General features: G+C 67.6%; 103 protein-coding genes, 1 tRNA gene, 1 other RNA gene and 3 pseudogenes (2 of these 108 running past the window's edge). 53 read left to right on the forward strand and 55 right to left on the reverse strand.

The genetic code is table 11. The annotated features are described in order from the left end of the window. The 3 genes in view from ABZV58_RS31260 to ABZV58_RS31270 are tightly spaced (at most 3 nt apart) and all read right to left on the reverse strand, a layout consistent with a single transcriptional unit that may run on beyond the window. Positions 1 to 850 carry the start of a DEAD/DEAH box helicase gene (locus ABZV58_RS31260; protein ID WP_355003792.1) on the reverse strand. It extends 1034 nt beyond the left edge of the window, so 850 of the gene's 1884 nt are visible here — the first part of the coding sequence; its start codon is at positions 848 to 850; the stop codon falls past the left edge of the window. Between the two features lie 3 nt (positions 851 to 853). Further along, positions 854 to 2152, reverse strand: coding sequence for a hypothetical protein (locus tag ABZV58_RS31265; protein WP_355003793.1), 1299 nt, complete (start codon positions 2150 to 2152; stop codon positions 854 to 856). Positions 2153 to 2155: 3 nt separating this feature from the next. After that, positions 2156 to 2965, reverse strand: a complete 810-nt coding sequence (locus ABZV58_RS31270) for a hypothetical protein (protein ID WP_355003794.1) — start codon at positions 2963 to 2965, stop codon at positions 2156 to 2158. Between the two features lie 864 nt (positions 2966 to 3829). Here ABZV58_RS31270 and ABZV58_RS31275 point away from each other — a divergent pair. The 3 genes from ABZV58_RS31275 to ABZV58_RS31285 all read left to right on the forward strand — a co-directional run bounded on the left by ABZV58_RS31275 (position 3830) and on the right by ABZV58_RS31285 (position 9386). Beyond that, entirely contained in the window at positions 3830 to 4843 is a 1014-nt protein-coding gene (locus ABZV58_RS31275) for a hypothetical protein (RefSeq protein ID WP_355003795.1), read from the forward strand. Continuing rightward, positions 4836 to 6296: a hypothetical protein gene (locus ABZV58_RS31280; RefSeq protein ID WP_355003796.1), complete on the forward strand. Its 1461-nt coding sequence runs from the start codon at positions 4836 to 4838 to the stop codon at positions 6294 to 6296. The genes ABZV58_RS31275 and ABZV58_RS31280 overlap by 8 nt, the downstream gene beginning before the upstream one ends. Positions 6297 to 6755: 459 nt before the next feature. Next, a complete protein-coding gene (locus tag ABZV58_RS31285; protein WP_355003797.1) occupies positions 6756 to 9386 on the forward strand; it encodes a DEAD/DEAH box helicase in 2631 nt (876 codons plus the stop codon). 220 nt (positions 9387 to 9606) lie between these two features. Here ABZV58_RS31285 and ABZV58_RS31290 read toward each other — a convergent pair. Continuing rightward, positions 9607 to 9787 (reverse strand): annotated as a pseudogene (locus ABZV58_RS31290) (IS1380 family transposase); the annotation flags it as partial. Between the two features lie 1144 nt (positions 9788 to 10931). Between ABZV58_RS31290 and ABZV58_RS31295 the strand changes: the two are divergent. Then, a complete protein-coding gene (locus ABZV58_RS31295) occupies positions 10932 to 11222 on the forward strand; it encodes a hypothetical protein (protein WP_355003798.1) in 291 nt (96 codons plus the stop codon). Positions 11223 to 11350: 128 nt separating this feature from the next. Here ABZV58_RS31295 and ABZV58_RS31300 read toward each other — a convergent pair. Next, a tRNA-Ala gene (locus ABZV58_RS31300) sits at positions 11351 to 11423 on the reverse strand. 122 nt (positions 11424 to 11545) lie between these two features. Between ABZV58_RS31300 and ABZV58_RS31305 the strand changes: the two genes are divergently transcribed. Next, positions 11546 to 12943 (forward strand): DUF222 domain-containing protein, encoded by a 1398-nt coding sequence (locus ABZV58_RS31305; protein WP_355003799.1) that lies wholly within the window; start codon positions 11546 to 11548, stop codon positions 12941 to 12943. Between the two features lie 119 nt (positions 12944 to 13062). On the opposite strand, the gene ABZV58_RS31310 is transcribed toward ABZV58_RS31305, so the two are convergent. The 6 genes from ABZV58_RS31310 to crcB (ABZV58_RS31335) form a co-directional block, all read right to left on the reverse strand. After that, positions 13063 to 13800 (reverse strand): thioredoxin domain-containing protein, encoded by a 738-nt coding sequence (locus ABZV58_RS31310; RefSeq protein WP_355003800.1) that lies wholly within the window; start codon positions 13798 to 13800, stop codon positions 13063 to 13065. Positions 13801 to 13868: 68 nt separating this feature from the next. Then, on the reverse strand, positions 13869 to 15218 hold the full coding sequence (locus tag ABZV58_RS31315) for an MFS transporter (RefSeq protein ID WP_355003801.1): 1350 nt from the start codon (positions 15216 to 15218) through the stop codon (positions 13869 to 13871). Beyond that, positions 15208 to 16851 (reverse strand): phosphoglucomutase (alpha-D-glucose-1,6-bisphosphate-dependent), encoded by a 1644-nt coding sequence (gene pgm / locus ABZV58_RS31320; protein ID WP_355003802.1) that lies wholly within the window; start codon positions 16849 to 16851, stop codon positions 15208 to 15210. Before pgm ends, ABZV58_RS31315 begins: the two co-directional genes overlap by 11 nt. 47 nt (positions 16852 to 16898) lie before the next feature. After that, a complete protein-coding gene (gene crcB, locus ABZV58_RS31325; protein WP_355003803.1) occupies positions 16899 to 17261 on the reverse strand; it encodes a fluoride efflux transporter CrcB in 363 nt (120 codons plus the stop codon). Beyond that, a complete protein-coding gene (locus ABZV58_RS31330; protein WP_355003804.1) occupies positions 17258 to 17620 on the reverse strand; it encodes a DUF190 domain-containing protein in 363 nt (120 codons plus the stop codon). The genes crcB (ABZV58_RS31325) and ABZV58_RS31330 overlap by 4 nt, the downstream gene beginning before the upstream one ends. A 64-nt stretch (positions 17621 to 17684) precedes the next feature. After that, entirely contained in the window at positions 17685 to 18155 is a 471-nt protein-coding gene (gene crcB / locus ABZV58_RS31335) for a fluoride efflux transporter CrcB (RefSeq protein ID WP_355003805.1), read from the reverse strand. 265 nt (positions 18156 to 18420) lie between these two features. Between crcB (ABZV58_RS31335) and ABZV58_RS31340 the strand changes: the two genes are divergently transcribed. After that, positions 18421 to 19584, forward strand: coding sequence for a lipase family protein (locus tag ABZV58_RS31340; RefSeq protein ID WP_355003956.1), 1164 nt, complete (start codon positions 18421 to 18423; stop codon positions 19582 to 19584). Between the two features lie 110 nt (positions 19585 to 19694). Here the strand turns inward: ABZV58_RS31340 and ABZV58_RS31345 are convergent, their stop codons facing one another. Continuing rightward, on the reverse strand, positions 19695 to 21188 hold the full coding sequence (locus ABZV58_RS31345) for an MFS transporter (RefSeq protein ID WP_355003806.1): 1494 nt from the start codon (positions 21186 to 21188) through the stop codon (positions 19695 to 19697). Between the two features lie 118 nt (positions 21189 to 21306). On the opposite strand from ABZV58_RS31345, the gene ABZV58_RS31350 reads away from it, so the two are divergent. Both ABZV58_RS31350 and ABZV58_RS31355 read left to right on the forward strand, forming a co-directional pair. Next, positions 21307 to 21981: a TetR/AcrR family transcriptional regulator gene (locus ABZV58_RS31350; protein ID WP_355003807.1), complete on the forward strand. Its 675-nt coding sequence runs from the start codon at positions 21307 to 21309 to the stop codon at positions 21979 to 21981. A gap of 57 nt (positions 21982 to 22038) precedes the next feature. Beyond that, positions 22039 to 23337, forward strand: coding sequence for a D-arabinono-1,4-lactone oxidase (locus tag ABZV58_RS31355; protein WP_355003808.1), 1299 nt, complete (start codon positions 22039 to 22041; stop codon positions 23335 to 23337). Here ABZV58_RS31355 and ABZV58_RS31360 read toward each other — a convergent pair whose 3' ends face one another. After that, positions 23338 to 24093, reverse strand: a complete 756-nt coding sequence (locus tag ABZV58_RS31360; RefSeq protein WP_355003809.1) for a Sir2 family NAD-dependent protein deacetylase — start codon at positions 24091 to 24093, stop codon at positions 23338 to 23340. 105 nt (positions 24094 to 24198) lie between these two features. On the opposite strand from ABZV58_RS31360, the gene ABZV58_RS31365 reads away from it, so the two are divergent. The 3 genes from ABZV58_RS31365 (at position 24199) to ABZV58_RS31375 (ending at position 26555) form a co-directional block, all read left to right on the forward strand. Continuing rightward, positions 24199 to 25107, forward strand: a complete 909-nt coding sequence (locus ABZV58_RS31365) for an oxygenase MpaB family protein (RefSeq protein ID WP_355003810.1) — start codon at positions 24199 to 24201, stop codon at positions 25105 to 25107. 590 nt (positions 25108 to 25697) lie between these two features. After that, the gene (locus ABZV58_RS31370; protein WP_355003811.1) at positions 25698 to 26111 is read left to right on the forward strand and encodes an arsenate reductase ArsC; all 414 of its coding nucleotides are present in this window, start codon (positions 25698 to 25700) and stop codon (positions 26109 to 26111) included. 51 nt (positions 26112 to 26162) lie between these two features. Beyond that, complete coding sequence (locus tag ABZV58_RS31375; protein WP_355003812.1) at positions 26163 to 26555, forward strand: VOC family protein; 393 nt, start codon at positions 26163 to 26165, stop codon at positions 26553 to 26555. Between the two features lie 118 nt (positions 26556 to 26673). On the opposite strand, the gene ABZV58_RS31380 is transcribed toward ABZV58_RS31375, so the two are convergent. Then, complete coding sequence (locus tag ABZV58_RS31380; protein ID WP_355003813.1) at positions 26674 to 27402, reverse strand: helix-turn-helix transcriptional regulator; 729 nt, start codon at positions 27400 to 27402, stop codon at positions 26674 to 26676. A 194-nt stretch (positions 27403 to 27596) separates the two neighbouring features. Between ABZV58_RS31380 and ABZV58_RS31385 the strand changes: the two genes are divergently transcribed. Then, positions 27597 to 28070, forward strand: coding sequence for a YiiD C-terminal domain-containing protein (locus ABZV58_RS31385; protein ID WP_355003814.1), 474 nt, complete (start codon positions 27597 to 27599; stop codon positions 28068 to 28070). A 20-nt stretch (positions 28071 to 28090) separates the two neighbouring features. Here ABZV58_RS31385 and ABZV58_RS31390 read toward each other — a convergent pair whose 3' ends face one another. Continuing rightward, complete coding sequence (locus ABZV58_RS31390) at positions 28091 to 28576, reverse strand: hypothetical protein (protein ID WP_355003815.1); 486 nt, start codon at positions 28574 to 28576, stop codon at positions 28091 to 28093. A gap of 231 nt (positions 28577 to 28807) precedes the next feature. Here ABZV58_RS31390 and ABZV58_RS31395 point away from each other — a divergent pair, with 231 nt between their 5' ends. Together ABZV58_RS31395 and ABZV58_RS31400 are read left to right on the forward strand one after the other, a co-directional pair. After that, positions 28808 to 29767, forward strand: coding sequence for a threonine/serine dehydratase (locus ABZV58_RS31395; RefSeq protein ID WP_355003816.1), 960 nt, complete (start codon positions 28808 to 28810; stop codon positions 29765 to 29767). A gap of 82 nt (positions 29768 to 29849) precedes the next feature. Then, entirely contained in the window at positions 29850 to 30395 is a 546-nt protein-coding gene (locus tag ABZV58_RS31400) for a thioredoxin family protein (protein WP_355003817.1), read from the forward strand. Between the two features lie 18 nt (positions 30396 to 30413). Here the strand turns inward: ABZV58_RS31400 and ABZV58_RS31405 are convergent, their stop codons facing one another. Next, positions 30414 to 30701 carry a hypothetical protein gene (locus ABZV58_RS31405; RefSeq protein ID WP_355003957.1) on the reverse strand — a complete coding sequence of 96 codons (288 nt, stop codon included), beginning with the start codon at positions 30699 to 30701 and terminating at the stop codon, positions 30414 to 30416. 175 nt (positions 30702 to 30876) lie between these two features. After that, positions 30877 to 32043, reverse strand: coding sequence for a hypothetical protein (locus tag ABZV58_RS31410; RefSeq protein WP_355003818.1), 1167 nt, complete (start codon positions 32041 to 32043; stop codon positions 30877 to 30879). A 120-nt stretch (positions 32044 to 32163) separates the two neighbouring features. Here ABZV58_RS31410 and ABZV58_RS31415 point away from each other — a divergent pair, with 120 nt between their 5' ends. The 3 genes from ABZV58_RS31415 to ABZV58_RS31425 all read left to right on the forward strand — a co-directional run bounded on the left by ABZV58_RS31415 (position 32164) and on the right by ABZV58_RS31425 (position 35392). Further along, complete coding sequence (locus ABZV58_RS31415; RefSeq protein WP_355003819.1) at positions 32164 to 33600, forward strand: amidase; 1437 nt, start codon at positions 32164 to 32166, stop codon at positions 33598 to 33600. 259 nt (positions 33601 to 33859) lie between these two features. Beyond that, positions 33860 to 34753: a cutinase family protein gene (locus ABZV58_RS31420; RefSeq protein WP_355003820.1), complete on the forward strand. Its 894-nt coding sequence runs from the start codon at positions 33860 to 33862 to the stop codon at positions 34751 to 34753. Positions 34754 to 34909: 156 nt separating this feature from the next. Next, positions 34910 to 35392: a GNAT family N-acetyltransferase gene (locus ABZV58_RS31425; protein ID WP_355003821.1), complete on the forward strand. Its 483-nt coding sequence runs from the start codon at positions 34910 to 34912 to the stop codon at positions 35390 to 35392. Positions 35393 to 35397: 5 nt separating this feature from the next. On the opposite strand, the gene ABZV58_RS31430 is transcribed toward ABZV58_RS31425, so the two are convergent. Next, entirely contained in the window at positions 35398 to 36678 is a 1281-nt protein-coding gene (locus ABZV58_RS31430) for a glycosyltransferase 87 family protein (protein WP_355003822.1), read from the reverse strand. 83 nt (positions 36679 to 36761) lie between these two features. Further along, positions 36762 to 37655 (reverse strand): ADP-ribosylglycohydrolase family protein, encoded by an 894-nt coding sequence (locus tag ABZV58_RS31435; RefSeq protein WP_355003823.1) that lies wholly within the window; start codon positions 37653 to 37655, stop codon positions 36762 to 36764. Between the two features lie 179 nt (positions 37656 to 37834). Here ABZV58_RS31435 and ABZV58_RS31440 point away from each other — a divergent pair, with 179 nt between their 5' ends. Then, the gene (locus ABZV58_RS31440; RefSeq protein WP_355003824.1) at positions 37835 to 38650 is read left to right on the forward strand and encodes a cyclase family protein; all 816 of its coding nucleotides are present in this window, start codon (positions 37835 to 37837) and stop codon (positions 38648 to 38650) included. A 69-nt stretch (positions 38651 to 38719) separates the two neighbouring features. Here the strand turns inward: ABZV58_RS31440 and ABZV58_RS31445 are convergent, their stop codons facing one another. The 5 genes from ABZV58_RS31445 to ABZV58_RS31465 form a co-directional block, all read right to left on the reverse strand. Continuing rightward, positions 38720 to 40216 (reverse strand): FAD-binding protein, encoded by a 1497-nt coding sequence (locus ABZV58_RS31445; RefSeq protein ID WP_355003825.1) that lies wholly within the window; start codon positions 40214 to 40216, stop codon positions 38720 to 38722. A 396-nt stretch (positions 40217 to 40612) separates the two neighbouring features. Next, positions 40613 to 41602, reverse strand: coding sequence for a caspase family protein (locus ABZV58_RS31450; protein WP_355003826.1), 990 nt, complete (start codon positions 41600 to 41602; stop codon positions 40613 to 40615). Positions 41603 to 41608: 6 nt separating this feature from the next. Then, positions 41609 to 41950, reverse strand: a complete 342-nt coding sequence (locus tag ABZV58_RS31455) for a hypothetical protein (protein WP_355003827.1) — start codon at positions 41948 to 41950, stop codon at positions 41609 to 41611. Between the two features lie 13 nt (positions 41951 to 41963). Continuing rightward, the gene (locus ABZV58_RS31460) at positions 41964 to 43076 is read right to left on the reverse strand and encodes an ATP-binding protein (RefSeq protein WP_355003828.1); all 1113 of its coding nucleotides are present in this window, start codon (positions 43074 to 43076) and stop codon (positions 41964 to 41966) included. After that, positions 43073 to 47299: an ATP-binding protein gene (locus tag ABZV58_RS31465; protein ID WP_355003829.1), complete on the reverse strand. Its 4227-nt coding sequence runs from the start codon at positions 47297 to 47299 to the stop codon at positions 43073 to 43075. Before ABZV58_RS31465 ends, ABZV58_RS31460 begins: the two co-directional genes overlap by 4 nt. 1124 nt (positions 47300 to 48423) lie before the next feature. On the opposite strand from ABZV58_RS31465, the gene ABZV58_RS31470 reads away from it, so the two are divergent. Together ABZV58_RS31470 and ABZV58_RS31475 are read left to right on the forward strand one after the other, a co-directional pair. Further along, positions 48424 to 48807, forward strand: coding sequence for a type II toxin-antitoxin system RelE/ParE family toxin (locus ABZV58_RS31470; protein ID WP_355003830.1), 384 nt, complete (start codon positions 48424 to 48426; stop codon positions 48805 to 48807). After that, the gene (locus tag ABZV58_RS31475) at positions 48804 to 49145 is read left to right on the forward strand and encodes a helix-turn-helix transcriptional regulator (RefSeq protein ID WP_355003831.1); all 342 of its coding nucleotides are present in this window, start codon (positions 48804 to 48806) and stop codon (positions 49143 to 49145) included. Before ABZV58_RS31470 ends, ABZV58_RS31475 begins: the two co-directional genes overlap by 4 nt. A 41-nt stretch (positions 49146 to 49186) precedes the next feature. Here the strand turns inward: ABZV58_RS31475 and ABZV58_RS31480 are convergent, their stop codons facing one another. Both ABZV58_RS31480 and ssrA read right to left on the reverse strand, forming a co-directional pair. After that, positions 49187 to 49417 carry a DUF488 family protein gene (locus ABZV58_RS31480; RefSeq protein ID WP_355003832.1) on the reverse strand — a complete coding sequence of 77 codons (231 nt, stop codon included), beginning with the start codon at positions 49415 to 49417 and terminating at the stop codon, positions 49187 to 49189. Positions 49418 to 50084: 667 nt separating this feature from the next. Further along, positions 50085 to 50452, reverse strand: a transfer-messenger RNA (tmRNA) gene (gene ssrA, locus ABZV58_RS31485). 224 nt (positions 50453 to 50676) lie between these two features. Between ssrA and ABZV58_RS31490 the strand changes: the two genes are divergently transcribed. Continuing rightward, positions 50677 to 51981, forward strand: a complete 1305-nt coding sequence (locus ABZV58_RS31490) for an ABC transporter substrate-binding protein (RefSeq protein ID WP_355003833.1) — start codon at positions 50677 to 50679, stop codon at positions 51979 to 51981. Positions 51982 to 52031: 50 nt separating this feature from the next. Next, a complete protein-coding gene (locus ABZV58_RS31495; protein WP_355003834.1) occupies positions 52032 to 53330 on the forward strand; it encodes an ABC transporter substrate-binding protein in 1299 nt (432 codons plus the stop codon). Between the two features lie 72 nt (positions 53331 to 53402). Here ABZV58_RS31495 and smpB read toward each other — a convergent pair whose 3' ends face one another. From smpB to ABZV58_RS31540, 9 genes are all read right to left on the reverse strand, one after another. After that, positions 53403 to 53876, reverse strand: coding sequence for an SsrA-binding protein SmpB (smpB, locus tag ABZV58_RS31500; RefSeq protein WP_043729939.1), 474 nt, complete (start codon positions 53874 to 53876; stop codon positions 53403 to 53405). 67 nt (positions 53877 to 53943) lie between these two features. Then, positions 53944 to 54180, reverse strand: coding sequence for a hypothetical protein (locus ABZV58_RS31505; protein ID WP_355003835.1), 237 nt, complete (start codon positions 54178 to 54180; stop codon positions 53944 to 53946). A gap of 128 nt (positions 54181 to 54308) precedes the next feature. Next, the gene (locus ABZV58_RS31510) at positions 54309 to 55391 is read right to left on the reverse strand and encodes a metallophosphoesterase (protein ID WP_355003836.1); all 1083 of its coding nucleotides are present in this window, start codon (positions 55389 to 55391) and stop codon (positions 54309 to 54311) included. A gap of 110 nt (positions 55392 to 55501) precedes the next feature. Continuing rightward, a complete protein-coding gene (gene recQ, locus ABZV58_RS31515; RefSeq protein ID WP_355003958.1) occupies positions 55502 to 57325 on the reverse strand; it encodes a DNA helicase RecQ in 1824 nt (607 codons plus the stop codon). 222 nt (positions 57326 to 57547) lie between these two features. Further along, on the reverse strand, positions 57548 to 58450 hold the full coding sequence (ftsX, locus tag ABZV58_RS31520; protein WP_355003837.1) for a permease-like cell division protein FtsX: 903 nt from the start codon (positions 58448 to 58450) through the stop codon (positions 57548 to 57550). After that, positions 58450 to 59139: a cell division ATP-binding protein FtsE gene (ftsE, locus tag ABZV58_RS31525; protein WP_355003838.1), complete on the reverse strand. Its 690-nt coding sequence runs from the start codon at positions 59137 to 59139 to the stop codon at positions 58450 to 58452. Before ftsE ends, ftsX begins: the two co-directional genes overlap by 1 nt. A gap of 219 nt (positions 59140 to 59358) precedes the next feature. Continuing rightward, the gene (locus ABZV58_RS31530; RefSeq protein ID WP_355003839.1) at positions 59359 to 60216 is read right to left on the reverse strand and encodes a mechanosensitive ion channel family protein; all 858 of its coding nucleotides are present in this window, start codon (positions 60214 to 60216) and stop codon (positions 59359 to 59361) included. A 102-nt stretch (positions 60217 to 60318) separates the two neighbouring features. After that, complete coding sequence (gene prfB / locus ABZV58_RS31535) at positions 60319 to 61434, reverse strand: peptide chain release factor 2 (RefSeq protein ID WP_355003840.1); 1116 nt, start codon at positions 61432 to 61434, stop codon at positions 60319 to 60321. A 65-nt stretch (positions 61435 to 61499) separates the two neighbouring features. Next, entirely contained in the window at positions 61500 to 62357 is an 858-nt protein-coding gene (locus ABZV58_RS31540) for a helix-turn-helix transcriptional regulator (protein ID WP_355003841.1), read from the reverse strand. A 144-nt stretch (positions 62358 to 62501) separates the two neighbouring features. Between ABZV58_RS31540 and ABZV58_RS31545 the strand changes: the two genes are divergently transcribed. Both ABZV58_RS31545 and hisN read left to right on the forward strand, forming a co-directional pair. After that, the gene (locus ABZV58_RS31545; protein ID WP_355003842.1) at positions 62502 to 63092 is read left to right on the forward strand and encodes an NAD(P)H-dependent oxidoreductase; all 591 of its coding nucleotides are present in this window, start codon (positions 62502 to 62504) and stop codon (positions 63090 to 63092) included. Between the two features lie 106 nt (positions 63093 to 63198). After that, a complete protein-coding gene (gene hisN, locus ABZV58_RS31550) occupies positions 63199 to 63984 on the forward strand; it encodes a histidinol-phosphatase (protein WP_355003843.1) in 786 nt (261 codons plus the stop codon). Here hisN and ABZV58_RS31555 read toward each other — a convergent pair whose 3' ends face one another. From ABZV58_RS31555 to ABZV58_RS31565, 3 genes are read right to left on the reverse strand one after another with little or no spacing between them, the layout of a single operon-like run. Then, positions 63985 to 64512, reverse strand: coding sequence for a GNAT family N-acetyltransferase (locus ABZV58_RS31555; protein ID WP_355003844.1), 528 nt, complete (start codon positions 64510 to 64512; stop codon positions 63985 to 63987). 47 nt (positions 64513 to 64559) lie between these two features. Next, complete coding sequence (locus ABZV58_RS31560) at positions 64560 to 65525, reverse strand: SMP-30/gluconolactonase/LRE family protein (RefSeq protein ID WP_355003845.1); 966 nt, start codon at positions 65523 to 65525, stop codon at positions 64560 to 64562. Positions 65526 to 65549: 24 nt separating this feature from the next. Beyond that, positions 65550 to 65915, reverse strand: coding sequence for a MerR family transcriptional regulator (locus ABZV58_RS31565; protein WP_355003846.1), 366 nt, complete (start codon positions 65913 to 65915; stop codon positions 65550 to 65552). Between the two features lie 59 nt (positions 65916 to 65974). Here ABZV58_RS31565 and ABZV58_RS31570 point away from each other — a divergent pair, with 59 nt between their 5' ends. After that, the gene (locus ABZV58_RS31570; RefSeq protein ID WP_355003847.1) at positions 65975 to 66736 is read left to right on the forward strand and encodes an alpha/beta hydrolase; all 762 of its coding nucleotides are present in this window, start codon (positions 65975 to 65977) and stop codon (positions 66734 to 66736) included. Positions 66737 to 66739: 3 nt separating this feature from the next. Here ABZV58_RS31570 and ABZV58_RS31575 read toward each other — a convergent pair whose 3' ends face one another. Both ABZV58_RS31575 and ABZV58_RS31580 read right to left on the reverse strand, forming a co-directional pair. After that, complete coding sequence (locus tag ABZV58_RS31575; RefSeq protein ID WP_355003848.1) at positions 66740 to 66982, reverse strand: hypothetical protein; 243 nt, start codon at positions 66980 to 66982, stop codon at positions 66740 to 66742. A 562-nt stretch (positions 66983 to 67544) separates the two neighbouring features. After that, positions 67545 to 67847 carry a hypothetical protein gene (locus tag ABZV58_RS31580; protein ID WP_355003849.1) on the reverse strand — a complete coding sequence of 101 codons (303 nt, stop codon included), beginning with the start codon at positions 67845 to 67847 and terminating at the stop codon, positions 67545 to 67547. A gap of 292 nt (positions 67848 to 68139) precedes the next feature. On the opposite strand from ABZV58_RS31580, the gene ABZV58_RS31585 reads away from it, so the two are divergent. Both ABZV58_RS31585 and ABZV58_RS31590 read left to right on the forward strand, forming a co-directional pair. After that, entirely contained in the window at positions 68140 to 69531 is a 1392-nt protein-coding gene (locus tag ABZV58_RS31585; protein WP_355003850.1) for an acyl-CoA dehydrogenase family protein, read from the forward strand. Between the two features lie 34 nt (positions 69532 to 69565). Then, a complete protein-coding gene (locus tag ABZV58_RS31590; RefSeq protein WP_355003851.1) occupies positions 69566 to 70789 on the forward strand; it encodes an acyl-CoA dehydrogenase family protein in 1224 nt (407 codons plus the stop codon). A gap of 135 nt (positions 70790 to 70924) precedes the next feature. On the opposite strand, the gene ABZV58_RS31595 is transcribed toward ABZV58_RS31590, so the two are convergent. Then, positions 70925 to 71260, reverse strand: a complete 336-nt coding sequence (locus ABZV58_RS31595; RefSeq protein WP_355003852.1) for a hypothetical protein — start codon at positions 71258 to 71260, stop codon at positions 70925 to 70927. A 209-nt stretch (positions 71261 to 71469) separates the two neighbouring features. After that, positions 71470 to 71574 (reverse strand): annotated as a pseudogene (locus ABZV58_RS31600) (DUF5131 family protein); the annotation flags it as partial. A gap of 492 nt (positions 71575 to 72066) precedes the next feature. On the opposite strand from ABZV58_RS31600, the gene ABZV58_RS31605 reads away from it, so the two are divergent. From ABZV58_RS31605 to tcmP, 3 genes are all read left to right on the forward strand, one after another. Next, positions 72067 to 72705 (forward strand): sigma-70 family RNA polymerase sigma factor, encoded by a 639-nt coding sequence (locus ABZV58_RS31605; protein ID WP_355003853.1) that lies wholly within the window; start codon positions 72067 to 72069, stop codon positions 72703 to 72705. Next, positions 72702 to 73370, forward strand: a complete 669-nt coding sequence (locus tag ABZV58_RS31610) for a hypothetical protein (RefSeq protein WP_355003854.1) — start codon at positions 72702 to 72704, stop codon at positions 73368 to 73370. Before ABZV58_RS31605 ends, ABZV58_RS31610 begins: the two co-directional genes overlap by 4 nt. A gap of 97 nt (positions 73371 to 73467) precedes the next feature. Next, on the forward strand, positions 73468 to 74658 hold the full coding sequence (gene tcmP, locus ABZV58_RS31615; protein ID WP_355003855.1) for a three-Cys-motif partner protein TcmP: 1191 nt from the start codon (positions 73468 to 73470) through the stop codon (positions 74656 to 74658). Positions 74659 to 74725: 67 nt separating this feature from the next. Here tcmP and ABZV58_RS31620 read toward each other — a convergent pair whose 3' ends face one another. Then, positions 74726 to 75469, reverse strand: coding sequence for a phage Gp37/Gp68 family protein (locus tag ABZV58_RS31620; RefSeq protein WP_355003856.1), 744 nt, complete (start codon positions 75467 to 75469; stop codon positions 74726 to 74728). A 1679-nt stretch (positions 75470 to 77148) separates the two neighbouring features. Here ABZV58_RS31620 and ABZV58_RS31625 point away from each other — a divergent pair. Beyond that, positions 77149 to 77790: a hypothetical protein gene (locus ABZV58_RS31625; RefSeq protein ID WP_355003857.1), complete on the forward strand. Its 642-nt coding sequence runs from the start codon at positions 77149 to 77151 to the stop codon at positions 77788 to 77790. 42 nt (positions 77791 to 77832) lie between these two features. On the opposite strand, the gene ABZV58_RS31630 is transcribed toward ABZV58_RS31625, so the two are convergent. Then, positions 77833 to 78813, reverse strand: a complete 981-nt coding sequence (locus ABZV58_RS31630) for an acyl-ACP desaturase (protein ID WP_355003858.1) — start codon at positions 78811 to 78813, stop codon at positions 77833 to 77835. 242 nt (positions 78814 to 79055) lie between these two features. Between ABZV58_RS31630 and ABZV58_RS31635 the strand changes: the two genes are divergently transcribed. From ABZV58_RS31635 to ABZV58_RS31670, 8 genes and pseudogenes are all read left to right on the forward strand, one after another. Next, the gene (locus tag ABZV58_RS31635) at positions 79056 to 80675 is read left to right on the forward strand and encodes an acyl-CoA synthetase (RefSeq protein ID WP_355003859.1); all 1620 of its coding nucleotides are present in this window, start codon (positions 79056 to 79058) and stop codon (positions 80673 to 80675) included. Positions 80676 to 80881: 206 nt separating this feature from the next. Beyond that, the gene (locus tag ABZV58_RS31640; protein ID WP_355003860.1) at positions 80882 to 82537 is read left to right on the forward strand and encodes an acyl-CoA synthetase; all 1656 of its coding nucleotides are present in this window, start codon (positions 80882 to 80884) and stop codon (positions 82535 to 82537) included. A gap of 119 nt (positions 82538 to 82656) precedes the next feature. Next, on the forward strand, positions 82657 to 83970 hold the full coding sequence (locus ABZV58_RS31645) for a TerD family protein (RefSeq protein WP_355003861.1): 1314 nt from the start codon (positions 82657 to 82659) through the stop codon (positions 83968 to 83970). A 96-nt stretch (positions 83971 to 84066) separates the two neighbouring features. Further along, the gene (locus ABZV58_RS31650; RefSeq protein WP_355003862.1) at positions 84067 to 84630 is read left to right on the forward strand and encodes a hypothetical protein; all 564 of its coding nucleotides are present in this window, start codon (positions 84067 to 84069) and stop codon (positions 84628 to 84630) included. A gap of 207 nt (positions 84631 to 84837) precedes the next feature. After that, a complete protein-coding gene (locus ABZV58_RS31655) occupies positions 84838 to 86310 on the forward strand; it encodes a PepSY-associated TM helix domain-containing protein (protein WP_355003863.1) in 1473 nt (490 codons plus the stop codon). A 131-nt stretch (positions 86311 to 86441) separates the two neighbouring features. Continuing rightward, the gene (locus ABZV58_RS31660; protein ID WP_355003864.1) at positions 86442 to 87155 is read left to right on the forward strand and encodes a hypothetical protein; all 714 of its coding nucleotides are present in this window, start codon (positions 86442 to 86444) and stop codon (positions 87153 to 87155) included. Positions 87156 to 87300: 145 nt separating this feature from the next. Then, positions 87301 to 87771, forward strand: coding sequence for a DUF4383 domain-containing protein (locus tag ABZV58_RS31665; protein ID WP_355003865.1), 471 nt, complete (start codon positions 87301 to 87303; stop codon positions 87769 to 87771). A gap of 17 nt (positions 87772 to 87788) precedes the next feature. Next, positions 87789 to 88244, forward strand: a pseudogene (locus ABZV58_RS31670) (SRPBCC family protein); the annotation flags it as partial. A 184-nt stretch (positions 88245 to 88428) separates the two neighbouring features. Here the strand turns inward: ABZV58_RS31670 and ABZV58_RS31675 are convergent. The 4 genes from ABZV58_RS31675 to ABZV58_RS31690 form a co-directional block, all read right to left on the reverse strand. Continuing rightward, on the reverse strand, positions 88429 to 88698 hold the full coding sequence (locus tag ABZV58_RS31675; RefSeq protein ID WP_355003866.1) for a hypothetical protein: 270 nt from the start codon (positions 88696 to 88698) through the stop codon (positions 88429 to 88431). Between the two features lie 12 nt (positions 88699 to 88710). Further along, complete coding sequence (locus tag ABZV58_RS31680) at positions 88711 to 90411, reverse strand: sodium:solute symporter family protein (protein ID WP_355003959.1); 1701 nt, start codon at positions 90409 to 90411, stop codon at positions 88711 to 88713. 288 nt (positions 90412 to 90699) lie between these two features. Beyond that, complete coding sequence (locus ABZV58_RS31685) at positions 90700 to 91830, reverse strand: alcohol dehydrogenase catalytic domain-containing protein (RefSeq protein ID WP_355003867.1); 1131 nt, start codon at positions 91828 to 91830, stop codon at positions 90700 to 90702. Further along, complete coding sequence (locus ABZV58_RS31690) at positions 91830 to 92255, reverse strand: tautomerase family protein (protein WP_355003868.1); 426 nt, start codon at positions 92253 to 92255, stop codon at positions 91830 to 91832. Before ABZV58_RS31690 ends, ABZV58_RS31685 begins: the two co-directional genes overlap by 1 nt. Positions 92256 to 92372: 117 nt before the next feature. Here ABZV58_RS31690 and ABZV58_RS31695 point away from each other — a divergent pair, with 117 nt between their 5' ends. Continuing rightward, entirely contained in the window at positions 92373 to 92942 is a 570-nt protein-coding gene (locus ABZV58_RS31695; RefSeq protein WP_355003960.1) for a helix-turn-helix domain-containing protein, read from the forward strand. 64 nt (positions 92943 to 93006) lie between these two features. Here the strand turns inward: ABZV58_RS31695 and galK are convergent, their stop codons facing one another. Next, positions 93007 to 94116, reverse strand: a complete 1110-nt coding sequence (gene galK / locus ABZV58_RS31700; RefSeq protein ID WP_355003869.1) for a galactokinase — start codon at positions 94114 to 94116, stop codon at positions 93007 to 93009. Between the two features lie 172 nt (positions 94117 to 94288). Here galK and ABZV58_RS31705 point away from each other — a divergent pair, with 172 nt between their 5' ends. The 3 genes from ABZV58_RS31705 to ABZV58_RS31715 are packed head-to-tail and all read left to right on the forward strand — an operon-like array spanning position 94289 to position 97001. Then, positions 94289 to 94873 (forward strand): pyruvoyl-dependent arginine decarboxylase, encoded by a 585-nt coding sequence (locus ABZV58_RS31705; protein WP_355003870.1) that lies wholly within the window; start codon positions 94289 to 94291, stop codon positions 94871 to 94873. 5 nt (positions 94874 to 94878) lie between these two features. Next, positions 94879 to 95448, forward strand: a complete 570-nt coding sequence (locus tag ABZV58_RS31710; RefSeq protein WP_355003871.1) for a hypothetical protein — start codon at positions 94879 to 94881, stop codon at positions 95446 to 95448. Then, the gene (locus ABZV58_RS31715) at positions 95448 to 97001 is read left to right on the forward strand and encodes a GGDEF domain-containing protein (protein ID WP_355003872.1); all 1554 of its coding nucleotides are present in this window, start codon (positions 95448 to 95450) and stop codon (positions 96999 to 97001) included. The genes ABZV58_RS31710 and ABZV58_RS31715 overlap by 1 nt, the downstream gene beginning before the upstream one ends. Before the next feature lie 80 nt (positions 97002 to 97081). On the opposite strand, the gene ABZV58_RS31720 is transcribed toward ABZV58_RS31715, so the two are convergent. Together ABZV58_RS31720 and ABZV58_RS31725 are read right to left on the reverse strand one after the other, a co-directional pair. After that, positions 97082 to 97837, reverse strand: a complete 756-nt coding sequence (locus ABZV58_RS31720) for a DUF6319 family protein (RefSeq protein ID WP_355003873.1) — start codon at positions 97835 to 97837, stop codon at positions 97082 to 97084. A gap of 291 nt (positions 97838 to 98128) precedes the next feature. Further along, positions 98129 to 98764 carry a TetR/AcrR family transcriptional regulator gene (locus ABZV58_RS31725; protein WP_355003961.1) on the reverse strand — a complete coding sequence of 212 codons (636 nt, stop codon included), beginning with the start codon at positions 98762 to 98764 and terminating at the stop codon, positions 98129 to 98131. 172 nt (positions 98765 to 98936) lie between these two features. Between ABZV58_RS31725 and ABZV58_RS31730 the strand changes: the two genes are divergently transcribed. The 7 genes from ABZV58_RS31730 to ABZV58_RS31760 all read left to right on the forward strand — a co-directional run bounded on the left by ABZV58_RS31730 (position 98937) and on the right by ABZV58_RS31760 (position 107513). Continuing rightward, complete coding sequence (locus ABZV58_RS31730) at positions 98937 to 100304, forward strand: NAD(P)-binding domain-containing protein (protein WP_355003874.1); 1368 nt, start codon at positions 98937 to 98939, stop codon at positions 100302 to 100304. Between the two features lie 4 nt (positions 100305 to 100308). Further along, on the forward strand, positions 100309 to 101460 hold the full coding sequence (locus ABZV58_RS31735; protein WP_355003875.1) for a serine hydrolase domain-containing protein: 1152 nt from the start codon (positions 100309 to 100311) through the stop codon (positions 101458 to 101460). After that, a complete protein-coding gene (locus tag ABZV58_RS31740) occupies positions 101460 to 102500 on the forward strand; it encodes an NAD(P)-dependent alcohol dehydrogenase (RefSeq protein ID WP_355003962.1) in 1041 nt (346 codons plus the stop codon). The genes ABZV58_RS31735 and ABZV58_RS31740 overlap by 1 nt, the downstream gene beginning before the upstream one ends. A 29-nt stretch (positions 102501 to 102529) precedes the next feature. Then, positions 102530 to 104206 carry a class I adenylate-forming enzyme family protein gene (locus ABZV58_RS31745; protein ID WP_355003876.1) on the forward strand — a complete coding sequence of 559 codons (1677 nt, stop codon included), beginning with the start codon at positions 102530 to 102532 and terminating at the stop codon, positions 104204 to 104206. Between the two features lie 136 nt (positions 104207 to 104342). Further along, positions 104343 to 105230 (forward strand): alpha/beta fold hydrolase, encoded by an 888-nt coding sequence (locus tag ABZV58_RS31750; RefSeq protein WP_355003877.1) that lies wholly within the window; start codon positions 104343 to 104345, stop codon positions 105228 to 105230. A 168-nt stretch (positions 105231 to 105398) separates the two neighbouring features. Beyond that, positions 105399 to 106778 carry a DoxX family membrane protein gene (locus tag ABZV58_RS31755; RefSeq protein ID WP_355003963.1) on the forward strand — a complete coding sequence of 460 codons (1380 nt, stop codon included), beginning with the start codon at positions 105399 to 105401 and terminating at the stop codon, positions 106776 to 106778. A gap of 129 nt (positions 106779 to 106907) precedes the next feature. Beyond that, positions 106908 to 107513, forward strand: coding sequence for a DUF1963 domain-containing protein (locus tag ABZV58_RS31760; RefSeq protein ID WP_355003878.1), 606 nt, complete (start codon positions 106908 to 106910; stop codon positions 107511 to 107513). Between the two features lie 9 nt (positions 107514 to 107522). On the opposite strand, the gene ABZV58_RS31765 is transcribed toward ABZV58_RS31760, so the two are convergent. Then, positions 107523 to 108818 (reverse strand): cytochrome P450, encoded by a 1296-nt coding sequence (locus tag ABZV58_RS31765; RefSeq protein WP_355003879.1) that lies wholly within the window; start codon positions 108816 to 108818, stop codon positions 107523 to 107525. Between the two features lie 184 nt (positions 108819 to 109002). Here ABZV58_RS31765 and ctaD point away from each other — a divergent pair, with 184 nt between their 5' ends. After that, the gene (ctaD, locus tag ABZV58_RS31770) at positions 109003 to 110673 is read left to right on the forward strand and encodes a cytochrome c oxidase subunit I (RefSeq protein ID WP_355003880.1); all 1671 of its coding nucleotides are present in this window, start codon (positions 109003 to 109005) and stop codon (positions 110671 to 110673) included. 127 nt (positions 110674 to 110800) lie between these two features. Here the strand turns inward: ctaD and ABZV58_RS31775 are convergent, their stop codons facing one another. Next, complete coding sequence (locus tag ABZV58_RS31775) at positions 110801 to 111613, reverse strand: amino acid-binding protein (RefSeq protein ID WP_355003881.1); 813 nt, start codon at positions 111611 to 111613, stop codon at positions 110801 to 110803. Positions 111614 to 111875: 262 nt separating this feature from the next. After that, positions 111876 to 112667 carry a methyltransferase gene (locus tag ABZV58_RS31780; RefSeq protein ID WP_355003882.1) on the reverse strand — a complete coding sequence of 264 codons (792 nt, stop codon included), beginning with the start codon at positions 112665 to 112667 and terminating at the stop codon, positions 111876 to 111878. A gap of 111 nt (positions 112668 to 112778) precedes the next feature. On the opposite strand from ABZV58_RS31780, the gene ABZV58_RS31785 reads away from it, so the two are divergent. Continuing rightward, on the forward strand, positions 112779 to 113588 hold the full coding sequence (locus tag ABZV58_RS31785; RefSeq protein WP_355003883.1) for a nuclear transport factor 2 family protein: 810 nt from the start codon (positions 112779 to 112781) through the stop codon (positions 113586 to 113588). On the opposite strand, the gene ABZV58_RS31790 is transcribed toward ABZV58_RS31785, so the two are convergent. Continuing rightward, a complete protein-coding gene (locus ABZV58_RS31790) occupies positions 113583 to 114056 on the reverse strand; it encodes a DUF2231 domain-containing protein (protein WP_355003884.1) in 474 nt (157 codons plus the stop codon). The two genes, ABZV58_RS31785 and ABZV58_RS31790, sit on opposite strands and share 6 nt — an antisense overlap. 230 nt (positions 114057 to 114286) lie before the next feature. Here ABZV58_RS31790 and ABZV58_RS31795 point away from each other — a divergent pair, with 230 nt between their 5' ends. Then, positions 114287 to 115343 carry the 5' portion of a lipase family protein gene (locus ABZV58_RS31795; RefSeq protein WP_355003885.1) on the forward strand. Its footprint extends 299 nt past the window's final position, so 1057 of the gene's 1356 nt are visible here — the first part of the coding sequence; its start codon is at positions 114287 to 114289; its stop codon lies off the right edge, out of view.

Genomic DNA, 115343 nt, shown 5'->3' on the forward strand with positions numbered 1-115343 from the left:
TGATCGGTGCGACGAGGTCGTACGCGCCCTGCGGTGCCGGGGTCCCCGTCAGTACATCTCGCCGGCGCGCGGCATAGGCCAAGTCGAGGACTGCACGGCCGTGAACGCCGTTCTCGCCGCGTTTGATCCTGTGGGCTTCGTCGAGAATCACCTGAGTCGGCTTGAGCGCTACGAACTCTCGAATGCGGTCGTAGTCAGCGGCAACCCTGTTGTAGTTGGTGAGAAGCACCTCGGTGTCGTCTGGTATGAGTGACCCAGTCCCGCCGTGGACGAGGAGGCCAGGAGCTGGTTCGATACAGGCCGCGGAGTCTTCTCTCCACGCTTGAAATGCAGCGATCGGCGCGATTACCAGCAGGCGCTGTACCGAACCTCGGGCTCGATTCAGGACATAGTTGGCCAGGGCGACGGTGGTCTTGCCTGCACCGGGAACCGAGAAATCCGCGCCGTGCGGCATGCGGTGGATTGCAGCAAGGTTGGCCACCTGAAACGACTTCAGCTGGCGGGTGAACCCGGCCTTCTTCAGCTCTGTCTGCAGGTCCTCAATCGAGACCTCAATCGGTTGTGACATCGCTGCCTGGCGGTCCCGACGATCGCGAGACAGTGTTCGGAGTTGTTCGGTGAGGATCGGGCCGAAGTCGAACTTCTCGCCGAAAAGCACTCGCACCTCTTGCAGCGCCTTGAGCTCGGCGAAGAAGACATCGGCTCGCACCTGCGACGTCTCGGCGGTTCCGCCCACAATTCCTCTGGACAGTGCTTCCTGCAGGCGGGCCCATGCTCCGGGTTTGGCGTCTTCGCGCTTCTCCAAACCGACAATCGGGCGTGAGTCTCGTACGAGCTCAGCAAAAATCATGAATCACCTGATCTTGTCGAGGAGTTCATCAAGCTCAGCGACTCTCTTCGCAAGCTCGGCCTCATCCCATTCCCGGTACCGGCGAGCCTTGGGAAGTGCGGCGACCACACGCTTCAACTCGTCGATCGCCTTGCTGGCACGCACCAATGGCGCTTGGAGCGCGGACTGGTCACGATCCTCCTCCTTGGCTTCGTCTGCGGCGGTCGTAATCGAGCTTCCGATGCTTGTCAGCACGTCTTGGACTTGGACACGATCGCCATCGTCCAGAGCAATATTGGCCTCGGGCCGCTTCTGGGCTACGAACGCAAGCAGGTTGTGCAGAGGAGAGATGGGCTCGCTACTGCCCACAAGATCGTCGAGCAGGTCGTCCGATGTCATCGACGTCGCGGCGTCGGCGGCCTCGAGAATTGGGCGCATCGTGACATCCTCGGCCATCTCGTTGAAAACGAGTTGGGCACCATCCGGACGCCGAAGGTGCCGCAGTTGCCGGTAGGGCGTACCGGTCAGCGCGCCCAAAAAATACACAGCTCGCACTGAGTCAGCTTCTTGTTGCGGCTTGTTCTTGATGTGCTTGGAAAGCTCGTCGAATATGGACTCGTTGTCGACGAAATCCAAGTGGAGGCGCGTGCCGCCGGAGAGTTCGACCAGCTGGTGTAGCTGCTGAAGCTTGTCGTACATTCCGCGAACATCGGCGACAGTACGGTGCATGCGGTTGGCTACGTGTTCCCAATTCTTGTGGGCGCGATCGTAGAGCTCCTCGATGAGCATCGCCTCGTTAACCCAGGAGTACTCCTTCTTCAGGCTGTTTGCGACCTGAAGTTCGGCTTCCAGATCGACCAATTCATATGTCGTCGCATCCGCTGGCAGCACGAGGCAACTAACGTACTTGGCCGACAGGTCACCGGCTTCCCACAGCGCCCGCAACCCTGCCGTGCGCCTGTTGCCGTTGATCAGGATGCCGTCCGCGGTGACGATCGCAGGCTCCTGCTGGCCCCGCGACTGGAGGTCTCGCTTCAACTCGTCGAAGCCAGTCTGGCCGCAGAGAATCTTGTATTGGGCGGCCTGCGCCACTGGACCGAGCGGGTCCGCCGTGAAAAGGTCTTCTCGTCCCGCCAGACGCCTTTCCCGCTCCTGTTCAGCGCGAGTGCGGTGGTTTGTGACCGAGAACCGTACCCAGGTTGTCTCGAGTTCAGCCTGTGGAAGGTTCTTCTCGCTCCTGGGCCAGGCCGGCACGGGCACGGTATTGGCTTTGGTCCGCGCCTTGAGGAAAGCTGTCCGGTCCGGGTCGAGATTGTGCAGCATCCGTCAGCTCCTGAACGTGGTTGCGCGGCCGGTGCCGAACCGCGAAGTGATGGTTGTCCTGATGGTGCCCTGGCGACTCTGAAACCCGATGTGGCCGATGAACTGACTTGCCTGCGAGGGCGCTATGCCGAAAGCCTGCAGCAATGTCCCGGGGAAGACCCGTTGCACCTCGCCGTTCCAGTTCCACGCATTGGCCTCGCCATCGCGATCCGGCATCACGTACACGCACGGAGGCGGGACGCTACGCTCACCTACTTGAAGGGCGTGTGCGCTCTTCGGGCACGGACGATTCGGTGATCCGCACATGCGGTCGTGAAAGATGACGCCTGACAGAGTATCCGGGCGCGGCCCGAAGAACTCGCCGAGCAGGCGCTTTACGCCCTTCTCGACGTGCGTGCCAGGCTCGGAGCTTGTGCTGTCGCACAGCCACCACAGGTAGGTTTCTCGGGCCCACTCCGGCGCCTTCCAACGCTTACTGCTGTGAACCCCATCCGGGCAGCCCTTCTGAATGATCGCGACATCGCCGAACCCCGAGAGCGTAAGGCGGTACACAGTGTCTTTGCCGTAATCGGGCTTCTCAAGACGTTCAGCGTGTCCGGCCTCGACAAGCGCCTGCAACAGCTCGAAGAGGAACTGTTTACGCTCGGACACGCTGGCGCTCTGGCGACCGCGGAGCTGCTCGATCGCCCCGGGCAGAGCCGATCGGTACTCATCCGTCGTCAGCCCGTACTTGTTGAGCACGTCTGGGTCGTCGACTAGTCCTTGAATGAGCTGAGCCACGCTGTCAACGACGCCGGGCAGTGGAACACCCACATGCCGACACGGTGCGGCCAACTCAGCATCCACTTATCTACCCCTCGTCCGTATCGACCCTCGCCAGATCGACTTCCGTTGCGCTGCTGAAAGATCGATCCTAACGCGGACAGCAGCATGCGCTGACGAACTCAACCTACTCCTCCACACCGACACCTGCAGCTACGCTCAGAACCTCCGGGAAGCGAGCGGGCCCGACAAGGCCGAGTTCGCTATCACGGCGACGCTGGCGAAAAGGATGCTCGGTTACGCTACCGACCGCGGGGGTGCAGCCGTATACCGGTACCTGCGACTCTCGCTGAAGCCTGCGCCGTAACAGACGTATTTATCGGCAGACCTACCACAACATCGTTCTTTCTCGACTTCCGACCTGCTGCCGCGAAGTGTTGTGTGCGAACTCCCGGACATTGGGAGGCCTGACCGCGCACCATGGTCATATGGTGTGGCGAAGCGATCACCTCACTGACCGGCAAGGCGATCTCCTGGAGCTGACTGGTGGTCCTGTGTCACATTCGTGGTCGGCCGACGAAAGAGGAGGCTGCCCGACGGTTGATGTGGCTCGCTGCTGAAAGTACCGACAGCTCAGGGGTTCGGGCTTGCTGGTGGCGGGTCGCTCGGATCGTGGCGGGAGTGTGGGTCGGGGTTCTTTTGTTGCGGCGGTGGGTATCTCGATTCATTCGTAGGGGCATCCCGGCGGGCCGGCCCTACGAGGGCGAGCCGTGGAGCGGACCGGCAAAGGCAGTCGGTGAGTCAACCCGGGGCCGCCGCCCTTGGGTGGATCGGAATGTGCATCCCGTCCAAGCTGTCACATGTGGTCGATATTCTCCGTTACGTAGTTGAGCCGCAACGGTCTTGGAGGATGCGATGGTAGAACAGCTCGACGCAGGCAACGCCAAGCTCAACGTAGGCAACGCCAAGGAGGGCATCGGCAGGACCGTCGACGGTATCGGCAAGGCGGCACGAACCGCTTCATCGCAGTTCGCCGGGCAGGTCGGCAACGTCAAGGACGCTGCCAGAGGCAGAGTCGAGAAGCTGACTGCGAAAGGGCCGGACCCCTACGAAGTGGCCGTGGCGGAATACAACGGCGTCTTCACGGCGATGGCCGACAGGGGCCTGTCTCTGTTGCGTCAGCGCGAACGTTCGACGGACCTGATCGAGCTGGTCGAGCAGTTGGTGAACAGCATCGCCAACACCCCGAAATCATTTGATACCGACTTCGACGAGATCGAGGTACATCGGAAACGGTTCCTGAACGCAGAGGATTTCGCCCAGAAAGAGCTGGAAGCGGCGCGGTTGTCGGCTGCCGGCGCCGGCGCCGGGTTCGCAGCGGGCACCGCGGTAGCGGGCCTGGCACCGTCGGCGGCGATGTGGGTCGCCACCACCTTCGGGACAGCGTCGACCGGCGCCGCGATCTCGACCCTTTCGGGGGCGGCAGCCAGCCAGGCAGCACTGGCGTGGCTCGGTGGCGGCGCGCTGGCCGCCGGTGGCGGCGGCACTGCGGCAGGCACCACACTGCTCGCGCTTGCCGGCCCGATCGGCTGGACAATCGCGGGCGCAACCCTACTCGCGTCGATCGCCCTGTTCGCGAAGAAGAAGTTCGAGAATCGAGAGGCGAAGCACGAAGCGCTGACTGCGATAAAGCACAACACCGCCCTCGTCAAAGGCATGGATGCTCAGATCGACGACCTCCTCCAGCGGACGACCTTGCTCCGCGAAGGGCTGGTAAAGAGTTACGGCGAAGCCTTGGTGCACTTCCGCGCCGATTTCCACGCGCTCGCCCCTGCCGAGCGGTCGACACTCGCTACGTTGGTGAACAACACGAAGTCGTGCGCGACCATGCTGAGCATGCGCATCGAACAGGATGCCGATAGTGAGTGACGCTGCCGAGTTCGTCACGGGCACCCAGGAGCAGGCAGTTGCTTCCTGGGTGAGCTATCTCGACCAGCTCCGCCTAGACAACCTTCTGAGCGCGCTCAGCCAGCAGGACGAGCACCTTCGCGACGCGCTCACCAGCGTCGATGAAGCGGTGAGGAAGATCGACCTCGAGGTGGTCGCCGCCAACCGCGGCGGACAGCATGGCATGCACGGCTTCATCGCCGAGATCGCCGAGGTCGGGATCGGCAACGCCCGAAAGCAGATCCTCGGCCACGAGGCCGTCTACCAGTGGGTCAACGACAACGGACCCGTCGACCTGATGCGCGGAAGTGTCGAGATCCAGCAGAAATTCGTCGCAGCGGGTGGCCGCTTCTCACTGGGCGCGATCGCCGAGCACCTCCAGAAGTATCCCGAATACGTGCGCAACGGTGGGAAATACCAGATCCCCCGTGATCACTTCGAGGTGATCCAGCGGCTACATGCCTTGTCGCCCGAGGACGCGAGCAAGCTACTGTCACGCAGCGGCGACGGACCTTCCCTCAGAGACTGGCAACGGGTCCAGGCGTTCTTCCAAGACAGATCAGTCGGCTTCGAATCGCTCGAGCCCTCGACGCTCGAGTACAACGAAGTGCAGCGCGATGTCTACACCTCGACCATGGCGGCCGAAAAGGGCTTGCTCCACGCCACGGACCGGTCCCTGCGCGAGGATGCCTACCAGCGCAGCCGTCCGACGCTGCAACAAGGAGGCACGGCCGCACTCACGGCCGCCGCGGCTGCGGGCGGGACCGCGTTCGTACTGGCCGTGGTTGCCAAGCGTCGGGAAGGCAAGCGGCTCAGGGAGTTCAGCGAGCGCGACTGGATCGACCTTGCAGGCGAGACCGGCTCGGGTTTCGGCAAGGGCGGCGTCCGAGGACTGAGCATCTACGCGCTCACAAATTTCACCGCGACCTCCGCAGCCGTCGCCAGCTCGATCGTCACCACATCCTTCAGCATCGCAGAACAAGCGAACAAGCTCCGCCGGGACCAGATCGACGAACTCGAGTTCATCGAGAACGCCGAGCTCATCGCCCTGCAGGCCGCAGTACGCGCGCTGGCCTCTTGCGTCGGCCAGGCGATCATCCCCATCCCGGTCCTCGGTGCCGTCATCGGCACCACGGTCGGCACTGTGATGTACAAGGCCGTCGCATCGTCGTTGACGAAGCGAGAGGCAGCGCTGATCGAGCGTTACCTCGACGAGCAGCGGACGCTCGACGAGCAACTCGCCGCGGAGTACCACGCCATACTGGAAAAGCTGGACCAGAGCATGTCGGACTATCTCGGGCTGCTCGGACGAGCCTTCTCGCCTGACATGCAGGTCGCGCTCGTCGGATCGGTCGAGCTGGCGGCGGAACTCGGCGTGGCTTCGGACGAGATCCTGGATTCCGATGAGAAGGTCGACGCCTACTTTCTCGATTAGCGAGAGGGGGGCCACATCCGACGGCGGCAACCATTCCCTCAACTTGCGTCTGCCATTTGCTGTGGAATCCATGGCAGCCCAACTGGGCCGCGGCCGATCGTCCGACTGGATGCGAGATCGGTGACGCCTACGAACAAGCATTCCCGCATGGGCACCTGGCGTGACTACTACTGCGATCCGACAGCGGCTGGAAGGAAGGCGCCGACACCTTCCTCGACTTTGTCCGCAGTGCCGAACGCTCCAGCGGGACCCTGACGGACACTGAGGGTTCCCCCGCTTCCTTGGTGTCTCCGGACAAGCCGGGGCGATTAATGGGCGGTGATCTCGTCGCCGAAGAGTTGGTGCTGGGGTCGCGGCTGATGCTCACCATCGATGCCGCGAACGCCTAACTCCCCCTCGCGCCGAAAGCGGATCAGCGATCTGCCGACAGGTGCTGGTGGTTACGAAAGAATAAGCGTCATGGCGACTTTCAAAACCAAGTCCGGCTCCAGCGGTGCGCCTGCCGATCCTGAGCAGCTGTACCGGCTGTTGTCCGCGGCCAACGAGGGCCCGGCCGCATTGTGGGCGCATCAAGCTGACGTGCTGCGGGCGTGGCATGGTAATCACCTCGACAAGAAGGACGTGGCCATCGAACTGCCGACTGGCTCGGGCAAGACTCTGGTAGGCGGGCTGGTTGCTGAGTACCTTCGGCGCCAGGAAAACAAGCCGGTCGCCTACCTGTGCCCGAACAACCTCCTCGCCCGCCAAACCGCCAGCAAGCTCAAGGAATACGGCATCCCCACCGTACAGCTCGTCGGGGAGGTGTCGACTTGGAACCCGGCCGCTCGGACCAGGTTCAACCGCTCGGAGGCGGTCGCGGTCAGCGTCTACAGCCACGTGTTCAACTCCAACCCGGCCTTGAATAACGCCGGGTTGCTGGTGCTGGATGATGCGCACGCCGCCGAGGGATACGTCGCGGGTCCCTGGAAGTTGGAGATCCGCCGCTCGACGCATCCGAACGCCTACCACGACCTGCTGTCCACGCTGGAGGGGGTTCTCGACCTACTCGTATTCGAGCACCTGGCGAACGCTAGCCCGAACGACAACGCCAGGACCGTGTACCTGGCCTCACCACTGGGCATCGCGGCGAACGCCCAATTGATCGAACAGGTACTGGACATGATGGTGGCCAGCGGCAAGGTCTCGGGCAGTGCCCAGCATGTATGGAACAGATATCTCCGCGGCCATGTGGACCGCTGTCTGGTGTACGTATCAGCCAGGCAGATATTGATCCGACCGCTCATCGCGCCGACCTTCGTGCACCAGCCATTCGATGCCCCGGCCCGGCGGGTGTACATGAGCGCGACGCTCGGCTCGGGCGGTGAACTGGAGCGAGCTTTCGGCCGCCACAAGATCACACGTATCCCAGTTCCGAGGGGCTGGGAGAACCAAGGCACCGGCCGCAGATTCTTCGTCTTTCCTGAGCTCACCAACGACCTGTCAGCCGATCCGGGACAGACCAATGCCTTCGTCGGTGACCTGCTGGTCAAGGCTGGGCGGGCGCTGGTGCTGACCCCCGATGAGAACACCGCCAAGAAGTTCATCGCGGAGCGGATCCACCCGGACCACACTGTCATGCGCGCTGAAGACGTCGAGGACGATCTCAAGCCCTTTACCTCGGCTGCCTCGGCCGCCCTCGTGCTCGCCAACCGCTACGACGGCATCGACCTGCCCGGGAAGGACTGCGAACTGGTTGTGCTGGACGGGCTGCCGATCGGCAGTGACCTCCAGGAGCAGTTCCTGCACTACTCCGTCGGCGCGGTGACGGTGTTGCAGGAACGCGTCCGCGCGCGAATCATGCAGGGCTCGGGCCGCGCCACCCGCAACGCCCGGGATCGCGCCACAGTGGTAATCCTGCGCAACGATCTGATCTCGTACCTGGACAACGCGGAGGTGCACGGGGCGCTGCACCCCGAGGTGCAGGCCGAACTGGAATTCGGGCAGCGCAACAGCATAGGTGAAGACACCACCTCGGCTGACCTGCTGGACCTGCTGGCGTTGTTTGAAGCGAACGGCCCAGAGTGGTCGGAAGCTGACCGCAGCATCGCCGAGGACCGCGACAAGCGCCAGGTCGTTATGCCACAGGGCACCGAGGCCCTGCAGAAGGCCGTTAAGCATGAGGTGATCGCCTGGGAAGAGATTTGGGAAGGGCAGTGGGAGCGGGCACTGTCGGCTATCCGCCAAGTGCTGGACCAACTCACCGGCGCCGGCACCGCGAAGCGGTACGTCGCGCTTTGGAACTATCTCGGCTTCGTCACCGCACGCCGACTGGCTATGCAGACCGGCAACACCACGTTCGACGACACCGCCCGCAACTACTACGAGGAAGCGCGAATCGCGGCCCGAGGAACCTCGTGGGCATCCACTATGACCACGCCGTCCGAACAGAGCATCGTCTCGGCGCCTCCCAGCTTGGATCCCCTCGACGAGATCGCGATGCAGACCGTGCTTGCCGACCGCCACGATCTCGCATCCCCACAACGGTTCCACACAGCGGTCACCACCGCACGGGCCGGCCTGGAGACCACCGACGACAACGATCCCTTTGAAGCCGCCCTGGTCACGCTCGGCAAGCTCGCTGGCGCCACGGAAAGCTACACCTACGACGACGACGTGGAACAAGCCAAACCGGACGCGGTCTGGATCTTCGGCGACGTTCAGTGGGTCGTCTGGGAAGCCAAGAGCATGGCCACAGACAAAGGGTCGATCGGCCCAACGAACGTGCAACAAGCCGGTGCCCAGTTGCGGACTGTCGAGGCGGACCGGAAGACACCGGAACCGGGCGATACAGCGTGCCTGCTGGTCAGCCGCAAACCCAACGTCTTGGACAGCGCCCGCAACCTCGCAGAGGAGCACGTGTTCCTCGTGCGCCCTGATACAGCGCTGCACCTGTTCGACAAGATCGTCCGCGCTTGGCACAAACTCCGCAGTCGCGGCCTGTCTGCGGTCGACACCGTCAGCGCGGCAGAGATCTTCCATTCTGAAGGTGCCCTGCCGACCCAGTGGCTCCCAGCCCTTCGTGAATTCCCGCTCCGGCGGCCTCAGCCGTAGCTCAGCTAGGGTCTGTGTCGAAGTGAGTTGGTGAAAGCTGTTGTCCGCGTTGGTAGATGGGTGAGGTCTCAGGTAGGTGCTTTAATGCCCAGTGGGCGCGATGGGAGCTGTTGCTGCCCCGCAACGAGAGGGCGGGCCGCCCGCCGCAATGGACGAAACGGCAGATCATCGACGGGATCCGCTCCCGATCTGTGAGGTTCGCTTGGTTGGCGGCGAAGCCGTGGAATGGCAGGTTTCGGGCTCCGGTGTCTTTCGCGGCGCGGACCCAGTCTTCCCAGCGGGCCTGGCGGCGGTGCCGTAGTTTCAGGTCAGTGAGCTGACCACGTCTGGTACCAGTTGCGCGCCTGGGTGCGTCTTTCCTTTCGCATGACCGGTCGCATACCGATGGGCCAGCCCGACAACTGCGCCAGGGCGATGTATCCAGACAGACGCGCAGCCGCTCAGAACGTATGGTCCGCTTCGACTACTCACTGCCGCCCAGAGTGCACCCTGTCGTCTGCGTTCCCATATTCGATGCGCCCCGCCGAGGCACGAGCCTGCGACGTTCAACCGTCGAGCCGGAAGCGACAAGCCAATGGCCATACCCACAGGCGAAACGGTTGCAACGTAAGGAAGTTTGGACCGGAATTCTTGGCGTATTCTTGGTCGCAGCCCGCAGACTAGAACAGGTCAGGCACGGTGACTGTGCCTGACCTGCTAATTGTGCTCCCCCATCTGGACTCGAACCAGAAACCTGCCGTCAGCAGTTCGAGGTATCTCCATGATCACCGCTGGCTCCCCCTCTGGTTGACAGGCGGCTTCGATTGAGATGAGTGTGGCTGTTCCGTCAATTGCGTCGGCGGGACCCCGCGACGGTGCGAGCGGAGGTTCGGCCGCGGGAATCTACCGCCTCATGTGTCCGCCATGGATGTCATGACTGGCTGGACGTTGCTCACCCGTCGGCGGCCCCATCTTCGCCCCGGCGACAGAAGCGTCTCGACGAACTGCCCGCCTGCTCGGAGCCGCAGTCCCACCCGGTTCGTCGGTTGCCCGACTGCACGTTTCTACGATTTTTCTACGATTTTCCGGCGGGTCAGCACGGGCAACTGTGGGAACGAAAGGAGATCATCGGGTGTCAGAAACAGTCATCTACCTGCATAAACAGGGAAAACATGGGAAACGGTGGGCGACGTCGGGGACCTGCGGAAACGCTGTGCCGACTTCATGACCAACAAAGCCTTGAACGACGCGCTGGGCTTCATTCCAACCGCGCATGGTCATCCGAGGGCATACCGACAGCCAGCCGATGAGCAAGATCTTCGGAACTTCCTCAAGCGCGTCGAAATGTCGTGCGATACCGGGCCAGACCAGCGTTGCCCCGTTCCTGTCAGGATCGGCGCGCCCAGGCGATAACGAACGACATCAGCGCGACGCGACGTACCCTCCACAGGTACGTCACCTCGCACAACAAACGGCAGCTCGCCTTGCGCCTAGCCCGCTCGATCGGCATGTCAGACTAGCCGGAACAATCGACAACACAACTCATCGACCCCCGGGGCACATCCAATGCAGCCAGACGGACCGGCAACGATCCCAACCGACTACGTCACCCGGCAGTCGACCCGGATCATCGCCAACGGATACCGAGACTACAGAGCCGAGAGCATCGCCGAGCCGGACCGCACCTTTCCGTATCCGTTCCCCGACCAAGACAACCCGATGCTCGAATACCTCATCCGCAAAGCCAAGGAACTGCAAACCGCGGAAGGGCAGCCCCCATACATCTGGCTGGCCGTTCACGCATGGTACGAAGGCGCACTCAGTACTCTCGCCAATCCTCCCGAATCCCACGAGTAGGTGGCAGAACCTACACAGGCCGACGCCCATGGCCGAAACGGAATATCAAACCGTGGGGTTTTCGTGGGGTTGGGCCAAATGAAACAGGTCAAGACCGGTGGTTTACCGGGCCTGACCTGCGTTTTCGGTGGAGCTAAGGGGACTCGAACCCCTGACCCCCACACTGCCAGTGTGGTGCGCTACCAGCTGCGCCATAGCCCCTTGGTGGGTCGCGCTCGGTTTCCCTCGCGCCTGATGAAAGTTACACCACCAGCGTGTCCGCAGCCAAATCGCCTGGAAAAAGGGGTGGCGGTGGGGTTAGCTGGGACCGTAGAATCGAACACATGTTCGAACAGAATCCGCTCTCTGCGATGGACTTCGGGACCATGAGTGACGAAGGGTTGATCGAGGCGCTCAGGGCGGTGCACGGGGCGGCGGCCACGGCTCAGGCTGCGGAAGTGTTCGCGGTGCGTGAGTTGTATCGGCGGGCCCGGGCCGCGAGCGCGGAGCCGGGGCCGGGTGGGGTGCGGGCCGGGGAGTTCGCGGCAGCCGAGGCGGCGGTGGCGCTGTATGTGGACGAGGGCACCGCGGGAGCGTTGATCGACATCGGGCTGGTGCTGGACGAGGCGCTACCCCGGACCCGCATGGCGTTCGCGGCGGGGCGGATCGACCTGGCGAAGGTGCGGGTGATCGTGGACAGCACGCGGGCGCTGGCGAAGGAGGTCGTCGACGCGCTGGAGCCGCGACTGCTGGAGGCCGCGGCGCGGACGAATCCGGCGCGGCTGCGGCAGGCGGCGCGGCGGTGGGCGAATCGGCTGGATCCGGGGGGCGCGCGGCGGCGGCGAGAGCGGCGGCAGGAAGACCGCGATGTGCGGATACGGGCGGTGCAGGACAGCATGGCGGTGTTCGACGGGCTGCTGCCCGCACCCGGCGCGCAGACGGTCGCGATGCGGTTGCGGGAGATGAGTTTGCAGGTCTGCGCGGCCGATCCGCGGACGATGCCGCAGCGGCGGGCCGACGCCCTGGTGGCGCTGGCGGACGGGTCGGGGCGGCTGCGTTGCCGTTGCGGCCGAGGTGAGCGGTGTCCCAAGGCCGGGGTGCCGGTGGAACCGCCGCGACGGCCGCTGATCCAGATCGGGATCGCCGCCGACACATTGCTGGACATGCGGGAGGCGCCCGCGTTCCTGGCAGGCTACGGGCCGATCGACGCGGCGCTCGCGCGATTGCTCGCCGAGCACGCGTCGTTCCAGGTGGTTCCCGAGCACACCGACGGCAGCGCGACGGACGAGGCGGCGCTGCGACGCGTCGCGAGCGAGATTCGGGCGGTGGACGGTATGTGCCGGTTTCCCGGGTGCACGATTCCCGCGGCGGAAGGCGAACTGGAACGCAGCGGCGGCGGGCTCGCGGTGCTCTGTTCGCGGCACAGACGACTGAAGTCGTTGGCGGACAAGAGGAAACAGTGGCGGGTCTGGCGGGACGACCGCGATCGGTTGCAGTGGACCGCGCCGGATGGTGACGTGCACACCACCGTGCGCGAAGGTGCGCGATATCTGTTCCCGCACACCGATATCGAACTACCCGCGGTCGAAACCGCCGGTATACGAGCCGCGTTCACCGCCGACCGGCCGACCGGCGAGGAACTGCTCTACCCGCTCGACGGCCACATCCCGCTGCACCGCCAACTCGCGCGAATCGCCCCCGAGAACGACATCCCGGACGACGCCCCGGAACACCGCGGCTGAGCCGCACGGGGGTCGTCGCCACCGGCCTCGAGCCGAACCGTGTCCGACGGCAGGGGAGAAACCGCACAGCACCAGTCGACTCTCGTCGCCGAGCCCGGCAGGGTCCGTGCCCAGCGCGCTCAGCGCGTCAGCTCGACCACCCACTCCTCGTTGCTCACATCCACCTTGTTGGACCCGTCGAACACCGACGGCGTCGCGGCGGGACCGTCCAACCGTGCGGTCAGGTCGTCCGTCGCCGCCTTCGCGTGCACCTCGGCGTCCGCCACTTTCGCACCGCTCGCCACGCATTGCACGATCGGCTCCGGCGCACCCGCCTCGCGCGCCAAGCCGGAGAGCTGCTCGTTGCTCAGGTCGTCGCCGCCTTCCTTCGGCTGCTTCGAGGCGAAGAGCAGCTCGTGGAACTTCGCGTACAACGGACCGTTGCCCGCTTCGGCGACGCATTCGTTGGCCGCGATCGCGCGAGTCGAGTAGTCCTCGCTGCTGGACTTGGGGTCGAGGAAGTTGACGTAGTGGTACCGCACCGCGAGTTTGCCCTCGTCCAGCTGCTGGGCGAGTTCCTGGCCGTAGACGCGCTCGAGCGCGCCGCAGGCGGGGCACAGCGGGTCCTCGAAGACGTCGATCGTCTTGGGCGTCCCCGGCTTGCCGAGAACGACCACGCCGTCGGGTTGCAGCACCGCTTGCACGCCGGGGTCGCGCACGGAGCCGTAGCCGTCGTTGCGCACGTCCGGCTCGTCGCGCCCCGAGCGGAACGCCAGGAAAACGATCAACACGATGAGGGCGAGCGCGACGCCGCCCAAGGCGTAACTGGTCGCGCTCGACATCGGGCGCGGGGTGTAGTTCGAACGCGATTGGTTCACGTCAACACTCTGCCCCAGCTCCCGCTGCCGATGTGCGCCGGGCACCCGGCCGCCCACACCGCGTCGGGCTAACGGCGCGAACCCGTGGGCGAGGCAGGGCGTTCGTCGTGGACCTGGCCGCGTGACTCCTCGCACTCGTCGGCCGCACGATGCGCGAGCTGGTACTCCGCGTCGTCGCACGGCACCGCCGCGACGTGATCGGTTTCGACCTCGGCGGTGTGCCCGCGCAGCGTTTCGGGCACCACCAACCACGCCACGGCCGCGATGGCCAGCAACGCACCGGTCACGGCGAGCGCGGGCCCGTAGGAGGTGTGCTGGGCCAACGCGCCCACAGCGACCGGACCGAGCACGGTGCCGAGATCGGCCGCCATCTGGAAGCCCGCGAGCACCGGCCCGCCGCGCGCCTTCGGTCCGAGGATGTCGGCCAGCGCGGCCTGCTGGGTCGGTGTCAGCATGCCCGAGCCGAGCCCGGCGACTACGGACGTCACCAGCAGCCAGCCGAAGTTCGGCGCGTACCCGAGCCCGGCGGTGCCCAGCGCGCACACCAGCGAGCCGACGACGAGGAACGGCTTGCGCCCCCACCGATCGGACAGCCTGCCGGACAGGAACAGCACCGCGACGTTGCCCGCGGCGAAAGCCGTCAGCGCGACGCCCGCCATACCGGCGGGCTGCCGCAACACCTCCACGACCAGCAGCGGCACCAGCGCCATCCGGACACCGAAGATGGCCGCGCCGTTGGCGAAGTTCGACCACAGCACCGCGCGGTACGCCGGGCGGGCCAGCGCCTCACGAAAGGTCATGACGCGCAGTTCGCCGCTGACCTCCGGCGCGGCCAGATGCGAATGGCGCAGGCTCAGGTAGACCGCGGCGCTCACCGCGAGCAGCGCCGCGGCGTAGATGAGGAACGGAGCCCGCAGCCCGAGCCCGGCCAGCGCGCCGCCCACCAGCGGACCGCTCACCGAGCCGACCAGGAAGCTCGTCGACCACAACCCCGACACCCGCCCGCGCTGCTCCGGCGGCGACAGGCGGATCACCAGCGCCAGCGACGACACGGTGAACATGGTCGAGCCGATGCCGCCCACCGAGCGCAGAGCCAGGAGCTGCCAATAAGTCTGTGCCAGCGCGCTCGCTCCGGTGGACACCGCGACGATGACCAGGCCGGACAGGTACACCCAGCGCTCCCCCAGCCGCTGCACCAGCCGACCGCTGACCGGCGCGAACAGCAGCCGCATCAACGCGAACGCGCTGACGATCGCGGACGCGGCGGCCACCCCGACGCCGAAGCTGCGCGCGAACTGCGGCAGCACCGGCGCCACCAGTCCGAACCCGATCGCGATGACGAACGCGGCGCCGACCAGCACCCAGATCTCGCTGGGCAGCGCCTTACCGCTCGCCGATGACTCGGCTCTACCGCTCACCCGTCAGCGCCTTGCCCACCATCTCCTCCGCGGCCGCCTGCACCTGGGCCAGGTGCTCGCTGCCGTGGAACGACTCCGCGTAGATCTTGTACTTGTCCTCGGTCCCGGACGGACGCGCCGCGAACCAGGCGTTCTCGGTGGTGACTTTGAGTCCGCCGAGCGGCGCGCCGTTGCCTCGGGCGCGGGTGAGCACGGCGGTGATGGGCTCGCCCGCGATCTCTTCGGTGGTGATCACATCGGGAGTCAACCTCGCCAACCGCGCTTTCTGTTCCGCGGTGGCCGCGGCGTCGATGCGCGCGTAGGCCGGACTGCCGTAGCGGCGCTCGAGTTCGACGTAGCGCGCGGACGGCGTCTGCCCGGTGCAAGCGGCGATCTCGGCGGCGAGCAGCGCGAGCAGGATGCCGTCCTTGTCGGTGGTCCACACCGTGCCGTCCATCCGGAGGAACGACGCGCCCGCGCTCTCCTCGCCGCCGAAAGCCAGGCTGCCGCTGAACAATCCGGGCACGAACCACTTGAACCCGACCGGCACCTCGTGCACGTCGCGGCCGAGCACGCCGACCACCCGGTCGATCATGGACGAGGTGACCACGGTCTTGCCGATCTTGGTCAGCGCGTCCCAGCCGATACGGTTCGCCACCAGATATTCGATCGCGACGGCGAGGAAGTGGTTGGGGTTCATCAGCCCGCCGTCGGGCGTGACGATGCCGTGCCGGTCGGCGTCGGCGTCGTTGCCGGTGGAGATGTCGTAGTCGTCCTTGATGGCGACCAGCGCCGCCATGGCGTAGCGCGAGGACGGGTCCATCCGGATCTTGCCGTCGCTGTCCAGCGTCATGAAACGCCAGGTGGGGTCGACGAACGGGTTGACGACCTCGAGCTCGAGGTCGTAGCGCTGGCCGATCTCCTCCCAGTAGTCGACGCTGGCGCCGCCCATCGGGTCGGCGCCGAGGCGGATGCCCGCGCCGCGAATCGCGTCCAAATTCAACACGTTCGGCAGGTCGGCGATGTAGTGGTCGAGGTAGTCGTAGCGCTGGACGCACGTGGCCATCGCGTGTTGCAGCGTCGTCCGCTTCACCTCGGAAAGACCGGTGCGCAGCAGCTCGTTCGCCCGCGCGGCGATGGCGTCGGTGGCGACGGTGTCGGCCGGACCGCCGTGCGGCGGGTTGTATTTGAAGCCGCCGTCGCGTGGCGGATTGTGCGACGGCGTGACCACGATGCCGTCGGCTTGGTGCCTGGTGCCGTTCGTGTTGTGGCGCAGCACCGCGTGGCTCAGCGCGGGCGTCGGCGTGTAGCGGTCGCGGGCGTCGATCACCGCGGTCACGTCGTTGGCCGCGAGCACCTCGAGCGCGGTGGTCCAAGCGGGCTCGGACAGCGCGTGCGTGTCTCGCGCCAGATACACCGGACCGGTGATGCCGCGGGTGGCGCGGTATTCCACGATCGCCTGGGTGATCGCCAGGATGTGCGCCTCGTTGAACGCGCTGTCCAGGCTGGACCCGCGGTGCCCCGAGGTGCCGAACACCACCTGCTGCGCCGGATTCGCGGGATCGGGAATCTGGCTGTAGTAGGCGGTAACCAGGTGGGCGATGTCCTCCAGGTCGGTCGCCCGCGCGGGTCGCCCGGCTCGATCATGGGCCATGCTCGGGTCTCCCTTCCAGGTCGGCTGCGCCCGGCTCGTCATCAGGATCATGCCCACAACCACTGGGTCGTGGACGCGGCAGCGTATACCGCGACCAAACAGGCCGTCACGCTGATCACGACATTGCCCACCGCGTAGAGGTAGGCGCCGTCCGCGACCAGCCGGATGGTCTCGTAGCCGAACGTGCTGAACGTCGTCAACGCGCCGCAGAAACCCGTTCCCGCCATCGCCAGAACCTCGCTGCTCGCGCTCGCGCCGATCAAACCGCCCAGCACCGCCGAACCGACAATGTTAACCGTCAAAGTTCCCAATGGCAGCAGGGATTCGAAACGAGCGGCCATCGCGCGATCGATCAGGTAGCGCAGTGGCGCGCCGACCATACCGCCGACCACGACGAGTACCGCCATCATCGGGCGACCCCGACGGCGGGCTGCCAGGTCTCCACCGGCGACAGCGTGACGGTCACGCCGGAGAGCACCTCGGCGTTCTCCGCCACGAACGAACGCAGCCGCTGCGGCTCGTCCACGATCATCACCTGCACGGGTAGGTGCTCGGCGAGGTCGAGGACGCGGCTGGTGTGGATGCGTGAGGACGCGCCATAGCCTTCCACGCCGCGCCACACGCTGGCGCCGGCCAGACCGGCGTCGCGGGCGCGGCGCACGATCTCGTGGAACAGGGGGCCGCGCCGCCACTTGTCGTCCTCGTCGAGCAGCACCGTCAATCGCGCGGCCTGCTGCCACCGACCCGCGTCCGCAGGTGAACCACTCATCGCCTGACCCCCTTCCGTCGTACGTACAAGCCGTCCACCGCGCCGCCTGCGGGCGCCGCGTCGTTCACTGTCGTCCACCGCGTCGCGGTCGTGTCGTGCCCGCCGAGAGCCGTGCCACCCCCATGCCGAGCCAGACCGCGGTGAGCGACGCCGCCACCGTCCCCCCGAGATAGCCGAGCGCCTCGATCGCGGCGCCTGATTCGAGCAGTCTACGAATCTCGAGGCTATAGGTCGAAAAGGTCGTGAAACCGCCCAGCAACCCGACACCGAGGAAGGGGCGCAGCAGTCTGTGGGCTACCCATACTTCGGTGATCAGAACCATCAGAATTCCGATCGAGAAACAGCCGACGACATTGACGACGAACGTCGACCACGGCACCTCGTCCGGCTGCGACGGCCAACGGAGACCGACGAGATAGCGCATCACGGCGCCGATTCCGCCGCCCACGGAGATCACCGCGAGCACCGCGGGCTCGACGGCCGGGGTGCGGGCTTGCGAGCCCATCTGCTGACCTCCTGCCGCGCCGAACGTCACCGGCGACATGCTATCGGTAGGACCACGCGGTCGGTTCGGGCGGGGACACGGGTGACGAACAGCCGCGTTCGTTGACATGCGTTCGGCCGCCGACTACGAATGCCCCGAAGGTTTTCGCCGCGGTTCCACCCACCCTTACCCCTTCGGCACTGGAGCGACGATGGCGGCACGACGGGAAGTACCGGACGCGCGTCCGAGGGCGGCGGCAGCGCATCGCACTGGACGGCAGCAAACTTCGAGCACGGGCATACGCTCGGTGCGGCGACTGGCATTGGCGGCACTCGCGGCAGCGGCCTGTCTCGGGCACGCCGCGCCCGCGAGCGCGTCGCCGGTCTATCCCGTCCCCGACGCCGACGAGTTCTACTCCGCGCCAGCGGATTTGGCCCGATTTCAACCCGGTGACGTCGTGCGCAGCAGGATGGTGCCCGCCGCGAACTTCCCCGGTTCCACGGTGTGGCAGTTGCTGTTCCGCACCACCAACTCCGCGGACGAACCGATCGCGACGGTGACCACGGTGCTGGTACCGCCGGGCGGCGGGGTCGACCGGCCGCTGGTGTCGTACCAGCCGTTCGTCAACTCGCTCGGCCTGCGCTGCGCGCCTTCGCACAGCCTCTTCGACGGCAGCATGCGGGAGGCACCCGCGTTGAATCTGCTGCTGGCCAGGGGCTGGGCCGTCGCGGTGCCCGATCACCTCGGCCCGACGAGCGCCTATGGCGCGGCCCAGCTCGGCGGCCGCATCACCCTCGACGGCATCCGCGCGGCCAAGCGCTTCGCCCCCGCCGATCTCGCGGGCAGCCCGGTGGGCATCACGGGCTATTCCGGCGGCGGCATGGCCACCGGATTCGCGGCGGCGCTCGCCCCGGAGTACGCGCCGGAGCTGCCGATCGTCGGCGTCGCGATGGGCGGCGTTCCGATGAACATGGACAAGCTCGCCCGCGATCTAGGCACCGCCCCGAACCCACTGTTCGGGCTCGGATTCGCGGTCACGATGGGCTTGGAACGCGAATACCCGCGGCAGGCGGCGATATCACGGCTGCTCAATCCGGCCGGGCGGGAGCTGCGCGACCAGATCGCCAACGCCTGCGCCGAGCAGATCATCAACGCGGGCGCGAACCGCAGTTTCTCCGACGTGTTCGACGGCTCGATGGACGCCGACCCGTCCACCGTCCGGGTCCTGCAGGAGAACAGCCTGGAGACATTCCCTGGCGTCCCGCGCGCTCCGATGTACGAGTGGCACGGCGAGGCCGACGAGATCGATCCGGACCTGGTCCGCGCGGTCGCCGCGCGCTACTGCCAGGCGGGCACGCCGGTGCAGCTCGACATCCTGCCCGGCGTCGACCACGGCGACGCGATCATCCAGGGGGCGCCGCGGGCCTTCGGCTATCTGTCCGATCGATTCGCCGGACTCCCTGCGCCGAGCAACTGCTGACGGTCACAGCACAGCGCCCGCGTCCGGTCGAAACCGGCGCGGGCGCTGTGTTGTTCGAATGTGGGCCCAGTGCGCGAGCACCGATGCTTCAGTGCGCGAGCACCCGTGACTCAGTGCGCGAGCACCGGCTCACCCTCCGCGGGCGCGGGCGCGGTGTTCGGCATCAGCACGGCCGAGAGCACGGCGCCGAGGACGAATGTCGCGGTCGCCCACCAGAAGCTGGTGGTGTAGCTCTCGATCTGCGCCTGCGCGACGGCCAGCGGGCCCGGCTGCGCGGTGGACAGGTAATCCGTGGCGGCCGAGGCGGCGATCGTGCTCAGCAGCGCGGTGCCGATGGAGCCGCCGACCTGCTGGCTGGTGTTGATCATGGCCGAGGCCACGCCCGCGTCCTCGTGCTGCACGCCGGAGGTCGCGCCCTGGAAGGCGGTCGCCATGGCGCCACCGAGGCCGAGACCCATCAGGATCAGCGCGGGCAGGATGTGCGTGCCGTAGCCGGTGTCCAGGCCGATCCGGGTCAGCCAGGCCATGCCCGCCGCGGCGATCAGGAAGCCGGCCGTGACGACGATCTTCGGGCCGAACTTGGGCAGCAGCAGGGAGGGCGCGGTGGTCGAGGAGACGATCATGGCCGCCACCATCGGCAGGAACGCCACGCCGGTCTTGATCGGCGAGTAGCCCAGGCTCAGCTGCATGTAGTAGGTCAGGAACAGGAAGATCGCGAACATGCCGATGCCCATCACGAACACGGTCATGTAGGAGCCCGCGCGGGTGCGGTCGAGCAGGATGCGCAGCGGCAGCAGCGGATGCGCGACCCGGGCCTCCAGCCAGACGAACACCGCGAGCAGCGCCGCGCCGCCGATCAGGAAGGCCAGCGTGACGCCGTTGGTCCAGCCGTCGGTCTCCGCGTGCGAGAAGCCGTAGACGATGCCGAACAGCGCGGCGGTCACCACGGCGGTGCCGGGAATGTCCAGCTTGGGCCGCTCCGCACTGACGTGCTTGGCCAGCAGCAGCACCGCGCCGACCAGCGCGACGGCCGCGAAAGCGAGGTTGACGAACATCACCCAGCGCCAGTTCGCCCACTCGGTGAGCGCGCCGCCGAGCAACAGACCGATCGCGCCGCCGGTACCGGCGACCGCGCCGAAGATGCCGAATGCCTTGGCGCGCTCGGACGGTTCGGTGAAGGTGACGGTCAGCAGCGAGAGCGCGGCGGGCGCGAGCAGCGCGCCGAACACGCCCTGGCCGACGCGGGACGCGACGAGCACCTCGAAGTTGGGCGCGGCGCCGCCGACGGCCGAGGCGACGGCGAAGCCGACAAGGCCGACGATGAAGGTGTTGCGGCGGCCGAACAGGTCGCTCAGTCGTCCGCCGAGCAGCAGCAGGCTGCCGAATGCCAGCGCGTAGCCGGTGATCACCCACTGGCGGTCGGCGTCGCTGAAGCCGAGGTCCTGCTGGGCGGCGGGCAGTGCGATGTTCACCACGGTGGCGTCGAGCACCACCATCAACTGTGCGACGCCGAGCACGGCGAGCACCCACCAGCGCAGCGCGTGTGAGCCGCGGCGCTGGGCTTTCTCCGGGGCCGGCGCCCCACGGTCGATCGCGGTAGTCATAGGTCCCCTCGAAGTCAGGTCGACGATGCGGAGGTAATATCTCCGCTTACCGATAGAAGCTATCACGTTAACGGAGACAACGCCTCCACTTAATCCCGGTCGTTGCTAGCATGGGGGTGTGAATCCCGCCACTGCCCCTTCTCCGCCTCGACGCCTGCGCGCCGACGCCGCGCGTAATCAGCAGCGCATCGTCGCCGCGGCGCGCGAGTTGTTCGCCGACCACGGACTCGAGATCACCCTCGACGACGTCGCCGAGAAGGCCGGTGTCGGAGTGGGGACGGTGTACCGGCGGTTCGCGAACAAGAAGGAGCTCATCGCCGAGGTCTTCGAGCAGCACATCGGCGAATTCGCCGTCGCCGCCGAGGACGCGGCGCAGCATCCCGACCCGTGGCTGGGACTCGTCCAGTTCTTCGAGTACGCCTGCCAGCACCTGGCGAACAATCGCGGGTTCAGCGAGGTCATGCTCGAACTCGAGGAGGATCCCGAGCGTTTCGCGGCGCTGCGCGATCGCATCAAGCCGACCGTCGCGGCCGTCATCGAGCGAGCCCGCGACGCAGGATCGCTGCAGCCCGACATCGAGGCGAGCGATTTCTTCGCGCTGATCCACATGGTCGACGCGCTCGCCGAGTTCGCCAAGCCCGTCGATTCCGAGGTCTGGCAGCGCTACGCCGCGATCATGCTGAACGGGGTGCGCGCCGAATCCATCCCGCGCATGCCGCTGCTCGTTCCGCCGCTGACCGACGAAGACGTCGAAGCCGCGAAGGCGCACGCCTGCCTGGGACGTCGCAGGTAATTCGAAAAACCGAGCTCGGGTAGCGCGCGTCACAGTCGATGCCCTAAAGTTGGACGCATGACCAATTCGTGGGTGAACTGGGCCGGCGATCAACACTGCGCACCGGCGAGCATCGCGACCCCGCGCGACCACGACGAACTCGCCGAGTTGCTGGCGAGCGCGACCGACCGCGGACAGACGGTCCGCGTCGCGGGCGCGGGTCACTCTTTCACCGACACCGTCTGCACCGACGGGCTGCTGCTGAACCTCTCCCGGATGAACCGCGTCCTCGAGCTCGACACGGCGACCGGGCTGGCGCGAGTCGAGGCGGGCATCACGCTCAACGCGGCCAGCACCGCACTGCATGCCGCCGGGCTCGCCTTCCCCAACCTCGGCGACATCGACGTGCAGACCATCGCGGGCGCGACCGCGACCGGCACGCACGGCACCGGAGCGACCCTACAGAACATCTCCGCCGCACTGCATTCCGTCGAGCTGATGCTCGCCGACGGCAGCCGGATCGAGGTCGACGCCGAGAACGATCGCGACGGCTGGCGGGCGGCGCGGGTCAGTGTCGGCGCGCTCGGCGTGGTCACCGCCGTGACGCTGCAGCTGGTGCCCTCGTTCGTGCTCGAAGGCATCGAACGACCGGTGCCGGTGGACGAGGTGCTCGCCGATCTCGATTCCTATGTCGACGACAACGAGCACTTCGAGTTCTACATGTTCGCGCACAGCCCGCTGGCGATGACCAAGCGCAACAACCGCGTCGAGCTGCCCGAGCAGCCGCGCGGCAAGATGATGGACTGGTTTGCCGACATCCTCATGTCCAACTACGCGTTCGACGCGCTGTGCCGCTTCGGCAAATGGCAGGCCGGAGCGATCCCGTGGATCCACCGCGGCGCCGCCTACGCGGGCAGCTACCGCCGCCAAGTGGATCGCTCCTACCGAGTGTTCGCCTCGCCCAGGCTGTTTCGGTTCACCGAGATGGAATACGCCATCCCGCGCGAGCATTCGGTCGCGGCCATCCGGGAGATCAAAGAGGTCTCGGCCCGTTTCCAGACGCCGATGCCGATCGAGGTGCGCTGGGTCGCCCCCGACGACGCCTTCCTCTCCCCCGCGGGCGGCCGCGACACCTGCTACATCGCCGTGCACCAGTACCGCGGCATGGAGTGGGAGCCGTACTTCCGCGCCTGCGAAGAGATCTTCGACCGCTACCAGGGCCGCCCGCACTGGGGCAAGCGCCACTTCCAGACCGCCGACACCCTGCGCGAGCGCTACCCGGACTGGGACCGCTTCACCGAGGTCCGCCGCCGCTTCGACCCCAAGGGCCGCTTCGCCAATCCCTACCTCGACCGCGTCCTCGGCCCCGTCGGCTGATCAGTTCCCCTCGGCGCCGAGAATCTCGGCGACCAAGCGGGGGACGGCGGTGCCGATGGGTTCGCGGACGACTTCGGTGGCGAGGTCGTCGTAGGGGGTCGGTTCGGCGTTGACGATGACCAGGTCGGCGCCCGCGCGGACGGCGACGGCGCACATCGAGGCGGCGGGTTCGACCTGTAGCGAGGTGCCGATGGCCAGGAAGATGTCGCTGGTCTCGGCGGTGAGCGCGGCCTTGGTCAGGCTGCGGTGGTCCATCTGCTGCCCGAACATGATCGTCGCGGCCTTGAGGATGCCGCCGCACTCGGGGCACGGCGGATCGGGCTCGCCCGCCGCGACGCGCTCCAGAGTGGCGGCCATGCTCGTCTCGAAATCGCACTCCACGCAGACGACCTCGAACATGTTGCCGTGGATCTCGATGACCCGCTCGGGCGCCGAGCCCGCGCGCTGGTGCAGGCGGTCGATGTTCTGGGTGATGATCGTGACCGCGCGTCCGGCCTCGGCCAGCTCGGCGAGCGCCTTGTGCGCGGCGTTCGGGGTCGCCTGCCAGGCGGGGTTGTCGCGCCTAGCCAGCCACGCGCGCTGCCGCAAATCCGGATCGGCCAGGTAGTTGTCGTAGGTCGAGAGCAGTTCGGCGATCGGGTCTTTCGTCCACACCCCGCGCGGCCCGCGGAAATCCGGGATCCCGGAATCGGTGGAAATGCCCGCGCCGGTGAGGACGCCGATCCGGCCGGTGCGCTCGCGCCACTGCGTACTCATGGCAGCCAGCGTAAGCGAGGACGAATTCCGCCGCGCCAAGAGAATGAGAGATTGGTATGCTAATCATCTCATCGTTCTGAAGTGGGTCGATCAAAGGAGATCGCAATGACCGCGTCCGCCGCACTCGAAACCACCGCGCGGGAGCTGCCGCCACGCCGCCCCTTCGCGCCGGGCACCAGGATGTGGGACGAGACGGGCCTGATCACGTTCTCGCTGACCGCCGGATCCGCCTTCCTCCTCCAGACCATGGAGCCGACCATCTCCGCCGTCGTCGACGAGCACTCCACCTTCCGCACCGATCCCATGGGCCGCGCCGTACGCAGTCTCTCCTCGGTGATGATGTGGGTCTACGGCGGCGAGGAGGCGCTCGCCGAGGCCGACCGGCTGCGCGCGATGCACGCCTCGCTGAACACCACCGACGCCGCGGGTGTCCGGCACAAGGCGCTGGCCTCCGGGCCGTGGGCCTGGGTGCTGCACACCGGAACGTTCGCGTTCACGGAGAGCGCGAAGTACTTCGGCCGCCGCCCGCTCACCTACGCCGAGAAGGAGGCGTACTACCAGGAGACGCTGCAGCTGATGCGCAACTTCTCGGTGGCGCCCAAAGAGGTTCCGGAGAACTACGCCGCGTTCGAGAAGTTCTTCGACGACATGGTCGAGAACCACCTGGAAGAAACACCCACCGCGCACGACTACCTGCGGGTGATCCGCTCGGTCGCGCCGCCCAAGCAGCTGCCGCGCGCGCTGGCGCCGCTCTGGCGCACCGCTGTCGCGCCGATCGGACGGATGCAGTACTTCGTCACGGTCGGCACCACGCCGGAGCCCGCGCGGCGCAAGCTCGGTCTCACCTGGACCGCCGCCGACGAACGCAAGCTGCGGGTGCTCGGCTGGCTGATCGGGCGGATCGTGCCCCTGCTGCCCGAGCGGGTGCGCTACTTCCCCATCGCCTACGAGGCGCGGCGGCTCGAGCGCGACCGGGCGCGGCTGCGCAAGGTGATCGATCTGCGCCCGATCTGAGCAAGCGCGACCGACCGCCGCGACGCCATACGGACGTCGCGGCGGTTTGCCGTTCCGGCCGGGCTAGGTATTGGCGACGTGGCCGGAAATCGCCTTGCCCACCAGAGCGATTCGGATTGCGCTCCGCGACGACCGCGGACATGAGGCCGTCGGATTCTGCGATGGTGGCGTCCGTCTCCGACGCCGCGGATGGCGTCCGCCTCCGACGCCGCGGCTCGATGCGCGAAGGCATGGTCAGGATTTCGGAGAACCCATTCACCAAGCGCGGCATGAGCTCTCGATGACCCGTTGCCGCCAGCCGAGTTCCCCGACCGACCGGTCCGTTCTTACCCTTACGCGTTCCTCCACCGCCGCAACGACTTCTGAGCCCATCGCCTCTAGCAGCGCGAATGCCCTGCCACAACGCGCACCACAGAATCAAGCGGCACCCACAGGTGCCCCATCCTGGCCGGGCGATCGCCCGTATCCCTTACGCTACGACAGCGTTTCGACCCGAGCCTCCCGGACGGCACGCACCGGGACCATTCCGCGCCGTCGGACGGGTCCAGCCACCGCATCACCCGAGCATTGCCCCACCGAAAGGCGTCCCGATGGCCCACAAGCCCAGTGTGCTGTTCGTCTGCGTGCACGACGCAGGCCGATCCCAGATGGCCGCCGGGTTTCTGACCGCTCTCGCCGGTGATCGCATCGAGGCCAGGTCCGCGGGCAGCGCGCCTGCGGCCGAACTGAATCCGGTCGCGGTCGAGGCCATGGCGGAGGTCGGCATCGACATCGCGGACAACACGCCGAAGAAGGTGACCGACGAGGCCGTTGGCGTCTCCGACGTGGTGATCACCATGGGGTGTGGCGACGCCTGCCCGTTCTTCCCCGGCATCAGCTACCGCGACTGGATACTGCCCGATCCGGCCGGACAGACCATCGAGGTGGTCCGCACTATCCGCGACCGGATCCGCATCCTGGTCGAGAACCTCATCGCCGAACTGGTGCCCGCGCCGAGGCACTGAGTGTCCGATTTCTTCAAGACCGAACCCACTCGCCGCCCGTACGCTGCCGATATGACACCGCAACTGGACTTCATCGGCATCGTCACCTCGAACATGGTGGCCTCGCTGGCCTTCTACCGCCGCCTCGGCCTGGAGTTCCCCGCCGACGCGGAAACCCAGCCGCACGTCGAAGCCCAGCTCGCCGGCGGGCTTCGCCTCGCCCTCGACACCGAGGACACGGTTCGTTCCTTCTACGCCGACTGGGAGCCGCCGACCAGCGCGGGCCGCATCGGCCTCGCCTTCCGCTGCGCCGACGCCGCCGAGGTGGACTCCGTCTACGCCGACCTTGTCTCGGCGGGCTACCAGGGCGAGCTGAAGCCGTGGGACGCGCCGTGGGGCCAGCGCTACGCCGTCATCCAAGACCCTGATGGCAACGGGATCGATTTGTACGCGCCGTTGGGCTGAGATTTCCCGGCGCGCCGCCTGGCCGGACGGGTGAACGCCTCCTTGCAGAGGCGACTCGCTGTGCGACGTTCTGCACCACGCGGCCGGTCGACGGGAAATCGCCGTAGCGCGCGGATCGCTAGGCGTCGGTCGCTCGAGCACTCGCGCGGCGGGCCGCCCACTCGCTCAGCGTCATGCCCGCCAGCTCCCGCATATCGCGGGACAGATGCGCCTGGTCCGCGTATCCGGCGGCGATCGCGACATCGGCGGGCGGTGTGCCCGCGTGCACGGCGGCCAGCGCCCGCTGGAGGCGCAGGATGCGGGCCAGTGTCTTGGGTCCGTAGCCGAAGGCGGCCAGCGAACGGCGGTGCAGCAGGCGGGCCCCCACACCCGCGGCGTCGGCGGTCGCGGCGACCGACCGGCCCGCGTGCAGTGCCGCGACGACGCGGCGCAGCAGCGGGTCGGGCGGCTCGGCCTCGGCCGCGCGGCGCAGCGCGATGGACTCGAGCGCGGCGGCCCGGTCGGGCGCGTCCGAGACCCGGCCCGCGAGTGCTCGCACGGTCGCCGCGGGCCACAGATTCGCCAATTCGACGCGCTGGTCCCGCAATTCGTGCGCCGGCACGCCGAGCAAGGCGGGCGCGGTGCCGGGAAAGAACCGCAAGCCCGTGTATCGCGCGGGCTTCGGACTGCCCGCGGGATGCGCGGTGGTGTCCGGCCCCGCGACGAAGAGCGTGCCGTCCCGCCACAGCAGGTCCATACAGCCGTCCGGCAGGACGGGCAGTGGTTCCTCGACGCGAGTCACGGTGCGCGTCCACAGCACCGCGCCGTCCAGTCGGGACGGGCGCTCGCGATAACCGTCGTCGCCCACGGTCCCGAGGCTACTCAGCGGCGCCGACAACCGCGATTGCGCGGCGCACCGCCCGTTTCCTAATCTGAGGGCACCCGCCCTCGCCGAGGGCGGGACCGGTGAATCAAAGACGACGAGGTCCGCGGCGGGCAGGCGCGCGGACGCCGTGCGGCCGATGGCACGCCGGACCGCACGCGCGAAAGGAATCGGTCCGCATGACCGACAACAGCACCGACGACGCCCCTCCGTTCGTCGACATCATCAACGGCGCCTTGGAGTTCACCATCCCCGCGGCCGCGAAGATGGGCGTCCAGGCGGTCGAGGTGCGCCGCGGGTTCGCCGCGACGACGGTGCCGCTGGAGGGCAACGGCAATCACTTCGGGGTGATCTACGCGGGCGTCCAGTTCACCGTGGCGGAGGTGCTCGGTGGCGCGATCGCCGTGGCGACGTTCGACAATTCCGCCTACTACCCGCTGGTGAAGGGCTTCGAGATCAAGTTCGTCGGCATGGCGAAATCGCAGCTGCGCGCCGAGGCCATGCTGCCGGAGGAGGAGATCGCGCGAATCGAGGCCGAGGCGGCCGAGCGCGGCAAGTCGGACTTCACCTTGGAGTCGGTCGTCACCGACGCCGAGGGCAACACCGTCGCGGTGACCAAGGGCCTCTATCAGCTGCGCGCCCACGGCAAGTAGCGCGGGCGGCACTCGTGGACTCAGTTCGGCGCGAGCCCGCGCGGCACGACGCGGATGTAGCGCAGTTCGGCCGCGGTGACCGCGTTGTCCCCGTCCACGCAGCCGACGGTGACCTCGGTGGCGGGCGGCGAGGAGAAGGTCCACAGTGTGATCCACCGTGCGCCGGCGACGACCTCTTGTTTCTTCGGCTCCGACGAACGTAGGTCCTCGTTTCGACCGTTGTTGTCGGTTACCGCGCAGCGCACGCTGTCGACGGCGGTCCCCCATTCCGCGGGAACCTTGATTTCCATAATCGCGTCGGCCGGAATGGGCACCGTTTTCGTCTCGCCGAGCGGTATGTGCACTCCCGCGGAATCGACGTTTTGCGACGCGGCGGCCGTCGTCGTTCCCGCCGCTTTCGCCGGTGCCGCGGTCGAGGTAGCCGCGGTATCGGCGGAAGTGCCTCCGGAACAACCCGATACCGCGACGGCCAACAGTGCGGGCACCGCCATCCAACTCGATTTCACGGATCGACCTCTCTTCATCCCGTGCGCTCGGCAGCGGGTCGGACCAGCGAACGAAACAGAGCATGACAGCTTCTCCCCTGGCCGACCGGTAATCCGCGCCGTATTCGCGCAATTGGTTGGCAAATCGCGTGTTCGGCGGGCGAAATTCGCGCCGCGCGCGGCTGACTATGATCGCGTTCGCCTGATGAAGCGGAGGTACGCCTTCACGCCCGACGACGCCGGAGGAGCCCGATGGACCCGCACCCGACGAAACTTGGCTACGACGACATCGAGGCGGCCGCCCAGCGCATCGCGGGACGCGTCCGACCCGTCACCCTCGCGCCCACCGACCCGCAGGACGACGGGTCACCCGGCCACTGGCTGGCCCTCGAGTTCCTCCAGCACACCGGGACATTCAAGGCCAGGGGCGCGCAGAACTTCCTCCAGGCGCACCGCGAGGCGGGCAGCCTGCCCGACTCCGGTGTCACCATCGCCTCCGGCGGCAACGCGGGCATGGCCTGCGCGTGGGCGGCGCGCAGCCAGCACGTGCCCGCCACGGTCTTCCTGCCCGCCACCGCGCCGACGGTGAAGATCGACAAGCTGCGCGGCTACGGCGCGGACGTCCGGCTGGTCGGCGAGCAGTACGCCGACGCGCTCACGGCCTGCCACGCCTTCGCCGAGTCCAGCGGCGCGCTGCTCTCGCACGCCTACGACAATCCGCTCATCGCCGCGGGCGCGGGCACCCTGCTGACCGAGATCCATCGGCAGCTGCCCCGGCTGGACACCGTCGTCGTCGCGGTGGGCGGCGGCGGTTTGTTCGCCGGGATCGCTACCGCGGCGGCCCATTACGGCGTCCGCGTGGTCGCCGTGGAACCGCGGAACTGCCGTGCGCTGCACGCCGCGCTGGCGGCGGGCGCGCCCGTCGACGTCGCGGTCGACTCGGTGGCCGCCGACGCGCTCGGCGCGCGGCGCGTCACCGAACTGGCCCTCATCGCGGCCCACGCGGCGGATTCGGTCTCGGTGCTGGTCTCGGACGAGGACATCCTCGCGACCCGCAGGGCCCTCTGGGCCGAGCATCGCTTGGCGGTCGAACACGCCGCCGCGACCGCCATGGCCGCGCTGACCTCCGGCGCGTACCGCCCCGCGCCCGGCGAGCGGGTGTGCGTCGTGCTGTGCGGCGCCAACACCGATCCGGCCGATCTGACGAAGTGACGCGCTCGTGACAGACCGTTCGAGAGCACCCGCGGGCTCCGCGACCGCATTACCCTCGTAAGGGAACCGGACGGAGGCAGCTATGGCACTCGAATCCCTGATGGTCCCGCTGGGCACACCCGCCCCCGAATTCGCGCTGCCCGACCTGGACGGCTGGACGCACCGGCTGTCCGATTACGCGAACGGTCCCGGACTGCTGGTCGTCTTCGCCTGCAACCACTGTCCGTACGTGAAGCACCTCGAGAACGAACTCGGCGCGGTGATCGACGCGTCGGGCGTGCCCGCGGTGGCGATCTGCACCAACGACGCGGACGCCTACCCGGACGACAAACCGGAAGGTCTTCGCGCACAAGCGGAACGGGCCGGGTGGACGTTCCCGTACCTCATCGACGCGACCCAGTCGGTCGGCCGCGTTTTCGGTGCGGCGTGCACGCCGGACTTCTTCCTCTACGACGCGAGTCTGCTGCTGGCCTATCGCGGCGCGTTCGACGAATCCACACCAGGCAACGGCAAACCCGTCACCGGCTCCGAGCTGCGCGCCGCACTCACCGCGGTGCGCGCGGGCAAGCCCGCGCCGGAGCCGCAGCGACCGAGCATGGGCTGCTCCATCAAGTGGCGCGCCGTCTGAGCTACGCCGGGCTCGGTCTCAGCCGACGACCGCGTTCATGATGGTGCCCGCGCTGGTGGCGACGGTGCCGCCGATCATGGCTCCGGCCACCATCTTCGGTGACTGGAGGCCGCCGCCCGTCCACTTCTCCCAGGCGAACCGGCCACCCGCGTAGATGATGGCCGCAATACCCGAGAGCAGCACGAACCAGGTGAGATAGCGAACCATCTGGAGAATCTTGTCCGAGATGGGCGGGGCCTCGGGTGTCGGGTTCCCGACCTGGGCCAGCACTGTGCCGTACACGTCATGTGCCGTAGCGAGAATCATGCTCACAGCCGTACCCCTCTTCTGATGTCGGCGACGGTTCGAGAACGCCGTCGAAATCTTACCGCGCTCAGGCCGGAAACGTTGGGGTGCAGCGTGTTTCGCGGTCAATACCGACCGGTCTCAATTGAACATTCCGGCCGAGGACGCACTCCGCGCCGTGGTACACCGCTGGAACTCAGTTTCCGCAGCCGATCCCCTCGAACTCGGCGGTCGTTCGGAGCTCGGTGCGCGGGTAGTAGTCCCCCATCTCCGCGGCCGGATCGTCCGCCGGCGCACGTTGGATGGAATGCGCGAAAACCGTGTCGGGCAACATGTTCCGCATCAGCAGCGTGGTGGTGAGTCCGGCCGTGGGCAACCACGCGACGCCGCAATAGCGGGTCGCGTTCGCGGGCCGGTCGGCGCGGTCGGACACCACGACGGTGAACCAGCCCCGCTCGTCGACCGGCGTCTCGTCGTCGACGACACAGGCCGAAACACGGGTGGTGGCAAGCTCGTTCGAGCACATCGACCAGTACCGCAGTTGCGCGAGCGTCATGGTCGCCTGGCCGCGGTAGGTCCCGGGAGTCGTCGGCAGTTTGGCACGGACGACCGCGACCTGTCCCGCTCGCGGCGCGACGTGCGAGGCGAGATAAGTGTTGTCCGGATTGGCGAACACGCCGTCGCCGCTCGTCTTGGACCACACGCGGTAATCCGGACCCGGCACGCCGGGGGGCAGCTGCTGACCGCCGGACAGGCGCGCGGAAGACGTATCGATCGCCCCCTTGGCCGTCGTGCATGCCGGAAGCGCGCGCGGGCCGTCGGCGCCGTGCACGGTGATCTCCGGCAACGGCTCCCCGCCGAGCGGATCGCGTCCCTCGTCCACGCGGTAGACCCGGTAGATGATCAGCGCCACCCCGGAATCCGCGTAGAGGGTGTTCGGCGCGGGTCGCTCGGGCCGGGGGCCTGGCAGCACCCGCACGGTGAAAGAGCGTTCGGTCGCGGCGCGGTCCGCCCCGGGCCGGAACGGGTTGACGCTGCCCGGATCCGGATCGATGCGCAGGTCGTCCAGGCCGTCCAAGGTCCGCGATCCCTGATAGCTGGTGAACGAGATGTACCGGCCGTGCGGGTATCGGCCGCGCAGGGTGAGGCCCTCGGCGGGCAACCCGGGGACGGCGGCCATCCAGTAGTTGGCGAAGGTGTCGGGCAGCGCGACGTTCAGCGTGTCGGCGCCGATCCTTCTGCTCCACCCGCAGTCCGTCAACGGCCCGGCCTGCGCGGGCGGCGTCAGCGCCATCGGCGCCGCGGTGGAACCTACGACAGCGGCGACCGCGAGCACGCGGCGCAGTACGGCGATCATGTTCACGCGGGCCAGTATCACCCGTGAACGGCGCGGATCCCCTTGACACTCCCCAGGGCGCGTCATCTAATCGGACAACTGAACGTGCGTCCACGTGAACGCACCGGCCCCACGAGAGGGAATCCGATGAACGAGCAACCCGGCGACCGACCACGGTACACCGGAGTGCTCGGCCAGGCCGAGGCCATCCGCACCGGTCGAATCTCGGCGGTCGAACTCACCGAGCAGACCCTCGCGCACATCGGCCGCGTACAGCCGCGGCTCAACGCCTTCGTCACCGTGCTCGCCGAGGAAGCGTTGGCGCAGGCCCGCACCTGCGACGACGACCAGGCCGCCGGGCGCGCACTCGGCCCGCTGCACGGCGTGCCGATCGCGATCAAGGACGAGGTCGACGTCGGGGGCGTCCGCACCACCTACGGCGGCGCCGCAATGACCACCCCTGCCGCGGCCGACTCGGAGATCGTGCGACGGCTGCGCGCGGCGGGCGCGATCATCGTCGGCAAGACCGCGATGCCGGAGTTCGGCACCTGGCCGTTCACCGAATCCGCGGCGCACGGCTACACGCGCAATCCCTGGGACACCACCCGCAGCACGGGCGGCTCCAGCGGCGGTTCGGCGGCGGCGGTGGCGGCGGGCGTGGTGGCGGCGGCCACCGGCGGCGACGGCGGCGGCTCGATCCGGATTCCGGCGGCCTGCTGCGGCTTGTTCGGTTTGAAGCCGCAGCGCGGGCGGGTCAGCACCGCGCCCAACGGTGACCTGTGGCGCGCGCTCGGCACGCTCGGCGTGCTGACCAGGTCGGTCGCCGACAGCGCGCTGCTCTACGACGTCATCAGCGGCAGCGTCGCCGGGGATCGCTGGCACGCGCCCGCGCCGACGACCTCGTTCTCGGCGACCGCCCCCGCGACCCCCTTGCGGATCGCCGTGTCGGTGCGATCCGCCGTGCCGTTGACCCGCCTCGACCCCGAGTGCGCCGCGGCGCTCCGCTCGATGGCCGACACGTTGACCGAACTCGGCCACCACGTCGAGGAATTCGAGCCCGACTATCCCGACGCCACGCCCGCGTTCTTCCCGCAGTTCCTCGGCGGCATCAGAGAGGAGGCCGATCGCGTCGACCGTCCCGACCTGCTCGAGCGCCGCACTCGCACGCTCGCGGCCACCGCGCGTGCGCTCGCCCCCGAACCGGTGCTGCGCTGGGCGGAACGCCACGGCGAACGGGTCGCCGCCCGGGTCCACCGCGTTTTCGAACGCTACGACCTCGTACTCACCCCGACCTTGCCGCAGTTGCCGCCGCCGGTCGGCAGGCTGGACGGCGCGGGCGCGCTGCACGCGATCCTGCGCAGCATGCCGATGACCGCCTACACCGCGATGTGGAACGTGTGCGGCAACCCGGCCGCCGCGATCCCCGCGGGCTGGTCGGATTCCGGACTGCCGCTCAGCGTCCAGCTGGTCGGCCGTCCCGACGGGGAGCTCGAAATCCTGCGCGTCGCAGCACAAATCGAAAAGGCGAGGCCGTGGGCGCAGCGTTGGCCGGAAGTAGCGGAAGCCGTCGCCCGAATTCGCTGATGAGAGCGGGGCGCCGGTCGAAAACCTCGACTTCGGTGATCTGTATCACCATTCCGGCCAATTGTGTGCCGTCCCACACCTGCGCTACTCTCGCATGCATCTGAGACCCAGTGGTCTCAAAGCCGCCTCCCACGGGCTTGGCTCCGCCTTCCCTCCGGCCGTGCGCGGGTTTTGTCCGGCAGCGCCGTCCGAGGTCGTCCGCGGGGGCGGATTCGTCAAGGGGAAAGCCCCTGCGGGGGCAGCAAGGGGAGCGACAACCATGCGATCCACACTTCTTCGTGCGGTCATCGGCATCTCGGCGATGGCGTTGTCCACCATTTCCGTCGGCGGCGGGGCACAGGCCGATCCTGGCTGTCCGAACATGTACGTCGTCGCGATTCCGGGCACCTGGGAGAGCGACGAGCACCGGCCCGGTCCCGGCATGCTCGCCGGAGTGACCGACGGCCTGCCGTCCTCGGTGCGCGTCGACTACGTCAGCTACGCCGCGACCGCCTTCCCGTGGGAGGGCGACGTGTACGGCGCGTCCAAGAAGGAAGCCGTCGACAACGCCCGCGGTCTGCTCGGCGCGATGGCGCGCCAGTGCGGCGCGACCAAGCTCGCGCTGGTCGGTTACAGCCAGGGCGCCGACGCGGCGGGCGACGTGGCCGCCGAGATCGGCACCGGGCTCGGCGTGGTGCCGCCGCAACGCGTCGCGGCGGTCGGTCTCATCTCCGACCCGCGCCGCTCCCCCACCGACGCGTTGATCGGCCCGCCGGTCGGCGGCGCGGGCGCGGGCGGTCCCCGGGTGGGTGGCTTCGGCTGGGTCACGCCGCAGACCCGCACGATCTGCGCGGTCGGCGATCTCTACTGCGCCACCGCCGCCGACGACTTCGTCACCAGGTTCGCCGGTTTCCTGGCCCAGAGCTCCAGCCCCGATCTGGCCAACATGTGGCGCTACCAGCTCGAATTCGGCACCATCGTCAACGATCTGATGGCGCGCGGCGGCGTCGCGCTTTTGCAGAACCAGCTCTCGGACTCCGCCAACGAGGAACGCCGCAGGAAGCTCGAGGAGTTCTACCGCTCCGAGGCGCACACCCTCTACGGCAGCTACCCCGTCGGCGGCGGCGAGACGGCGCTGTCCTGGATGCACGAGTGGCTGGCGTCGCTGGCCTGAGCAGGGCCGATTCTCAGCGCTTTCTCATCGAACCGAGTACTCGTGGCTCAGGAACGGCCCGTTGAATCAATCGCGGCTGCCCCGCCCGGCTCCTCTACACCGGGCGGTAGGCAGCGCCAAACTCGGTTCGCGCCAACACCGCTCCGGAGATCGCCGATGATCACCATCCGCTACCTCTCCGTCGAGCACTGGCACATCGGGCGCGAGATCCGATTGGCCGCGCTGGCGGGCTCGCCGCCCGGCACGTTCGGCTCCACCTTCGAAGAGGCGGTCGCCTGGCCCGATCAGCGCTGGCGGCAATGGGTTTCCGACCGGGTGCTCGTCGTCGCCGAGCGGGCGGGCAGCGTCGTCGGGTCGGCGGCTTTGGTGCGCGATGCCGATGATCGGCCGCTTCTCGTCTCGATGTGGGTCGACCCGTCAGCTCGTGGCACCGGCGCTTCGGACCGGTTGGTCGAGGCCGTCGTCGGCGCGGCGCGCTCGGCCGGACACGCCGAACTGCGGCTGTGGGTGATGGAAGGCAATCGGACCGCCGAAGCCCTGTACGAACGCAGCGGGTTTCGCAGGACCGGGCGGTGTCGTCCATGCTCCGACACGGACCCGCGCCTCGAAGCCGAGATGACGCGCGGGCTGGATTCGTGAACCGACTACGAGACCGGCTGGAACACTTCCTGCCGGACTCGCGCCGGTGGGACCGCCGCCGCCTTGCGCCTGGACGTCGCCAGGAACAACAACACCAGCAGCACACTCAGCCACACGTAGGTATTGCCGATCACGTGCTGCCATGGCGTCCAGAGCGACTCGCGCTGTTCGCCGTTGGGTAGCCAGTTCTGCGGCCCGTAGACGAACACCGCACCGACGGCGGCGGCGACCGCGTACCAGCCCAGCGCACGCCGCCACGGCAGCCGGATCGCGGAGCCGATCACGGCGAACAGCGCGGGCGCGATCCAGATCCAGTGGTGCGACCACGATATCGGCGAGACCAGCAGGGTGAAGACCGCGTTGATGGCCAGCGCGAGCGCGGGAGCGTCGGCCGCGCGCCGCATCGCGAGCACGACCAACGCGAGCAGGGCCGCGCCGACCACCAGCCAGACGATGGTGAAAGCGGGCTCGGGCACCCGCAACCGGGCGAGCACCGCCTGGATCGACTGGTTGGTGTGGAACGCCGAGCCGCTCAGACCGTCCACGTTGCCGAGGCCACCGAACCAGTACTTCACCGAGGTGCTCGGCAGCACGAGGAAGCTCAGCGCGGTCGCGGCGGCGCCGGTGACGGCGGCGGTGATCGCCGACTTGTAGTCGCGACGAACCAGGAAGAACAGGACGAATGCCGCAGGGGTCAGCTTGATCGCCGCGGCGATGCCGATCAGCATGCCGCGCCGCCACTTCGGTTTCTCGGTCAGGCAATCGGCCGCGACCAGCGCCATCAGCAGCAGGTTGACCTGGCCGAAATCCAGCGTCGCCCGGGTCGGTTCCAGCAGCATGGCCAGCGGCGCCGCGCAGGCGGTGGCGAACAGCGCGAGCCGCCGCGCATTCTCACCGGGCCAGACCCGCCGCGCGACCAGGTACAGCGTCACGGTCAGTGCGGCGACCGAGGTGACGAAGAAGGCGAAGGCCGCGATGTCCCAGGGCAGCAGCGCGAACGGCGCGAGCACCAGGGCGGCGAACGGCGGATAGATGAAGGGCAGTCCGATGCCGATCGTCGTCTGCGGGAGTTGCCCGTACATGTCGCCGCCGTCGCGCAGCGTTTCGACGCCCAGACGGTAGACCTGCAGGTCGATGAAGCCGCCGGTGATCTCCTTGAACGGCCAGAGCGGCTGCGTCAGACACAGCGCGGTGAACGCGACGAGCAGCGCAGGCACAAGCCAGACCACACGCCCGAACCGGCGGGTCGACGACATCGGCACATCACAGGCGGCGGAACTACTCATCCGCGGCGACTATACCGACCTGCGCGCCGGTGTTCGACGGGTGGCGCGGGATCGGCGCTGCCCGGTGAATTGCCAGCCGATAACTATCCTCGGCGCGGCGCGGACCCGCCGAGCGTGACGCCCGACCAGTCCGGCAGTTCCTCGCATCGCCGCAGCCATTCGTCCGGGATCGTCGCGCCGCGCGCGCCGAGGATGCCGCCGACGATCGCGCATGTCGTGTCCACGTCGCCGCCCGCGCCCGCGGTGGCCCAGCACGCCTCGGCGAAGTCGTCGAAGCGGGCGGCGATCCACAGACAGAACGGCACCGTGTCGGGAGCCGAGACCTCGCGGCCGTTGCCGAGCGCGCGGGCGGCCTCGGCGGGATCGGCGTCGAGCAATTCGCGCGCGACGCTGATTCCGTCGCCGACCGCGCCCGGCGGTATGCGCGCGGCGACCGCGTCGAGTAGATCAGCGCCGCGCAAATGTGTGCTTGCCGCGGCGAGCGCCACGGCGATCGCGCCCGCGACACCCTCGGGATGGGCGTGCGTGATCTCGGCCGAGGCGGCCGCGTCATCGATCAGCCGGTCCAAGTCATCGGCGAAGTAGGCGCCCAGCGGAGCGACCCGCATGGCCGCGCCGTTGCCCCAGGAGCCCGTCCCGCCGAACGAGGCGGTCGCCAGCTCGCGCCAGTCGCCGCCCTCCTGCCGAATGAGGCGCAGCATGCGGTTGGCGCTCGGGCCGTAGCCGCGGTCGAAATCGTGGTGTTCGGCGAAGGACGCGGCGAGCACGTCCTGGTCGACGCGGCCGTGGCGCTCGAGGACGGCGACGATCGAGCAGGCCATCTCGGTGTCGTCGGTCCACCACCACGGATCCGGCGGCAATTCGCGCGCACGCAGCGCGGACAGGTTGTCGGGGATGAAGAAGCAGCCGCCGAACGCGTCGCCGACGGTGAGCCCGCGCAGCGACGCGACGGCGCGGGAACGGCGGTCGGCGATCATTGGCGCGATTCTGCCCAGCGGCAGGGACGTTCGCCAGCTGTCGAGGTTGGGACCGGTAATCTTCGGTCTGGGTCGTCGGATGTCGGCGGTCCAAGGGCACCGCCCAGCACGCGCGTTAGCGAGCGCCGCCGCTCGCCGAGAGTTCAGGTACACCATGCAGCAGATCCGGAACCGCTGACATGTGCGCGCCGCGAATCGTCCAACTCGCCCACGAGAACGCCGCCCGGCCCAGCCGCCGCGCGCTCTTCGCCGCCGCGGGGCTCACCGCCCTCGCCGCCACCGCGCCGCCCGCGCGCGCGATCCCGCCCTCCCGCGGCGTCCTCGACCTCACCCACACCCTGAGTTCGCGACTGCCGACCTGGCCCGGCAGTCCGCCGTTCACGATGGTGCCCGTCGCCGGGCACGCGCTCGGCGGATTCGGCCAGAACGCGCTCGCCTTCTGGGAGCACTCGGGCACCCACCTGGACGCGCCCGCCCATCGCGTGCCGGGCGGTGCGACCACCGACGCATTGGCGGTCACGGATCTCGTTGCGCCGCTGGTGGTTATCGACATCAGCGCGCGGGCCGAGCGCGACGCCGACGCGGCACTCACCATCGACGACATCGAGAACTGGCAGTCCGTACACGGCCGCATCCCCGAACGGGCCTTCGTCGCAATGTATTCCGGTTGGGAGCGCCTCATCCACGATGCCGCCGCCTTCCTCAATCTCGATGCCCATGGTGTGCCGCACGCACCGGGCATCGCGCCCGACGCCGCGGCGTACCTCGTGGAGCGCTGCGGGGTCGTCGGAGTCGGGGTGGACACGCTGAGCCTGGACCACGCGCTCAGCCGAGATCACGGCGCGCACACCGCGATTCTCGGTGCGGGCCGCTACGGGGTGGAGATGCTGGCGAATCTCGGCGCGGCGCCCGCTTCGGGTGCGACGGTGGTTGTCGGAGCGCCGAAGCATTCGGGTGGGACTGGGGGGCCGTGTCGGGTGATCGCGCTTACCTGAGGGTCGGTTGGAGGCCGAGCGTCTAGAGCAGGGCGCAGGCGTTTCGCCGAGCGTCCGAGTTCGCCGCTGTCACCAGTCCGGTCGACCGATCGACAGTGCGTGCTGGAAGACCCCGCGTGGATCCCAGGTCTGCTTGATACGCAACAACTTCGGGTAGTTGTCGCCGTAGTAGAAGCGGTGCCACGGCACACCGGAGGTGTTCCAGCGCGGGTCGGCCAGATCGGGGTCCGGGTAGTTGACGTAACTTCCACCGTTGTCCGCGTTGGGAACCGGTACGCCTCCGGTCGCCTGGTATACCTCGCGGAAGAGTTCACGCGCCCACCGCAGATGTTGCTCGTCACCCTCGGGTAGTCGCCACGCGGCGTGAATCAGCATCTGCGCGAACGCGTTTCGCGCTGGAATCGCCGTCGCATCGGACGCGACGGCATTGACGGCCCCGCCGAAGGGCAGGAACTCCACCTCTGTCTCGCCGAGCACAGCGAGATCCGTCAGGTACCGGTAGAACACCCGCAGCTGATCCTCGGAGTACGCGCGCTGCAGGTAAGCCGCTTTCACCTTGACGCGTGGCGTCGACAGACCTTTCGGGTAATACACCTGCCGCACCGTGTCGGAATACGACAACTGCGCGACCGGCTGTACGACCGGAATGGCGTCCACCCCGTCGAGCACCGCACCGAGGAACTCGTCGAATTGCGCTCGGGCGTCTGGCGAATCGGCATCCAACAAGACCAGCAATTGCGCGAACCCTGTGCCTACCGTCCGGAAACTCAACGGCGCGTACAGCCCCGCGAACCGATTGCCCGGCGCATTGTTGCGCTCGAAGAACGACAGATAGTTCCCCAGCAGCCGAACGAACGCTGCCTCGCTCATCAGCGGCAGCACCACCCGCGAATTCAACATCGCACCAGGCGATTTCGGCAGCGCCGTCACCGGATCGGCCCCATCGGAGAGCGGCGCACGCAACAGATACCGCGTCACCACACCGAAATTGCCGCCGCCGCCACCGGTGTGCGCCCACCAAAGGTCCGCATCCGGACCATCTTTGGTCGCCAGCACCACTCTGGCCGCCCCATCGGCGCCGACGGTGACGACCTCGACCCCGTACAGAAAGTCGGCGACCAGCCCGAGCCGTCGCGACAGCGGCCCGTACCCACCACCGCTCATGTGCCCGCCCGTGCCGACGCCCAGGCAGATCCCCGCCGGAATCGTCACGCCCCAGCTCCGATTCAACACCTCGTACACCGAACCGAGTTCCGCACCGGCGTCCACTGAGAACGCCCGGTGCGTCTCATCCCAGCGCACCTCGTTCATTCGCCCGAGATCGATGATCGACCGCGTCTGCGCCGAGTCCACGAAATCCTCGAAGCAGTGCCCGCCCGATCGCACCGCCAACCGCGACCCCGCCGCGACCGCCCGCCCCACCGCGTCCCGCACCTGCTCGGCCGAAGCCGGCACATAGATCCGCTCCGGCCGCGCCACGAAACGCTTGTTGTACCCGCGCAGCGCCAACGGCAAATACTCCGGATCCCCCGCCCCCACCACCCGCAATTCGGTAGCCCCCGCCACCGGCGCCCCAACTACCACCCCAGCCCCACCGACCGCCGACGCAACCAAGAACCGTCGACGCGACAGTGTCATGAATTTCCCCTAACCATCAGGATTGACGAGCGCCACCGTATCCCCCGAACGTCCCCGGGAAAAGACGACAGGCCTGTACCACGCGCGACTCGCAATCAGGGGAGAGAAACGGGCGTTCTCCGGACGACATCCGGAGCTGCCATTCTCTTCCGCCGAAGACGGCCGATAGGGAATGGCGGCCGCCGTCCATGGAACCACGCGTTACGAGAATGCAGTCGCCCATACCCGCGAACCGGATACGAAGACTGAAACCTCAGCCGCCGCTCAGCGCTCGACGCGATCCGATCGAGCTCGTCGTCAGCGAGCGATGACGGAGCACGCCGGTCACTCGAGTTCGGCGGCCTCGCGGTACCTTCCGGTGCGCCGCAGGTAGGCGATCAAATCGGGGAGCAGCTCCTCGTTGGCCGGTCGGCTCGCCGTCAACCGCTCCGCGAAGGCCTCGTCGTAAGCGCCTGCTCGGGTCAGCGCGCGAATCCTTGCTCGCGCGGCGGCGGCTGAGCGCACCGGCGTAGCCGGAACTTCGGCGGACTGGGTCGGGGGTGTGGCATCAGCAGGTCGGCGCCAACCGTGATTCCGACTCACGGTCATCTCAGCGCCCGCACCATGGCTTGCCAACTGGGGAAGCGGACGACTGCGCTTCGAGAGGCGCTGCTGCAAGGCAGTGAAGATCGATTGCACCGTCAGAGTCGGCCCGGCATCGGGGATGCCGTCCGCGAGCACGTCGATCAGCGCACCGGTGAACGCCGTATACGGCTCGCCGGGCGGTGAGAGCGCCTTCCGAGTGGCCGCGCACGCGGTGAGCACCGCGGTGCCCTCGATGGCCACCGCGGAGGCGACGGCTCCGTCCTCGCCGCCCATGGCGCCGGGTATCGCCAAACCGCTCCAACAGCAATCCAATAGCACCAGCCGACGCGCCGCCCGCGCTTGCACGAGGAACTCCCGGCGCACATGTTCGTACCTGAGCGCGGTATGCGTACCGCCCGGCTCATAGGACGATGACAGCGCCAAGCCGAGTCCGTCGTCCATTACCGGGTCGGACAGGCCGTGACCGGCGTAGTAGAAGACCAATGCATCGGTCGCGGTGGACGCGGCCGAGCGGATGGCCTGAACCACCGTGTCGGCATCCGCGGAGTTCTGCAGGACAACGCAGTTCTCCGGGGGCAGCCCCCAGATCGCCTTGTCGCACAGGAGCTTCGCCAGCTCGAGGACGCTCGCTTCCACGGCAGGCAGCTGGCGCGCTTCGCTCATCTTCGGGTACCGCGACACCCCGACGAGAACGGCACGGGACCGCTGCGGATCAGGCACATCGGTCACGACGGGCTACCTATTGCCACCCGTTGCCGAACCCAGCATCAGTTGCTGGACTATGACGTGCACATCGCCGTCCACTACGACATATCTTTCCGAATACTCGATCTGCACGGTCGGTACTCGATGCCCCGACTCCTCCCGAGAGGCGCGATACATCAGGATCGACGTGATCAAGCTGGACAACGAAATAACGTTCGGAACAACGAGATTCAGGATGTCGAAAGCCAATCCCATATCGCCGGGGGCCGACTCCGCGGCCGGAATGATATCCCGCGCGACCTCTGGGTCGCTGGCCAGCCATCGGTACAGCTCCGGTGCGGCATCGTTGTCGACGTGTATCGAAAGATTCATTCTCATTCCTCGGTCAGTATCCGTCGCGGTTGTGGGTCAGTACGAAACGGCCGAACTCGGCGCTGAAAAGTTTCGTCGCGGAACCAATTCCGGAAACGATTCCCATCAGACGCAGGTGCTGGAGGTCGATCAACGGCCCATCCAGTTGGCGCCCGGCCGCGATCCGCTGCAGCATCACCAATCCGCGCCCACCGGTTTCGCTGTTGATGTTGTGAACGAGCTGCCGGAACTGCGTCTCGAACGCGTGAATCTCGGCGAGATAGGCCGCACCCACATCGACCTCGCCGTCGCTCCGGTACAACGCGAGGAGACGGTTGCACAGCACCTCGGTCAGAAACGGGTGCCGACCCGCCAGGTCGACGATCTCCGCGCGAACCGCAGCGAGGCCGACGCCGACCTCGGCCGCGCGGGCCAGCATCAAGTCGGTCTCCATGTCGGTGAACATTCCGACGTACTCGGGAACCACCACGACACCGCCCAGAATCGAGCCGCCCATCGCATCGATCTCGATGGATTCGATGTGCTGCCTGGAAATGGTGATCAGGCCGAATGAGTACTGCGACTCACTGGCCAGCGTCCGGAGGCATTGGAATTCCGCCAGCGAGGTGAGTGCCGTCGACGCGCGATCGAATTCGTCCAGCACGACGAGCGCACTGTAACCGGCGTCGGTCAACGTGGCGAAGAACCGCTTCGTAGCCTCCGAGAGGTCGTACCAATCGACGCTGAGCTGCACCGCCGCGTTGATGGCTTGCAACGACTTCACCAACTCCGCTGCCAACGGCTCGCGAGGCAGGGAATTGTCGAGGCGTTCCATGACCTGACGACTCATCGATCGAAAGAGATCCGCTCCCGAGACATGGTTTCCGACATTCAACCAAACCGTCAGCAACTCGGCTCGCGAGACGGCTGAGGTGTTCAGCGCATGGCGCACCAGACTGGTCTTGCCCACCCGATGATGCCCGAGCACCCGCAGATTCGACGGTCGCCCAGGTCGCTGCCACACGCCCTGCACCCGGCGCACCATCTCGAGGCGGCCGATGAAACGCTCCCCCGTCGCCTCCTGCCCGACGCCGACGTACGGATTGTCTGGGGCTTGGGCATCCGCGTGCCGATGCGACGATGTCATGGTTGATCAGCCCCTGACTTCACGCCGAAGTACTTGAGCAGCCAGTCTTGATAGAGGCGAACGACAATCTGATAGCCACCCGCTTCACGCCGGACGACGTCACGCAGGACCAAGTCGTCGAGCAGATCGGTCGGCTCCCGCCGTCCGTGGTACTGCTCGCAGATGGACCGCACGGTGGCTACCTGGTTGTGTGCCGCGCGGGCGATGGCGAGCAGCATCTCCCGGTAGTCTTCGCGCGTGAAGGCCTCCGCATCGGTATATCCGGAGGACTCCAGATTCTCGAAATCCTTCATTTCCAGTACATCGAGAAACTGATCACGCACATGTTCGACGTCGGCCTCGGTGACCACCGGCGCCCGTTCCGCGTTCATGTACTCCACGAGACGGTCGCAAAAACGCTGAATATAGAAAGCGCTGCCCCCGGTGAGTTCCAGAATCTGATCCACCGCGCGCTCGTGGTATCGGGAAATCTCCTCGCCGTCTCGCTTCATCATGATGGGCACCTGGATCAGCTGCCTGGCGTAGTCCTTGGCGAGGTAGGTGACCCGCTCCGTCGAGAAGACGCCGAAGACGTTCGGATCCGCCTGGATCAATCGGTCGACGGCCGCCTGCCCCACGATGATCAGATGGAACAGCCTGCGCTCCAGCAATGCCTTGAAAGACTGCATGAACGATGTGGAAAGCAGACCTCGGCGAATCCACTGGTCGAAATATTGGAACTCATCGATCAGGACCACCAGCGGCGGCAGGCGGTTCCCGACCAGCTTGCGATGGTTCTCCATGATCATCGCGCAGTCGTAGATCGGCTCCGGCGTCTCCAGGAACTTTTCCCGGTCCAGACCTACCGGAATCAACGGGGTACCGTTTCCGCCCTCGAGCGCGGCGTAAGCCTTGTCGGCGCCTTCCAGGATGCGCCACATCAACAGTGCCAGCAACCGCGTCCCATCGCTGTCCGGCTGTGGCGAGAGATCACCGATATTGCCGACGTCCACCACCGGCAGATGATCGAGCTCGACAAGTCGGTACTGGAGATGCAGACGAATGGACGATTTCCCGGCACGCTTCTGCCCGAAGACCGCCACGCCGATCCCCGGTGATCTGGCATTGCGCAACCGGGCACGTATTCGGTCGATCAACTCGTCTCGCCCGAAGAACATCTTCGGGCTTTCCACAGGTCGCCCGGTCGCACCGTCCTGGTACGGATTGTCTATGGGCTCGAACTCTTCTTCCCTGGCCAGGCGAACCGGGAGAATCGCGCTGTACTGCTCGTAATCGACATTGGAGCGGAACCGGTATCGCAGAGTCACCGGCAGTGAGAAGGCGCCTGCGTTGAGCAAGGTTTCCGATACGCGCAACCGAACACTTTCGATCCGGTGATCGTTCCCGCGCACCGCCGTCGGCAGCTGAACCTTGTGGTCGTCGACCGAGAACAGGCCGGGCTCCGCGCTGATGAGCAGTTCCGGCGAACCGAGCGGGGCACTGCCTGCCGCGTTGGAGACCTTGATCTGTACCGTGACGACGCCGTTCTGACCGCTGCTGCTCTCCTGCAGCGCGAGGCTGAGTTCCGGTTGCGGGGGCTGAGCGGCTATGAGCTGCTTGTTGGCGTCGGCGATCAGTTCTTGAATGCGGATGGCGATCGGCTCCAGCAGCTCGACCGTCAGCGCCGTCGGCCCGCGTTGCACCTCGTCGCGCAGCTGTTGCACGGTGTGGTCCGCGGTGCGCAGGCAGCTCTCGCGCTCCTCGAAAGACGGCTCATGGGTGAACCTGCGCAGTTCCACCAGCGCGCGGCCGATCGCGGCCAACCCGTCCTGCATAACCTCGGGCATCACCAGCTCGGGATCGTTCAAGCGATGTAACGCCACGTCCAGTGTGGTTTCCGAGATCGTGACCTGGCGCAGATCGGCCAGCGCGTGGGACAAGCCGCGCTTGCGGCGATTCCACGACACTGCGGCCTGCTGCCACGCATCGCGCACCTGGCGCTCGTTCGGACGTGCCGGTATTCCGATGGGCGAGTCGGCCAAGCATTCAGCGGTCGCCGCCCGCAGCTCCGGCCGGGCGCAGATCGCGTCGAGCAGCAGATCCCGCGCCGCGCTGGTATCCGCCAGCACAGGACGGACCAACTCCAGCACCTTCGCCCCGTTCGCCCGGACCAGGTCGCCGAGCACTTTGGACACATCGCTGGCCAAAAGCGAGGAAAGCGCGCCGTCTCGATCGCGTCGGAGATTGCGCAGTGCACGACGGCCGTTGAGTGAGCGGAGATATCCCGTGAGCGCCCAGCGTATGTCCGGCATCGCGTCGCCTTCTTGCTGCTCGTCCGCCGCCGCCAGCGCCGAGCAGTACAGATCCCGTGCCGACTCGTGCTCCTTGCGGTCCTGCATGAGGTCGGCCAAGGTGGTCAGGCCGAAATACAGATAGCGTCCGCTGTCGGGCACACCCAGTTCGTGGGCGAGGACCGCTGCCGAAATATAGGCCTGCGCACTGTTCTCGGGCTGTTTGCTGCCCATCTGCCGAGCCGTTTCGGCAATGACGTTGAGATCTCGATGGGTCGCTCGGGTGCCGCGCTTTCTCGTCTCGTCGGCGAGCTTCGAATAGTTCTTCATGACGTAGGTCACCAGGGGCGGGGTCGAACTGCCGAGGCCCGAAGCATCCTGCGGCAGCATCTTTTCCACCCAGTCCGCAGACACCACGCCACCGCCACCGCTGCGCAGCGCGGCGATCCGCTTTCGGATTCCGTCGGCATGCTGGTCGGTATGGTGCTCGATCAGCTTTTCCGCTTTGTCCAGGTCGTCGAGCACACCGCGCTGAATCAACGCGACGGCGAGACCTCGTTGAACGGCCGTGTTGTCCGGCGATTGGTTGTAGAGCTGCAACCATTCACCCGTGGAATCCTGACCGATGGCGAGCTTGACGAAGGCGATTTGGTGCAGCCGATGGTCACGTTGACTGGTGGTGATGTCCTTGCGCTGATATTGGCGATTCAACAGCTCCAGCGCCTCGGCATATCGGCGGGCGCCGGTCAGAAAGTCGATGAGAATGTTCTCCAGCGCATTCCCGGGCTGCACTATTCCAGGAAATTCTTGCTCGATGACCTCGAGCGCGGCGACCGGTCCGTCGGTTTGCCGTGTGAGCCACGCCAAATCCTTTACCGCGCTTTCGCGTTTGACGTTCTCCCTGATCGCCTGCCTGTAGTAGATCTTCGCCTGGGCGAAGTCCTTCAACTGGAGTTCCATGAACTTGGCGTGCTGATACGGGTCCTTGGGCTCACGCTTCGGTCTTGTCGGCGCGGGCGGGCGCTGTGCCGGACGAGGGATGTTCTGCGTCAACGGCGCAGGCCGCGGCTGCATCACCCTGCGTGGCTGGGGAACCGGCTGCTCGATGGGACGAACCGGCGTCACCTTTCGCGGAGCCACCGCGGTGGTCTCGACTACCGGCGAACTGCGCTGCGGCGAGCCTTCCAGAACACTCGACGGGTCCTCGTTTCCGGTCGCGGCCAGCAAATCGAGCATCGCCTGTCGGGTCGGCGAATCAGCGCTCGCCGCAACATGTTCGAAGTACTGGCAGAGACCGCGCACCGCGGTTCGGTGGTCACCGTTGCGGGCCGCGCTGATGGCCAGCAATCGCATCGCCGGGACATCACCGGCCTGGGCGGCGACAGCGAGATAGTCTTGCGCCTCGTCCGCGTCTTCCATCAGCAATTTGAACGCACCCGCGAGCCTATTCAGCCCCGGGTTGCCCTTGTCGCCGTTCCAAAGGTTCCGGACTCGCCCGTAGAGGTTCGCCACCCGATGAAACCGAGGCGCGAGTTCTCCGATCCTTTCGGCGTTCTCGTACGAATTTCGGATCTGCTGCAGCTGTTTTTCGTGCTGGACCGAGACCTCGATCTTCATGTCGATCGGCAGCAATCGCAATTCGGCGACGGCCGCGAGCGCGTCCTCCAGTGCGGGTCCTGCCACTTCTGCTGCCACGGAGCCAGCGGGCTCATCGACCGTCGACGGCGGCTCGGCGGGGACCAAAGGGGGTTGACCGGCCCTTGCCGCGGTCTTGCGCGCGATAGTCGCGACCATTGTCAGGGCGACGGCGACCGGCATGCCGTCCGGCTGTTTCAACCGCAGCCGGGTCAGTGTCAGCTCCTCCAGCACACCCTCGTGTACGCCACCCGCGACCAAGCTGATTTGGACGTAACTGCCGACCTGAGCGATCGACTGTACGAATTCGGCGTCCATTCGCTTTCACCCCGTCCACAACGCCGAGCGAAGCAGTTCACGGCAGATACCGCCCGTTCTGTTTTGTTCGTCGGTTAGGCAGCCTCCCACCCGGCGCTCTGATGTACGCAACACCTCATCGCCCACCCATCCGAGGCGGACAGGCGCGAAAAGGAAGATCATTGAGTTTCAGCCCCCTTGCGGGTGCGATCCGCAGCGCCCACCCACGAATTCACACGTGCCTTCCCCGACCGACCGATAGTGTCATATCCCCAGTGCGCCAACGCGGTTCGCTGGAGGTAGGTGACATTCTTCCAGCTCGACATCGATTCGACCCCACGAACGTACATTGCGACCCAGCCGTAATCTCGAAGCAGATATCTTCCTGCTGGAACTAGCGGATACGCCGTACGAACAGGAAGAACATCGGTGAAGTGTCATTCGACCGCATGACACTCGGGAGTAGCCGGTGCGCTCCGGACCTCACCGAGGAGTGAGACTCGCAGGGGTACGAGTCGCCCGAGACCATCGCCGGCAGAAGGCGATCAGATGCCTCGCGATGGCTGACGAAGAGAACCGAGAGACAAGCACGCCTCTGGTTGGATCGTCGACCTCGCGCCTCCGTGGCGTGGTCGCCTACCCGGATGCCGCATTCGCCCCACTTCGTCCACGAGTTGGCCCTCTCGGATCCATACTGCGCCAACCAAGTTCGGCCCGGCGGTTGACACCCGGGTGGACAGGCCGGGCTGATGTCCGGGCACAGCACCGAGTAGGCGATCCAGCGATGAGATTTCGGCGCGGCCCTGTTTCGACATGCCAGAGGGTGGGGACCCGATTGTGCAGCGTTGGGTAGTCAGCCGAGCACCAAGAGGCCGGTGACACTGAGTAGGCAAGCGAGAAACGGTGGCCCGGGCGCGGCATCCGGGTAGGCAAGGCCCGGGTTGCCGGCCCAGCACCACATGGCCAAGCGAACAGTGGCCAACGTGCTGGGGAGGCCGGAGTGACGATCCGACCGAGGGGCAGGCAGTACCGCTGAGGGTGCGGATTTCTGCAATCACCGATCCGGCAAAGGGATAATTGGCTGTCGAACACCGGCCGAGCCGGCACCTTGCCACATGTCGTCGACGACATATATCGTTGGTGCCGTGAGCGGACTGTTCACCATCGAGATCGAGCCCGAGGTGCGGGACTGGCTGGAAGCACTGCCAGCCAGACACTTCCTCAAGATCGACGAATACGTCGGCCTGCTCGCCGCACAAGCAGAGTCGCTGAGCGAACCCTACGCCCGATACCTTGGCGACGGGGTCCGCGAGCTACGCCCAACACTGGATGGTGCAGCCATCCGCATCACCTACTGGCTCGCACCTGGACGACGAGCCATCCTGCTGACGGTGTTCCGCAAGACTCGTATGCGAGAAGACGCCGAGGTCAAACGTGCGAAACTCGCACAACAGACCTGCCAAGCCGAACACGAGCCCGCCCATCAAGAATTCATCCGCATAATCGAGAAGGGAGAACTGGACCGATGAGCCACGCACGCTGGAAGACCCTCCGGGAACGCAAACTCGCCGAAAGCTACGCCGAACCGGATGACGTCACCGAGGTCCGCCGCGAAATCCGGCTCTCCATGGCACTGGCCAAAGCCGTCTACGACCGCCGGACCGAACTCGGCCTCACTCAGGCGGACCTCGCCGAACGCGCTGGCCTGACCCAAGCCAAAATCTCGCGCATCGAAGGCTCCGACACTGTGCCAACCCTCCCCCTACTCGCCAAACTCGCCGACGCCCTCGACGCCACCCTCAACATCGCACTCGACGCCGACGACACCCGAGTCAACTTCACCAGCCACCACACCGACGCAGCCTGAACGCTCCACAGCCGCTGCACGCGCGGCGTGCAGCGGCGCCGTCAAGTCAGGTGCTCGATCCTGGCGCAATCCCAGTGCTGCGCGAGATATTCCGCCACCAACCGGCGGTGGCACTGATGCGGATTGTCCTCGCTGTAGAGCAGGACTGAATTGTCGAGCAGTTCCTGCGGGATGGCGTCTTCAACGCCCGTTGCTCCATCAGTTGCATGCTTCTTGAAATCATCGAACATCAGTTGCGTGGGCGCGAGATCGGGCCGATGGCTGTATGACATACCGCAGAGCTCCTGTGGTCAGGAACGATTCGCCCAATCGGAACTCGCCCACCCCGCCGGTCTGCAACCTCTCCAGGAATTTTGGATCAGTCACTGGCAGGGTGTACTCGATCCCGCTGTACCGGAACGTCGCTCGCGCGCGATGCCAACCATTCAAACGCGGGCTCACCGTGATGCCGACCTCATCGAGATGGATGAGCTTCAGCGAGTCTCGCACTTCATCCTTCTGCGCGATCGGCACGCAGTTGTTGACACCGCGGTTCGAATGGTAGCCATTGAGCCATAGAGTTTCGGGGCGCTGCGCAAGCGAGAAACGGGGGGCCGGGCGCGGCATCCGGGTAGGCAAGGTCCGGGTTGCCAACCCAGGCCGGGTGCGACATCGGGTAGGCCACGCAGGGACGGGGCGCCGCGTTGGGTAGGCAAGCCAGGGATCGGGGGTCCGCGGCCTCGGGAGGCAAGTCCAGGGCTGGCAGGCTCGCGGCTCGGGTAGCGGCATTGGGTAAGCCATCCAGAGACGGGGGTCCGGGGCGTGCGGCATTGGGTAGGCAAGCCGTGGATTGGGGGTCCGGGGGCGAAGCCCTCCGGGTGGGGCGTGGGGGCTTCGCCCCCACAAAACACGCGGAACCCGCAAAAAAGGCGAGTGCTCTTCACGAGCACTCGCCTTCGAGGGTGGAGCTGCCGGGAATCGAACCCGGGTCCTCCGCCGTGTCTTCAGGACTTCTCCGTGTGCAGTTCGCTGTGTCTCTGCTCGGATCTCTCGGTCACGCGAACAAGCCGAGATGACGATCCCAGTCGCTGTTCGATGTCCCGTCCGGCTCCGCGACCGAGTCGGACGGTGAGCCCTCTAGCTGATGCCGGCACCGGGACCGAGGGCATATCCCGGGCCGACAGAGACGCTTCGCTTAGGCAGCGAGAGCGTACTCGCGCTGATGAGAATCGGCGCTTAATTGGTTGCAACGACGCTTACGGTGGTCTCTTGCCTGCACCGACACGCTTCCCCTGAATCAACGTACGCAGTCGAAACCGTTCAGCCCCGTACGTGCCCGCACCTTGCGGGCTAGTAATGCTAACACTCGCCCAACGCAGGATCATCCCGATTATTTGTGCGTGTTTCGGATCATATCGATCAGATCCGAGCACACACCAGGACAGTCTCGTGTGCAAGCCGAAACCACCATCTCACCGCCCCACCGCCCGGTACTGTTCCTGTTCGGCCGTACCGGAATTGGATCGACCGGCGGTCGGAACAGGGAGCAATAATGGGCAACACCAGCAGGCGACCTCGTCGCCTGTTCCACGCCGCGGCGGTGCCGATGATCATCGGACTCGTCTTGGCCGCGGCGTGTTCGACGCCGAGTGAGACCACCGGCCCCGGCGTCACCAGCGCGCCGTGCCCGAACGCGATCGACAGGGACAAGGGCTGTATCTACCTCGGCGTCCTCTCCGATCTCGGCGGCGGACCTTTCGCCATGCTCGGCAGGGCGATGCAGGACGGGCAGACGGCGTTCTGGACCGAGGTCAACAAGGCGGGTGGGATCGGCGGCTACGAGGTCGACATCTCGACCTACGCCAGGGACACCGCCTACGATCCGCATCGGCATGTCGAGGAGTTCCGCGAGATCGAGCCGAACGTGCTCGCGCTGGCGATGAGCCTCGGCACCGCCCAGACCCTCGCGGTGCTGCAGGAGATGGACGCGGCGGACATCGTGACCTCGGCGGGCACGCTGTGGTCGGGCTGGGAGTATCGCGAAGCGGACCGGGATCTGGTGCTGGACAGCGGCTACTCGTACTGCACCGAGGCGATCATGGGTCTGGACTGGTTCACCGAGCACCAGTACCGTCCGGCGAACGTGGCCGTCGTCGCGTTCCGCGGCAACTACGGCGGCGACTACGCCAACGGCGCGCTGCGCTGGGCGGCGCACAACAACGTGATCGTCACCTCGCGCGTCGACACCGGGCCCAACACCGAGGTCGGCAACCAGGACCGTCCGGTCGCCGAAATCCTCGCCAACCCGCCGAATCTCGTGATGCTGGCCACCGGCCCTGCCGAAACCGCCGAGATCATCGGCAAACTCGTCGCGGGCGGCTACCAGGGCCGCTTCCTCCGCTCCTCGCCCACCTGGAACGGCGCGCTGCTGAAAACTCCAGCCGGGCCAGCGCTTTCGGCCCTCTACAACTACACCTCGCCGGTCGACGGCTGGGACGGGCGCAGCACGGGCGCCCGCCGGGCTCGCGCCGCCGCGCCGCAGGAGCCGACGAACTGGGGCTACAGCCTGGGTTGGGCCAGCTCCTACACGATGCGGGCGCTGCTCACGAAGGCGGCCGAACAAGGCCCGCTGAACCGGGCGGGCGTGCGCGGGTCGCAGGACGCGCTGACGGTCGATTTCGAGGGCATGGCCGCGCCACACACCTACAATGCGGGCGCACCGGATTACGCGGCCCAGCGTGCCTCGATCGGCGCCCCGGATCCGTCCGCGCCGCTAGGCTCGCGCACGGTGGCCACCGATTACCGCGGACCGACCCTGCCGCAACTGCCGATGCACGGGCCGTGCGTCCGGCTGTGAACCGGCGGGCCACCGGGCAATACGTTCGTCTGTATCGAAGGAAGAGAACTTTGGGACCAATCCGCCGCCGCCGCAGGCTGTTCCGCGCCGCCGCGGCCGCGATCGCCATGGGTTTCGCACTGGCGGCCTGTTCGTCGGCGTCGACCGAGACGGGACAGGGCGTCACCAGCGCGCCGTGCCCGCAGGCGGTGGACAAGAGCAAGGGCTGTATCTACCTCGGCGTGCTGTCCGACCTGGACGCCGGGCCGTTCTCACCGCTCGGCAAGGCGCTCAACGACGGCCAGCTGGCCTTCTGGCGGGAGGTCAACAAGGCGGGTGGCATCGGCAATTACGAGGTCGACATCACGACCTACGCCAGGGACACCGCCTACGACCCTGGCCTGCACCGCGAGAAGTTCCACGAGATCGAACCGAACGTCCTCGCGTTGGCGATGAGTTTCGGTACGGCGCAGACGCTTTCGGTGCTACCGGAGATGGACACCGTCGATCTGCTGACCGGCGCGGGCACCCTCTGGTCGGGCTGGCAGTATCGCGATACCGATCGAAACCTGGTGCTGGACACCGGGTATTCGTACTGCACCGAAGCGATCATGGGCCTGGACTGGTTCGCCCAGTTCCAGTCCAGGCCACGCACGATCGCGGTCGTCGCCTTCCGAGGCAACTACGGCGGCGACTACGCCAGCGGCGCGCTGCGCTGGGCTTCGGAGAACAACGCGATCGTCAACGCGCGCATCGACACCGGTCCGAACGCCGAGGTCGGCAATCAGGACGGACCGGTCGCCGAGATCCTGGCCAACCCGCCGGACGTCGTGCTGCTGGCCACCGGTCCCACCGAAACCGCCGAGATCATCGGCAAGCTGGTCGCGGGCGGCTACGACGGCCGTTTCCTCGGTTCCACCCCGACCTGGAACGGCGCCCTGCTGAAGACGCCCGCCGCGGCGGCGATCACCTCGCTGTACAACTACACCTCGCCCTACGACGGCTGGGACGGCCGCAGCGTCGGCGCTCAGCACGCCCGCGCCGCCGCCTTGCAGCCGCCGACCAACTGGGGCTACAACCTCGGCTGGGCGGTCTCGTACCCGATGAAGGCGGTGCTCAGCAGCGCCGAGGCGGCGGGCGACCTGACCCGCGCGGGTGTGCGCGGCGCGTTGGAGGGACTGTCGGTGGACTCGGAGGGCATGGCGGCCGTGCACAACTACGGCTCAGCGCAACCGGACCTCACCGCACAGCAGGCGGTCATCGGTGTGCCCGACGCGAACGCGCCGCTGGGGTCGCGCACGCTCGTGCCCGACTTCCGCGGGCCGACGCTGCAACGCGTGACGCTGCACGGACCGTGCGCACGGTTGTGACGTGAACCCGAAGAACCCCTGGCGCGATCCTTCGATCACGCCAGGGGTTCTTCGTCACCATCGGCCGAGGCCTCAGCGCATACCCTTCACCCGGCGGCCCAGCTCACGGGTGACCTCACGTTCGGCGGTCCGCCGCGCCAGATCCTGGCGCTTGTCGTAATCCTGCTTACCTCTGGCCAGCGCGAGCTCGACCTTCACCTTGCCGTCCGAGAAGTACATCGACAGCGGCACCAGCGTCTGATTGCCCTCGCGCGACTTGCCGACCAGGCGCTCGATCTCGCGCTTGTGCAGCAGCAGCTTGCGCACGCGGCGCGGCGCGTGGTTGGTCCAGGTGCCGTGGCTGAACTCCGGAATGTGCAGCCCGCGCAGCCACACCTCGCCGTTGTCGACCGTGGCGAAGGCGTCCACCAGCGAGGCCTTGCCCTCACGCAGGCTCTTGACCTCGGTACCGACCAGCGCGATCCCCGCCTCGTAGACGTCGAGGATCGTGTAGTTGTGCCGCGCCCGGCGGTTGGTCGCGATGACCTTGCGCCCCTTTTCCTTCATAACGGTCAACTCTAAGTGACGCGGCAACCGTTTTATTCCGCGCTCCGGCCAGTGCCGGGTCGGAGCCTCAGCCGCCGGGTCGCAGCGCGATGTAGACCACGAGGACCGCGACGAACGCGGTAAGCATGAGCAAGGTGGACAGACGCGGGCGGCCGAGGTGGACGGGGGTGCGCCGACGTCCGAGCCACACCGACTCCACCGCGTCGTCCGTCGGGCGGTGCGGCGCTAGTGCGGGGGTGTCGGGCGGCGGCGATCCGCCGGACGTTTCGGGACCGCCTTCGGGCGGGCCATCACCGGGTGCCATGCCTGCACGGTAACCGCCGCGGCGGGAAGTTACCGGCGCAACCCGGCGGGGTGTTGTGATTCGGTGATGTGCGTTCGGCCGCTCACGGCGTGGTTCCGCTTCGCTCGGCCCGAGACTCGCGGCGCCCGTCAGGCCAGCCGGCGGCCGAACACCTCGGTGCCCGCGCCGGTCCCCGGGTCCACGGCGACAACCCGCAGATCGACCGCGCTCGGAGTCAGATCCATGACCATGAAGCCCAGCTGGTGATAGCTCTCGTACAGCGCGGGCGTCCCGGTGCCGCCCGGTGTCACCCGTGGCTCGGCGCCAACGGTTTTCGCGGCCGCGCCCGACACCAGCTGGCGGGTGCCCTTGGCCGCCGCGGTGGGTTCGAGCACCTGGAGCGAGTGATCGTGGCCGGAGAGGATGAAATGACACTTGCCCACCACGTGGTCCTCGAAGAACCGCTTCACGTGCACGCCGTTGATGGGTTCGATGGACAGGCCCTCGTAGTTGCCCGCGTCGCCGTGCGGGCCGTTGTTCAGGTACGGGTGGTGCGTGCACGCGATCTTCCAGCGCGCGGGCGATTCGGCGATCGCTCGGTCCAGCCAGGCGCGCTGCGCGTTCATGAAATCGCCGTCGACCGCCCAGTAGGGCGCGAACAGCGGGGGTAGGTAGGCGGCCAGCGGGTTGAGGTCGAGCACGAAGAACTCGACCACGGGCTGCTCTTCGGGCACCCGGACGGAGTAGTAGCGGCTCGGCATCCACCAGCGCGACGAGTTGGCGTGATATTCGACCTCGTGGTTGCCGCGCAGCAGCCAGCCGCCGTCACCGCCGATGACCGAGCTCGTGTCGTGGTTGCCGAGCACCATCGCCCACGGGAAATCCAGTCCGGTATTCGGGTGCTCGAACTTGCTCGCGAACTGCGCGTCGTCGCCGCTTTTCGGACCGCTGTCGTAGATGTTGTCGCCGAGGCCGACCGCCAGCGAGAACGGCTCGCGGGCGTGGAAGGCCCGCGCGGCGTCGGCGACCGCCCACTGTGTGCGCGTGCCGGTGCCCGCGTCGCCGGTGACGAGCACGCGCACAGAGCGCTGGGCTGGGAGCCCGAACTTGGTGACGCCCGCCGCGACCGGAACCGCTTGGGCGGGCGTCAGCCCAACCAGTGACGCTCCGGCCGCGACCGCGGCGGCACCCGCCAGCAGTTCCCGACGACTGATCTCCTGCCCACCACTCACACCGACCTCCGCGACGCCCATATCCCCGCCCATCCTGGCGCATGGCAGCGGACCCGTCGATTTGAGGGGTCAACATTTCACAGTTCGTCCACCGGCGTGTGCGGAGCCGGTTACTCGGCGGCGAGCACCTCGAGCACCTGTTCGCCGTACTTGGCGAGCTTGTTCTCGCCGATGCCGCCGATCGCGCCCAGCTGCGCCAGGCTCGCGGGCTTGCGGCTGGCGATCTCGCGCAACGTCGCGTCGTGGAAGACGACGTAGGCGGGCACACCCTGCTCCTTGGCGGTGGCGCCGCGCCATTCGCGCAGCTTCTCGAACAACGGCACATCGGAGGCGGCGAGGTCGGCGGCCGCGGCCGCCTTGCTGGACTTGGCGGACCGCGCCGGTTCGACGACACGCTCCGGCTCGCGGCGCAGCCGCACCTGACGTCCGTCGAACAGCACCTCTTGGCTGGCCTCGGTCAGGGTCAGCACGCCGTAGTCGCCGTGCACCGCGAGCAGCCCCTGCGCGAGCAGCTGCCGGATGACGCCGCGCCATTCGGTGTCGCGCAGATCGGTGCCTATGCCGAAGACCGTGAGCTCGTGGTGGTCGTACTGGAGCACCTTGGGGTTCTTCTTGCCGAGCAGGATGTCGACCAGATGACCCGCGCCGAAGCTCTGACCGCGCTCACGCTTCAGGCGCAGGACGGTGGACAGCAGCTTCTGCGCGGCGACCGTGCCGTCCCAGGCTTCCGGCGGGGTCAGGCAGGTGTCGCAGTTGCCGCACGACTGACCGCTCTGCCCGAAGTAGGCGAGCAGCTGCGTGCGACGGCAGGCCACGGTCTCGCACAGGGCCAGCATGGCGTCCAGGTGCAGTTGCAGCTGGCGGCGGTGCGCGGCGTCGCCCTCGGAGGAGTCGATCAGTCTGCGCTGCTGCACCACGTCGTTGAGTCCGTAGACCATCCACGCGGTCGACGGCTGACCGTCGCGTCCGGCACGACCGGTCTCCTGGTAGTAACCCTCGACCGACTTCGGCAGATCGAGATGGGCGACGAAGCGCACGTCGGGTTTGTCGATGCCCATGCCGAAGGCGATGGTGGCGACCACGACCAACCCGTCCTCGCGCAGGAACCGCGCCTGGTTCACCGCGCGGGTGCGGTGGTCCAGCCCCGCGTGATACGGCACCGCGCCGATGCCGTTCTCGTTGAGGAAGGCCGCCGTCTTCTCCACCGAATTGCGCGACAGGCAGTAGACGATGCCCGCATCACCGGCGTGTTCGGCGCGGATGAACTCCAGCAGCTGTCGTTCCGGTCGGTTCTTCGGCTCGATGCGGTACTGAATGTTGGGCCGGTCGAAGCTGGCGACGAACCGTCGCGCACCGCCGAGATCGAGGCGCTCGATGATCTCGTCGCGGGTCTTCTCGGTCGCGGTCGCGGTCAGCGCGATGCGCGGCACGTCGGGCCAGCGCTCGTGCAGCATTGACAGGCCCAGGTAGTCGGGCCGGAAGTCGTGGCCCCACTGTGACACGCAATGCGCCTCGTCGATGGCGAACAGCGCGACCTTGCCGCGATCGAGCAACTGCGCGGTCGATTCCAGTCGCAACCGCTCCGGCGCCAGATACAGCAGGTCGAGTTCGCCCGCGAGGAACTGCGCCTCCACCGTCCGCCGCTCGTCGGGGAACTGCGTCGAGTTGAGGAAACCCGCGCGCACGCCGAGCGCACTGAGCGCGTCCACCTGGTCCTGCATCAGCGCGATGAGCGGCGAGACCACCACGCCGACGCCGGGCCGCACCAGCGCGGGCACCTGGTAGCACAGCGACTTACCGCCACCGGTAGGCATCAGCACCAGCGCGTCGCCGCCCGCGATCACGTGCTCGACGATCTCGGCTTGGTCGCCGCGGAAACTGTCGTATCCGAAGACCCGGCCCAGCACCTCCCGCGACCGTAGATCCTCTTGCACCGCAGCGCTTTCGGCGCTCGCGGGAGCGCCGGGACCGGTCACGTCGACGGGGAGGGCTTCGGGGGGATTCACGCCGCCCATCCTACGAGCGACCCCCGACCATCGCGCCGCCGCTGCACGACGAATCCCGCCGTAATGGCCGAGTTCTCCACATGGGGATGAACCGATTTCACCGGGCGCGGCGGCCCGCTCGCGCACACCGCCCGCCCGCTGAACATCGGCCTATTCGCGCACGTAATACCGCAGCGTGGCGTAGGCCGCCACGGCCGCGACCAGAATGCCGACGGGCAGAATCGTCAGCGCGACCGTGGCGATGTCGTCCCCGGTGATCCGCGGGAACACATTGCTGTCGAACAGCGGCCCGAGCGCCCGGTCGATGACCAGCGGACGGGCGATGAGCAGCCCGAAGATCGCCAGAACCGAACCCGCGACGGCCGCGACAACGGCCTCGAGCAGGAACGGCAACTGCGTGTACCAGCGGGTCGCGCCGACCAACCGCATGATCCCGACCTCGGTGCGCCTGGTGAACGCGGCGATCTGCATCATGTTCGCGATCAGCAGCAGCGCCGCGAGTGCCATCACCACGGCGAGGCCGAAGGCAGCGTTGCGCAGGCCGTCGAACAGCCGCAGCAGCCGGTCGACGAACTCGCGGTCGTTGGCGACGGTGCGCACGCCTTCGCGGGCGTGGTAGTTGTCGTAGATCCGCTCGTACTGGTCGCCGTCGGTCATCTTGACCCGCATGGAGGCGGGCAGCGGCGTCTCCGAGATGTACTGCACCATCTCCGGCTGGTCGGCGAAAAGCTTCTTCGCCTCCTCCAGCGCGGCGGCCCGATTGAGGTACTGCACGCTGACCACGCCCGAGGTGTTCTTCATGTCGGCCAGCAGCGAGCGGCACGGATCGGTGGCGCAGTCCGGGTCGTTCGCGGAGATGTCCTCGTCGAGGTAGAAGCGCACCTCGAGGCGGCCGGTGAAGTACTGCTCGGTCTTGTCGGCCATCCGCACCGAGAGCAGGCCGCCGCCGAGCATCGCCAGCGACACCGCGGTGGTCAGGATCATCGCGACGGTCATCGTCACATTCCGGCGCAGACCGGTGACGACCTCGCTGAAGAGAAAGCTCGCGCGCATTATCGATCCACTCCGTACACGCCGATCGCGTCGTCGCGCACCAGGCGGCCGCGGTCGAGCTCGACCACCCGCCTGCGCATCGAGTCGACGATGTGGTTGTCGTGGGTGGCCATGACCACCGTCGTCCCGATGCGGTTGATGCGCTCGAGCAGCATCATGATGTCGCCGCTGGTATCGGGGTCCAGGTTGCCGGTCGGCTCGTCGGCCAGCAATACCAGCGGCCGGTTCACGAACGCGCGCGCGATGGCGACTCGCTGCTGCTCACCGCCGGACAACTCGCTGGGCAGCCGGTCGCTCTTGCCGCCGAGGCCGACCATGTCCAGCACCTCGGGCACCGTGCGGTCGATGAACTGGCGACGCTTGCCGATCACCTCCAGCGCGAACGCGACGTTCTCGTGGACCGTCTTCTGCTGCAAGAGCCGGAAGTCCTGGAACACGCAGCCGATGCGCTGGCGCAGCTTCGGCACTTTGCGTCCGGGGAGCCGATCGACTCGGAAGTCCGCGACGCGGATCTCCCCCGCGTTCGGCGATTCCTCCTTGAGGAGCAGACGCATGAAAGTCGACTTGCCTGAACCGGACGGTCCGATGATGAAGACGAACTCGCCCTTGTTCACATCGACCGTGATGTTGTCCAGCGCGGGTCGCGTCGACGTCTTGTACGACTTGGTGACGTTCCGCATGGTGATCACGGGGAGCCAGTGTAACCAGCTAAACCCGCGCATCCACCGGCTATGCGCAGCTACCATCCAGCCCCGAGCAGCGGCTACTGCCCGGCCTGCTCCGTATTCCCCACCGCCGGTACGGCGTTCACGACCTGAGTGATCCCGGTCGCAGCCGGTTGATCAGGCTTGACGAACAGGTACAACACGAATGTCGCGATCCACGCGGCCCCGAGGACCGCGGTCGATTTACGTGGTTTCACTGATACCTTCCCGGCGCAAGGCCGCGGCCACTCGAACCCTGAGCTCGCGTCCGACCTCGAACTGCTTACCCGGCAACGTCCGGGCAACCATTCGGATGCGCACCTGGTCCATTGCGAGGTCGTCCACGCCCATCACAGTGGGTTCGTCGAGCAGCAGCGGCTCGAGCCTGCGGTCACGGAACGCCTCGGCTCCTACCTTGTGCAATATCTCGTTCACCCGGGTGATGTCGGCGCTGGCCGCCACCGGAACGTCGATCGCGGCGCGCGCCCAATCCTTCGACAGATTGGTCACTTTCACGATCTGACCGTTCGGCACGGTGATCACCTCACCGTCGGCGTTGCGCAGCGTGGTGATCCGCAGCGTGACGTCCTCGACCGTACCCTCGGCCACCTCCGCGGCTCCAGTCACGGCGATGCGAACTACGTCACCGAATCCGTACTGCCGCTCTGTGATCAGGAAGAACCCGGCCAGAATGTCCTGCACGATGCGCTGCGCACCGAAACCGAGCGCGGCGCCTAGCACCGCGGCGGGCGCGACGAGACCGGTCACCTGGAAGCCGAGCCGCTGCAACACCTCCATGCCGACCAGCACGTAGACGATGGTCAGCACCACCCAGGTGAGCACCTGGGCCAGCGCGTGCCGGTGCTTGGCCGCCTCGGTCCGCACCAGCGCGTCGCTGCTGCGGAACCCGGCGTCGATCTTGCTGGTGACCCGGTCGCGCACGAAGGTGGCGAACCGGCTGAACAACATCGCGCCGAGGATCAGCAGCACGATCTCCAGGCCGCTGGAACGCAGCCACGCCGTGGAATCCGCCGCGGACGCCGCCGCGATCACCGCGACCATCCCTGTTGCCGTTTCACACCATCCGCGACACGCACGCCAGACAGGCTACAACGGAGCACCGTTCGAGGCCGCGCGTCGCATCGGAATGCCACGCAGCGCAAATTAATTCGCCTGCTCCCGCATCCGCCAGCGGATACCCGACTCGATGAAACCGTCGATGTCGCCGTCCAGCACCGCGGTCGGGTTGTTCACCTCGTGCGCGGTGCGCAGGTCCTTGACCATCTGGTAGGGGTGCAGCACGTAGGAGCGCATCTGGTTGCCCCAGGACGCGCCTTCGTTGGTCTTCAGCGCGTCCATCTCGGCGCGCTCCTCCTGCCGCTTGCGCTCCAGCAGCTTGGCCTGCAGCACGCGCATGGCCGAGATCTTGTTCTGGAGTTGAGATTTCTCGTTCTGGCAGGTGACGACGATGCCGGTCGGGATGTGCGTGATGCGCACCGCGGAGTCGGTGGTGTTGACGCTCTGACCACCGGGGCCCGAGGAGCGGTATACGTCGACGCGGATCTCGGTCTCGGGCACCTCGATGTGGTCGGTGGTCTCGACCACAGGAAGCACCTCGACCTCGGCGAACGAGGTCTGGCGGCGGCCCTGGTTGTCGAACGGGCTGATCCGCACCAGGCGGTGGGTGCCCATCTCGACCGAGAGGGTGCCGTAGGCGTACGGCGTCTTCACCGCGAAGGTGGCGCTCTTGATGCCCTGCCCCTCGGCGTAGGAGGTGTCGTACACCTCGACGGGGTACTTGTGCCGGTCCGCCCAGCGGATGTACATGCGCATCAGCATCTCGGCCCAGTCGGCGGCGTCGTCGCCACCGGCGCCGGAGCGGATGTTGACCAGCGCCTCGCGCTTGTCGTACTCGCCGGAGAGCAGGGTGCGGACCTCCATCGCCTCCACGTCGCCGTGCAGCGCGGCGCGTTCGGCGTCGGCCTCGGCGAGGGCCTGGGTGCGGGCCTCGCCCTCCTCGCCCTCGGCGAGCTCGTAGAGCACCGGCAGGTCGTCGAGCCGCTGGCGCAGCTCCTCGACCCGGCGCAGCTCGCCCTGCGCGTGGGACAACTCGCTGGTCACCTGCTGGGCGTGGTCCTGGTTGTTCCACAGGTCGGGATCGGCCGCCTGGTGCTCGAGTTCATCGATGCGGCGGCGCAGTTCCTCGATGTCGAGGACCGACTCGACCGTCTTCAGCGTGGCGTCGAGTTCGGCGAGATCAGCGGAAACATCAGGATGCACGGTCTACTAGGCTACCGGTCCCGGTCGATACCACGAAAAGCGCGCCCGCGATTTCCTGGCACACCTCAACCGGAGACCGCGCGCAGCTGTCCGGGGCGGCGACCCGCCAGCGTGTCCAGCGCCGCGGCGGTGGCGTCATCGGCGGGGAGATGGACGACTATCTGCTGGTCGTCGTCGGCGAACAGGTCGAGGGTCTCGTAGGCGAGCCGCAGCGGACCGGCCGCCGGGTGGGCGAGCCGGGTGACGCCGGTGGCGGCGGGCAGGCTCGGGACGCTGGCCACCCGCCGGGTGAACTCGTCGCCCGCGACCACGGTGAGTTCGTCGGCGAGCGCCGCGATGGCGGGGTCCGCGCGGAAGGGCCCCTGCTTCAGCGTCGCGACCTGCTGGTCGGCCACGTAGTCCCAGTCCGGATAGATCTGGCGGGCACGTTGGTCGGCGAAGACGAAACGCGCGAGGTTGGCGAAGGGGTCGGCGTCGAGCAGGCCCGTCGGACCCATCAGCCTGCGGTAGCCGTCGGTGCAGGCGAGCACCTCGCCGAGCCGATTGACCACGACCGCGGCCGCCGGATCCAGATGATCGAGCACGGCGCGCACCGTGGGCCGCACCTGGCGGTTCGGCTGCGCGTCGCCCATGCAGGTGAACCCCGGGGTGGTGGCCTTGGTCAGGCGATGCAGGTGGATGCGTTCGCTCGGCGCGAGCTGAAGCGCGTCGGCCAGCGCGGAGAGCACCGGCGGCGAGGGGTGACGATCGCGTCCCTGCTCCAGCCGGGTGATGTACTCGACACTGACCCCGGCCAGGGTGGCCAGCTCGGCGCGGCGAAGTCCGGGGGTACGCCTGCGCGGTCCGGCGGGCAGGCCGACCCGGGCCGGACTCACCGCCTCGCGTCTGCTGCGCAGGAACAGACCGAGCTCGTTGTCGCTCACCCTTCGAACAGTACAAGCGGCGGTCGCCCCGAGGGTGGCCCTGCCGCTACCACTCTCGGCGCGGCCTTCCAGCATCGTCCGTGCCGCAGCACATTGAGACATGGCGGTCGCACCGGCCGCACTCGATGCGCAAGGAGAACAGCAATGTCGTCACTCAGGCTCGCGGTGATCATCGGCAGTGTCCGGGAGGGACGGTTCGGTCCCACGGTGGCCGCCTGGTTCGCCGAACAGGCGGCTCGGCACGGCGGCTTCGAGGTCGACGTGATCGACCTCGCCGACGCGGAGCTGCCGCTCGCGCTGCCCGCGGTCCCGCCCGCGCTGGAGCCGAACCCGCCCCGGCCCGCGGGCATGGACGACCTCACCGCGCGGCTCGCCGCCGCCGACGCGTTCGTCATCGTCACGCCCGATTACAACCGCAGCTACCCGGCCGCGCTCAAGGCGGCCATCGACTGGCACTTCACCCAGTGGGACGCCAAGGCGATCGGGTTCGTCGGCTACAGCGGCGGCAGCGGCGGGCTGCTCGCGATCGAGCACCTGCGGCAGGTCTTCAACGAGCTGAACGCGCACACGGTCCGCGAGTACGTCTCGTTCCCGCGCTACTACCTGCTCTTCGACGAAGCGGGTCGGCTGCGCGAACCGGACGAGCCCGCCGCCGCGGCGCAGTCGATGCTCGGCCAGTTGCGGTGGTGGGCAGGCGCGCTGGCCGCGGCACGAACGGCATCGGTCGCCTCCTGAGCCGCTTTTGATCACTCGGCCCACTACCGATGCCTCCGCCTTCCCTGCGGCCGTGCGCGGGCTGTCGACGGACTCCGTCCGGCTGCGTCCATTAGGGTTTGCGGACGTGGCTGCTCACTCCTCTGACCTGGAACTCGCGTTGCGGCTGGCCGACGCGGCCGACTCGATCACCAAGGCGCGGTTCGGCGCGCTGGACCTGAAGGTGGACGCCAAGCCGGACCTGACGCCGGTCTCGGACGCCGACCTCGCGGTGGAGCGGGCGATCCGCCACACGCTGACGCAGGAGCGGCCTGCGGATTCGGTGCTCGGCGAGGAGTTCGGCGGCGACGCGGAATTCGCCGGACGTCAGTGGGTGGTCGACCCGATCGACGGCACCAAGAACTTCGTGCGCGGCGTGCCGATCTGGGCCAGCCTGATCGCGCTGTTGGAGGACGGGGTGCCGGTGGTCGGCGTGGTGAGCGCGCCCGCGCTGGCGCGGCGCTGGTGGGCGGCCGCGGGTTCGGGCGCCTGGACCACTTTCCATCCCGGTGCGCCGCACCCGATCTCGGTGTCCGCCGTCGCCGAGCTCGACTCGGCGAGCCTGGCCTTCTCCAGCTTGTCCGGCTGGCGCGAGCGCGGCATGCGCGAGGACTTCCTCGCGCTCACCGACGACGTGTGGCGGGTGCGCGGGTACGGCGATTTCTTCAGCTACTGCCTGCTCGCCGAGGGCGCGGTCGACATCGCCACCGAACCCGAAGTGTCGCTGTGGGATCTGGCCGCCCTCGACATCCTGGTCCGCGAGGCGGGCGGGGTCTTCACGTCACTGTCCGGCACGCCGGGACCGCACGGCGGCGACGCCGTCGCGACGAACGGACTTCTGCACGAGGCGGTGCTGTCCCGCTTCGCGCGCTGATCAGCCCAGCAGCTTCTCCATCAGAACGACGCGGTCGGTGCCGTGGAACTGCGGAGGCAGCGTCGTCTCCCGCAGCTCGGTGAAACCCTGTGCGGCGTAATACTTCCGGAGCGCACGATTGTCCGCGGCGGTGTCCAGCCGCTGGCGGTCGAGCCCGCGCGCCAAGGTGCGTTCGGCACAGAACGCGAGGGCGCGCGCGCCGAGCCTCCGGCCGCGGTGGCCCGGCGCGACCATGAGTCCGTGCACGTACCCGGCTTCGATCTCGTCGGGTCCCCAAAAGTCCGGGTCGTGCCAGATCAGCCGCACGGCCGCCAGCACCTCGCCGGTCGGCTCGCGTCGCACGTACCATTCGCCGCGCGCCGCCTCGCGCGCGAGGATCGCGACCGGATACTCGCCGGGCAGCCACTGCGCGATGCCGTTGTCCACCATCCAGCGCGCCAAGCCATCGCGCATGGCGATGATCGGCGCGGCGTCGGCCGTGGTCGCCGGAACCATCTCGAGGGGTTCGAGCGCTCGGGAATCCACCATGCCCGCCAACCTACTTGGCGCGCGGACGCCGCAGGCGCAGGTTCCGGCTAGCGCCGCCGTTCGTCGGCGGGTGTGAGGTCGAGACCGGACGGTGGGCGCAGGCGGCGCAGTGCGCCGTCCATGCTCGTGACGTACAGTGCCCAGCCGTCGGCGTCGCGCACGATGCGCACCGAGGTCGCGCCGTCCGGCGGGTTACGGAGGGGGCCGGGCTTGATCAGTCCGGTGATGATGGCGCAGGCCGCGCCGGTGGCGGTGTCGACCTGGTAGACGGCGCCCAGCGCGTGATCGGCGACGAACAGCAGGCCGTCGCGGGTGGCCTCCATGTCGTCGGGCAGCGCGAGCAGTTGCGGGATGCCGGTGACGGCGCTCCAGCTGTTGGGCGCGTCCAGCGGGATGCGGAAGACCTTCAGTTCCAGGCTGTCGGTGAAGAGGGACCGACCGTCGGGGGCGAGCGCGAGTCCGTTGGTCAGCGGCAGCGCCGACCAGGTCTTGGTGTACTCGCCGGTGGACGGGCGGTAGCGCGAGATGCCGGTCGGCGGGGCCTTGATGCCGATGGTGGTGAACAGCAGATCCCCGTCGGGAAGGACCAGCAGGCCGTTCGGTCCGTTCAGGCCGGTCAGCAGGACCTCGACCGCGCCGGTGTCGATGTCGTAGCGCCGCAACGTGCCCGGCGCGGCGTCGAGGCCGTCGCCGGTGAGGAAGTACACGGAGCGGCCGACCACGCGCACGCCCGCCGGGTGGTCGAGCCCGGTGACCAGCGGTTCGAAGCGACCGGCGGCGTCCACGTGGGCGAGGAATCCGTCGAGGATGCCGGTGACGTAGAACCCGCCCGCACCGTCGCTGTCGAGATTTTCCAGATTGCCGACACCCTCGACCACGGTCTCCACGCCCCAACCCTGCGCACAGGACGCGGGCACGAAATCACCACTGGCCGACGGCGATCCGATGACCGATCCGGCCGCGAGCGCCAAGAGCGCGGCGCCGAAACGCATACTCCCCATCCGTGATGGCATGCGGCATACGCTAATGCCCGCGAGTCACTCGCGCGCGAGCCAGTCACGAATGGCGTCGCGCTGGACGCCGAGCAGAGCACGCTGCCGCACGAGTTCGGCGATCTTGCCGTCGAGTTCGGCGTAGCGCTGTTCCACGATGTCGAGCGACTCGTCGCAGGGCAGCACCCACCGCGTCGGATCCCACAGACAGGGCAGCAGACCGCGGATGTCCTCCGTCGACATTCCGGCCGAAAGCAATTCGCGAATGCGCGCGACCCGCACTTGTGCGTCCTCGCCGTAGACGCGGTAGCCATTGGCGTCTCGGCCGGGCAGCAACAGACCCTGTTCCTCGTAGTAGCGCAACAGCCGCGGGCTCACGCCGCAGGCCCGCGACAAGTCTCCGATCAGCATGTGACTCCGCTCACTCCGGGTTGGCCTTCACATCCATGTCAATACCTAACTTCTGCGGCATGACTGCGATTCCTCTGACCACCACCGTCACCGGGTCCGGGCCCGGCATCGTCCTCGCGCACGGAGCGAGCGGATCGATCGAGAGCAATTTCGGCGGCATCGTTGCGGCACTGGCCGCGACGCACACCGTGGTGGCCTCCGACTATCCGGGCGACGACACCTGCCTCGACGTCGACGGACTCGCCGACGCCTTGGTCGCGGCCGCGGTGGAGGCGGGCGTCGAGACGTTCACGATCATCGGGTACTCGCTCGGCACCACGGTCGCGGTGCGCGCCGCGGTGCGGCATCCCGACCGGATCCGCGGATTGGTGCTGGCCGCAGGCTTTTCGAAGGCGGACAACCGCGCCAGGATCGTCGCGCAAGCGTGGCAGGATCTGCTCGATCTCGGCGACACCGAGACGTTCGCGCGGCTGTCGGCCTTGGTGGGATTCTCGGCGGACCACCTCGAGTCGCTGTCCGCGGCGGCGTCCGACGCGCTCGTCCGCCAGATGGCCGGGTCCGTTCCCGGCGGCACCCGACAGCAAGCGGTGCTCGTCGAAAACGTCGACACCACCGATGATTTGGCACACGTCACGGTGCCGACCCTGGTGGTGAACGCCACGGCCGACCTGCTCATCCATCCGGCCAACTCGCGCGCTCTAGCGGCCGCCATCCCCGGCGCGGAGTACACCGAGATCCACGCCGGACATGTGCTCATGATCGAGCGGCCCGAGGAGTGGTGGAAGACCATCGACGAATTCCTGTGTCGGCACGGACTCTAGCTGTCAGCCGAGATACTTTGCGCGCGGCCAGAGTTCATGCCACGGTGCGCGGAGTTCGCGGCACACGAACAGCGGCTCGCCCTGCTCGTCGATGCCGAGGCCGTTGTCGATGCGGTAGGCCTTGCCGGCGGTCAGCAGAAACACGACGAACAGCAGGACATAGGTGACAGGGAAAGCGCGATAGCGCGGTTCCCGCCACAACCGCCAGAGCCCGTAGCCCCACAGCGGCGCGAGCAGCGGACCCATCAGCCCGAATCGCAGAAGCACGAACATGATCGGCGAATCCGAGGTGCCCGACGAGCCGCCCGCGATGGCGCGCGCGACGTCGCACTGCGGCCATCCGTTGTTCGCCGGCCACCAGCCCGATCACAAGCCACCAGCGGGGATCGGAGCGACGATCGATCGCCGCGCCGTCGACCGCCCCCCGGTTTCCGGGCGCCGCGCCAAGGCCGGGCCGAGCAGGCTCACGCAACAACCACAGCAGGAGCAGCCCGAGCAGCAACCACGCCGCCAGATCGAACACCGCCGCGCTCGACATGTGCCCGACACCCTGCACCAGCGCAGCGCTGGCAACCGCCGCAGCTGCCAAGGTCTGCGCCCCGCGACCGCCGCCGAACTCGCGAGCCATCAGCCCGGCGCAGACCACCCCGAGTGTCGCCGCGAGCACGGCTGGGGCCCGCAGCAGCGGCAACGATTCGGGATCGATCGCCGACATCGCCCTGGCCACGAGCGGGGTGAACGGCGGCTGATCCCGGCCACGCGGGACCAACGCACCGTCCGATACGACGGCCCCGCGGAGCCGCCTCCGTCAGCCCGCGCTACCCGGCCGCGCGGAGCCGGTTCCCGACCCCGTCGCCGAACCGGACTCCCCGGATCCCGACCCCGCCGACCCGGACGGGAATCCGACCTCGCCCGAACCGAGGTCGATGCCCGTCCCGCCCTCGCCCGAGCCCAAATCGAAGATTGGTGCGCCGGAACCGAAATCGACCCGCGGCGGGCCGCCCGGATCCACATCGATGGGCGTCAACGGCAGTCCGGGCGCGGCGCCCGCGACCGGTGCGCCCAATCCCACCGCCACCGCGAACCCGGCCAATACCACAAGTCGTTTCATGAACAAGACCTCCATTTCGGGGGCAACTATGTGCCGACACCGTAGCGGAATCCGCAGCGTAGTGAAGTACATTCGTTTCACTATTCGGCAATACGTGAGGTATCACTGAAAAAACGGCAGGCACCTGGGATCGAGAGGCGAATCGGTCGACCGTCCAGCATGCGTCGGCAACCTCCGGCAGCATCGACTCCGATGGCCGCTCGACGGTCTTCTTACTCTGGAGTAAGATTGCCTTACTCAGGAGTAAGATAGCTGGGACAAGACCTCACCCACCCACCCGAGAAAACAGGTGATGATGAGCACTCGAGACAGCGCAACGACGCGACGTCCAGACACGTCAGCCGTCGGCCTCAACCAGCCCAAGCGGGACTGGATGGGTGCCGCGATGCGGGTCATGACAACCCTCACCGGGTCGGAGCTCGCCGAGAAGTACAACCTGCGCAAGCCGATCGAGCGAGTCACCTACGAAGGCACCAAGACCGGCTTCCGCACCCTGGGTGCGGCCACCCGCGCGTTCAACAAGGTCGCGGGCGGCGGCGCCCCCAAGCGGCTCGCGGACAACGAGTCGAAGAAGAAGGACCTCTTCGACATCACCCCGTCCGACGAGCAGCAGATGATCGTCGAGACCGTACGCGAATTCGCCGCCGAGATCCTGCGCCCCGCGGCCTACGAGGCCGACAACTCCGCCAAGGCGCCGCGCGACCTGCTCGAGCGCGCCGCGGAACTCGGCATCACCCTGATCAACGTGCCCGAGGAGCTCGAGGGTGCGGCCTCCGAACGCGGCGCGGTCACCAACTCGATGGTCGCCGAGGCGCTCGCGCACGGTGACATGGGCCTCGCGCTGCCGATCCTGGCGCCGAGCGGCGTCGCGGTCGCCCTCTCCCAGTGGGGCACCGATTCCCAGCAGAAGACCTACCTGCCCGCCTTCACCGGCGAGAACGTGCCGCAGGCCTCGGTCGTGATCAACGAGCCGCGCGCCCTGTTCGACCCGTTCGCCCTGCAGACCAAGGCCACCCGCTCGCCGAGCGGCTACCGCCTCAACGGCGTCAAGAGCCTGGTGCCCGCCGCCGCGGACGCCGAGCTGTTCCTGATCGCCGCCGAGCTCGACGGCCGTCCCGCCCTGTTCATCGTCGAGTCCGACGCGCCGGGCCTGGTCGTGGAGGCCGACCCGAGCATGGGTTTGCGCGCCGCGGGCATCGGCCGCCTGCTGCTCAACGACGTGGCGGTCTCCGCCGACGCCGTGCTCGGCGACGGCGACGCCAAGACCCGCGCCGAGGAGTACGCCGACGCGGTGCGCCTCGCGCGACTGGGCTGGGCTTCGCTCGCCGCCGGCACCAGCCAGGCCGTGCTGGACTACGTGATCCCCTACGTCAACGAGCGCGAGGCGTTCGGCGAGCCGATCTCGCACCGCCAGGCGGTGGCGTTCATGGTCGCCAACATCGCCATCGAGCTCGACGGTCTGCGGCTCGTGACCCTGCGGGGTGCGTCACGCGCGGAGCAGGGCCTGTCCTTCGGTCGCGAGGCGGCGCTGGCCCGCAAGCTGGCCACCGACAAGGGCATGCAGATCGGCCTGGACGGCGTGCAGCTGCTCGGCGGCCACGGCTTCACCAAGGAACACCCGGTCGAGCGCTGGTACCGCGATCTGCGGGCCGTCGGCGTCGCCGAGGGTGTCGTGCTCATCTGATCGGCTCGTTCCTTCCTTCAGGAGACCTTCAACAATGATCAATCTCGAACTCCCCAAGAAGCTGCGGGCCAGCGCCAACCAGGCCCACCAGGTCGCCAAGGAGATCTTCCGGCCGATCTCGCGCAAGTACGACCTCGGCGAGCACGAGTACCCGGTCGAGCTGGACACCATGGCCGCCATGGTCGAGGGCCTGGCCGACTCCGGCACCCAGAAGATCGGCGGCGCCGCGGGCGGCCGCTCCGAGGAATCCGACGCGCACGCCACCGAGCTGCTCGGAAACACCAACGGCGGCAACATGTCCGCGCTGCTGAACGCCCTGGAGACCTCGTGGGGCGACGTCGGCCTCATGCTGTCGATCCCCTACCAGGGGCTCGGCAACGCGGCCATCGCGGCCGTCGCCACCGACGAGCAGCTGAAGCGCTTCGGCAAGGTGTGGGCCGCGATGGCCATCACCGAGCCGTCGTTCGGCTCCGACTCCGCCGCCGTCACCACCACCGCGGTGCGCGACGGTGACGAGTGGGTGCTCAACGGCGAGAAGATCTTCGTCACCGCCGGTCAGCGCGCCACCCACATCGTGGTGTGGGCGACCGTCGACAAGAGCCTCGGTCGCGCGGCGATCAAGTCGTTCGTCGTGCCGCGCGACGCTCCCGGCCTGTCGGTGGCCCGGCTCGAGCACAAGCTCGGCATCAAGGCCTCCGACACCGCCGTGCTCCTGTTGCAGGACTGCCGGATTCCCGCCGACAACATCCTCGGCAGCCCGGAAGTCAACGTGGAGAAGGGTTTTGCCGGGGTCATGCAGACCTTCGACAACACCCGCCCGCTGGTCGCCGCGATGGCCGTCGGCGTGGCCCGTGCCGCGCTCGAGGAGCTGCGCGCCATCCTGACCGCCGCGGGTATCGAGATCTCCTACGACACCCCGGCGATCAACCAGCACGCCGCGGCGGCCGAATTCTTGCGCATGGAAGCCGATTACGAGTCCGCCTACCTGCTCGCGCTGCGCGCGGCGTGGATGGCCGACAACAAGAAGCCCAACTCGCTCGAAGCCTCCATGTCGAAGGCCAAGGCAGGCCGCACCGGCACCGACATCACCCTCAAGGCCGTCGAACTGGCAGGAACCATCGGCTACTCCCAGCGCACCCTGCTGGAGAAGTGGGGCCGCGACTCGAAGATCCTCGATATCTTCGAAGGCACCCAGCAGATCCAGCAGCTCATCGTCGCGCGCCGGGTGCTCGGCAAGACCAGCGCCGAGCTGAAATAACTAGTCGCACAACGGAAAACCGGTGCGGGGTCGGGTGGCCCCGCACCGGTTTTTCTGGGACAACGGGACATAGCGTGTCTTCTCCCGCTTTGGCAACGCGAACATCAGCGAACCTTCCACGTACTTCACTTGCCGCTAATGTGCACCACCACGCGCGGTCGATATCGTCCGGTGAAATGGCCAGGATTTTGCTTTGGCGGGGACCGAGACCTGCACCGAGTGGAGCACGAATCGCATAGCGAGAGTTAACACCTTTTCGAGCTGACACAGTAGCGCAATCCGCCGATTATTCGGCCAGACAACGACTTTCGGGCGACGAGCAATGGGATGACGAACCTTTTTGGCGCGGCATGGATTGCCACGGATAACCTTGTCGTCCACGGCCGAATCCAGCACACCTAACACCATGCTGAACAGGACGTACATGTAGTTGTCGGCATGCTTGCGTTCTTCCAAATCGCGATTGAGCACTGCTGCGCCTTGGCAGGTTCGAAGGAACCGGTGCCACTCTCGACGTCCGCAACCGAGAGGTTCTCCTGAACCACGGTTGGGGCTCCGTCACCGAAGCCGAATCGCTGCGAATGCTCGAAATCTCCACTGATCTCGTGGATGACGCCTTTCCGCTACCTCGCAGGATCAAGAGGATGTGGTAAATCGAACCCGGTTACCGACCAGCCAGTAGTGGGCCGCGGGTTGTCGGCGATGACATCGACCACCGCCCGGACGAAGTCCTCGCCGACTTTGGTGTGGAACAGATCCGACATGGAGTTCACGCACACCATCCGCGGGTCACGCCATCGGTTCTTCAACGCCTCGGGGGTGCTCGATGACCTCGAACCCAAACCGGATCTCCTTCTTGTGGTCGTTCTACCTGGGCCGGCGCCCCCGGCAGCGGTCCACCCGATATGGGTACACATGACGCCTCGGTGAGTCCCCCCCCAAAAAAAACACGACGACAAGGGCGTGACGGCGTGTCGGATGCGATGTTCGGTCGTGTCTCAACATTCAGGGTGGCTCGCGCGACTACTAGATATGACTCTTTTGCGGGTTGCCGGAGGCCGGTTCGCGGTGGTGTGCCAGCTAGCGTGGGGTTCGTACGTTCCACAGCCGGCGACGGTGGAAGGCCAACTAGCCAAATGGTCTTGGTCTCCGGTGCGCCGCCTCTACTACGGGGGCAGCGAGTTCAAGTGTTGCCGCTGTACCGACTCGAACGAGGCTCGTACGGCTACAGTCAAGGCAAGCGAGGCAGCAAAGGATCATTGGGGGATCCCCGCACGATGACCGACCCGATCCTTCCGGAACTGGTTGAAGCGCAGCAGAGATTCGAAGAGCTGTTTCGTCGTCACTCACCAGCGGTGTTCCGGTATGCCTACAGGCTGCTCAACTGCGACACTCACCGCGCGAACGAGATTGTCCAAGAGGTCTTCATAGCCGTGTGGATCCAGTTCAACCGCGACTTCCGGGACAAGTCGATGCAGTCGTCGCTGCCGATGATCATGAAGATCGCTACTCGACGGGTGCTCGACGACGTGCGCAAACGCAGCAACAGCGTTGTGCTGGTACCCGACTTCGTCGACGATCACGTCTTACTGCTCACACCGACCGGAAGAAGGAATCCTCTCGATCTCGTGCTCAGTTCCTTCGACCGCGAGCACTTCAGGCACGTCCTGATGGAAGAGCTGACAGACGCCGAGTACCACGTAGCACTCATGTCATGGGAACTGGGCTTGCCCGATGCCGAGGTGGGCGAGTACATGGGCATTACAACGTCCACCGTGCGATCTCACAAGTGCAGGGCACGCAAGAAAATTCACGAGATCGTCGAACGCGGCGATCATCGCATCGGCAACCCCCGTGAGTTCGAGAGAGAAGGCGCGGACTTGGGGAAAAGCAGTGGAGGTGAAGCCACGGCATGACTGCGGAAATGGGAGGGACCTACAGCAGATTGGCCGCTGTCGGCGAGACGACTTACGTCCCCGGAGCGGACGAGCCCAACAACGATGAAGTTCAGTACGACGTGGAGGCTGGCCTTGCGCGACTGCGGAGCCGACTCGGCTTCGATAGAAAACCTCGCCGTCCATCCGAGAATCAGGCAAATCAACTCCGCAAACACCAAGATCCGGAGGCCCGGCTCGTCACAACGCCGACGACACAGCCCGCACCCCGAACTGTGGAGTGGCCAACGGCCGCGCGATTCGGCGAAGTTGCCGCACGCATGGATGCACTCGTCATCGCTCCACTGCGGATCTCCAGTGCAATCTCACCTGAGGTAGCGGTACGCCTCGGTGATGGGGAACACGGAGAGCGGTGGACGCTGAGCTGGCTGCCCGAAATGGTGCTGAACCGCCAGCAAGCGCTCAGCGCGATGGTTCTCGATGAGATCCTCACCGACCCGCAAGAGCTCGACAGCGCGACAATCATGCGGATTCTCCGCCATCTCGCTGACGAGCTAGGGATGCCACTGGAGCGCGTTCTAGTGCGGCTGTCCTCGGTCAAAACCGACTGCAGGCGGACAGTGAGAAGCCGACGAGTGCCGCTGACCCAGTGGGACTCCGGTGCGGCGATGGCACGAGAGGCGTAGGACGGAATGAGACTGCCCAGATGACACACCCACGAGCTTGTTCCGGCCTGTGGTGAGTGGCGAACACCAACGCGAAAAGCAGCTAGCAAGAAGATATTTGGAAGCGAAGCAGCCTGCCTTCTTCGTCCGTGCCGATACGCTTGGTTGGAAGGCGTGCCGGTTGCGGGGACTTCACAAGGGGGTTTACAGCATGCCAGTCGACGGACCTGTGCCATGGCCGCGTGTAGAGCACACTGCCGCCAAGCACGACATTTACGATAGGTACCTGCGCCGATGGTTCCCGATCATCCTCAGCGACAACTCATGGAACACCGCGACCTACGCCGAGGGGTTCTCCGGCCCGGGTGTATATGACCGTGGAGAGGACGGTTCGCCGATCATCGCGGTCCGCGCCTTTGTCGAAGAGGTCTCCAACCCTTCGAAGAAGGCTCGCTTCCTGTTCATCGATGACGATGAACGCTGCATCGCCATGCTTCCCGAGCAACTGAAGCGGGCATTCCCCGATCGACCGCGGCCAGAAGATCAGATGCCTGTACTGATCAAGAAGGGCAAGTGCGAAAAGCTTCTGGAGACAGAACTTGACAACGCGGGAGCATGGGAGGCGCCGATACTCGCCGTCCTCGATTCCTGGGGCAACGCGCCAGTGCCATACCGGTTCCTACAGCGCATCGCCAACAACAAGGGCTCGGAGGTGATCGTCACCTTCAAGCCTCAGCACTTCGTACGATTCGTCGATGATCTCGGTGACTCCGCTGACGACGTGTTCGGCGGAGACCAGGCCTGGCGTCAAGCCGGATCGGTCGATAGCAGCAAGAAGCGGCAGTTCATCCTCACCTGTTACCGATCGGCGCTCAAAAGTGCGGGATTCCGATACCTGCTGGACTTCGAGCTGGTCGACCGGCGCGGCGACACACTGTACCTCGTGTTCGGCACGAACCACCGACTCGGCGTGCAGAAGATGAAAGACAGCCTGTGGGAGGTCGATCGCGCGTTCGGCGTGGGCTTCCGGGATCCGCGCGATAGCCAGCTCGAAGTGCTCTTCGAGTTCGAAGATCCGCAATTGGGGCCGCTGACCCGTCTTCTACACCACCGTCTGCACGAGATCGGGGAGGCTCGAGTCGAGGACCTGCGCGACTACGCCCTGTTCAACACTGTTTTTCGCCCGGAGCATGTCATCAAGGCTCTGCGGCCTCTTGTGCACTCTGGAGCAGTGGAACTCGACAATGGTGGTCGCCAAATAAGGCGAGGGTCAATCGTCGCGATCGCAAGCAGCAAGGCCAAAGCGTAGAAGTGGGCCTGGACGGTCATTAGTCGTGACTGGGCCGCCATATTCGACGAGGCCCAGCTGCTTCAGGTCACGCGGTCAGTGCGGGCATCTCGTCCCACTGTTGTCCGTCGAGTTCGCGGCCCATCGCTTTGGGTGTCCGGCCGCCCCACTGCTTGAAGAAGAACGGCACGTCCGCGGCCTGGCAGGTGTCTCGGATGTGGCGCACCCATGCCGGATCCATCAGCCGGTGATCGGCGCCGGATTCACCGCCGGCGATCACCCAGCCGATCCCCTCGAGCACCAGGCCGTCGAGCGGACCGAGCAGTGGCTCGCACGACAGGAACCGCACGGCGGCGGGCACGTCCCGCAGATGGTCGATGCGGTCGAGGTAGTCGGCGTTCTCGACCGATACGCCCATCCACACGTTAGCGGGCCATTCGAGCCGGTCAGCCAGGCGCTTCAACCGCACCGACCGCTTAGTGAGCACCTGGTAGGTGTGCTGAGGGGTTTCGCGCATCACGTCGAACACGTCGCGGATGAACCCCACCGGCACCTTGGCATGGAACAGATCCGACATCGAATTGACGAATACGATGCGCGGGGCGCGCCACCGCCGCGGCACGTCCAACGCCTGCGGGTGAATGGTCACGCCGAACCCAGGACCGGAGGTGCGCGCGTCGCCGTCACGCTGGTACTTGCCCGCGCCCATGGCTTTCAGGCGTTTGGCCAGCGCCATCGCGTAGCAGTGATCACAGCCGACGGATACGCGGTCACACCCCGTGACGGGGTTCCACGTCGCTTCGGTCCACTCGATCCCCGACTTGTCCGACACGGCGCCTCCTCCGAATGCTCTTGACCCTACGACACGATGTAATTCGTAGCGTCAGTTCATCCATCGTGTGACTTTTTCTCAAGAGGGATTTCGACTCTGAGCGTCGTCTCCGGTCATGTCGTTCAGGTTTCGAAGATCAAACGCAGCGTCGGCCTGATCGTCGCCATTGTCGGGGATCATTGGCGCCGTGTCCAGGTAGTCGGCAACCTTCGGATACTCGGCTCGGAGCCGCTGCTCTCACCGAGTAGCGCTGCCACATTGGCTGCCGTGTGGTCTACTGGCTCCGTTTCCTCGGGTTGCTCCAGGAGCGCTAGAAAGCTTTTGCGCTCGCCGCAGATGCTGGCGGCGGTTGCTCGGCAAGACCAGCACCGAACTCGAGTGACGCGCTGACCTGAAGCGAAACCGGTGCGGGGTCGGGTGGCCCCGCGCCGGCTCTCCGTGAACAGATCCCCGCTAGCCGCAGCTACCTCGCTCGTTCACAATCAGCAGCCGGACCACAACCTGATCACTATCGGCTGAGCGCACGGCAGCGTCACCGATGTGCGCGTCCAACCCACGCACCGCCGCTCAACCTCGGCTGCCGGTGGAAGGCCGCCAAGCGGCACACTGCTCGCGAGTGTTCGAGCGATCGCAATAGCCGAGCGCCGTCGATCGGATGAAATCCGATGTCTGGCAGATCACTAGGTACAGCTGCGAAACACCATGGGCAACCGGCACAGTCGACGATTCCGATGCTGGCCGGAGTGGGCGCTCAGGCGGGGCGGCGCAGTTTCCGCGGTGACCGACTCAGTCGTCAACGGTGGGATGACCGGAGCCTCGAACCGGCCACCTGCACCGGCCGGATAGTCCTCAGGGGCGCGGACAGTTCCACGACTGCCCTTGATGGCCAGGGCAGTAGACACGGATAGTCGCACGAGCACGGAGTCCGTAACTACCGTTGGGCCCGTCCGGAGCGGCGTAGACATACTTGGCCTCGATGTCATATGTGCCCTGTTTCGACGGTGTCCATTGCATCGTTGCGGTGCCTTTCGATGATTGGATCGGCTGGTAACAGGTCGTTATGCGATCGACGGTGGTACAGAAGGTCGCTGTCCCTTCCATTGCGGGGTCCGCAGTGATCGTCAGCGAATAGGTTGACCAGACAGAGTAGGTCCCATTGTCCGAGGACATCGTCAAGCGAGCTTCAGCCGCAGAGGCGGTGGGCGCGGCGAGCACCATTACCGCAGCGGCCACCGCAGCACCGAGACCGAATCGGCGCACGCGCCTGCTCGAAAAAGTTGTAATCATGGATGATTCCCCCTCATCTGCGAGTTCTGCGCAGGTATGCGGCCGGGCCACATTCCGTCGTACACGGTATCGGAAAGTGCCCCAGGGAACAATGTGAACAGCGCTGTGTCCCAACAGATCTCATGATCGCGACGTTCTGCGGGCGGACAATGCGCGCGTGAGTGCAGCGATCGGTGGCTCGCGGCCCGCACGCGAGCGCGTCTTCGTGGCTGTCACGACCTCCGGTGGGTAGCCCTGCCGGGTCGGCGGCCTGCGTTGTGCGCCTGAGCCAGTTGTTGTTCGGGGTGGGTTGTGGTGGGGTTTCGAGGGTCGGTAGGGTCCCGGGGGTTACCGCGAATCAGCGGAGGAATTTCAGTAAGGCTGTACCAAGGACTCTGGCAAGGAGATTGGTTATGCGTCGACTGAGTTTCAAGCGTCATCTCACCGCGGCGGCGGCCATTTCGGCCGTGTTGGCGACGGTGTTCAGCGGGAGCGCGGCGGCGGAGCCCGAGGTCCCGACCGTGGACTGGGGCGTCGCGGTGCAGAAGCTGCGGGAGGCCGCCGAAGGTAATCCGTTGGCGGAGGAGGCGATCGAGCGACTCCTCGCCGAGCGGGACCGGTTGCCCGCCAAGAGCAAGGTCGCGCTGCCCGCCCAGCCGTTCCAGATTCCGGCCCAGTCCGACATCGGCCGCGGCGGGGGCCCCGGCGTGTACGGGTCGGGCATCGCGCTGGGCACCGACGGCTTCCGCCTCGGCTTCTTCGGCGGTCCCGGCACCATCTCGCCGAACCAGGGCGGCGCCAAGATGGAAGCGCTGTGGGTCAATCTGTCCAACGGACGCAGCGGCACCGAGGTGCTCTACGAGCACAACGACGTTCCGGTCGACACCACTATCCGTTCCAGGGCGCTCGACCTCGGCCCCGGCATGATCGTCTCCGCGGTGTACGGAACCCTGTGGCACCGTTGGTCGGTCCCGGTCAGCGACGCCAACCCGGACGGCTACCAGTACCAGCGCGGCACCATCTCCGTCCCCTCGATGGGCGCGGTCTACAACTGACCCTCGGTTCGTCGCGGCGGCCACCGCGCCGCCGCGACACAATCACCCCCGCCCGGAATCTCCTGTCTCCGCGGCCAATCGGCGAGCCGCTTCCGCCATCAATATCCGGTCGCGCCGCTCCTCGAACCGCGCCGCGTCCCGATCCAACTGCTCGACGTACGTGCCGAACTCCTCCCGGCATCGCTCGCCGCGAGGTCCGAAATCGGTGCGGCCGAAGATGTTCCACTTCCGCAACACCGGCATCAGCACGTCGTCCAGGTGCTGGCGCGGATCGTAGATGCCATGTTTGGCGATGAGGACCGCCTTGCGACGGAAGTCCGGCATGCCGATGCCCGGCATCCGGAACCTCCGCACGATCGTCGAAATCGCCTCCAGCGCTTGGTCGGGCGTGAGTTCGAGGGCGGCTTCGCACATGTTGCGGTAGAAGACCATGTGCAGGTTCTCGTCGGCGGCGATGCGTTGCAGCATCTTGTCCGCGATCGGATCGTCGCAGACCTTGCCGGTGTTGCGATGACTCACCCGAGTGGCGAGCTCTTGGAAGGTCACGTACGCCAAGCCGTAGAGCGCGTTGTTGTCGTGGTCCCAGGCCGCGGGCGTGTCGGCGCCCTTGGTCATATGCACCATGCGGGCGCGTTCCAGCGCGACCGGGTCCACTCCCCTGGTGACGACGAGGTAGTCGCGCATCGTGATGCCGTGCCGGTTCTCCTCGGCGGTCCAGCGGCCGACCCAGGTGCCCCAAGCCCCGTCCCGGGAGAAGCCCTCGGCGATCTCGCGGTGGTAGGAGGGCAGGTTGTCCTCGGTGAGCAAGTTGACCACCATGGCCGCTCTCGCCACTTCGGACAGCCGCGACTGTTCCGGCTCCCAGTCGGCGCCGCCCATCGCGGCGTAGTTGCGGCCTTCACCCCAGGGCACGTAGTCGTGGGGGTGCCAGTTCTTGGCCGTCGCCAGGTGCCGATTCAGTTCGCGCTCGACGATCGGCTCCAGCTCGATCAGCAATTCCAGTTGGGTCAAGTTTCTCGACATGTCGGTGTCCCATCCGGGCGGCGGGTGTCGTGCGTCGGCTCGGGCGGGTGGCGAGGCCGCGGGAGCGAGCCACTGGCGCCGCCCGGAGAGACCCGCGCCGACGATGCCACGTCACACAGGACCATTGTCCGCTTTGTCGCCTTCCAATGTGACCCATGACACGTTCGCTGCTACGGTAGGCATCCACATAGCCGCATCGCGAGGTCGAGTGCCGACGCGAATGTTCAGTGGAGGAGTTCGAGGTGAGCGTGGCGCGTGCGCTGGAAACCGTGAAAGCCCTGGGGGTGCTGCGGCATCGTGGAGTCAGCGATCCCAAGGCACCGCTGGAAACCCTGCGCACTATGCGCGAGACCAAGGCGTTCGGCCCGCAGGCGGCCCTGGTGCGGCATTCCGCCCGCATCGCGCCGGATCGGGTCGCCCTCGCCGACGAACGCGGCGAGCTGACCTATCGCGAGCTGGACGAGCAGTCCACCGCCGTCGCCCGCGGCCTGCACGCGGCGGGCATCACCGAGGGCACCGTGGTCGCCGTGCTGGCGCGCGACCACCGCGGCCTGATCATGTCGATGATCGCCGCGGGCAAACTAGGCGCGCGAATCGCGCTGATGAACACCGGCTTCGCCAAGCCGCAGTTCGCCGAGGTGTGCGTCCGCGAGAAGGTCAAGGCGGTGCTGCACGACAGCGAGTTCCTCGGGCTGCTCGACGCGCTGCCCGCCGACCTGCCGCGCTACCTGACCTGGGTCGACGAGGGCGCTCAGCTGCCGCAGGGCGCGCAGACCTTCGACGACCTGATCGCCGCGAACTCCACCGAGCCGCTGCCCGCGCCGAGCAAGCCCGGCGGCTTCATCATCCTCACCAGCGGCACCACCGGCCTGCCCAAGGGCGCGCCGCGCACCAAGGTGACGCCGATGGCCACCGCGCAGTTCGTCGACCGCATCCCGTTCCAGAAGTTCGGCACGATGGTGATCGTCTCGCCGATCTTCCACAGCACCGGTCTCGGCACCTGGCTGGTCGGCACGGTGCTGTCCAACAAGATCGTGATGCGCCGCCGCTTCGACGCCGAGGCGACGTTGAAGATGGTCTCCGACCACAAGGCCGACATGCTGGTCGCGGTGCCGACCATGTTGCACCGCATGGTCGAGCTGCCCGAGGAGGTGCGCGCCAAGTACGACACCTCCTCGCTGAAGGCCATCGTGCTCGCCGGTTCCGCGCTCTCGCCCGAACTGTGCGTGCGCGCCGCCGAGGTCTTCGGCCCGGTGCTGCACAACCTGTACGGCTCGACCGAGGTCGCGATCGCCACCATCGCCAAGCCGGAAGAGCTGGCGCAGGCGCCCGGCACGGTCGGGCGCCCGCCGATCACCTGCGACGTGCGGCTCTACGACGACAACGACCAGCTGGTCACCGGCCGCAACGTCACCGCGCGCATCTTCGTGCGTAGCGGCGCGCCGTTCGAGGGCTACACCGACGGCCGCAACAAGCAGATCATCGACGGATACATGTCCAGCGGCGACGTGGGGCACTTCGACGACAACGGCCTGCTGATGGTCGACGGCCGTGACGACGACATGATCGTCTCCGGCGGCGAGAACGTCTTCCCGCAGGAGGTGGAGAACCTGTTGCTGGAGCGCCCTGACGTGTTCGACGCCGCGGTGATCGGCGTGGACGACGTGGAGTTCGGCAAGCGGCTGCGCGCCTTCATCGTCCCCGAGCCGGGCCACACGCCCGACGGCGAGGAACTCAAGGCCTACGTCAAGGACAACCTGGCCAGGTACAAGGTGCCGCGCGAGGTCGTCTTCCTCGACGATCTGCCGCGCAACCCGACCGGCAAGCTGCTGCGCCGGGTGCTCGTGGAGTACCAGGTCTAGGCCGATCGCGGGTCGCGAATCGGAGCCGTTGCCGCGCAACCGATTCGCGACCCGCGAGAGACTTCAAAGGCAAGACCCGCACGCGGTGAGATGGATGACACACTCGGTAACAGTTGCTTGCTATTGTTAGCGCTAGCACTGGATCTCGATGTTGCGGTCCACACCACCCCGAGTCCCGGTGGCTGGACCGCGGAAGGTTGTCCCTTATGTCTTTGTCGCTTCCCGCGCTCGGCGGTTCCGTTCGCAAGGCCGGTGATCTCGCACTCGGCGTGAACGTCATGGTGAAGCGGGGTCTGTTCAACCCGCTGCGCCCCGACCACGCGGCACGCTCGGCGTTCAACGTGCTGAAGTTCGGTCCGTTCGCCGGTGTCGTCATGCACGCCGCGCAGACCAGGCCGCATGCCGCCGCCATCGTGGACGAGCGCGGCGAGGTGACCTTCGGTCAGCTCAACGAGCAGTCCAACGCCTTCGCGCGCGGATTGGAAGCTCAGGGCATCCGGGCGGGCGATGTCGTCGCCGTGCTGGCCCGCGACCACCGCGGCATGGTGCTCAGCCTGCTGGCCGCGGGCAAGCTCGGTGTGCGCGCGGTGCTGATGAACACGGGATTCGCCAAGCCGCAGTTCGCCGACGTCGCCACGCGCGAGAAGGTCAAGGCCGTGCTGCACGACAGCGAGTTCCTCGATCTGATGAGCGCCATCCCCGCCGAGATCCCGCGCATCCTCACCTGGGTGGACGAGAAGGACAACGCCGATCCGTCGATTCCGACCGTCGAATCGCTGTCCGCCGGCCGGTCCACCGCGCCGCTGCCCGCCCCGGCCAAGCCCGGCGGCATGGTCATCCTGACCAGCGGCACCACCGGCACCCCGAAGGGCGCGCCGCGCGACCGGGTCAGCCCGTTCGCCTCGGCGCAGTTCGTCGACCGGGTGCCGCTGCCCGCCAACGGCACGATGATCATGGCCGCGCCGATCTTCCACGGCACCGGCCTTTCCCAGTTCACCCTGGGTCTGGCGCTCGGCAATCGGGTCGTCTTCCAGCAGCGCCGCTTCAATCCCGAGCAGACGCTGGCCAATATCGACAAGTACCGCGCGGACTCGCTGGTCGTCGTGCCGACCATGTTGCAGCGCATCCTCGATCTCGGCGACGACGTGCTCGCCAAGTACGACGTGCGCAGCATCAAGGTGATCTTCGCGGCGGGCTCGGCCATCGCACCCGACGTGGTCACCCGCACGCTGGACCACTTCAACGACAGCCTCTACAACCTGTACGGCTCCACCGAGTGCGCCGTGATGACCGTGGCCACCCCTGCGGACATGCGCAAGTCGCCGACTACCGCGGGCCGCGCGCCCGTCGGCATCCGCATCGTGCTGCTCGACGAGAACCGCAAGCCGATCACCGAGCCGAACGTCACCGGAACCATCTTCGTGGACAACGGATTCGCGTTCAGCGGCTACACCGACGGCCGCACCAAGGAGATCGTCGACGGCATGATGTCCAGCGGCGACGTCGGGCACTTCGACGAGGACGGCCTGCTCTACATCGACGGCCGCGACGACGACATGATCGTCTCCGGCGGCGAGAACGTCTTCCCGCTCGAGGTGGAGAACCTGATCGCCGGGCGCGAGGACATCTTCGAGGCCGCCGTGGTCGGCGTCGACGACCGCGAGTACGGCAAGCGGCTGCGCGCGTTCGTCGTGCCGGGCCCGGACTCCAAGCGCGATCCGCAGGAGATCAAGGACTACGTCAGGGCGAACCTGGCCCGCTACAAGGTGCCGCGCGAGGTGATCTTCCTCGACGAACTGCCGCGCAACGCCACCGGCAAGCTGTTGCGCAAGCCGTTGATCGAGATGGAGATCCAGAACTGATTCCATGATCGCTCGCGCGGCGCCCGTTTCGTCGAGAACCGGCGCCGCGCGGGCTGTCGACCGCCCGGTCTGTCGGTATTAGGCTTGCGCGAGAAGGCAGTTCGAGCGACAGGGGCGCGATGTCCAGCGTGATCGGCAAAGGTGGGAACGTCGCGCTGGGCGGCGGGCGATTGCACGTGACCGTGGCGCCCGCCGGTATCGATCTCTCGGTGCTCTGTGTGCGCGACCACGGCAAAGTCGGTGACGACAGCGATTTCGTCTTCTACAACCAGCCGGTCTCGCCGGACGGTGCGGTGCGCCTGACCGACGGCGCGATCAGTATCGATCTGCCCAGCGTCGGCGCGGTGACCGACCGGCTTGTCGTGGCGGCGTCGGTGGACAACGGTGTGTTCGGCGGCATTCCGCTCGCGGTCCGCATCACCGAGGACGGCGGGCTCGCCCACGATCTGCCGATCACCGGACTGAGTTCGGAGACCACCGTCATCCTCGGCGAGGTGTATCGCCGCGCGAACAGCTGGAAGCTGCGCAACGTGGCGCAGGGGTACGCGACCGGATTGGCCGGGTTGGCCACCGATTTCGGCATCTCCGTAGACGACGAGCCACACAGTGCGAATACTGCTGCCGCACAGCACTGCGCGAGCTTCGGCACGCCGCCCGACCCGTATCAAGCCGCCCCGCAACGATTCCCGTCTCCGCCAGCACCGCCCGCCGCTTCGACTTCCGGCTCGCCACCGGACCCGCGTGCCGCGCAAGCTTTTTCGCCGACCTCGTCACCGCAGGGCATTCCCCCACAGACCCCGCCGCCCGGCGTGAACTTCTCCAAGGGCGCGGTCACCCTGACCAAGAACGCCCCACCCGTCTTGCTGGAGAAATCCCCGGTGATCCGACTACGGGTGGCATGGGCCAGCGGTACCGACTACGAGGCCTACGCCCTGGTCGTGTTGAACACCGGGGAGGTCGTGCACGTCGCCACCTTCGACGCCAAGGACACCCCGGCCAATCCGCAATACCGTGATCTGGTCCGGCACCTGGGCGACCGCGGCCGAGGTCACGTGCGCAGCGGCGGCGGGCAGGCCGAGGAGATCATCGAGGTCCGCTTCGCCCCCGAGATCGTCGCGATCGTGCCCGTGGCGTACTCCGCGATCAACAACGGCACCGGGTCGTTCTTCAAGTACCGGGTGTCGCTGGCCATCGAGAACGGCGCCGATCAGGTGGTCATCCCCGCCGATCAGGCGAAGAAGTCCAGCTGGATCTTCACGTGCGTGCCCGGCATCGTCTACAACCGTCCCGAGGGCGTGCTCATCGAACGACTCGAGCTCTACAGCAAGCGGTTCTCCGAATTCCGGCCCGCGGCGTTCCTGCGACCCGACGGCCGCGTCGAGGTGAAGATGGACAAGGGCCCGATCAACCAGTTCAAGGCCGACCGGACCTGACCCGAAGCTTCCATACGGAACCGCCTGGTCGGAGCTGTTTTCCGGCGGTCGCTCAGTGTGGTCGGCGACCAGTAACAGGTCCGTTATCATCAGCGGGTGAGTATCGAGTTCGACCGGTCGGCTGCGGGACGTCGCAGCGCCGTCGCGCGGCTGCGCGGCGGGTCGGCCGGTGCGATCTCGGGAACCGTCTCCATCGCGGCCCACGGCTGGGCCTCGGGCGGCATGGCCCCCGACAGCACCACCCTCGCCCTGCTCGCCGCGGCGTCCGCGGTCGTCGGCGCGCTGGTGGCCGGGCTCGCTCCGCTGCGCGACACCGCGGCGGGTCTGATCACGGCGCTGGTCGGCGGTCAGCTGCTCGGCCACGTCGCCATGGGCTTCAGCTCCGGGCACCTGCACCACGGCGACGCCCAGCTGACCCCGCAGATGCTCGCCGCGCACATCGTCGCCGCCTGCGTCGCCGCCGTGGTCATCCGCGGCGCCGAAGCGGCCTATCGGATCGGCACCGCCGTCCTGGCACGGGTGCTGCCGGTGCTCTATCGGGTGCCGGTCGTCGCTGATCCGGCTCCGCTGCGCACCACCCACCGCGACCGCGTCGTCCTGCGGATTCTCGCCGCCGAGACGCTGCGCACCCGTGGCCCGCCGCGGCTCGTTCACGTCTGATTCAACCCACACCCGGTGCACGAACGCGCTGTTCGCGTTCCCGCCGCCGTCCCGCGTTCCGACGCTTGTTTGTCGTGCGCGTCCGGACTCTCGCCGCCGGCGATGTCACACATTCCACCCACCGAGCACTCCTCGGTGCGGCCGGTGTGCGTCGCGCGCGGTGTCTCGCGCACCCACCGGGTTCCGAACCTCAGAAACGAAACGACCGTGAGCACAACAGAAACCATCACCCCCGACGCCGAATCCTCGGCGCCGCCGCCCGAACCCGCTGGGCGGCGCAAGTCCCCGGCTCGCAACGGCCTGCAAGCGCTGACCATGCGGCTGCACTTCTACGCGGGCGTCTTCGTGGCGCCCTTCATCCTGATCGCGGCCGTCACCGGCGCGCTCTACGCCATCTCGCCGACGTTGGAGTCGTTCGTCTCCCGCGACCTGCTGACGGTCGAACCGGGCGAAGCGACGCGCCCACTGGCGGAGCAGGTCACCGCCGCGGTGGCGACGAGGCCGGAACTCGCGCTCGCCGCGGTCTCGCCCGCGCCCGGACCCGAGGACACCACCCGGGTCATCTTCACCGACCCGTCGCTGGGCGAATCCGAGCGCCGCGCGGTGTTCGTCAACCCCTACACCGCTGAGCCGGTCGGCGAATCGGTCATCTACGGCAGCTCGCAAGCGCTGCCGCTGCGCACCTGGATCGACCAGTTGCACCGCGATCTGCACCTCGGCGAGACCGGCAGGCTCTACAGCGAACTCGCCGCCTCCTGGCTGTGGGTCATCGCGCTGGCCGGTCTGGTGCTGTGGTTCCGCCGCGTCCGCTCGCGCAGGCAGCGCAACTCGGCCGCCTGGCTGTTCGCCCCCGACCGCTCCAAGGGCGGCCGCGGCCGGACGATGAACTGGCACGGCGCGATCGGCGTGTGGATCCTGCCGCTGATCCTGCTGCTGTCGGCCACCGGCATGACCTGGTCGACCTACGCGGGCGAGAACATCACCGAGCTGCGCGAGCAGCTGAGCTGGACCACGCCCGCCGTGAGCACCGCCCTGCCCGGATCGACCGCGCCCGATCACTCCTCGGGTGGCGATCACCACGGCGGCGGACACGCGCACGCACCGCAGCCCACCGATCCGCGAGCCCGGATCGCGCAGGTGGACCGGGTGTACGAGTCCGCGCGCGCCGCCGGGATCACCCAGGCGGTGGAGATCGCGATTCCGGCCACCCCAGAGAAGGCGTTCGGCGTGAAGGAACGGCGCATGCCGGGCACCTACAGCGTCGACGCGGTCGCGGTGGACGGCGCCACCGGCAGCATCACCGATCGGCTCGCCTTCGCCGACTGGCCGCTGATGGCCAAGCTCACCAACTGGGGCATCGCGTTCCATATGGGCTTGCTGTTCGGTCTGCCGAATCAGCTGCTGCTGCTCGTCGCGATGATCGGCCTGATCGTGGTGATCGTGTCCGGCTACCTGATGTGGTGGCGCAGGCGTCCGACCCGCGGCTCGCGGTTCGCGCTCGGCCGGGCTCCGCGCCGCGGCGCGTTGCGCGGCACGTCGCCGTGGCTCGCGCTGCCCGTGCTCGCGGCCGCGTTGGTCGTCGGCTGGTTCGTGCCGCTGGTCGGCCTGAGCCTGCTCGCGTTCCTGGCCGTGGACGTAGCCGTCGGGCTCGTCGGACGGCTGCGCGCCACCGTGTCCTGATCTCCCGCTGACTTATCCGCGCCGCGCGGGACCACCCCGGCGCGTTACCTCACGGCCTGCCGATTCGTCATAGGTACGGCCGTCGCCCTGTCGCGCCCGCGACAGCCCAGACAACAAGGAATGCACAGCCCATGAAGATCACGAAGTTCGCCCTGGCCGCCGCGTTCATGACCGGCGCGGTCGGCATCGCCGCGGGCACCGGCTCGGCCGCACCCCTCGACGACGTCGCACCCGCCGCGATCAATTTCACGGCGAACGCCACGGAGACATCCTCGATCGTCTCGATCGATGCGGGCTCGCTCGTCGTCGAGGACAACGCCTTGAAGATCAAGGCCACCGACGGCACCGTCGTCGCCGGAACCCCGCTCACGCTGCGCATCGATGACTTCGAATTCCCCATCGCCGCCGACATCGCGGACCGCACCGCCACGCTGACCCCGCAGTTGTCGATGGACAACGCCGTCTACAAGCCGGTCGCCCTGCCCTTCGAGGACAAGGCCCCTTGGAAGAACGAATACGACAGGGAAAAGGACGCCTGGTCTCGCATGACCAGCACCATCAGCATGGGCGCGAGCATCGGCACCCTGGTCGGCGGTCTCGGCGGCGGCGCCGTCGGCTGCGTGCTCGGCGGCATCGTCGGGGCGACAGTCGCCTCGGCCACCATCGTCGGCCTCTTCGGGCCCTTCATCCCCGCCGCCGCCGTCGGCTGCATCGGCGGCATCCTCGCCGTCGGCGCCCTCGGAACCCTCGCCGGGCAGATCTTCGTGACCGCACCGGTCGCCATCGGCGCGGCCATCCAGTACTTCACCACCATCAACGCACCGTTCACCTCGCCCGCGAAGTGAACCGCTAGAACACCCTCTAACCAGCGCGAACCCCGTTCGGCCAACAGCCGGGCGGGGTTCGCCGCGTTCGGCCGCCCGTTTGTCGGCCCATAGCCCGGGTATGCGACCGGTGTCCCAGTTGCCTGCACACAGAAAGGCATCTGCCATGGCAACGTTCGATGCCACCACGCGGACCAACGTGTGGTCCCCGGTGCGAATCGCCGCGTTCGCTGTCGGCGCGGTATTCCTGCTCGTCGGCATTCTCGGCTTCATTCCGGGTGTCACGACCGATTACGACAGTCTCGACTGGGCCGGACACCACTCCCAAGCCAAGCTGCTCGGGATCTTCCAGGTGTCCATCCTGCACAACATCGTTCACCTCGCCTTCGGCGTAGCGGGCTTGCTCGCGTCCCGAGCGGCCAACGCCGCGGCGGGCTTCCTGGTCGGCGGCGGGGCGATCTATCTGGTCCTGTGGCTGTACGGGTTGATCGTCGACGAGGCGAGCGACGCGAATTTCGTTCCGCTCAACACCGCCGACAACTGGCTGCACTTCGGGCTCGGGGTCGCCATGATCGCCCTCGGCCTCACGTTGCCGCGCATGACCACCGGACGCAGGCACACCGGCCTGCTGAACTGACGAGAGAAAGGAAGAATATGAGCACAATGGCCGCCACCGTGGACGTCGACGTCCCTGTCCACACCGCCTACAACCAGTGGACGCAGTTCGAGACCTTCCCCCAGTTCATGGAGGGAGTCGAGGCTGTGCAGCAGATCGATGATCGGCACACCCACTGGCGCATTCATGTCGGACCCTCGACCCGCGAATTCGACGCCACCATCACCGAACAGCATCCCGACGAGCGCGTCGCGTGGAAGTCCGACAGCGGCCCACGGCACGCGGGCGTGATCACCTTCCACCGGCTCGACGACACCCACACCCGGGTCACCGCGCAAATGGACGTGGATCCCGAGGGTTTCGTGGAGAACGTCGCCGACAAGCTCGGCGTGCTCGAGCACCGCGTCGACCGGGACATGCGGCGGTTCAAGGAGTTCATCGAGAGCCGGGGCAGCGAGACCGGCGCGTGGCGTGGCGACATTCCGCGACCGGGAGCCGGCGACATGCCTCGCCAGGGACCTGGGGACATGCCGCGCCAGGGAACCGGCAACATGCCGCGGCCGGGCAGCGACATGCCGCGGCCGGGCGGTGAAATGCCGCGACCGGGCGGCGAGATGCCGCGACCGGGTAGCGGCATGCCGCGACCGGGCGGCGAACCCCCGCGGCCGGGGATCTGATTCACTCGGCGGCGTTCGACTGATCGCCGTCGCGCGGCTGCTCGTCGAGGTGCGGCGTCTCGGATTCGACAGGCACGACCGGACGCGACAGCACCCAGACGAGAAAGGCCACCGCGACGGCGATCATGCCGAGCCCGGCCCACAGGTTGACGTTGATGCCGCCGGTCTTCGCCTCTTCGGCGCCGGTGTCGTGGACCAAGCCGGTGATCACCAGGATCACCCCGTAGCTGCCGAGCAGGGCTCCCACGATGGTGCGGATATCGAACAGCATTGGCGTTCTTCCTTATCCGACGAGAACATTCAGTGCGATGACGAGCACCAGCGCGATGCCCGCGAGCAACACCGGGCGCTGATACCAGGGCAGCGTGTCGGCTTCCGGGTCGGTGCGCATGGATTCGGGGGTCTCCGAGTAGACCAGTCCGACGAGTTCGGCGGCGGGTTTCGGCTGGGTCACCTGGCTGACGACGACGCTGACCACGATGTCGACCACGAACGCGGTACCCGCGGCAACGAAACTCGCACCCTGCCCCGACAATTCGAAGACGCCCGCCTCGTGCATGAGGAAAACCGTTATGGCCGAACCGGTTCCGGCGACCAGACCCATCCAGCCCGCGGTGGGCGTCATCCGCTTCCAGAACATGCCGAGGATGAACGTGGCGAACAGCGGCGCGTTGAAGAAGCTGAACAGCGTCTGCAAGTAGTCCATCATGTTGCTGAAATTGCCCGCGATGAACGCCGTGAAGATGGCCGCGACAGTCGCGCCGACGGTGGCCAGGCGACCGACGGTGAGGTAATACCCGTCCGAGCGATCCTTGACGACATATTGCTGCCACAGGTCGAAGCTGAAGACGGTGTTGAATGCCGAGACGTTGGCGGCCATGCCCGCCATGAACGCCGCGAGCAGGCCCGCGAGCCCGACGCCCAGGAGTCCGTTGGGCAGCACGTCTTTCATCAGATACAGCAGCGCCTGGTTGTAGGTGACGTCGCTCGAGTACTCCGGATCGGTGGTCACCGCCTGCTTGTACTCGGCCATCTGCGGCACCAGTACCGCGCTGATCATGCCGGGGATGACGACGATCAGCGGAATGAACATCTTCGGGTACGCGCCGATGATCGGGGTGCGCCGGGCCGCGGAGATGGAGTGCGTCGCCATGGCTCGTTGCACCTCGACGAAATTGGTCGTCCAATATCCGAAGGAGAGCACGAAGCCCAGGCCGAACACGATGCCGAGCACCGAGAGGAAGTCGTTGGCGAACCCGCTCAGCGCGTTGCCCGCCCAGGACTCCAGCTGTTCCGCACCGCCGGGTGACGCGGACACCTTGTCCCGCAGGCCATCCCAGCCGCCGACCTTGTGCAGGCCGACCAGCGTGAGCGGAAGCAGCGCCGCCACGATGACGAAGAACTGCAGCACCTCGTTGTAGATGGCGGCCGAGAGCCCACCGAGGGTGATGTAGGACAGCACGATCACCGCGGCCACGATCACCGACACCCACAGCGGCCAGCCGAGCAGCACGTTGACGATGGAACCGAGCAGATAGAGATTCACGCCGGCGATGAGGATCTGGGCTATCGCGAAGCTCAGCGCGTTCACCAGGTGCGCGCCGGTGCCGAAGCGCCTGCGCATGAACTCCGGCACGCTGCGCACCTTGGAGCCGTAGTAGAACGGCATCATCACCACGCCGAGGAACAGCATGGCGGGCACCGCGCCGATCCAGAAGTAGTGGAAGGTCGGGAAGCCGTACTCGGCGCCGTTGGCCGACATGCCCATGATCTCGACCGCGCCGAGGTTGGCCGAGATGAACGCCAGGCCGGTGACCCACGCGGGCAGCGAACGACCGGACAGGAAGAAGTCGATGCTGGAGGACACCCGCTGCCTGGCCAGCAGGCCGATGCCGAGCACGAACACGAAATACAGGGCTACCAGGGCGTAGTCGACGGGTTCCGCGTCCAGGCGCAGGGTGGTGGCGGCCTCGAAACGCAGCAGCGTCGCGCCGGGAGGCTCGCCAGGCAGTGCGGAGTGGAAGGGTGAATCGGCAAGCGGCACAGCGTCGTCCCTCCTGGCGTGCGACCGGCGACGAGGCGTGCCTCCGCCTTCGCTCCGGCCGTGCGCGGGCTATGGACGGGCCTGGTCGGGGCGCGTCCGTCGTGCGGTACTCGTGACATCCACTGTGCGTGATTGTGCCGCACCCGCGTGGCACAATCACGCACAAAACCTGGACGGTTGCTCAGCGAGTCCGTCGCCCCGGGGAATTCGCCACGGCGCGAGTCAGCGCTAGCCCGTCCCCAACGGCGGGCGGTGCAGCACGAGTTTCGTGGTGTGCGCGGTGTAGGCATCGGGCGCGTCGTCCCAGGCGGCGAGCAGGGTGGTGACCTGTTCGGCGGGAAAACCGGTGCGCGCCACGAATTCCAGTAGGTCGGGTAGGACCGGACGGACGTTCGAGACGCCGATCTTCAGCGTCGCGTCGTTGGCGTACATGTGCATCAACGGGACCTTGGTGCCGGGCGGTAGGTAGTAGCCGACCGGCGTGCAGATCCCGCCGGGTTCGAGCGAGCGCAACGCGAGGTCGACGCCCGTAGCGGTGGACGTGCCCTCCACGACGAGGTCGTAGCGGCGGGCCGGGATATCGGCGGCGCGCAACTGCTTCTTACGTGTGCGATGTGGTCGGGCACCGAGTTTCTCGGCGATCGCGAGCCGCTCCGGGCGATGGTCCACGTAGTCGACGACCTCGGCCCCGTGCGCGACCGCGAGCCCCGCGGCGTAGAGCCCGATGCTCTGCGCAGCGCCCCCCAGGACCAGGACCGAGCCGCCCGGCCGGAGCGCCAGGGACGGGACGACGCACCGCCACGCGTCGGCGAGGTTGTCGGAGGCGGCGGCCACGCGCAGCGGGTCGAGGCCGTCGGGCAGGCGCACCAGCATGTGGTCGGCATGTGGAATGCGCAGCCGGTCGGCGACCATGCCGCCCCACGGTCCGCTCGCGGGTCCGAAACCGAAAGCGGCCAAAGTACTCTCGCGAGTCGTCGCGCATTTCGCGGTGAGGCCGCGCGTGCACTCCCGGCAATGGCCGCACGAGACCGACCACGGAACCACGACCACATCGCCGCGCGCGAGACCGGTGACCTCCGGTCCGACCTCGAGGACTTCGGCGATGCATTCGTGTCCGATGCCGAACGGGCCCTGGAACGGGACGGGCCCGCAGATGCTCGCCACCACCGGGTCGACCAATCCCGCCCGGATCCCCAGCTGCATGGCACGGCTGACGTGCCGGTGGATCGGCATGGTGTCCCCGTCGCAGCGTCCCGCGACGAACGGACGGACGATCGCGTCGCCGCCCGCTTCGAGCACCGGGTCGGGCCGGTCCCGCCATTCGAGGTGCCCGGCGCGAATGAACTGCAATTCGCGCATCAGGCGCGCTGGCCTTTCGCGAGCGCGGCGAGCTCGGCGAAGCGGACCACCTGGCCGCCCGCGCCCCAAGTCCCTTCGGGCTGTTCGTGGATCAGCACCCACACGCGCAGCGCGTCGGCTTCCGTGAGGCCCGCCGCGGCGAGCACGTCGGCGGTCACCTCCTTGATCAGGCCCTCCTTACGGCGGTCGGAGAGCGCGCCTTGCGGCACCGTGACGTCGACGCGGAAGCGCGGCAGCTCGTCCTCGGCGGTGATCAATCCACCCTCGGGCACCTCGTCGACCCGGCTCCAGGCCAGCGCGCGGAAGAACGCGGTGTCGGGCGCACCCTCCCACTTCAGCAGGGTCGCTGCCAGCGTTTTCTGCAGCATGCGACGGGTTTCGGCGGCGAGGACCCCGGCGGGCAGGGTCAGCTGGATCATCGGCATGTCGTCTCTCCACTTCTCGGAACAACCGGCTTATAACGGTCGTTATAAGTTTCGAACGGTACTCTATGACGGTCGTTATGAGCAAGGAGGTGCGCGGTGGCGAAGACGTCCCCGCAGATGCGGGATCGCATGGTTGCGGGCGCCGCGGACATGATCCGGCGCCGCGGGTTGAACGCCACCAGCGTGCGTGAGCTGGCCAAACACGCCGAGGCTCCGCTCGGGTCGACGTATCACTACTTCCCGGGCGGGAAATCGCAACTGGCCGTCGAGGCGGTGCGGTTCGCCGACGCGCTCGCCGCGCGCAAGCTCGCCAAGGAGCTGCCCGCCGGGCCGCTCCCCGGCCTCCGCGCGTTCGTGGACATGTGGCGAGAAGTGGTGCTCGACAGCGATTTCCGCGCCGGATGCCCGGTGCTCGCGGTGTCGGTCGAGGACCCCGCCGACGCGGACGACGCGCCGCGCGAGGCCGCCGCGGCCGCCTTCCGCAACTGGACCGCGCTGCTCGCCGATTCGTTGCGCGCGCACGGCGCGAGCGAAGACGACGCCGAGCAGACCGCGACGCTGATCGTGGCGGCGATCGAGGGCACCGTGGCCATGTGCCGCGCCGAACGCAGCACCCGGGCGCTGGATCAGACCGTCGAGAAGCTGGAGTTCCTGGTCCGGGCGATCACCGATCCCGAACGCGGCTGAAGGTCGGCGGCGACGCCCCTCTGCACCCGCGCCGACCCGCACCGCCGCGCGCCACAACCGGCACTCAGGACTCGCGGCGCGCTCCATCGGCCGGAACCACGACGAACGTGCGTGGCACGGGGAAACCCGAGCGGGCGAAGCGATCACCGACCGCCGCGACCACCGCCTCGGTGCGTTCCCGGTCGACCAGCGCGATGACGCTGCCGCCGAAGCCGCCGCCGACCATCCGCGCGCCGTGCGCGCCCGCCTCCAGCGCCGCCGTCACCGCCGTGTCGAGCGCGTCCGTCGAGACCTCGAAATCGTCACGTAGTGAGGCGTGGCCCGCGCTCAGGGCGGGACCGATCTCGCGCGGATCCGCCCCCTGGCGCAATTTCTCGGCAACCGCCACCACGCGGGCGTTCTCGGTGATCACGTGGCGCGCCCGCCGCCGAGCGACCGGGTCTACGATGCGCGTGAGATCCGCCGCCTCGGCGTCGCGCAGCGCGGGCACACCGAGTTCGGCCGCGGCCGCCGCGCACTGTGCGCGCCGCCGCGCGTAGCCGCCGTCGACCAGTTCGTGCGGCTGGCCGGTGTCGACCACCAAGAGCTCCAAGCCGAAAGCGGCCAGGTCGAAGGGGATCTGCTCGTAGCCCCCGTTGCCACTGGTGAACCGGCGCACGTCGAGGAACAGCGCGTGACCCGCGGTGCACAGCACGGCCGCGGACTGGTCGAGCACGCCGGTCGGCGCGCCCGCGTAGTCGTTCTCGGCGGCGCGGGCGATATCGATGAGTTCGCGGTCGGCGACGGTGGGCGCGCACAGCTCCCGCAGCGCCACCGCCACCGAGCACGACAGCGCAGCCGAACTCGACAGTCCCGCGCCGATCGGCACCGCGCCGTCCAGTTCCAGCACGAGGCCGGGAACGGTGTGCCCGCGCCGCACGAACTCGGCGACCACGCCGAGCGGATACCGCGCCCAAACCGGCAGCCGCTCCCGCGCCTCGCCGAGCTCGTCGATTCCGATCCGCACCGACTCGCCGGGGCGCTGCCGCGATTCGACGCGGACGAGCCCGTCGGCGGTCGGCTCGGCCGCACACCGCGTCACCAGCGGCAACGCGATGGGCAACACGAAACCGTCGTTGTAGTCCGTGTGCTCGCCGATGATGTTCACCCGGCCCGGTGCCACCCATGTCCGCACTGCTGCCTCGCTCGATCGACTCGGAGCTGGTTCGTCGCGCCACACGTTACGAGACACGCCGCCCCAGCATCGCTTTCGGCCGGTGCGCGTGCGCGATTCACGTTCGTGCCGCACAGTCGAATTCGAAGCAATATCGGCCTGCAAATTAGGCCGAGAGTTTTGGGAGGGCACTATGATTCAGACCACCCCACGCAGCGGCCTGCTCGGGCTGCAGTGGATCGATCGACTACTTCCGCCCCTGGGCAGGCCGGAGCGTGACAACCGGCGGATCCCCGGGGCGCCACTGAGGATCGAGATCGGCGCGGCGACAGGGGTGGGCCCGACAGCGCTGTCGGCGTTCGACGCGGCCCTGCGTGAGTTGGGAGTGGGTGATGCGAACTTGATTCGCCTGTCGTCGGTGATCCCGCCGCGCGCCATGCTGGAGCGCACCGCCCGTGTCCGCAAGCCGATCCCCTGGGGTGATCGGCTCTACTGCGTCTACGCCGCACAGCACACCGAGGAGGTCGGCCGCTCGGCCGCCGCGGGTGTCGGCTGGGCGCTGCGCGACGACGGTTCCGGAGCGGGGCTTTTCGTCGAGCACGAGGGCGAGACCGCGGTCGAGGTCGAGGGGCTGATCCGCGCCAGCCTCGCGGACATGACCGCCCACCGGCCCGAGGGCTTCGGCCCGGTGCAGCTCTCGCTCGCCCAGACCCGCTGCGCGGGCGACCCGGCCTGCGCGGTGGCGCTTGCCGCCTACCACACGACCTCTTGGAGCTGACGGCGATGAGCGAGGTGCACGTCACCGTCGAGACCACGATCCCGGACGACCGGATCGAGATGTTCCACCGCCTCTACGAAGAGGCGTTCGGCCCGCTGCGCGCCAAGGCCATCGCCAGGCAGGTGCTGCACCGCGACGAGTTCCGCGAGGAGATGGTCGACCCACGGGTGCACAAGCACGTCGCGCGCACCGCGTCCGGCGAGCCGATCGGACTGACCACGCTGACCAGGCATTTGGAGACGGTGCCGTGGATCAGCCCGGACTACTTCGCCGCGCGCTATCCCGAGCACGCCGCGCGCGACGCGATCTACTACGCGGGATTCACCCTTGTTGCGCCAAGTGCACGACAAGGGGCCGCCTTCCATGCCATGATCAAATCAGTTGTCCAGACATTGGTGGCCGAGCGTGCCGCGGTCGGCTGGGACATCTGCTCGTACAACAACACTCAGCTCTCGTTCGCCGACAGCATTCGCGCGGTGCTCGATGAGCAGACGAACGTCGAAGTCGCGGTGGAGGATTCACAGACGTACTACGCCGCACAGTTCACCGGGGACGGAGCGACCAAGGGGGGCTGATGACATCCAGCGAAGCGCAGGCGAGCGACCGCGGCTACTGTACCGGAAACCTTTGGTGCGTGGCACTTCTCGGCGGCTGGACGGCGCTGATCTCGGTGCCGCTGGTGTTCCAGTCCCGCGCGCTCGCCCTGCTGACGATGCTGGCGGTGGTGGCGGGGGCGCTCACCATGATCGGGGCGGGACTGCTTCGCCATCGCCCGGCACAGCCGCTGCCGTGGTATCTGCTGTCGCTGTCGGCGGTGCTCTTCGCGCTCGGCACCATGCTGCGCGATTTCGCCGACGCCTCGATCAGCCCGCTCGACGACATCTGCACGCTGGCCGGTTATCTGGGCATCGGGGTGGCGGCCACGCTCTGGCTGCGGCCCAGGCAGGTCCGCGGCAACTACGATCTGCTGCTCGATTCGGCGCTGATCGGTCTCGGGGCGCTGCTGGCCTCCTGGACTTTCCTCATTTCCCCCATCCTGCAATCGCGCGCCGCCACCCTGACCACGGTGGTCGCGGCGTCGTATCCGGTCCTCGACGCCCTGCTGCTGACCTTGGTCGCCCATTCGGTAGCCACTGCGACCCGCTCGGAAACCTCGCTGCGGCTGCTGCACCTGGCCATGGTCGCCGTGCTGGTCGGCGATCTCGGCTACAGCCTGGAGACCGCGGGCACCGCCTCGATCGGCCACGAGGTCCTGCTGACGCCGCTGCTGATCGCCTACGCCGCTGTCGGCATCGCCGCGCTGCACCCGACCATGGCGAGTCTCGGGGCGCCGCGCCACATCCATCCGCACCATTCCAGGCAGCGCGCCAGTTTCATCGCGGTGGCGTTGATCGTGGCGTCGCTGGTGCCCGTGGTCGGCTCCAGTCTCGGCTCCCTCGACCGGGCGGTGGTGTCCTCGCTGTTCGCGCTGCTGCTGATCGGCGTGCTGGTGCGCAGCGAACGCGCCATCCAGCGCAGCGCCCGCAGCGAGCGACGGGCCCAGTACCAAGCCGACCACGACATGCTGACCGGCCTGCTGAACCGGTCGGCGCTGCTGCGCGCGCTCAACCGCAACAGCGCGCACTGGCGCGACCAGCCGCTGTGCCTGCTGTTCATCGACCTGGACGGCTTCAAGATGGTCAACGACAGCTACGGTCACGCCGTCGGCGACGAGCTGATCGCCAACGCCGCCTCCCGGATCCGGCGGGTGGTGCGCCGCGACGACGCGGTCGCCCGCTACGGCGGGGACGAGTTCGTGGTGCTCGCTCCGCTCGGCAGGCAGGACGCGGCCGTGCTCGCCGAGCGACTACTCGGGGCCTTCGTCCGCCCCTTCGAACTGAGCGCGGGCGAAGTGCCCATCACCGCGAGCGTCGGCATCGCGTGCGACAGTCCGCGCGCCCCCGAGGCCACCGTCTACGACCTGATCCGGGACGCGGATTCGGCGATGTACCACGCCAAGGAGTACTCGCTCGGCTACGCCTTCCACGACGATCTGCGCCACCCGCACCTGCCCGCGGGCCGCCCGACCGCAGCGCCTGAGCCCACATCCCGGACCTGGCGCTCGAATGCCGAGAGCACCGCGGTCTGACGCCGAGACATCAGACGATCCGGACGCCGCCGAGCAGCCCGGGAACGCGTCCTACCCGGCAGCTCCGAACGAGCCGGGACTCAGTCCGTCAGTTCGTCCAACAGTCGCTTGGCCTCTTCGAGCTCGGCCCGCAACTGCTCGACCTTCGCCAGCTGCGCGCCCCGTGCCGCCTCCAGGACTCCGGCGACCACCTCGGCCACCTCCGGGTGCAAGATCTTGGCCGCCTGCGCGACCGCGGAACTGTTCACCGGCAGCCCGCGCACCGAGCGCTTCTTTCCGTTCACCACCTCGACCGTCCACTCGCCGTCGGCCGTGCCGGACAGCGTCACCGTGACCTCCGCGGCCTTCGCCTTGCGGGCCGCCGCGGCCTTGGCGGGCTTCGGCGCGGTCGCCGGCTTCGACGCGGTCGCGGCGGATCCGCTCGATTCCGACACTGGCGCAACGGGTTTCGGCGCTGAGGTAACCGGCGCGGGGCTGGCGGTCGGCGCCGGTGCGCTCGTCGTGGTCGACGGCTGGGTCACGGTCGAGTCCTTCCTTGTTGTCGACTTCGGCTGGCTGGGTGGTGCGGCCGCCGCCCGGTCGCGCGACGGCTTGGTCAGCGTCACTTCGGTCGGAGAAAAGGACAGTACATCCTTCGACCCCGTCGGCCGCACCTGCAGGAAATCACCGTCGGACGGATCGCCGAGCGCGATCACCTTGCCCGAACGCCCCTCGGGCACACCGACGGCGGCGGCGGTGAACCAGACCATCGGCGGGCGGCCGCCCGCGATCTCCGCGGCGATCTGCTCGATCTCGGTGTCGGACAACGGCTTGGGTTTGGTTCTTGGCGACGGCATGGGGCACTCCGAGCGGTCTTCGTGGATGTCTGCGTGCACAGATGATGCCGCACGCCACCGACAGATTCGCACGGCGTCGCGAATTCGCACCGCCCCGGCCCACCCAGTCCCCGACAGCAAACACCGGGCTACGTCGAGTAACTCGGCGCTCCGGACGCAGTCCGTCCTCAGCCCGCGCACGGCCGAAGCGAATGCGGAGGTACGCCCAAGCGGCACCGCCGGACGCAGGCCGCCCATAGATCCCACGCACGGCCGGAGCGAATGCGGAGGTACGGCTACGTCTGGCGACCGCTACGCGCGGCGCGGCGCGGCAGGCGGTTGCAGTGCGGGAAACCAGATGTCGGCGAGCACTTCGGCAGCCTGTTCGGCGTCGACATCGATGGTGCCCTGCATCGCCCACCGGGTGAAGAACCGTTCCAATTGCGCGACAAGCAGTTCCACGCGCAGCCGCCCCTCGTCCACCCGATCGGCGGGCCAGCGCGACAGGTACGAGGGCATCGCGTTGGGCAGTGCCGCGATGCCCTGCCTGGCGATCTCGCGGAACTCGGGTTCCAGCGTGGTCGCCTCGTCCCACGCGGGCAGCAGGTCCTTGTATTCGTGGAACCAGTCGATGGCCCTGGACAGCCAGCCGACGAACGCCTCGCGGGTACCGATGTCGAGCACCCGGTCCAGGTCCTCGTAGAAGTGCAGCGCGGTGGGTGCGGTGGATTGCGCGGCGACCGCGCGCAAGATGTCCAGTTTGCCGGTGAAGTGCAGGTAGAAGGTAGCCCGGCTGCACCCGACGGCGGCGGCGATCTCGTCGACCCGCACCGCGGCGTACCCGTTCGCGCAGAACAGCGTCTTGGCGGCCTCCAGCAGTTTGGCCCTGGTCTGCAGTTTCTGTTCGTCGCGCAGGCTTAGCCCGGAGGGGTTCGACTTGGTCGGCATGGTGAACGGTAACTCCGTCTCGTCGGCACTATCAATAGACATCTTGTCACTCACTAGACAGTGAGTCTATCGAGTGTTATTTTGTTGCCTACGTCACTTCGGCGACGAACGGGTTCCGCGGTGCCACCACCGCTCGCCCCGACGCCGGCAGCTCCAGACGAGGACATCGACTTTGACTTCTCAGCAACTTCCCCGGGTATGCGTCATCGGCGCGGGACCATCGGGTATCACCGCCGCCAAACGCCTGCAGGACCACGGCATTCCGTTCGACTGTTTCGAGGCGGGTGACGAGGTCGGCGGCAATTGGTATTTCAAGAACCCGAACGGCATGTCGGCCTGCTACCAGAGCCTGCACATCGATACGTCCAAGTGGCGCTTGGCCTTCGAGGACTATCCGGTGCCGGAATCGTGGCCGGACTTCCCGCACCACTCGCAGCTGTTCGAGTACTTCAAGAACTACGTCGACCACTTCGGCCTACGCGACAAGATCCTGTTCGAAACCAAGGTCACCGCGGCCGAACGGCAGCCCGACGGAGCCTGGCTGGTGACGGCTTCCGATGGCCGCACCCGCTCCTACGACGCGCTCATCGTGTGCAACGGACACCACTGGGATCCCAGAATGCCGGATTACCCAGGCGAATTCGACGGCGTGCTCATGCACAGCCACGCCTACAACGACCCGTTCGACCCGGTCGACATGCGCGGCAAGCGAGTTGTCGTGGTGGGGATGGGCAACTCCGGGCTCGACATCGCCTCGGAGCTGTCCCAGCGCTTCCTCGCCGCCCGGCTGACGGTCTCGGCCCGGCGCGGCGTGTGGGTGCTGCCGAAATACGTGCACGGCGAAGTGGGCGACAAACGCCGGGTGCCGCCGTGGATGCCGCGCAAGCTCGCGTTGAAGCTGAAGCAGCGCTTCGTCCGAAAGTTCCGCGGCGACATGGAGTTCTACGGTCTGCCCGCGCCCGATCACAAACCGTTCGAAGCGCACCCCTCGGCGAGCGAGGAGTTCCTGCACCGCGCGGGCTGCGGCGATATCGCGTTCAAGCCCGCCATCACCGCGCTGGAAGGGCCGCGGGTGCGCTTCGCCGACGGCAGCGCCGAAGAGGTGGACGTGATCGTCTGCGCGACCGGCTATCACATCAGCTTCCCGTTCTTCAGCGACCCGGAACTGGTGCCGGACAGCGACAATCGGCTCCCGCTGTTCAAGCAGATGATGAAACCGGGCATCGACAACCTCTTCTACCTCGGTCTCGCCCAGCCGTTGCCCACGCTGGTCAACTTCGCCGAGCAGCAGAGCAAGCTGGTCGCCGCCTATCTGACCGGGCGCTACCTCCCGCCCGATCCGGACGGGATGCGCGAGGACATCCGCGCGGCGGAGACCGCGCGCGCCGGCCGCTACTACAACTCACCGCGCCACACGATCCAGGTCGAATTCGAGCCGTACGTGCGCGATCTGCGACGGGAGATCGCCAGGGGCGCCAAGCGCGCCGCCGCGGCCGGGCACGCGCTGCCGGTGCCCGCCCGAGCGCTGGATCGGGTGTGAGGCCATGAGTGAGATCTCGGGATACTGCACCGACCGCTTCGACGGCGTCCGGCACGAGCTGGAGCGTCAGCTCGACTCCGGCGCCGAGCTCGGCGCGTCGATCTGCGTGACCGTCGACGGCGAGCCGGTGGTCGACATCTGGGGCGGGCACCTGGACGAGGACCGCACGGCACCGTGGCGGACCGACACCCTGGTGAACGTCTTCTCGATCAGCAAGACCATGACGGCGCTGTGCGCGCTGCTGCTCGTCGATCGCGGCGAGCTCGACGTGCACCAGAAGGTCGCGCACTACTGGCCGGAGTTCGGCCAGAACGGCAAGGCCGACATCGAGATTCGACACATCCTCGGGCACACCTCCGGTGTTTCGGGATGGCAGCCGCCCATCGACCTGGCGGACATCTACGACGCCGAAGCGGCCGCGGCACGTCTTGCCGCCCAGCCGCCGTGGTGGGAGCCGGGCAGCGCGTCGGGCTATCACGCGCTCAACTACGGGCATTTGGTCGGCGAGGTGATCCGCCGCGTCACCGGACGCAGCCTCGGCCGCTTCTTCGCCGAGGAACTCGCGGAGCCGCTCGGCGCCGACTTCCACATCGGCACCGGCCCCGAGCACCGCGACCGCATCGCCCGGCTGATTCCGCCGCCCGCACTGCAATTCGACATGTCGGCGCTCGACCAGGACAGCATTCTGGTCAGGACGCTCACGAGTCCGCTGCTCGACATCGCCGAGACCGCCACCCCGGGGTGGCAGGAGGCCGAGATCGGCGCTGTCAACGGCCACGGCAACGCGCGGTCGGTGGCGCGGGTGCAGTCCGTGGTGTCCTGCGGCGGCTCGCTGGACGGGCGGAAGCTGTTGTCGGACAAGACCATCGACCTGATCTTCGAGCAGCAGTCCGACGGCGTCGACCAGGCGCTGCTGGTTCCGCTGCGCTTCGGCATCGGCTACGGCCTGCCGCACCCGCAGGCCGCGCCCGCCGTGCCCGAGGGACGGGTGTGCTGGTGGGCCGGTTACGGCGGGGCGATCGTGGTGAACGACCTGGACCACCGCCTGACCTTCGCCTACACGATGAACAAGATGGAGCCGGGCATCATGGGCTCGGCCCGCGCCGACGCCTATCTGCGTGCCACGTACGCGGCCGTGCGGGAGGGGGCGGCATGATGCGAGCGCTCCAGCTCACCGGCCCCGGCACGCTGGAAATGCGCGAGGTGCCGATGCCCGCGATCGGGCCCGACGATCTGCTGCTTCGGGTCGGCGCGGCGGGCATCTGCCATTCGGACCTGCACGTGCTGGAGATACCGTTCCAGCTGCGCGAGGACCCGCTCACACTCGGCCACGAGATCGCGGGCACCGTCGCGGAGATCGGCGATCGGGTGACCGGTCGGGCCGTCGGTGATCGCGGCGTCGTCTACCTGTGCTGGTCCTGCGGCGTGTGCCGGGAGTGCGTGCGCGGCAACGAGAACGTGTGCCTTGCCGCCGGTCGCGCGGCGATGCCGCCCTGTCCCGGGCTCGGGCCCGACGGCGGCATGGCCGAGTACATCCGCGTTCCCGCAACGTCTTTCGTGCCGATCGGCGATCTCGACTTCACCCAGGCCGCGCCGCTCGCCGACGCGGCGCTGACGAGCTATCACGCGATCGACGGCGCACGCGACCAGTTGCGGCCCGGCGCGACGGCCGTGGTCATCGGTGTCGGCGGCCTCGGTCACGTCGCGGTGCAGATCCTCTCCGCCACCACGGCCGCCAGGGTGATCGCGGTGGACGTGCACGAGGACAAGCTCGCGCTGGCGAGCGCGCACGGCGCCGCCGAAGGACTGCTGGCCGATTCCGGGACCGCCGCGGCCATTCTCGACCGGACCGGCGGGCGCGGCGCGGAGGCGGTGTTCGATTTCGTCGGCGCCGACCAGACAGCGCGCCTGGCGGTCGAATGCGTGGCGCCCAACGGCGCGTACCGGATGGTCGGGCTCGGCGCGGGCGCGCCGGAACTCACCGCGGCGCCCGCGGGCGGTCCCGGCTGGCCGTGGGGCGCGACGGTGCGAAAGTCCTACGGAGGCACCAAATCCGATCTGATCGAGTCCGTCGCGCTGGCACGATCGGGCAGACTCCGGGTCGAGGTCGAGGTCTTCCCATTGGACGACGGCCGCGAGGCGCTCGACCGCCTGGCGAACGGGCGAATCCGCGGCAGGGCGGTGCTGATCCCGTGAACCCGCGCACGAACGACGAGGAACAGAGAATGACGAAATCCATGGATCCGCAGGCGCTGGCCGCGACGGTCATCGGACGGCTCACCGGGCCGGGCGGCCCCTTCGAGACGACGGTCGAGGACGTGCTCGGCGCGCCGCTGCCGGTGCTGAAGAACCGCGGCCGCGCGCTGCGCGAGGTGCTCGCCGCCTCAGCCGCGCTGGGCGACCGCGACTACCTGGTGACCGAGGACCGGCGGCTCTCCTACGCCGAGCACGCGGCCGAGGTGGGCGCGCTGGCCAGGGCGCTGCGGGACCGCTACGGCGTCGGCAAGGGCGACCGCGTCGGCATCCTCGCGGCGAACACCCCCGAGTGGGTGGTGGCGTTCTGGGCCGCGCAGTGCCTCGGCGCGATCGCGATCGGCTACAACGCCTGGTGGACGCCGCGCGAAATCGCCTACGGTCTCGCGCACACCGAGCCAACGGTGCTGATCGTGGACGCCAAGCGCGCCGCACGAGTCGCCGAACTCGGCGTCGACGTGCCGGTGCTCACCATGGAGCGCGACGTCCCGGAGCTGGTCGCCGAGTTCGCGGCGGGCGAGTTGCCCGACGCCGCCGTCGCCGAGGACGATCCGGCCGTCATCCTGTACACCAGCGGCACCAGCGGACGACCCAAGGGCGCGGTGCACACGCACCGAAACCTGTTGGCGGTCATCAACTATCACCGCTTCAACGACGCGCTCGCCGCGGCCTTCGCTGGCGGGGCGGACGACGGAAGCCCCAAGGGCCGGCGCTTCCTGCTCACCTCCCCGCTGTTCCACATCGCCAGCCTGCACAACCTGGTGCTGCCGCGGATGGTCACCGGCGACACGGCCGTCATCTACCAGGGCGCGTTCGACGCCGACCGGGTGCTTCGGCTGATCGAACGGGAACGGATCAGCAACTGGGGCGCGATGCCGACCATGGCCACCCGGCTGCTCGAGGTGGACCTCGAGGCCTACGACGTGTCCTCGCTGGCCGCCTTCTCGCTCAACTCCGCGCCCTCTTCGGCGGCGCTGCAAGAGCGACTGCGGCAACGGCTGCCTGTCGCGCGGACCGCACTGGTGACCAGCTACGGCATGACCGAATGCTCCACGGCCGCGACGATCGCCGCCCCCGCCGAGCTCGCCGCGCACCCCGACACGGTCGGCCGCCCGGTGATCGGAGTGAGCCTGGAAATCCACGACCCGCTCGGCGAGCCGGTCGGCGAGGGCGTCGAGGGCGAGATCTGGGTGCGCAGCCCGTACGTGATGCTCGGCTACTGGAACGATCCCGAGGCCACCGCGGCGGCGATCACCCCGGATCGCTGGTTGCGCACCGGCGACATCGGGATCCTGGAGGAGGGCAGGCTGCGGCTGTCGGGCAGGCGGTCGGACCTCATCCTGCGCGGCGGTGAGAACGTCTATCCGACCGAGGTCGAGCAGTGTCTCGACGAACACCCGGACGTCGAGGAGAGCGCCGTGGTCGGCGTGCCGGACGCCGATTTGGGTCAGCAGGTGGCCGCCCTCGTGGTGGTGCGCGAAGGAGCGACGGTCACCGAAGCGGACCTGCGCGAGTTCGCCGGTGAGCGGCTGGCCTACTACAAGGTGCCCGCCAGCTGGCGTCTCACCACGACCCCACTCAGCCGCAACGCGACCGGCAAGGTGGTTCGCGCGGGCATTGCCGAGGCCATCGCCGACGTGAGCGGGTGACACGAGGCGGCCCATAAGCGAACCGACCGGTCCGGACTACCCGCGATCCGGGGTCTCGACCCGCCACCATAGCGGGGTCTACCTTGGGAATCAGGCGTGCACGTTCGCACGCACGCACCACTCGCAAGGAGGCGACGTGGCGACTTTCGCGCACCAGGGCCGGACCGTAGTCTTCGACCGTATCGGCAGTGGACCGCCGATCGTGTTGTTGCACAACGCGGGAACGCAGCGACATATCTGGGACGATCAGGTGGCGGCGCTCAGGCGCGAGCACGAGGTCTTCGCACTCGATCTGCCGGGCTACGGCGAATCCGATCAACCGGCCGCGGGCTACCGGCTCGAAGAGTACGTGCGCATGCTCGGCGCCTTCCTCGACGCGCACGACCTGTCCGACGTCGTCCTCATCGGCAACTGCCTCGGCAGCGCCACCTCGCTCGGCTACGCCATGGCGCATCCGTCGAACGTGCGCGCGCTGGTGCTGGTCAGCCCGCTCACCCGCAACACCGTGCGCAAGGGTGAATCCGCGGGACTGGCCTGGGTGGACGGCAAGCTGCCGCTGGGGCCGCTCGCCAAGCGGCTCGCCCTGCCCGACCGGGTGATCTCGCTGATCATCGCCAACCAGCTCGGCGCGCGCGGGCGCCGCCTCGGCATGCAGCATTCGCGGCGGCTCAAGGCGCACTGGGGCGATCGCGGCCGGTTGCAGGCGCTGCACGGCCTAGTGCAGGACTTTCCGAACTTCCGCGTCCTCGACGAGTTCATCCCGGGCCCGGCCTTCCCGCCGATCTGCACGATCTGGGGCAAGCAGAACCACATCCTGTCCGCCTCGGCGGGCGCCGTCCTCGACCGCACCCTGCGCCCGCACACCCGCGTGGTGCTTCCCGACTGCGGCCACCTCCCGATGGTGGAGGACCCGGCGGCAGTGACGACCGCTATCACCGAGTTCCTCGCCGCCCCCGCGATCCGCCCGCACGGCGGCCGCCGACCGCACGCGCCGCGCGCCGACTCGCTGCCGCGCAGTTCCTGACGAAACGCGAAGTCCGGGCACAGCAGCGGCGGCGGTGTGCCCGGCAAGCGGCTGACGAGCACTTTTCGCTCGGGCGGGATCGCGCACGGGCGTATGCTGATCTTGGTGTTTGGCGATCTATGCCACGGGAACCCGGTCGATAAGCCATCGAGGAAAGGGTTGACGTTCATGTTGCTGCGCCGACTAGCCCGACCACTGCTGGCGACCGCCTTCGTCGCCGATGGGGTCGACACATTGATTCATCCCGAACCGCGCGCGAAGGCCGCCGCGACGCTGGTCGAACGGGGTGAGCGTTCGCTACCGGACAATGTCGCCGCGAAGCTGCCCGCCGACCCGGCCACCGTGGTGCGGATCAACGCCATCGCGCAGGTCTCGGGCGGCGTGCTGCTCGCGCTGGGCAAGGCACCGCGCCTCGCCTCGCTCGTACTGGCGGCCACGGTCGTGCCCGCCACCATCACCGAACAGGACTTCTGGGCTGAACAGGACCCGGATCGGAAGATCGCCAAACGCAACGCCTTCCTCAAGGACATGAGCCTGCTCGGCGGACTGCTGATCGCCAGCGCCGACACCGAGGGCAAGCCGTCCCTCGGCTGGCGCGGCAAGCGCGCGGCCCGCAACGCGGCGGCCACCGTCTCGGCGGCGCTGCCGTTCGGCGCGGCCGCCGACCACTCGAACGGTGAGGCGCTGCGCCAGCAGGCGCACGGTGTCGCGGAGCGCGCGAAAGCGCTGGGCGGCACCGCCGCCACCAAGAGCTCCGAGCTCGCCGAGATCGTCCAGACCCACGGACCCGACTGGGCCGCCGCGGCCAAGCAGCGCGGCGCGGCGATCGCCGCGGTGGCGAAGGAGCGCGGGGCGGAACTGGCCGCCGCGGCCCGCGAGCACGGAGCCGAATTCGCCGACACCGCAAAGACACACGGGTCGGAGTGGGCGGAGATCGCGAAGGAACGCGGCGACGAGTTCGGCGAGGTGGCGAAGGCGCGCGGTGGGGTGTGGGCCGGTCGCGCCAAGGGGCGCGGGGCGGAGTTCGGCGAGGTCGCGCGGGAGCGCGGAGCGGAGTTGGGCGAGGTCGCCCGGGTGCGCGGAGCGGAGTTCGGTGGAGTCGCCAAGCAGCGTGGAGCCGAGCTGAGCGAGGTCGCGCGGCTGCGCGGAGCCGAACTAGGTGAAGTCGCGCGGCTGCGCGGAGCCGAACTCGGTGAACTCGCCCGGCTGCGCGGCACCGAGCTGAGCGAGGTCGCCAAAGTGCGCGGCGCCGAACTGGGCGAGACCGCACGGCAGCGCCGTTCCGAGCTGAAGAAGGCGGCCAAGCAGCGCCGCGCCGAACTGAAGAAGGCCGCCAAGAAGGGCGGGGCCGGGTTCGGCGAGACCGCCAAGCACCGGCGCGCGGAGCTGCGCGAGACCGCCAGGCATCGGCGCGCCGAGTTGCGCGAGGCCGCACGGCACCGGGGCGCGGAACTGGGCGAAACCGCGCGGCACCGGGGAACCGAAATCGCCGAGGCGGCAAGGCATCAGGGTGTCGATTGGGCGGGGAAGGCGCGCAAGCTCAGGTAATCATCGTCCGGTTCGCGCGGCCGCCGACAGCGCGGTTCTGCCGCGACGAGCAGTGCGCCCGTCGGCGGTAGCGGCTCGCGAACGCCATCGAGGCTTGGGCGGTCGCCGGTATCCACACCGGCGACCGCCTTGCGTCGTCTTGGGGTAGCGCAGGTCGACTACTCCCGCGACGGCTTGCACGACGGGCTCCTCATCTCGTTCTTCACGTTCTTCTACTGCTGGAAGTGCTACCCGTGGGGACGGGAGCGCGAACAGGGCGGTTGGCTCGTGCGCTCCTACACCGCACTGCGGCGCCCCAAGGTTCTCGTGTCCGGCACCGGGTCGGACTTCGAGGAACGCCACGCGGTGCCACGCCTGGAGAAGTCACTGCCCGACGGGGTGGGAATGCGCCTGCACTGCCCTGAGCTGTGGGCCCTCGTGCCGGGTGAGAGCGGATCCCGGGAAGCATGGGCGAACTGGAACGTCATCGACCGTGGGGCGCTCCATCTGACGCGGCAACGCCCCCGACTACCGCACATGCGCAATACCGGGGTGGCGATCGGCGGATACCCGCACTGGGCGAACGGCGGCGACGAGACGCCGGTCTGCGCAGAATGCGGGCGGCCGATGGAGCTGCTGCTTCAGATCCGGCCGAGTGAGCTCACCGATGCGACATGGGGTGATGTCGGAACTCTGTATCTGTTCATGTGCCGGACGCACACCCGGCGCACCGGGCTGCGCATCCAGTGCACATGAGACAACGGGCTAGCCGACCACCACTCGCCTCTGCACTCCGGTCGACACCGGAATGTGCTCGTAGCCGCGCAGATTCACCAATCCACGCCGCGTCGCCGGTCCGGTGTGCCGGAGCTCGGGGAACCGGTCGTAGAGCCCCCGCAGCGCGATCGCTCCTTCCATCCTCGCCAGGCTCGCACCGAGACAAGCATGCACGCCGCTGCCGAAGGCCAGGTGATCCTTGGCGTTGGATCGGGTGATGTCGAAGGTGTCCGGGTCGAGGAACATGGCGGGGTCCCGGTTGGCCGAGCCGAGCAGGAGGGCGATAGTCTCGCCTGCCCGTATCGATTCGCCCGCAATCTTGGTGTCGCACAACGCCGTTCGCGCGGTCATCTGCACGGGGCTGTCGTAGCGCAGCATCTCCTCGATCGCACCGGGCCAGCGGGCCGGTTCGGCGCGCAGCAGATCCAGTTGGTCGGGGTGATCGCGCAGCAGCATCGCGCCGTTGCCGAGCAGGTTGACGGTCGTCTCGAATCCCGCGCCCGCGACCAGGGTCGCGGTGGCGAGCAGCTCGCGGTCGGTGAGTTCGCCGCCGGTCGCGAGGGCGCTGAGGATGTTGTCGCCCGGTTCGCGGCGCAGGTGCTGGATGTGGCCGATCAGATAGTCCTGGCTGGCGCGCAGCGCGGCCACCGCCCCGCGGAACTGGCGCCAGGAGACGCTGATATCCAGCAGCGGTGAGCCCGCGTTCCCGAATTCCAGCATGTCGTCGCGCTTGTCGGCGGGGATGCCGAGGATCTCGCTGATGATGGCGATCGGTAGTAGCAGTGCGAAATCGCCTATCAGATCCGCTTTTTCGCGCGCCGCGAGGCCGTCGAGCAGTTCCTCGGTCACCTCGCCGACCCGGTCGCGCAGCCGTGCCACCGCGCGCGGGGTGAACGCACCGGCCACCAGCTTGCGGTAGCGGGTGTGCTCGGGCGGATCGACCATCAGCATGGACGGCGGTTCCACCGGGCTGGCCAGCCGCAGATCCGTCGCTCGGATCAGCCGCCGCAACGGCGCGGGTAGGTCCAACGCCTCCGGCGGCGCGGTGCCGAAGTTCTTGTCGCGCAGAATGTTCCGACAAACGTCGTGATCGGCGGAGACCAGGAGGAAGGGCGTCCGAACCAGCCTGCCCTCGGCCCTGATACGCGCGCCGAATGGATACGGATTCTCCCGCGCGCGCGGATCGGTCAGCAGTTGCGCCAGCGGTTCACCGCCCCGCGCCCGCATCCGCAGAAACACCGAGGGCACCCCGCTGATCGCCGCCCATCGAATCCAACTCTTCATCTCGGCTCCCCATCCGGTTTTCAAGTCTCTTCACGGTACGACCGCGCCGCCGCGCGCACATCCCACCCCGGTCGCAAACGCGACTCCTACCAGGGTAGGTCGGGGCGAATTCGGCATGTCGCCCGGCACGGCGGCGCATACTCCGGTCCACAGGCCCCTGGCGTTCTCGGAAGGTGGCGCGATCGTGAGCACGACGCAATTGCAGGCCGTTCGGCCCTATCCAAGTCGGTTGGGACCCAAGGGTTCCTACTTGTGGAAGATGGTCACCACCACCGACCCGAAGGTGCTCGGGGTCATGTATCTGACCACCGCGATGACGTTCTTCTTCATCGGCGGTCTGATCGCGCTGCTGATGCGCGCCGAGCTGGCGCGGCCCGGCATGCAGTTCCTCTCGCCGGAGCAGTTCAATCAGCTGTTCACCATGCACGGCACGATCATGCTGCTGTTCTACGCCACGCCGGTCGTGTTCGGCTTCGCGAACGCGGTGCTGCCCCTGCAGATCGGCGCACCCGACGTGGCGTTTCCCAGGCTCAACGCGTTCAGTTACTGGCTCTACCTGTTCGGCGCGACGATCGCGACGGCCGGTTTCCTCACCCCGGGCGGTCCCGCCGACTTCGGCTGGACCGGCTACACGCCGCTGAGCCTGTTCGAGCACTCGCCCGGCGTCGGCGCGGATCTGTGGATCATGGGTCTGGTCGTCTCTGGTCTCGGCACCATTCTCGGGGCGGTCAACATGATCACCACCGTGGTCTGCCTGCGCTGCCCCGGCATGACGATGTTCCGCATGCCGATCTTCACCTGGAACATCCTCGTCACCAGTGTGCTTGTGCTGCTGGCCTTCCCGATCTTGACGGCGGCGCTGATGGGGCTCGCGGTGGACCGGCACCTCGGCGCGCACGTCTTCGATCCGGCCACCGGCGGAACCCTGTTGTGGCAGCACCTGTTCTGGTACTTCGGACATCCCGAGGTGTACATCGTGGCGCTGCCGTTCTTCGGCATCGTCACCGAGATCTTCCCGGTGTTCAGCCGCAAGCCGATCTTCGGTTACGCCGCGCTGGTCTACGCGACGCTGGCGATCGGCGTGCTCTCGGTGGCCGTCTGGGCGCACCACATGTACGCGACGGGAGCCGTTCTGCTGCCGTTCTTTTCGCTGATGACGTTCTTGATCGCGGTGCCGACGGGCGTCAAGTTCTTCAACTGGATCGGCACGATGTGGCGCGGGCAGCTGACCTTCGAATCGCCGATGCTGTTCTCGATCGGTTTCCTGGTGACGTTTCTGTTCGGCGGGCTCTCGGGAGTCGTCCTGGCCAGCCCGCCGCTCGACTTCCACGTCACCGACAGCTATTTCGTGGTGGCGCACTTCCACTACGTGCTGTTCGGCACCATCGTGTTCGCCACCTTCGCGGGCATCTACTTCTGGTTCCCGAAGATGACCGGCAGGCTGCTGGACGAACGCCTCGCCCGGTTGCAATTCTGGACGACGTTGATCGGCTTCCACCTGACCTTCCTCGTCCAGCACTGGCTCGGCGCCGAGGGCATGCCGCGCCGCTACGCCGACTACCTGCCCGGCGACGGTTTCACCACACTGAACACCGTCTCCACGCTCGGCGCCTTCCTGCTCGGCGCTTCGATGCTGCCGTTCATCTGGAACGTCTTCAAGAGCTACCGCTACGGGGAGCCGGTGGCGGTGGATGATCCATGGGGATACGGGAATTCGCTCGAATGGGCAACACCGTGTCCGCCGCCGCGACACAACTTCTTCGAGCTCCCCCGCATCCGCTCCGAGCGCCCGGCCTTCGAACTGCACTATCCGCACATGGTGGCGCGGATGGAGGCGGAAGCGGGTCGGCACTGACGACCCGTTTTTCTGAGCCGCTAGGCATGGCATTACCGCTCTATCGACGCTGCCACACATCCAGCGCACGTCCCACATAGGCGGCGCCTATGTGAGGCATATCGGAGGTGTGTGGGAGCAAGGTCCGTCAGGGGCGGCGGCTGACGATGCGTGCCAAGTCGTACAGCCGGTGGGCGCGGGCGATCTCGGCCGGTGTGAACGGTTCATCAGTCCGCAGGAAGATCAGCGTTCGCTCGTCGTCCGGCAGCTCGAGTGCCGTGCCCTCGGCAGGCTCGTCCGTGAGACCACCGGGCAGGTACCGCGCACCGAGCAATTCCGCTATGGCGAGGGGCAATTCGTCCGCGTCGGCCACCACCCGAGCGGCGACGGCGAGCGCCTTGGTCTGTCCATCGATGAGCGTCAGCGCGGACGCGGGCCACACCCGCACCTTCGCGCCACCCGCCAGAACGACCGCCGCGGTGAGGTCGTGCGTGGTGATTTCAACGGGTGTCGCGACCACCAGTTCGTCCAGCACACCGGACTCCAAGTGATGCACGTGCACGGCCAGGATGTTGGCCCCGCGATCGGCGAGGTGCGCGGCCAGCGCCTCGAGCTGACCGGGCCGATCGTCGACGTGCACCCGTATCCGCCACAGCGCGGGCGCCCGATCGACACGATCGCGGTCCCGCAACTCCGGCCCGTGCAGCCAGGACCCGAGAAACCGCATCGCCGACGGCTCCACCACCCAGATCACCAGGATCGTGGTCGTGATCGTCAACAACAGCACCGCCACCAGATACGGCGGATGCCAATGAATCACCAGCGCGTGCAACGCCAATTCCACCGGAAAGACGGCAGCCAGCTTGGCGAGCGCCAAACGGGTCCGTCGCGGATGCGGCAACCGGCCGCACACATCGCACGCCAGCGCGTGCACACGGGGTCGAGCTGCGATCGGCCTCATCCCCCGACGATCTTGGTAATAGATTTCCTTTCCCGTGCGGACCTGTAACGCGGACGTGAAACCTCCGAGCAAACCCGTTGACCTGCAACAACACTCACCGTGACGCCGCACACACCCCACCGCGAACCGTGCGCAACCCCACACCATTCGCTGCGCCTTCGGCCGCCCGACCTTCCTGACACGCCGTGCTCATTCCCGCGACGACGGGCATCGCGGCGATGGCCAGGGTGGCCGTGTGTGCCCGACCGGAACCCGACGGAGCTCAGACCACGAAGGGAATCAACGCTTTTCGCTCGGTCGGATAATCGGCGAACTTCTCCCGGTACCAGCGGTGCGTCGCGAACGCGCGCGGCACCAGGTTCCCCGCCGTGATCAGGAAGATCACCACGCCGGCCAGGGACCAGGTCAGCAGAGCGAACCCGGCCCAGGCGATCAACTCCCCGAGGTAGGCCGGACTGCTCACGAAGCGAAAGCCGCCGCCGTAGGGGATGCGGTACTCGGTCGCGCCGGGATCGTTCTTGTCGCGCAGGTTGCGCACGATCGCCTCGGAGGACACCAGCAGCCCGAACCCGCACAGGTACACGACAACGCCGATCAGGAAACGCGGGTCGGTGAGCCAGTCGGTGCCGTACTGGTTCTTGTAGTCGTGGCTGAAGAACGCGCCGTTGAGGTAGCCGTGCAGCGAGGTCACGAAGACGCCAGCGGCCAGCACGGAGATGTTGAAGCTGCTGCGCTTGCCCGGCACCTGCCGGATCGAGAGCGGAAAGAACCAGCCGCGGTTGCCGTAGTGCAGCAGCCAGATGCACGCCAGCACCAGCGGCGTCGGCTCGAAGCGATCCGGCCCGCTCAGATAGAACACCGCGAACACCACGGTGGCGGGCAGCTCCATCAACCACCAGCCCAGCTTCGGATTGAGGTTGAAGCCGACCTTCGTCGACGCGAACCGCCCGTACGGACTCTGCGCGAACAGGCCGCCGACCAGCACGAAAGCGGCGAAGGCGAAGGCGATCGCGAGCACGGTGTCGTAGGTGGCGTTCCCGGTGTACCAGTCCATCGAGATCCTTCGTCGAACGGGGCGCCGCCGGCGGTCTACGGTTCGGCGGCACCGAAATTAGAACATGTTCTACCATGGATCCGAGACGTGGCGAGACTATGGAGGACCCTCATGCCGCTGGACCCGACCGCCGAACACCTGCTGGCGGCCGTTCAGGCGTCACCGCGCGCGGTCGCCGCGCACGACAAGACCGCCTGGGTCGGCCTGTTCGCGGACGACGCCGCGGTGCACGACCCGGTCGGCTCCCGCGCGCACATCGGCCGCGCGGCGATCGCCCGGTTCTACGACACCTTCATCGGACCGAACTCCATCGCGTTCCGGGTGGACCGCGACCTGGTCGCCGGGCAGACGGTAATCCGTGACCTGCACATCGAGACGACCATGTCCACCGGCGCCACCGTCACCGTGCCGATGCACCTGCGCTACGACCTGGTCGACACCGGCGACGGCTGGCGGATCGCCCGCTTGGCGGCGCACTGGGAACTCCCCGCGATGATCGCGCGACTGCTGCGAACAGGGCTGCCGGGGCTCCTCGCGGGCGCGAAACTCGGCCCGCAACTGGTCGCCAACCTCGGCGTCGGCGGCGCGACGGGCATGATGCGGGCGTTGCGGAGCGTGGGCAGACCGGGCAAACGCACAACGCGCCAACTGTTCGAGGCGGCGGCCGGGACCGACATCGGCCGCGTGCGCGCGCTGCTCGGCGAGCACGCGGTGGTGGAATTCCCTGCGGGGAACCCGATTTCGGTCGAGGGGTTCACCAATCGCGCCCGCGCCATGCGGTGGGACAAGCTGATCGCCGCGGGCCGCACCGTCAGCGCGAGCGTGCGACTCGGCGAGTCGCACGGCGTGGCATTCCTGGAGTTCGAGGCGAGCGGCCCCCGCATCACCGGCGTGACAGTCTTTCTCGACGCGAATCTATAGCGCGCTCGCGGACTGGACGTCCCACACCGCGCGGGCTCCCGAATCTCCGACGCGGTAGCACAGCACACCCGCGGCGATGCCCGCGACGAGCGCGAGGATCGCCAGCAGCGCCGCCGGTCCGCGACCGATCGCCCGGCCCCGCAGCTCCAGCAGATGGGTGGCGACCAGTAGCGCCGCGACCACCAGCAACGCCACGGCGAAGTACACCATGGTGCGTCCCAGCTCGATGTGGGTGCGCAGTGCGTCGCTCGGGGACGGGAACCGCTCGGCCAATGTCTCGCCCGCGTCGGCGGTGATCGGGGTGAGCACCGCACCGACGAGGGCGAAGGCCGCGACCAACCAGACCAAACGCCGCCGCACCGCGGGCACGAGCGCGGACAGCACCAGCAGCAACGCCGTCAGCGGCACCAGCACCACCACCCCGTGCACCAGCAGCACATGCGCGGGCAAACCGTTGATCGTCTGCATGCGGACGCCCTCCTCGTGTGTCACCCGTTCCCACGAAATCCGCGGCGCGATGGTTCACGGGCGGCGCCCCACCGTAAGAATTCGGCAGCCCAGGTTCGTCTTCCGCGCCAATTTTCCTGCCGAGCTCCGGCCGATACGTTGAATGGGACTGCCGCGCCGGAATCCCGGACCGAATCCGCCGCACCGCGGCGCCCGAGCCGTGCGCCGCGCGCGTGAAAGGACGAACACGAATGAGCGTGGGCATCGCAGAGGACGCCGCCGCACCGGTCACCGAGCTGTATCCGGATCCGCTGCGGCCGCTGGTCCCCGAGCAGGATCCCTTCTACGTGGCGCCGCCGCGCCTGGACCGGTACTCCCCCGGCGCGATCCTGCGCACCCGCCGCGTCGAACTCGCACTGTTCGGTGTCGTCCCGCAGCGCATCTCGGCATGGCAACTGCTCTACCGGACCTGCGATCTGAACAACGTCCCCGAGGTCGCGGTGACCACGGTGCTGCTGCCGTGGAGAGCCGATCCCACGGCGCCGCGCTCGCTCGTGTCGTTCCAATGCGCGATCGACGGCGTCTCCTCCCGCTGTTTCCCTTCCTACGCCCTGCGCCGTGGGGCTCGGGCACTCGGCGCGATCCCGCAGCTCGAGCTACCGGTCATCGCCGGGGCGCTGGCGCGGGGATGGGCGGTGTCGGTCCCCGATCACGGCGGCATGTCGGGGCACTTCGGGGTGGCTCGTGAGCCGGGGTACCGCTCCCTCGACGGCGTCCGCGCGGCGCTGAACTTCGCCCCACTCGGCCTGAGCCCGAGCACGCCGGTGGGTCTGTGGGGATATTCGGGCGGCGGCCTGGCCACCGCGTGGGCGGCGGAACTCGCCGCCGAGTACGCGCCGGAGCTGACGATCGTCGGCGCGGTGGCCGGTTCCCCGGTCGGCGATCCCGGATCGGCGTTCACCCGGCTCAACGGCACCTTCCTCTCTGGTTTCGCCACCGTCTGCGTGGCGGCGCTGCGCCGGGCCTACCCCGCGCTGGACCGCCTGCTGCTCGACGAGGTGAACCCCGAGTTCCTCGGCCTGCTCGCCCAGGCCGAGTCGCGCACCACCTTCGAGCTGATTCCGCGGTTCGCGGGCAAGAACATCGACAAGTACAGCCGCACCACGTTCGAGGAACTGCTCGCCCGACCCGAGATGCGCTACGTCCTCGACGACATCCGCCCCGGCGCTCAGGCCCCCGCCATGCCGATGCTGGTATTGCAGGGCGTCAACGACGAACTCATCGCCGTCGCCGACGTCGACGCGCACG

It is taken from the genome of Nocardia sp. NPDC004654 (genome assembly GCF_040609595.1).
Taxonomy (GTDB): domain Bacteria; phylum Actinomycetota; class Actinomycetes; order Mycobacteriales; family Mycobacteriaceae; genus Nocardia.

Coding starts and splice junctions, on each gene's coding strand:
- ABZV58_RS31400 (WP_355003817.1), top strand. CDS start 29,850: ATGGCACTCGAATCCCTGATGGTCCCGCTGGGCACACCCGCCCCCGAA.
- ABZV58_RS31355 (WP_355003808.1), top strand. CDS start 22,039: ATGACCAATTCGTGGGTGAACTGGGCCGGCGATCAACACTGCGCACCG.
- ABZV58_RS31480 (WP_355003832.1), bottom strand. CDS start 49,417: ATGTCATACAGCCATCGGCCCGATCTCGCGCCCACGCAACTGATGTTC.
- ABZV58_RS31790 (WP_355003884.1), bottom strand. CDS start 114,056: ATGCAGACGATCAACGGTTTGCCCGCGCATGTGCTGCTGGTGCACGGG.
- crcB (WP_355003803.1), bottom strand. CDS start 17,261: ATGATGGCGGTACTCGTCGTGGTCGGCGGTATGGTCGGCGCGCCACTG.
- ABZV58_RS31545 (WP_355003842.1), top strand. CDS start 62,502: ATGTCGTCACTCAGGCTCGCGGTGATCATCGGCAGTGTCCGGGAGGGA.
- ABZV58_RS31460 (WP_355003828.1), bottom strand. CDS start 43,076: ATGACATCGTCGCATCGGCACGCGGATGCCCAAGCCCCAGACAATCCG.
- ABZV58_RS31645 (WP_355003861.1), top strand. CDS start 82,657: ATGTCCAGCGTGATCGGCAAAGGTGGGAACGTCGCGCTGGGCGGCGGG.
- ABZV58_RS31720 (WP_355003873.1), bottom strand. CDS start 97,837: ATGCCGTCGCCAAGAACCAAACCCAAGCCGTTGTCCGACACCGAGATC.
- ABZV58_RS31465 (WP_355003829.1), bottom strand. CDS start 47,299: ATGGACGCCGAATTCGTACAGTCGATCGCTCAGGTCGGCAGTTACGTC.
- ABZV58_RS31745 (WP_355003876.1), top strand. CDS start 102,530: ATGACGAAATCCATGGATCCGCAGGCGCTGGCCGCGACGGTCATCGGA.
- ABZV58_RS31305 (WP_355003799.1), top strand. CDS start 11,546: ATGTTCGAACAGAATCCGCTCTCTGCGATGGACTTCGGGACCATGAGT.
- ABZV58_RS31690 (WP_355003868.1), bottom strand. CDS start 92,255: ATGCCGATGATCCAGCTGACCCTGCCCGCCGGGGTCCTCGCCGCCGAA.
- ABZV58_RS31755 (WP_355003963.1), top strand. CDS start 105,399: ATGTTGCTGCGCCGACTAGCCCGACCACTGCTGGCGACCGCCTTCGTC.
- ftsX (WP_355003837.1), bottom strand. CDS start 58,450: ATGCGCGCGAGCTTTCTCTTCAGCGAGGTCGTCACCGGTCTGCGCCGG.
- ABZV58_RS31440 (WP_355003824.1), top strand. CDS start 37,835: ATGTGCGCGCCGCGAATCGTCCAACTCGCCCACGAGAACGCCGCCCGG.
- ABZV58_RS31765 (WP_355003879.1), bottom strand. CDS start 108,818: ATGAAGAGTTGGATTCGATGGGCGGCGATCAGCGGGGTGCCCTCGGTG.
- ABZV58_RS31725 (WP_355003961.1), bottom strand. CDS start 98,764: ATGCCGACCAAGTCGAACCCCTCCGGGCTAAGCCTGCGCGACGAACAG.
- ABZV58_RS31715 (WP_355003872.1), top strand. CDS start 95,448: ATGACATCCAGCGAAGCGCAGGCGAGCGACCGCGGCTACTGTACCGGA.
- ABZV58_RS31505 (WP_355003835.1), bottom strand. CDS start 54,180: ATGGCACCCGGTGATGGCCCGCCCGAAGGCGGTCCCGAAACGTCCGGC.
- ABZV58_RS31415 (WP_355003819.1), top strand. CDS start 32,164: ATGAACGAGCAACCCGGCGACCGACCACGGTACACCGGAGTGCTCGGC.
- ABZV58_RS31420 (WP_355003820.1), top strand. CDS start 33,860: ATGCGATCCACACTTCTTCGTGCGGTCATCGGCATCTCGGCGATGGCG.
- ABZV58_RS31475 (WP_355003831.1), top strand. CDS start 48,804: ATGAGCCACGCACGCTGGAAGACCCTCCGGGAACGCAAACTCGCCGAA.
- ABZV58_RS31735 (WP_355003875.1), top strand. CDS start 100,309: ATGAGTGAGATCTCGGGATACTGCACCGACCGCTTCGACGGCGTCCGG.
- ABZV58_RS31430 (WP_355003822.1), bottom strand. CDS start 36,678: ATGAGTAGTTCCGCCGCCTGTGATGTGCCGATGTCGTCGACCCGCCGG.
- ABZV58_RS31775 (WP_355003881.1), bottom strand. CDS start 111,613: ATGAGGCCGATCGCAGCTCGACCCCGTGTGCACGCGCTGGCGTGCGAT.
- ABZV58_RS31610 (WP_355003854.1), top strand. CDS start 72,702: ATGACTGCGGAAATGGGAGGGACCTACAGCAGATTGGCCGCTGTCGGC.
- ABZV58_RS31590 (WP_355003851.1), top strand. CDS start 69,566: ATGATCAATCTCGAACTCCCCAAGAAGCTGCGGGCCAGCGCCAACCAG.
- ABZV58_RS31685 (WP_355003867.1), bottom strand. CDS start 91,830: ATGCGCGAATTGCAGTTCATTCGCGCCGGGCACCTCGAATGGCGGGAC.
- ABZV58_RS31395 (WP_355003816.1), top strand. CDS start 28,808: ATGGACCCGCACCCGACGAAACTTGGCTACGACGACATCGAGGCGGCC.
- ABZV58_RS31435 (WP_355003823.1), bottom strand. CDS start 37,655: ATGATCGCCGACCGCCGTTCCCGCGCCGTCGCGTCGCTGCGCGGGCTC.
- ABZV58_RS31780 (WP_355003882.1), bottom strand. CDS start 112,667: ATGGACTGGTACACCGGGAACGCCACCTACGACACCGTGCTCGCGATC.
- ABZV58_RS31425 (WP_355003821.1), top strand. CDS start 34,910: ATGATCACCATCCGCTACCTCTCCGTCGAGCACTGGCACATCGGGCGC.
- ABZV58_RS31360 (WP_355003809.1), bottom strand. CDS start 24,093: ATGAGTACGCAGTGGCGCGAGCGCACCGGCCGGATCGGCGTCCTCACC.
- ABZV58_RS31275 (WP_355003795.1), top strand. CDS start 3,830: ATGGTAGAACAGCTCGACGCAGGCAACGCCAAGCTCAACGTAGGCAAC.
- ABZV58_RS31490 (WP_355003833.1), top strand. CDS start 50,677: ATGGGCAACACCAGCAGGCGACCTCGTCGCCTGTTCCACGCCGCGGCG.
- ABZV58_RS31625 (WP_355003857.1), top strand. CDS start 77,149: ATGCGTCGACTGAGTTTCAAGCGTCATCTCACCGCGGCGGCGGCCATT.
- ABZV58_RS31665 (WP_355003865.1), top strand. CDS start 87,301: ATGGCAACGTTCGATGCCACCACGCGGACCAACGTGTGGTCCCCGGTG.
- ABZV58_RS31575 (WP_355003848.1), bottom strand. CDS start 66,982: ATGGGTCCGCTGCTCGCGCCGCTGTGGGGCTACGGGCTCTGGCGGTTG.
- ABZV58_RS31660 (WP_355003864.1), top strand. CDS start 86,442: ATGAAGATCACGAAGTTCGCCCTGGCCGCCGCGTTCATGACCGGCGCG.
- ABZV58_RS31295 (WP_355003798.1), top strand. CDS start 10,932: ATGCAGCCAGACGGACCGGCAACGATCCCAACCGACTACGTCACCCGG.
- ABZV58_RS31455 (WP_355003827.1), bottom strand. CDS start 41,950: ATGAATCTTTCGATACACGTCGACAACGATGCCGCACCGGAGCTGTAC.
- ABZV58_RS31570 (WP_355003847.1), top strand. CDS start 65,975: ATGACTGCGATTCCTCTGACCACCACCGTCACCGGGTCCGGGCCCGGC.
- ABZV58_RS31375 (WP_355003812.1), top strand. CDS start 26,163: ATGACACCGCAACTGGACTTCATCGGCATCGTCACCTCGAACATGGTG.
- ABZV58_RS31365 (WP_355003810.1), top strand. CDS start 24,199: ATGACCGCGTCCGCCGCACTCGAAACCACCGCGCGGGAGCTGCCGCCA.
- ABZV58_RS31405 (WP_355003957.1), bottom strand. CDS start 30,701: ATGATTCTCGCTACGGCACATGACGTGTACGGCACAGTGCTGGCCCAG.
- ABZV58_RS31740 (WP_355003962.1), top strand. CDS start 101,460: ATGCGAGCGCTCCAGCTCACCGGCCCCGGCACGCTGGAAATGCGCGAG.
- ABZV58_RS31605 (WP_355003853.1), top strand. CDS start 72,067: ATGACCGACCCGATCCTTCCGGAACTGGTTGAAGCGCAGCAGAGATTC.
- ABZV58_RS31265 (WP_355003793.1), bottom strand. CDS start 2,152: ATGCTGCACAATCTCGACCCGGACCGGACAGCTTTCCTCAAGGCGCGG.
- ABZV58_RS31705 (WP_355003870.1), top strand. CDS start 94,289: ATGATTCAGACCACCCCACGCAGCGGCCTGCTCGGGCTGCAGTGGATC.
- ABZV58_RS31285 (WP_355003797.1), top strand. CDS start 6,756: ATGGCGACTTTCAAAACCAAGTCCGGCTCCAGCGGTGCGCCTGCCGAT.
- ABZV58_RS31530 (WP_355003839.1), bottom strand. CDS start 60,216: ATGGTCGCGGTGATCGCGGCGGCGTCCGCGGCGGATTCCACGGCGTGG.
- ABZV58_RS31580 (WP_355003849.1), bottom strand. CDS start 67,847: ATGAAACGACTTGTGGTATTGGCCGGGTTCGCGGTGGCGGTGGGATTG.
- ABZV58_RS31710 (WP_355003871.1), top strand. CDS start 94,879: ATGAGCGAGGTGCACGTCACCGTCGAGACCACGATCCCGGACGACCGG.
- ABZV58_RS31640 (WP_355003860.1), top strand. CDS start 80,882: ATGTCTTTGTCGCTTCCCGCGCTCGGCGGTTCCGTTCGCAAGGCCGGT.
- ABZV58_RS31565 (WP_355003846.1), bottom strand. CDS start 65,915: ATGCTGATCGGAGACTTGTCGCGGGCCTGCGGCGTGAGCCCGCGGCTG.
- ABZV58_RS31675 (WP_355003866.1), bottom strand. CDS start 88,698: ATGCTGTTCGATATCCGCACCATCGTGGGAGCCCTGCTCGGCAGCTAC.
- ABZV58_RS31330 (WP_355003804.1), bottom strand. CDS start 17,620: ATGAGTGGTTCACCTGCGGACGCGGGTCGGTGGCAGCAGGCCGCGCGA.
- ABZV58_RS31385 (WP_355003814.1), top strand. CDS start 27,597: ATGACCGACAACAGCACCGACGACGCCCCTCCGTTCGTCGACATCATC.
- ABZV58_RS31585 (WP_355003850.1), top strand. CDS start 68,140: ATGATGAGCACTCGAGACAGCGCAACGACGCGACGTCCAGACACGTCA.
- smpB (WP_043729939.1), bottom strand. CDS start 53,876: ATGAAGGAAAAGGGGCGCAAGGTCATCGCGACCAACCGCCGGGCGCGG.
- pgm (WP_355003802.1), bottom strand. CDS start 16,851: ATGGCCCATGATCGAGCCGGGCGACCCGCGCGGGCGACCGACCTGGAG.
- ABZV58_RS31695 (WP_355003960.1), top strand. CDS start 92,373: ATGCGGGATCGCATGGTTGCGGGCGCCGCGGACATGATCCGGCGCCGC.
- ABZV58_RS31555 (WP_355003844.1), bottom strand. CDS start 64,512: ATGGTGGATTCCCGAGCGCTCGAACCCCTCGAGATGGTTCCGGCGACC.
- ABZV58_RS31630 (WP_355003858.1), bottom strand. CDS start 78,813: ATGTCGAGAAACTTGACCCAACTGGAATTGCTGATCGAGCTGGAGCCG.
- ABZV58_RS31345 (WP_355003806.1), bottom strand. CDS start 21,188: ATGACTACCGCGATCGACCGTGGGGCGCCGGCCCCGGAGAAAGCCCAG.
- ABZV58_RS31560 (WP_355003845.1), bottom strand. CDS start 65,525: ATGCCATCACGGATGGGGAGTATGCGTTTCGGCGCCGCGCTCTTGGCG.
- ABZV58_RS31370 (WP_355003811.1), top strand. CDS start 25,698: ATGGCCCACAAGCCCAGTGTGCTGTTCGTCTGCGTGCACGACGCAGGC.
- ABZV58_RS31785 (WP_355003883.1), top strand. CDS start 112,779: ATGCCGCTGGACCCGACCGCCGAACACCTGCTGGCGGCCGTTCAGGCG.